The 101,817-nt window shown below is 71.6% G+C and carries 83 protein-coding genes, 3 tRNA genes and 1 pseudogene; 37 read left to right on the top strand and 50 right to left on the bottom strand.

What is annotated here, in order from left to right; all coding sequences use genetic code 11:
* Nucleotides 1-91: 91 nt before the first annotated feature.
* Entirely contained in the window at nt 92-1,009 is a 918-nt protein-coding gene (locus AB0L06_RS03425; RefSeq protein WP_500229283.1) for a LysR family transcriptional regulator, read from the bottom strand.
* Between the two features lie 121 nt (nt 1,010-1,130).
* Between AB0L06_RS03425 and AB0L06_RS03420 the strand changes: the two genes are divergently transcribed.
* The 6 genes from AB0L06_RS03420 to AB0L06_RS03395 all read left to right on the top strand — a co-directional run bounded on the left by AB0L06_RS03420 (nt 1,131) and on the right by AB0L06_RS03395 (nt 5,705).
* A complete protein-coding gene (locus AB0L06_RS03420) occupies nt 1,131-1,946 on the top strand; it encodes an SAM hydrolase/SAM-dependent halogenase family protein (RefSeq protein ID WP_500229282.1) in 816 nt (271 codons plus the stop codon).
* 95 nt (nt 1,947-2,041) lie between these two features.
* Nucleotides 2,042-2,917 (top strand): ABC transporter substrate-binding protein, encoded by an 876-nt coding sequence (locus AB0L06_RS03415; protein ID WP_500229281.1) that lies wholly within the window; start codon nt 2,042-2,044, stop codon nt 2,915-2,917.
* 70 nt (nt 2,918-2,987) lie between these two features.
* Nucleotides 2,988-3,848: an amino acid ABC transporter permease gene (locus AB0L06_RS03410; RefSeq protein ID WP_500229280.1), complete on the top strand. Its 861-nt coding sequence runs from the start codon at nt 2,988-2,990 to the stop codon at nt 3,846-3,848.
* Nucleotides 3,848-4,597: an amino acid ABC transporter ATP-binding protein gene (locus tag AB0L06_RS03405; protein WP_500229279.1), complete on the top strand. Its 750-nt coding sequence runs from the start codon at nt 3,848-3,850 to the stop codon at nt 4,595-4,597. The genes AB0L06_RS03410 and AB0L06_RS03405 overlap by 1 nt, the downstream gene beginning before the upstream one ends.
* A gap of 71 nt (nt 4,598-4,668) precedes the next feature.
* The gene (locus tag AB0L06_RS03400; RefSeq protein WP_500229278.1) at nt 4,669-5,061 is read left to right on the top strand and encodes an NUDIX hydrolase; all 393 of its coding nucleotides are present in this window, start codon (nt 4,669-4,671) and stop codon (nt 5,059-5,061) included.
* Between the two features lie 239 nt (nt 5,062-5,300).
* Nucleotides 5,301-5,705, top strand: a complete 405-nt coding sequence (locus tag AB0L06_RS03395) for a hypothetical protein (RefSeq protein WP_500229277.1) — start codon at nt 5,301-5,303, stop codon at nt 5,703-5,705.
* A gap of 174 nt (nt 5,706-5,879) precedes the next feature.
* On the opposite strand, the gene AB0L06_RS03390 is transcribed toward AB0L06_RS03395, so the two are convergent.
* Nucleotides 5,880-6,392, bottom strand: a complete 513-nt coding sequence (locus AB0L06_RS03390; protein WP_500229276.1) for a hypothetical protein — start codon at nt 6,390-6,392, stop codon at nt 5,880-5,882.
* Nucleotides 6,393-6,586: 194 nt separating this feature from the next.
* Between AB0L06_RS03390 and AB0L06_RS03385 the strand changes: the two genes are divergently transcribed.
* Nucleotides 6,587-7,945 (top strand): hypothetical protein, encoded by a 1,359-nt coding sequence (locus AB0L06_RS03385; protein WP_500229275.1) that lies wholly within the window; start codon nt 6,587-6,589, stop codon nt 7,943-7,945.
* Nucleotides 7,946-8,098: 153 nt separating this feature from the next.
* On the opposite strand, the gene AB0L06_RS03380 is transcribed toward AB0L06_RS03385, so the two are convergent.
* The 12 genes from AB0L06_RS03380 to AB0L06_RS03325 form a co-directional block, all read right to left on the bottom strand.
* Nucleotides 8,099-8,171, bottom strand: a tRNA-Glu gene (locus tag AB0L06_RS03380).
* Nucleotides 8,172-8,327: 156 nt separating this feature from the next.
* Nucleotides 8,328-8,400 (bottom strand) — tRNA-Glu (locus AB0L06_RS03375).
* A gap of 40 nt (nt 8,401-8,440) precedes the next feature.
* A tRNA-Gln gene (locus tag AB0L06_RS03370) sits at nt 8,441-8,512 on the bottom strand.
* A 197-nt stretch (nt 8,513-8,709) separates the two neighbouring features.
* The gene (locus tag AB0L06_RS03365; RefSeq protein WP_500229274.1) at nt 8,710-9,348 is read right to left on the bottom strand and encodes a DUF2461 domain-containing protein; all 639 of its coding nucleotides are present in this window, start codon (nt 9,346-9,348) and stop codon (nt 8,710-8,712) included.
* A 93-nt stretch (nt 9,349-9,441) separates the two neighbouring features.
* The gene (locus AB0L06_RS03360; protein WP_500229273.1) at nt 9,442-10,206 is read right to left on the bottom strand and encodes a fumarylacetoacetate hydrolase family protein; all 765 of its coding nucleotides are present in this window, start codon (nt 10,204-10,206) and stop codon (nt 9,442-9,444) included.
* Nucleotides 10,207-10,233: 27 nt separating this feature from the next.
* A complete protein-coding gene (locus tag AB0L06_RS03355; protein WP_500229272.1) occupies nt 10,234-11,955 on the bottom strand; it encodes a cellulose binding domain-containing protein in 1,722 nt (573 codons plus the stop codon).
* 109 nt (nt 11,956-12,064) lie between these two features.
* A complete protein-coding gene (locus AB0L06_RS03350; RefSeq protein ID WP_500229271.1) occupies nt 12,065-12,424 on the bottom strand; it encodes a hypothetical protein in 360 nt (119 codons plus the stop codon).
* A 165-nt stretch (nt 12,425-12,589) separates the two neighbouring features.
* Nucleotides 12,590-12,874: a GNAT family N-acetyltransferase gene (locus AB0L06_RS03345; protein ID WP_500229270.1), complete on the bottom strand. Its 285-nt coding sequence runs from the start codon at nt 12,872-12,874 to the stop codon at nt 12,590-12,592.
* A 48-nt stretch (nt 12,875-12,922) separates the two neighbouring features.
* Complete coding sequence (gene cimA / locus AB0L06_RS03340) at nt 12,923-14,503, bottom strand: citramalate synthase (protein WP_500229269.1); 1,581 nt, start codon at nt 14,501-14,503, stop codon at nt 12,923-12,925.
* Nucleotides 14,504-14,795: 292 nt separating this feature from the next.
* Nucleotides 14,796-15,896 (bottom strand): branched-chain amino acid aminotransferase, encoded by a 1,101-nt coding sequence (locus AB0L06_RS03335; protein WP_500229268.1) that lies wholly within the window; start codon nt 15,894-15,896, stop codon nt 14,796-14,798.
* Nucleotides 15,897-16,086: 190 nt separating this feature from the next.
* A complete protein-coding gene (locus tag AB0L06_RS03330) occupies nt 16,087-17,142 on the bottom strand; it encodes a 3-isopropylmalate dehydrogenase (protein ID WP_500229267.1) in 1,056 nt (351 codons plus the stop codon).
* Nucleotides 17,143-17,264: 122 nt separating this feature from the next.
* The gene (locus tag AB0L06_RS03325; RefSeq protein WP_500229266.1) at nt 17,265-18,062 is read right to left on the bottom strand and encodes an MBL fold metallo-hydrolase; all 798 of its coding nucleotides are present in this window, start codon (nt 18,060-18,062) and stop codon (nt 17,265-17,267) included.
* 48 nt (nt 18,063-18,110) lie between these two features.
* Here AB0L06_RS03325 and AB0L06_RS03320 point away from each other — a divergent pair, with 48 nt between their 5' ends.
* Entirely contained in the window at nt 18,111-18,509 is a 399-nt protein-coding gene (locus AB0L06_RS03320; protein ID WP_500229265.1) for a MerR family transcriptional regulator, read from the top strand.
* Here the strand turns inward: AB0L06_RS03320 and AB0L06_RS03315 are convergent.
* Both AB0L06_RS03315 and AB0L06_RS03310 read right to left on the bottom strand, forming a co-directional pair.
* A complete protein-coding gene (locus AB0L06_RS03315; protein ID WP_500229264.1) occupies nt 18,506-19,183 on the bottom strand; it encodes a (2Fe-2S)-binding protein in 678 nt (225 codons plus the stop codon). The two genes, AB0L06_RS03320 and AB0L06_RS03315, sit on opposite strands and share 4 nt — an antisense overlap.
* Nucleotides 19,183-20,346 carry an ROK family transcriptional regulator gene (locus AB0L06_RS03310; RefSeq protein WP_500229263.1) on the bottom strand — a complete coding sequence of 388 codons (1,164 nt, stop codon included), beginning with the start codon at nt 20,344-20,346 and terminating at the stop codon, nt 19,183-19,185. The genes AB0L06_RS03315 and AB0L06_RS03310 overlap by 1 nt, the downstream gene beginning before the upstream one ends.
* A gap of 184 nt (nt 20,347-20,530) precedes the next feature.
* Here AB0L06_RS03310 and AB0L06_RS03305 point away from each other — a divergent pair, with 184 nt between their 5' ends.
* From AB0L06_RS03305 to AB0L06_RS03290, 4 genes are read left to right on the top strand one after another with little or no spacing between them, the layout of a single operon-like run.
* Entirely contained in the window at nt 20,531-21,652 is a 1,122-nt protein-coding gene (locus AB0L06_RS03305; protein ID WP_500229262.1) for a sugar ABC transporter substrate-binding protein, read from the top strand.
* Nucleotides 21,649-22,386, top strand: a complete 738-nt coding sequence (locus AB0L06_RS03300; protein WP_500229261.1) for an ATP-binding cassette domain-containing protein — start codon at nt 21,649-21,651, stop codon at nt 22,384-22,386. The genes AB0L06_RS03305 and AB0L06_RS03300 overlap by 4 nt, the downstream gene beginning before the upstream one ends.
* A 19-nt stretch (nt 22,387-22,405) precedes the next feature.
* The gene (locus AB0L06_RS03295; protein WP_500229260.1) at nt 22,406-23,590 is read left to right on the top strand and encodes a sugar ABC transporter permease; all 1,185 of its coding nucleotides are present in this window, start codon (nt 22,406-22,408) and stop codon (nt 23,588-23,590) included.
* On the top strand, nt 23,587-24,510 hold the full coding sequence (locus AB0L06_RS03290) for an ROK family protein (RefSeq protein WP_500229259.1): 924 nt from the start codon (nt 23,587-23,589) through the stop codon (nt 24,508-24,510). The genes AB0L06_RS03295 and AB0L06_RS03290 overlap by 4 nt, the downstream gene beginning before the upstream one ends.
* A 390-nt stretch (nt 24,511-24,900) precedes the next feature.
* Here the strand turns inward: AB0L06_RS03290 and serA are convergent, their stop codons facing one another.
* The 4 genes from serA to AB0L06_RS03270 form a co-directional block, all read right to left on the bottom strand.
* The gene (serA, locus tag AB0L06_RS03285) at nt 24,901-26,490 is read right to left on the bottom strand and encodes a phosphoglycerate dehydrogenase (protein WP_500229258.1); all 1,590 of its coding nucleotides are present in this window, start codon (nt 26,488-26,490) and stop codon (nt 24,901-24,903) included.
* 265 nt (nt 26,491-26,755) lie between these two features.
* Complete coding sequence (locus AB0L06_RS03280) at nt 26,756-28,183, bottom strand: M1 family metallopeptidase (protein WP_500229257.1); 1,428 nt, start codon at nt 28,181-28,183, stop codon at nt 26,756-26,758.
* 190 nt (nt 28,184-28,373) lie between these two features.
* Nucleotides 28,374-29,009 (bottom strand): thymidylate synthase family protein, encoded by a 636-nt coding sequence (locus AB0L06_RS03275; protein WP_500229256.1) that lies wholly within the window; start codon nt 29,007-29,009, stop codon nt 28,374-28,376.
* 373 nt (nt 29,010-29,382) lie between these two features.
* Nucleotides 29,383-30,909, bottom strand: a complete 1,527-nt coding sequence (locus AB0L06_RS03270; protein WP_500229255.1) for a DUF2079 domain-containing protein — start codon at nt 30,907-30,909, stop codon at nt 29,383-29,385.
* Between the two features lie 210 nt (nt 30,910-31,119).
* On the opposite strand from AB0L06_RS03270, the gene AB0L06_RS03265 reads away from it, so the two are divergent.
* Nucleotides 31,120-31,944, top strand: a complete 825-nt coding sequence (locus AB0L06_RS03265; protein ID WP_500229254.1) for a hypothetical protein — start codon at nt 31,120-31,122, stop codon at nt 31,942-31,944.
* A gap of 57 nt (nt 31,945-32,001) precedes the next feature.
* On the opposite strand, the gene ilvC is transcribed toward AB0L06_RS03265, so the two are convergent.
* The 4 genes from ilvC to AB0L06_RS03245 form a co-directional block, all read right to left on the bottom strand.
* On the bottom strand, nt 32,002-32,985 hold the full coding sequence (ilvC, locus tag AB0L06_RS03260; RefSeq protein ID WP_500229312.1) for a ketol-acid reductoisomerase: 984 nt from the start codon (nt 32,983-32,985) through the stop codon (nt 32,002-32,004).
* Nucleotides 32,986-33,067: 82 nt separating this feature from the next.
* Nucleotides 33,068-33,592, bottom strand: coding sequence for an acetolactate synthase small subunit (gene ilvN / locus AB0L06_RS03255; RefSeq protein ID WP_500229253.1), 525 nt, complete (start codon nt 33,590-33,592; stop codon nt 33,068-33,070).
* Between the two features lie 4 nt (nt 33,593-33,596).
* Nucleotides 33,597-35,402 (bottom strand): acetolactate synthase large subunit, encoded by a 1,806-nt coding sequence (locus tag AB0L06_RS03250; RefSeq protein WP_500229252.1) that lies wholly within the window; start codon nt 35,400-35,402, stop codon nt 33,597-33,599.
* Nucleotides 35,403-35,659: 257 nt separating this feature from the next.
* Nucleotides 35,660-38,674: a putative bifunctional diguanylate cyclase/phosphodiesterase gene (locus AB0L06_RS03245; protein ID WP_500229251.1), complete on the bottom strand. Its 3,015-nt coding sequence runs from the start codon at nt 38,672-38,674 to the stop codon at nt 35,660-35,662.
* Nucleotides 38,675-39,091: 417 nt separating this feature from the next.
* Between AB0L06_RS03245 and AB0L06_RS03240 the strand changes: the two genes are divergently transcribed.
* A complete protein-coding gene (locus AB0L06_RS03240; protein WP_500229250.1) occupies nt 39,092-40,210 on the top strand; it encodes a PQQ-dependent sugar dehydrogenase in 1,119 nt (372 codons plus the stop codon).
* Here AB0L06_RS03240 and AB0L06_RS03235 read toward each other — a convergent pair whose 3' ends face one another.
* The 7 genes from AB0L06_RS03235 to AB0L06_RS03205 all read right to left on the bottom strand — a co-directional run bounded on the left by AB0L06_RS03235 (nt 40,211) and on the right by AB0L06_RS03205 (nt 50,108).
* A complete protein-coding gene (locus tag AB0L06_RS03235; protein ID WP_500229249.1) occupies nt 40,211-40,777 on the bottom strand; it encodes a Uma2 family endonuclease in 567 nt (188 codons plus the stop codon).
* A 187-nt stretch (nt 40,778-40,964) separates the two neighbouring features.
* Nucleotides 40,965-42,449 (bottom strand): Asp-tRNA(Asn)/Glu-tRNA(Gln) amidotransferase subunit GatB, encoded by a 1,485-nt coding sequence (gatB, locus tag AB0L06_RS03230; RefSeq protein WP_500229248.1) that lies wholly within the window; start codon nt 42,447-42,449, stop codon nt 40,965-40,967.
* A 14-nt stretch (nt 42,450-42,463) separates the two neighbouring features.
* Complete coding sequence (gene gatA / locus AB0L06_RS03225; RefSeq protein WP_500229311.1) at nt 42,464-43,975, bottom strand: Asp-tRNA(Asn)/Glu-tRNA(Gln) amidotransferase subunit GatA; 1,512 nt, start codon at nt 43,973-43,975, stop codon at nt 42,464-42,466.
* Nucleotides 43,972-44,271, bottom strand: a complete 300-nt coding sequence (gene gatC / locus AB0L06_RS03220) for an Asp-tRNA(Asn)/Glu-tRNA(Gln) amidotransferase subunit GatC (RefSeq protein WP_500229247.1) — start codon at nt 44,269-44,271, stop codon at nt 43,972-43,974. Before gatC ends, gatA begins: the two co-directional genes overlap by 4 nt.
* 119 nt (nt 44,272-44,390) lie before the next feature.
* Nucleotides 44,391-46,556 (bottom strand): putative bifunctional diguanylate cyclase/phosphodiesterase, encoded by a 2,166-nt coding sequence (locus AB0L06_RS03215; protein ID WP_500229246.1) that lies wholly within the window; start codon nt 46,554-46,556, stop codon nt 44,391-44,393.
* A 242-nt stretch (nt 46,557-46,798) separates the two neighbouring features.
* Nucleotides 46,799-49,033 (bottom strand): NAD-dependent DNA ligase LigA, encoded by a 2,235-nt coding sequence (ligA, locus tag AB0L06_RS03210; protein WP_500229245.1) that lies wholly within the window; start codon nt 49,031-49,033, stop codon nt 46,799-46,801.
* Between the two features lie 73 nt (nt 49,034-49,106).
* Complete coding sequence (locus AB0L06_RS03205) at nt 49,107-50,108, bottom strand: methionine synthase (protein WP_500229244.1); 1,002 nt, start codon at nt 50,106-50,108, stop codon at nt 49,107-49,109.
* Between the two features lie 127 nt (nt 50,109-50,235).
* Between AB0L06_RS03205 and AB0L06_RS03200 the strand changes: the two genes are divergently transcribed.
* Complete coding sequence (locus AB0L06_RS03200) at nt 50,236-52,323, top strand: right-handed parallel beta-helix repeat-containing protein (RefSeq protein WP_500229243.1); 2,088 nt, start codon at nt 50,236-50,238, stop codon at nt 52,321-52,323.
* Between the two features lie 105 nt (nt 52,324-52,428).
* Here AB0L06_RS03200 and AB0L06_RS03195 read toward each other — a convergent pair whose 3' ends face one another.
* The 5 genes from AB0L06_RS03195 to AB0L06_RS03175 all read right to left on the bottom strand — a co-directional run bounded on the left by AB0L06_RS03195 (nt 52,429) and on the right by AB0L06_RS03175 (nt 57,415).
* Nucleotides 52,429-53,247, bottom strand: coding sequence for an LLM class F420-dependent oxidoreductase (locus tag AB0L06_RS03195; RefSeq protein ID WP_500229242.1), 819 nt, complete (start codon nt 53,245-53,247; stop codon nt 52,429-52,431).
* Nucleotides 53,248-53,336: 89 nt separating this feature from the next.
* Nucleotides 53,337-54,413, bottom strand: a complete 1,077-nt coding sequence (gene mnmA / locus AB0L06_RS03190) for a tRNA 2-thiouridine(34) synthase MnmA (RefSeq protein WP_500229241.1) — start codon at nt 54,411-54,413, stop codon at nt 53,337-53,339.
* A gap of 51 nt (nt 54,414-54,464) precedes the next feature.
* Entirely contained in the window at nt 54,465-55,037 is a 573-nt protein-coding gene (locus AB0L06_RS03185) for a DUF3152 domain-containing protein (RefSeq protein WP_500229240.1), read from the bottom strand.
* Nucleotides 55,038-55,424: 387 nt separating this feature from the next.
* Nucleotides 55,425-56,996, bottom strand: a complete 1,572-nt coding sequence (locus AB0L06_RS03180) for a multicopper oxidase family protein (RefSeq protein ID WP_500229239.1) — start codon at nt 56,994-56,996, stop codon at nt 55,425-55,427.
* On the bottom strand, nt 56,996-57,415 hold the full coding sequence (locus AB0L06_RS03175) for a hypothetical protein (protein WP_500229238.1): 420 nt from the start codon (nt 57,413-57,415) through the stop codon (nt 56,996-56,998). The genes AB0L06_RS03180 and AB0L06_RS03175 overlap by 1 nt, the downstream gene beginning before the upstream one ends.
* An 87-nt stretch (nt 57,416-57,502) precedes the next feature.
* Between AB0L06_RS03175 and AB0L06_RS03170 the strand changes: the two genes are divergently transcribed.
* Nucleotides 57,503-57,931 carry a MarR family winged helix-turn-helix transcriptional regulator gene (locus AB0L06_RS03170; protein WP_500229237.1) on the top strand — a complete coding sequence of 143 codons (429 nt, stop codon included), beginning with the start codon at nt 57,503-57,505 and terminating at the stop codon, nt 57,929-57,931.
* A 105-nt stretch (nt 57,932-58,036) separates the two neighbouring features.
* Here AB0L06_RS03170 and AB0L06_RS03165 read toward each other — a convergent pair whose 3' ends face one another.
* On the bottom strand, nt 58,037-58,804 hold the full coding sequence (locus tag AB0L06_RS03165) for a hypothetical protein (protein ID WP_500229236.1): 768 nt from the start codon (nt 58,802-58,804) through the stop codon (nt 58,037-58,039).
* A gap of 866 nt (nt 58,805-59,670) precedes the next feature.
* On the opposite strand from AB0L06_RS03165, the gene AB0L06_RS03160 reads away from it, so the two are divergent.
* Nucleotides 59,671-59,925, top strand: coding sequence for a hypothetical protein (locus AB0L06_RS03160; protein ID WP_500229235.1), 255 nt, complete (start codon nt 59,671-59,673; stop codon nt 59,923-59,925).
* 199 nt (nt 59,926-60,124) lie between these two features.
* On the opposite strand, the gene AB0L06_RS03155 is transcribed toward AB0L06_RS03160, so the two are convergent.
* Nucleotides 60,125-60,259: a hypothetical protein gene (locus tag AB0L06_RS03155; protein WP_500229234.1), complete on the bottom strand. Its 135-nt coding sequence runs from the start codon at nt 60,257-60,259 to the stop codon at nt 60,125-60,127.
* Nucleotides 60,260-60,597: 338 nt separating this feature from the next.
* On the opposite strand from AB0L06_RS03155, the gene AB0L06_RS03150 reads away from it, so the two are divergent.
* The 3 genes from AB0L06_RS03150 (at nt 60,598) to AB0L06_RS03140 (ending at nt 62,930) form a co-directional block, all read left to right on the top strand.
* Nucleotides 60,598-60,744, top strand: a complete 147-nt coding sequence (locus AB0L06_RS03150; RefSeq protein ID WP_500229233.1) for a hypothetical protein — start codon at nt 60,598-60,600, stop codon at nt 60,742-60,744.
* Between the two features lie 132 nt (nt 60,745-60,876).
* Nucleotides 60,877-61,986 carry a DUF695 domain-containing protein gene (locus tag AB0L06_RS03145; protein ID WP_500229232.1) on the top strand — a complete coding sequence of 370 codons (1,110 nt, stop codon included), beginning with the start codon at nt 60,877-60,879 and terminating at the stop codon, nt 61,984-61,986.
* A gap of 212 nt (nt 61,987-62,198) precedes the next feature.
* Nucleotides 62,199-62,930: an acetoacetate decarboxylase gene (locus AB0L06_RS03140; protein ID WP_500229231.1), complete on the top strand. Its 732-nt coding sequence runs from the start codon at nt 62,199-62,201 to the stop codon at nt 62,928-62,930.
* A 10-nt stretch (nt 62,931-62,940) separates the two neighbouring features.
* Here AB0L06_RS03140 and AB0L06_RS03135 read toward each other — a convergent pair whose 3' ends face one another.
* A complete protein-coding gene (locus tag AB0L06_RS03135; RefSeq protein WP_500229310.1) occupies nt 62,941-64,116 on the bottom strand; it encodes a cysteine desulfurase family protein in 1,176 nt (391 codons plus the stop codon).
* Between the two features lie 182 nt (nt 64,117-64,298).
* On the opposite strand from AB0L06_RS03135, the gene AB0L06_RS03130 reads away from it, so the two are divergent.
* From AB0L06_RS03130 to AB0L06_RS03120, 3 genes are all read left to right on the top strand, one after another.
* Nucleotides 64,299-64,820, top strand: a complete 522-nt coding sequence (locus tag AB0L06_RS03130) for a TetR/AcrR family transcriptional regulator (protein WP_500229230.1) — start codon at nt 64,299-64,301, stop codon at nt 64,818-64,820.
* 198 nt (nt 64,821-65,018) lie between these two features.
* A complete protein-coding gene (locus AB0L06_RS03125; RefSeq protein ID WP_500229229.1) occupies nt 65,019-66,290 on the top strand; it encodes an MFS transporter in 1,272 nt (423 codons plus the stop codon).
* A 97-nt stretch (nt 66,291-66,387) separates the two neighbouring features.
* The gene (locus AB0L06_RS03120) at nt 66,388-68,256 is read left to right on the top strand and encodes a serine/threonine-protein kinase (RefSeq protein WP_500229228.1); all 1,869 of its coding nucleotides are present in this window, start codon (nt 66,388-66,390) and stop codon (nt 68,254-68,256) included.
* Between the two features lie 57 nt (nt 68,257-68,313).
* Here the strand turns inward: AB0L06_RS03120 and AB0L06_RS03115 are convergent, their stop codons facing one another.
* The 7 genes from AB0L06_RS03115 to AB0L06_RS03085 all read right to left on the bottom strand — a co-directional run bounded on the left by AB0L06_RS03115 (nt 68,314) and on the right by AB0L06_RS03085 (nt 77,136).
* Entirely contained in the window at nt 68,314-69,264 is a 951-nt protein-coding gene (locus AB0L06_RS03115; protein WP_500229227.1) for an electron transfer flavoprotein subunit alpha/FixB family protein, read from the bottom strand.
* 22 nt (nt 69,265-69,286) lie between these two features.
* Nucleotides 69,287-70,066 carry an electron transfer flavoprotein subunit beta/FixA family protein gene (locus AB0L06_RS03110; protein ID WP_500229226.1) on the bottom strand — a complete coding sequence of 260 codons (780 nt, stop codon included), beginning with the start codon at nt 70,064-70,066 and terminating at the stop codon, nt 69,287-69,289.
* Nucleotides 70,067-70,399: 333 nt separating this feature from the next.
* Nucleotides 70,400-71,848 carry a hypothetical protein gene (locus AB0L06_RS03105; protein ID WP_500229225.1) on the bottom strand — a complete coding sequence of 483 codons (1,449 nt, stop codon included), beginning with the start codon at nt 71,846-71,848 and terminating at the stop codon, nt 70,400-70,402.
* 213 nt (nt 71,849-72,061) lie between these two features.
* Complete coding sequence (locus tag AB0L06_RS03100) at nt 72,062-74,101, bottom strand: protein kinase domain-containing protein (RefSeq protein WP_500229224.1); 2,040 nt, start codon at nt 74,099-74,101, stop codon at nt 72,062-72,064.
* 126 nt (nt 74,102-74,227) lie between these two features.
* Complete coding sequence (locus AB0L06_RS03095) at nt 74,228-75,088, bottom strand: serine/threonine-protein kinase (RefSeq protein WP_500229223.1); 861 nt, start codon at nt 75,086-75,088, stop codon at nt 74,228-74,230.
* 76 nt (nt 75,089-75,164) lie between these two features.
* On the bottom strand, nt 75,165-76,115 hold the full coding sequence (locus tag AB0L06_RS03090) for an acyl-ACP desaturase (RefSeq protein WP_500229222.1): 951 nt from the start codon (nt 76,113-76,115) through the stop codon (nt 75,165-75,167).
* Nucleotides 76,116-76,368: 253 nt separating this feature from the next.
* The gene (locus tag AB0L06_RS03085; RefSeq protein WP_500229221.1) at nt 76,369-77,136 is read right to left on the bottom strand and encodes an SDR family NAD(P)-dependent oxidoreductase; all 768 of its coding nucleotides are present in this window, start codon (nt 77,134-77,136) and stop codon (nt 76,369-76,371) included.
* Between the two features lie 188 nt (nt 77,137-77,324).
* Here AB0L06_RS03085 and AB0L06_RS03080 point away from each other — a divergent pair, with 188 nt between their 5' ends.
* Nucleotides 77,325-78,830, top strand: a complete 1,506-nt coding sequence (locus AB0L06_RS03080; RefSeq protein ID WP_500229220.1) for a serine/threonine-protein kinase — start codon at nt 77,325-77,327, stop codon at nt 78,828-78,830.
* A 9-nt stretch (nt 78,831-78,839) separates the two neighbouring features.
* Here AB0L06_RS03080 and AB0L06_RS03075 read toward each other — a convergent pair whose 3' ends face one another.
* Nucleotides 78,840-79,622 (bottom strand): enoyl-CoA hydratase/isomerase family protein, encoded by a 783-nt coding sequence (locus AB0L06_RS03075; protein ID WP_500229219.1) that lies wholly within the window; start codon nt 79,620-79,622, stop codon nt 78,840-78,842.
* Nucleotides 79,623-79,770: 148 nt separating this feature from the next.
* Between AB0L06_RS03075 and AB0L06_RS03070 the strand changes: the two are divergent.
* The 3 genes and pseudogenes from AB0L06_RS03070 to AB0L06_RS03060 form a co-directional block, all read left to right on the top strand.
* Nucleotides 79,771-81,264 (top strand): annotated as a pseudogene (locus tag AB0L06_RS03070) (SNF2 helicase-associated domain-containing protein); the annotation flags it as partial.
* On the top strand, nt 81,250-84,246 hold the full coding sequence (locus tag AB0L06_RS03065) for an SNF2-related protein (protein ID WP_500229309.1): 2,997 nt from the start codon (nt 81,250-81,252) through the stop codon (nt 84,244-84,246). The pseudogene AB0L06_RS03070 and the gene AB0L06_RS03065, both read left to right, overlap by 15 nt.
* On the top strand, nt 84,246-85,058 hold the full coding sequence (locus tag AB0L06_RS03060) for an SWIM zinc finger family protein (RefSeq protein WP_500229218.1): 813 nt from the start codon (nt 84,246-84,248) through the stop codon (nt 85,056-85,058). Before AB0L06_RS03065 ends, AB0L06_RS03060 begins: the two co-directional genes overlap by 1 nt.
* A 126-nt stretch (nt 85,059-85,184) precedes the next feature.
* On the opposite strand, the gene AB0L06_RS03055 is transcribed toward AB0L06_RS03060, so the two are convergent.
* Nucleotides 85,185-86,027 (bottom strand): M55 family metallopeptidase, encoded by an 843-nt coding sequence (locus AB0L06_RS03055; protein ID WP_500229217.1) that lies wholly within the window; start codon nt 86,025-86,027, stop codon nt 85,185-85,187.
* Nucleotides 86,028-86,208: 181 nt separating this feature from the next.
* On the opposite strand from AB0L06_RS03055, the gene AB0L06_RS03050 reads away from it, so the two are divergent.
* Complete coding sequence (locus tag AB0L06_RS03050; protein ID WP_500229216.1) at nt 86,209-86,469, top strand: helix-turn-helix transcriptional regulator; 261 nt, start codon at nt 86,209-86,211, stop codon at nt 86,467-86,469.
* An 11-nt stretch (nt 86,470-86,480) separates the two neighbouring features.
* A complete protein-coding gene (locus AB0L06_RS03045; protein WP_500229215.1) occupies nt 86,481-87,011 on the top strand; it encodes a hypothetical protein in 531 nt (176 codons plus the stop codon).
* Between the two features lie 58 nt (nt 87,012-87,069).
* Here AB0L06_RS03045 and glgP read toward each other — a convergent pair whose 3' ends face one another.
* A complete protein-coding gene (glgP, locus tag AB0L06_RS03040; protein ID WP_500229214.1) occupies nt 87,070-89,664 on the bottom strand; it encodes an alpha-glucan family phosphorylase in 2,595 nt (864 codons plus the stop codon).
* Between the two features lie 145 nt (nt 89,665-89,809).
* Nucleotides 89,810-90,340 (bottom strand): VanZ family protein, encoded by a 531-nt coding sequence (locus AB0L06_RS03035; RefSeq protein ID WP_500229213.1) that lies wholly within the window; start codon nt 90,338-90,340, stop codon nt 89,810-89,812.
* Nucleotides 90,341-90,505: 165 nt separating this feature from the next.
* Between AB0L06_RS03035 and AB0L06_RS03030 the strand changes: the two genes are divergently transcribed.
* The 8 genes from AB0L06_RS03030 to AB0L06_RS02995 form a co-directional block, all read left to right on the top strand.
* The gene (locus tag AB0L06_RS03030; protein ID WP_500229212.1) at nt 90,506-92,554 is read left to right on the top strand and encodes an alpha-1,4-glucan--maltose-1-phosphate maltosyltransferase; all 2,049 of its coding nucleotides are present in this window, start codon (nt 90,506-90,508) and stop codon (nt 92,552-92,554) included.
* A 149-nt stretch (nt 92,555-92,703) separates the two neighbouring features.
* Nucleotides 92,704-94,455: a maltose alpha-D-glucosyltransferase gene (gene treS, locus AB0L06_RS03025; protein WP_500229308.1), complete on the top strand. Its 1,752-nt coding sequence runs from the start codon at nt 92,704-92,706 to the stop codon at nt 94,453-94,455.
* Nucleotide 94,456: 1 nt separating this feature from the next.
* Entirely contained in the window at nt 94,457-95,896 is a 1,440-nt protein-coding gene (locus tag AB0L06_RS03020; RefSeq protein ID WP_500229211.1) for a maltokinase N-terminal cap-like domain-containing protein, read from the top strand.
* Between the two features lie 392 nt (nt 95,897-96,288).
* Nucleotides 96,289-97,233 (top strand): glycosyltransferase family 2 protein, encoded by a 945-nt coding sequence (locus AB0L06_RS03015; RefSeq protein WP_500229210.1) that lies wholly within the window; start codon nt 96,289-96,291, stop codon nt 97,231-97,233.
* Nucleotides 97,230-98,318, top strand: a complete 1,089-nt coding sequence (locus AB0L06_RS03010) for a GNAT family N-acetyltransferase (protein WP_500229209.1) — start codon at nt 97,230-97,232, stop codon at nt 98,316-98,318. Before AB0L06_RS03015 ends, AB0L06_RS03010 begins: the two co-directional genes overlap by 4 nt.
* Entirely contained in the window at nt 98,315-99,442 is a 1,128-nt protein-coding gene (locus tag AB0L06_RS03005; protein ID WP_500229208.1) for a glycosyltransferase family 2 protein, read from the top strand. Before AB0L06_RS03010 ends, AB0L06_RS03005 begins: the two co-directional genes overlap by 4 nt.
* Nucleotides 99,439-100,296, top strand: a complete 858-nt coding sequence (locus tag AB0L06_RS03000; RefSeq protein WP_500229207.1) for a polysaccharide deacetylase family protein — start codon at nt 99,439-99,441, stop codon at nt 100,294-100,296. The genes AB0L06_RS03005 and AB0L06_RS03000 overlap by 4 nt, the downstream gene beginning before the upstream one ends.
* The coding region (locus AB0L06_RS02995) for a lipopolysaccharide biosynthesis protein (RefSeq protein ID WP_500229206.1) at nt 100,293-101,817 on the top strand (1,525 nt) is incomplete at its 3' end. The genes AB0L06_RS03000 and AB0L06_RS02995, both read left to right, overlap by 4 nt.

Genomic DNA, 101,817 nt, shown 5'->3' with positions numbered 1-101,817 from the left:
CCGCTACGACAAACTCGCCCGCAACTACCGGGCAGCGATTGTCCTGGTCACCGCCCTGCTCTGGATCAACACATGATCCATCGGACACGGCCTAGGACAGCAGCCCGGCGGACACGGCGCGAAGATCGTCCAGGAACGCGGTGACCGCGGGGGCGCGGCGGGCGTGCCGGGCGACCGCCGCGTACACCGTCCGCTGGGGCTGGGCCTGGGCGTCCGCGACGGACAGTGGCTTCAACGCCACGTCGTCGCGGACGCCCCCGACCGCGAGCGCGGGCACGAACGTCACCCCGAAACCCGCCGCGACCAGGCCGAGCTTCGACGTCCACTCCCCCACCCGCAGCGGCGTCTCCGGGACGAACCCCGCCGGGGCGCAGCGGGCGTGCAGGGCGGCGACGGCGGCCGCGTCGTCCGCGATGATCCAGGACTCGTCCGCCAGCTCGGCCAGCGGGACGGCCCGCCGCCGCGCCAGCCGGTGCCCGCGCGGCAGCGCGACCAGGAGCGGATCACCGCCCAGGACGACCAGGTCCGCCGACGCGATCTTGTGCTTGTGCGTGCTGACCACGGCGAGGTCCAGCTCCCCGGCGTCCAGCGCGGGCAGCAGCCGCTCGGTCAGGCCCTCGCGCAACCTGATCTCCACACCCGGATGCCGCTCCCCGAACCGGGTCAGGGCCCGCGGGACGAGCACGGCGTTCGCCGTCGAGAACGCGCCGAGCCGCAGCGTCCCCGCGTCCACCTGGCGCAGGCTCTCCAGGGCGCGGGCGGTGTCGGCGTACCGCTCCAGCAGGGCGCGGGCGTGCGGCAGCAGGTACTCCCCCGCCGGGGTCGGCCGGACGCCCCGCGCACCGCGGGCGAACAGCTCGACGCCGCAGGCCTCCTCCAGCCCCCTGACCTGCCGCGACACCGCCGACTGGGTGTACCCGAGCGCGCCCGCCGCGGCCGTGAACGAGCCCAGTTCGGCCACGGACGCGAACGTCCGCAGCAGCACGGGGTCCAGGGCTTCGGGGCGCATCGGTCGCAGCATACGGGGGTGCCCCTTCGGTTTCTCCCCACGAATGTGTGAGAATCCGGGCGTCTTGGTACCCTCCAAGCGTCACTTTCCGTGATAATCGCAGCTCGTGTTAGGTACGCCCGTGTCCGAGTCCCGACCGTTCGCCAGCCTCACCACCGACTTCGGCGCCGCCTACAGCGGCACCTGTGCCGGCGTCATGTACGCGATCGCCCCCGAGGCCAACGTGCTCGTGCTCAGCGACGAGGTCACGCCCTACCGGATCATCGAGGGCGCGATGCTGCTGCGGCAGGCGCTGCCCTACCTGCCCGTCGGCGTGCACGTCGGGATCATCGACCCGGGCGTCGGCACCCCGCGCCGTCCCGTCGCCGTCGCGACCGGACGCGGCGACGTCCTCGTCGGCCCCGACAACGGCCTGCTGGTCCCCGCGGCCGAGGCGCTCGGCGGCGTCACCGCGGCCCACTACCTGGAGGATCCCGCCTACCGGCAGCAGTCGATCTCCACGACCTTCCACGGGCGCGACATCTTCGCCCCCGCCGCGGGCCACCTGCTCGCGGGCGTCCCGATCGCGGACCTCGGTCCCGCCGCGGACGTCCTGCTCCCCCTCGATCTGCCCGCCCCGGTCGTCTCGGACGGCTCGCTCACCGCGTCCGTCCTGTACACCGACCAGTTCGGCAGCCTCGTCCTCGGCGCCGAGCCCGCCGAGCTGGCCGCCGCGTTCGGTGAGCTGCCGTTCGGCACGGGCCTCGCGCTCTCCTGGGACGGCGGCGCCGCCGAGGTCCCCTTCGAGGAGACGTTCGGCAAGGTCACCGTGGGCGACCCGCTGGTCTGGGTCGACTCGTCCGGACGGCTCGGACTCGCCGTCAACCAGGGCTCCGCCGCCGACCGCTTCGGCCTCGCCGACGGCATGTCCCTGACCCTCACGCGAGCAGCCTCCTGATCCTCCGGGCGGGGCGTCACGCCCGCGCCCGCACCGGCTCCCGCCGCACGCACAAGCCCGCCGCAACAGATTCGCCGCAACGCTGGAGGCACGCCTTGGCCCGTCGTCCCTTGCTGACCGCCCTCGCGGGACTGGCCGCGCTCACCGTCGCCGCGACGGCCTGCGCGCCGCAGAAGGAGGACAGCACCTCCGCCGACAAGACCCCTGCCTCCGCCGCGTCCTGCACCAAGGACAAGCTGAAGCTGACCAAGCCCGGGCAGCTCACGATCGCGACCGACAAGCCCGCCTTCGAGCCCTGGTTCAAGAAGGACGACCCGACCAACGGGCAGGGCTACGAGAGCGCCGTCGCCTACGCCGTCGCGGACAAGCTCGGCTTCGCCAAGAACGAGGTCAAGTGGGTCACCGAGTCGTTCGACGCGTCCTACGCGCCCGGCCCGAAGAACTTCGACTTCGACGTCAACCAGGTCTCGGTCACCCCGGCCCGTGAGAAGGCCGTCACCTTCTCCGACGGCTACTACGACGTCCAGCAGGGCGTCGTGACCCTCAAGGACGGCAAGTTCGCCGGGATCACCCAGGTCTCCGAGCTGAAGGACGCCAAGATCGCCGTCCAGGTCGGCACCACCGCGCTGACGGCGGTCCGCGACCAGATCAAGCCGGGCGCCCAGCCCAAGGTGTTCAACACCCAGATCGACGCGGTGAACGCGCTGAAGAACAAGCAGGTGGACGCGCTCGTCGTGGACCTGCCGACCGCGTTCTACGTCACCGGCGCCCAGGTGGAGGGCTCCAAGATCGTCGGCCAGCTGCCGCAGAGCGCCGGCAACAACGAGCACTTCGGCCTGCTGCTCCAGCAGGGCAACTCGCTCGTCGGCTGCCTCAACCAGGCGATCGGGCAGCTGAAGTCCTCCGGCGACCTGGCCAAGCTCCAGCAGCAGTGGCTGACCGCCGCGGCGGGCGCGCCCGTCCTGAAGTGACCCCGGTGACCCCCGAGACGACGGCCGCCGCCCGCATGGCGGCGGCCCCCGGCCACAGGAAGGCGGCCCGGTGACCGCACCCGCCGACACCTGGGTGAAGAGCGAGCGGCAGCTCGCCCGCGAAGGCGCCCAGCGCCGCACGAGCGTCCGCAACGGCTCGATCGCCGCGGCCTCCACGATCCTGTGCGTCGCGGTCGTGGCCGTCGCCGTGCTGTCCTCGCCGGGCTGGCCCAGCGTCCACGAGACGTTCTTCAACTGGGGGCAGTTCTCCGAGGCGTTCCCGGACGTCCTCAGCGGCTTCTGGCTGAACGTCAAGATCTTCCTGATCGCCGAGCCGATCATCCTGGTCCTCGGGCTGCTCGTGGCGCTGGCACGCGGCCTGCGCAGCCCGCTGTTCTTCCCGGTGCGGATGCTCGCCGTCGCCTACACCGACGTGTTCCGCGGCATCCCGACGATCCTGCTGGTGTACCTGGTCGGGTTCGGGCTGCCGGCGCTGAAGCTGCAGGGCCTGCCGAACGACCCGGCCGTGCTGGGCGGGCTGGCACTCGTCCTGTCGTACGGCTCGTACGTCGCGGAGGTGTTCCGCGCCGGCATCGACTCGATCCACCCGAGCCAGCGCGCCGCCGCCCGCTCGCTCGGACTGTCCCAGGCGCAGTCGCTGCGGTTCGTGGTGCTGCCCCAGGCCGTCCGCCGGGTCGTCCCGCCGCTGCTGAACGACTTCGCCTCGCTGCAGAAGGACACCGCGCTGGTCGCGGTGCTCGGCCCGCTGGAGGCGCTGCGGCAGGCGCAGATCCACTCGGCCGACACCTTCAACTACACGCCCTACCTCGCCGCCGCCGTGCTGTTCATCGCACTGACGGTGCCGATGGCCCGGTTCACCGACCACCTCGCGGTCCGCGCCGAGCGCCGCCGCGCCCCCGGAGGCAAGTGATGAGCCGTCCGCTGCTGGAGATCGAGGGCCTCTGGAAGACCTACCACGCGCACCCGGTGCTGCGCGGCGTCGACCTGAACGTGGACGCGCACGAGGTCGTCTGCCTGATCGGCGCGTCCGGCTCCGGCAAGTCCACGCTGCTGCGCTGCGTGAACCTGCTGGAGGACGTCGACGACGGCGCGATCATCCTCGGCGGGGACGAGATCACCGCGCCCGGCGCCGACCCGGACGAGGTGCGCAAGAAGATCGGCATGGTCTTCCAGTCGTACAACCTGTTCCCGCACATGTCGGTGCTGGACAACATCACCCTCGCGCCCGTCCGCGTGCACAAGCGGAGCAGGCGTGACGCGCAGGAACGGGCGCGCGAGCTGCTCGACCGGTTCGGCCTGGCCGACAAGGCGGGCGAGTACCCCGACCGGCTGTCCGGCGGGCAGCAGCAGCGGGTCGCGATCATCCGCGCGATGGCCTGCGACCCGAGCCTGCTGCTCCTGGACGAGGTGACCTCCGCGCTCGACCCCGAGCTGGTCACCGAGGTCATGGGGATCATCCGGGAGCTCAAGGACCAGGGCATGACGATGATCCTGGCGACCCACGAGATGGGTTTCGCCCGGGACATCGCCGACACCGTCTGCTTCCTCAGCGACGGCGTCCTGCTGGAGCGCGGCCCGGCCGAGCAGATCTTCAGCGATCCGCAGGAGCCGCGCACCCGCGAGTTCCTGCGCCGCGTCCTGGCGTCCGGCCGCCTCTGACCGGCGGCCTCCGCCCCGCCCCGCCCCGCCTGACCGGGCCGACGGCACGCACGAACTGGAAGGATCGAGACATGGATCTCGACGTCGTCGCCTGGGTCCACGTCGCGGACGGACGGCTGCTGGCCGTCCGCTCCCGCGGCCGTGACCTGCTCTACCTGCCCGGCGGCAAGCGGGAGCCCGGCGAGGACGACTGGACGGCCGTGGCCCGCGAGGTCCGCGAGGAGCTCGGGCTGGAGCTGGACGAGGCGTCCTTCCAGGAGCTCGGGGTCGTGCGGGCCGCCGCGCACGACCAGCCGCGCTTCTCGCACGTCCGGATGGCGTGCTTCACCTCGGGCCACTTCGGCGAGATCACCGCGACCGGCGAGGTGGACGAGTTCCGCTTCGTCGGTCCCGAGGACCGGTCCCTGCTGGCCCCGGCGTCCGCCGCCGCCTTCGACCTGGCCGCCGAGCACGGACTGCTCTGATCACCGGCCGCTCTGATCACCAGCCGTTCCGACCGTCGGCCGCTCCTGACCACAACCGCTCTGATCAGCGGCTTCCTCGCTCGTCGGCGACTTTGATCATCGGTTGCCGACTTTGAGCATCGGCTGCGACACGCGGCAACATTGATTGACCGGATCCCCTTCGCGCCCCACACTAAACCCGTCAGCAACTTAAAGTTACAGAACATGCTGACGTCAGATTCGGCCAACGGGGGTTTCCCTTGCACGACCAGATCGCCTACGCCGCCGGACGCCTCAGCTCCGCCACCACCCTGCCGGGCCTGCTCACCGCCGCCATCCAGGGCCTCGAGCTGGTCGAGCGCACCACGACCGCGCTCGCCGACCCGTCCCGCGGCCCCGTCCGCCCCGGCCTCAGCACCGCCCTCAGCGAGGCCAGCCAGGCCTGGTGGGCGCTGTCCGCCGCGCCGACCGTCCGGACGCCCGGCGCCGACCGCCCGCGGCAGGGCACGGGCAGCGGCGCAACCGTGGACGCCCTGCGCCGCTTCTGCCTGCAGCTCACCTCGGCCCTGGTCGCCGCCACGGCGCACACGCTCGACCCGGCCGACCGCATCGCCTGCCTCAAGGCCGCCCGCCACATCGCCCGCGTGCACGTGGTCCTGAACTGACCCCGCGAACCCGGCCCGCAGCGCACCCCGCGCGGCCGACCCGGCACGGCCGACCCCGCACACACGACCCGCACAGGGCACCGCATGCACACCCCTGCACGAACGACTCCGCATGGCCGCTCCCGCGACCGGGACCGGCGGCCATCCAGCACGTGGACGGCCGCCGGTTCGCGTTCAGGCGGGTTCTCCGGCCTCGACGGGCGCGCTGTTGCGGCGGGTCGCCGCCGCGCGCTCGGCGTCGGCCTTCGCGGCCGCGAGGATCATCTCGTCCACGAGCCAGCGGGACTGCGGCGACAGGTCGACCAGGGCGCGCAGCACCTCGGTGCGGACCACGCCCTCCTCCACCTCGCGGCGCAGCGCCTTGAACGTCAGGTCGTCGTCGATCGGGCCCGCCTCGGACGCGAAGCCGAAGTAGCCGATCGGGACGCCGAAGAACGTCGCCAACGCGGTGAGGGTCCGCAGCTGCGGGTTGTCCTGGCGGCCGGTGCGCAGCTTCCACACGGTCGTGGACGAGATGTCCTCGCCGGTCGCGTGCGCGATCGCGCCGGCGGTCTCGACGTTGTTGCGCGGCGCGGGCGCCTCCGCCGGCCACATGTTCTGGATCAGCCACTCGACCTTGTCGGCGAGCATCGCGCCCGGGGTCGGCGGCTTCGCCTCGCCGTCGGCTTCGTTGTCCGGGTTGTCCATGCACCATCCCCTTCGCTCAGGCAACGACTTTAGTTGACCCGTACGCTATCCGTCAGCAAGGACACATCTCAGGTGACGATGAGTATCAAGAGGATCACAGATCGCGACCCGCCGGGCGACTTGCGGGACGCCCCGCCGCCCGGCCTGCTTTCATCGTCCTCCGAGCAGGTCCGTCCCGGGGGAGGTACCCGCCTGTGAGGAAATCCGTCGCGGCGCTGACCGCCGGCACGGTGCTGGCGCTGTCGCCCATGCCCACGCTGTTAGCGTCCACGCCGGCGCGCGCGTCCACGGCCGCGCGCGTGCCCGCGCGCACCGGCTGCGCCGGCCTGACCGGCACGGCCGCCGCCCTTTTCAACCAGTCGGTGCTGTGCCACAACCTCAGCCAGGATCTCCTGGACGGACGCCCCGACAGGTTCGGCACCGAGTTGGGCGACTCCCTGCGTCGGCTGACGCCGCCGCGCGGCATGCGCCGTCCCGAGGTCCGGCACCACGTCGTCATCCCGCGTCCGAGGCCGCCCGCGCGGCCGGCCCCGCGTCCGCGGCGGCACTCCGAGCCGAAGCACGTCGACCGGGGCGACCACGGGCCCGGCCCCTTGCCTCTCGACATCGCCCGGCCGAAGACCACGCCTTCACACGGGACGCCCGAGCAGAGCGCGCGTCCGGTGACGCCCAGGCCGTCCGCCATCGTGCGCGCGGCGCCCGAGGGCGAGGGGACGCAGTCGCTCGGCATGCTGTCGATCCTGCTGGCGGGCCTGGTGATGTGCGGCGTCGTCCTGATGCACCGGCGGTCCCTGCCCGCCCTGGCGTCGGCGATCCAGAGTCCGCTGCGCCTGCGGCATCTGCGTCCGCTGAGCCTGCCCCGGAGGCACGCTCCACACAACACCGAGGACGGGTATCCCGACGCGCCACCGCTCGCCCTGCCCGCACCCGCCGCGGATCGTCCGGCGCCGCTGGCCCCCGCCCCCATGACGTCACGCGTCACGGCGGTCCAGGTCGCGGCCGAGCTGGCCTGGCCGTCCGGTGTCGGGCTCGTCGGGGACGGCGTGGACGGCTTCGTCCGTGCCGTCATCACCGAGCTCGTCACCCGGGACGGACCGCGCGCCCGCGTCGTCCTGTCGCGCACCGAACTCGACCGGCTCTACGGCGACGCGTTCGACGAGCCGCTGCGTTCGGCCCTCGAGCCCGAGCTGCGCGTGTGCGAGCTGCTCGAGGACGCGATCGAGCACCTGGAGCTGGAGATGCTCGTCAGCGACGCCGAGCATGCCAACCCCGACCTCAGCCCCACCCGCGGGGTCGGCATGCCGACCATCTACTGGATCGCCACGCCCGGGCACGACGACGACGTCGTCCTGCCGCTGGTGCGGCGCGGCCCGGCGCACCGTCCGGTGGGCGTCATGTTCGGGGTCTGGACGCACGGCCGCACCTGCTCGGTCGACGCCGACGGGACGCTCACCGCCCCGTCCGGCTCGCGCGGCGTCCCGCTGCTGACGGTGGACGAGTCGCTCGCCGCCCTCCGCGACCACGCCTCGACCGAGCGCACCGGCTGGCTCTGACCGGTCGGGTGCTCCCCCACCGGGGTTCGACGTCCGGCCGCCGAGCGCGGCACGGAAACCCCGGTGGGCGGCGGTGTGAAATGCGCCATCGAAGATCGGCGGAATAACGAACGAGGCCCCGGTCGTGATGACCGGAGCCTCGTTGTTCGCGCGTACCCCCGAGCGGATTCGAACCGCCGTTACCGCCTTGAGAGGGCGGCGTCCTAGGCCACTAGACGACGGGGGCCTGGATCTTGCGTTCGGCTTCGCGATCTCTCGCTCGGCCTCGCTCAGCTTAGCGGACCTCGCCGGGATCTCTGACCGGATTTCCCGGACCGTCCCCTGACAAGATCGAAGCCCCGACCGCGTATGCGGCGATCAGGGCTTTCACCTGCTGAGTGCGTACCCCCGAGCGGATTCGAACCGCCGTTACCGCCTTGAGAGGGCGGCGTCCTAGGCCACTAGACGACGGGGGCTTGCGCGACCCGATCTCCGCTTCCGCGAGATCGGGATCAGCTGGGGTACCAGGACTCGAACCTAGACTAACTGAACCAGAATCAGTCGTGCTGCCGATTACACCATACCCCAGTGCCGTGAGCTTCCCTTTGGCCCTTCCGGGCTTCCGTTTCGCTCGCGCCTCGAAAAGAATACAGGAGTCTGCGGGTAGTGCCAAAACGAATAGCGGAGCCGCCCGACCAAGGTCTTCCGCGCGCCCCTGCGCCGCCCGGAACCCCCTAGGCGTTCCCCCGTCCAGGGAGGGGCGGCGGGCCGGGGCGGCACCCGCATCAGCGGCCGAAGTCGGGCGGGCCGATGTGCTCCGCGGCCCACTCCCCGAGAGGGCTCAGCAGGCGCCAGGCGTCGCGGACGCGGTCCACGACCTCGTGGGTTCCCATCCACGGGTCGGCGGGCCAGCCCTGGTGCGCGTAGAGCCGCGTGTGGCGCAGCAGGCCGATCCGGGGATGGTCGGCGTCGAAGCCGCGCGGACGCGTCTTCAGCGTCTCGCCGGCGATCTCCATGCCCGCCTTCTCCAGATCGTCCAGCAGGGCTTCGAGCGCCTTGCCGGACGCGGGCGCGTGGACGGCCGCGCGGAAGCGCTTCAGGCGCTCGCCCTGCATCGAGTACATGCCGCCCGCGACCTGCATGCCGTCCGCGTCTATCTGGACGTAGAGGGGGTTGTCGAAGGCGATCGCGCCCTGGTGGTCCTTGTAGGGCGTCTTGTCCTTGCTGAAGCGGACGTCCCGGTACGGCCGGAACAGCTTGGCCGGGCCGAACTCGGGCTCCAGCTCGTCCAGGAGGGCGAACATGGGGTCGCGGACGTACCGCTCGTAGCGCTCCTTGTTCGCCGTCCAGTACTCCCGGTCGTTGGCGGCGAGGAGCCCCTCGTAGAAGGCGAACGCCTCCTCGTCGAACCCGTCGAAGCTCATTGGTCCTCCAGGTGGGGAAACGCGTACGGCGTCCCCGGGACGTGCCCGGGGACGCCGTACTGCGGTCAGGCGCCGGCGGGCCGCCGTGCGCGGTCAGTCGCGCGCGACGACGCGGTTGGCGAGCGTGCCGATGCCCTCGATCTCGACGGTCACCTCGTCGCCGATCTCCATCGGGCCGACGCCCGCGGGGGTGCCGGTGAGGATCACGTCGCCGGGGAGCAGCGTCATGACCTGGGTCACGTACTCCACCAGCGCCGGGATGTCGTGGCTGAGCTGGGAGGTGCGGGCGTCCTGCTTGACCTCGCCGTTCAGCCGCGTGGTGATCGCCAGGTCGGACGGGTCGACCTCGGTCTCGATCCACGGGCCGAGCGGGCAGAAGGTGTCGAAGCCCTTGGCGCGGGTCCACTGCCCGTCCTGCTTCTGCAGGTCGCGGGCGGTGACGTCGTTCGCGCAGGTGTAGCCGAGGATGACGTCCTGCGCGCGGGAGGCCGGGACCTCCCGGCACAGGCGCCCGATCACGATGGCGAGCTCGCCCTCGTAGTCGACGCGCTGGGACAGCTTCTCCGGGTAGGCGACGGCCTCGCCGGAGCCGATCACGGTCGTGGACGGCTTGCTGAAGATCACCGGCTCGGCGGGCGGCTCGCCGCCCATCTCGCGGGCGTGCTCGGCGTAGTTCTTGCCGATCGCGATGACCTTGCTGGGCAGGATCGGCGCGAGCAGCCGCACGTCGGCCAGCGGGAAACGCTGCCCGGTGAAGGTCAGGTCCCCGAACGGGTGTGCCGCGATGGCGGCGATGGTGTTCTCTTCGACCACCCCGAAGGACATGCCTTCACCGGTGGAGAACCTCGCGATACGCATGTTCAGCAGCCTAATCGCCGCGCGGACTCAGAATCCGCACGCCCGTCCGGCGAGCTGGCAGCCCTGCGGGGCCGCGGGCAGCCCGGTCGCCCCGAAGCGGACCGTCCAGCTGCCGCCGGGCGGGATGGCGACCGTGCCGTCGATCTCCACGTGCGTCCCGCCGTGGACGAGCTCGGCGCCCCAGATCGTGTGGACGTCGGCGCGCGGGGTGTCGAAGGTGATCTTCCAGCCGGTCAGCGGGGCGGTTCCGGGGTTGGTCACGACGAACTGGCCCTCGAAGTACCCCTGGCTCTGCTGGACGATCTGGTAGGTGATGCCGTTCCCCTGCTTGACCGGACCGGGCGGTGCGGACGGCCGGCCTCCCCCGGCGGGCGGCGTGCCTCCGGCCGGGGGAGGCACCGCGCCCGGCGTCCCGGCGGGCCCCTCCGAGGGCTCCCCGGAGGGCTGCGTCGACGGCGGGGCGCTCCCGGACGGCTCGTGAGAAGGCTCACCAGAGGACGGGGCGCTCGGCGACGACGTCGGCTCTATGGATGCGGTGGCCGAGGACTCCGGAGCGGACGCCGACCTCTTCCCACCTGACGATCCGCCCAGCAGCATGGCCGCCGCGACGCCTCCCAGGACGAACAGCACTCCCACGGCGAGCGCCACCAGCACCCAGGGGCTTCGCTTCTGGCGGGCCGGGCCGGGAGTCGGCATGCCAGGCGTCGGCATACCGGGCGTCGGCATGCCAGGCGTGGGCATGCCGGTGGGAGCCGTGGCGCCCCCGATTCCCGAGCCTCCCCGGCCTCCCGGACCTCCGACGGGGCCCTGGCCTCCGCTGGGGGCTGTGCCGCCTGCGGGGGCGGTGGGCGGGATGCCGAAGGCCGCCTTGGAGCCGGTCGGCGGAGTGCCTCCGGCGACGCTCAGGTCGCCGGTGTGCGGTCCGGTGGAGGAGGGTGACGGTGGTGCCGCCGCGGGCCTGCTGAGCGCGTACGGCGGGGCTGGCGTGGCCGGAGCCGGTGGGATGCCTTCCGCGCCCAGCGCGACGACGGCTTCGTCTGAGGGGTTTCCCACAGGCGGGGTCGGCTGCTCGGGCGGGATTCCGGCTGGGGGCGCGCTCGTCGGCGCGGACGGCTCGTGCGTCTGGGGTGCGGCCGCGGACCCCTCCGCGCGTCCTTCGGCCTCGGCTCCGAAGAAGGCCGTCCAGTTGTCCTCGTGGGGCGTGACGTCGGGCGCGGGCGCTTCAGCGGGTACCGACGGTGCGGTCTCGATGGGCGTTGGCGCTCCGAAGGGCGTCGAGTCCCGGTCGTCGCGCCTGGGGATCGGGATGTCGGTGATCGTGACCGGCGCGGGCATGCGCGTGGGCGCGGGCTCGGGTTCGGGATCGTCGACCGGTTCGGAGGACCGTAGGACGGCGGCGACCTCGGGGACGTCGGTGAGGGTCGCGGCGGGCGCCGGGACGTCGGTGATCGTCTCCTCGGGGGACGCGTCGTAGGCGTCCGGCGGGACGTCGTCCACCGGCAGGTCGGCTCTCGCGGACAGGAGGTCGTCCGCGGGCGGAAAGGCGTCCGCGGGCGGGACATCGTCCGTCGGCAGGTCCTTGTCCACGGGCGGAAGGTCGTCCGCGGGGAGCGGATCGCCTGCCGGCGGGGTGTCGATCAGCGTGTCGTCGGGAGGCGGGCCGGCGGCGGCGGAACGCCGCTTCGGGATCGCGAACTCCGCGGTGCTCGTGTGGTCCGGGGGGACGTACCCCGGGGAATCGCCGCTCACCTGGTCACCTCTCCAGCGTGTGGTCTCACTGGGATGCGACGATTTGCGAGGCGATCCGGTTCACGGTGTTTCGCGATCATTCCGGACACGACCGGGCGCGGTCCCCCGGCTATTCCTCCGAGCCGCGGCGGGCGGCGAGGCGCTGGTGCCGGTTGAGCATGTCGGTGATCAGGCCGATCGCGTCCAGGGTGGTGGTGTCCGGGGCCCCGCTGAGCCAGCGGGTGGCCTCGGCGAGCAGGTCCTCGGCGGAGTCGCCCGCGCGGCGCTCGTCGGCGAGCCGGCCCAGGACGTCGCCGAGGCGCAGGGCCGCGCGGGGGCTGCCGGCCTCGGCGGCGCGGCGGTACCAGGACGCGGCCTGCTCGAGGTCGCCGTCATGCTCGAAGGTCTCGCCCAGGCCGAAGGCGACGCCCGCGAACGTCTCGTCCTCGGCGGTCCGTACGGACTCGGGACTCCAGGTTCGGACGGACATGGGTTCTCCGGGCGGTTCTGAGGACGGGTGCGCGCGCCGCGTGTCTCGCGGCGCGCGATCTCGGGTGACTCATGGTGGCCGTCCGGCGCCGCGTACGCCACCTGTTTGACCATGTTCACCGGCTTTTCTGGTGTTCGTGTGGCTACCGTGGGCTAAATCGACTGGTCAGACGACGAGGTCCTGATAGTCGGGGTGCTTCTCGATCCAGCCCTTGATGAAGGGGCACAGCGGGACGACCGTCCGCTCACCGGCGCGGACGTCGTCCAGGGCGCCGCGGGCGAGCGCGCCCCCGACGCCCTGCCCCTCGAACTCGGGGAAGATCTCGGTGTGCGTGAAGACGACCATCCGGCCGTTCGCGCGCAGCACGTACTCGGAGAACCCGGCGAGGGTCCCGTCGACGGTGATCTCGTAGCGGCTCTGTTCGCGGTCGTCCTTGACGAGTTTGGTCATGCCCGATCAATGCCCGGACGGGGGCGAAGATTCCCGTCCGGGACGCGATCAGTTGACGGGCTCGTGGCCGGCGTGCAGGAGGCAGTAGGTGACGGCCTCCTCCAGGGCCTGCCAGGACGCGGCGATGACGTTGTCCTCGACGCCGACCGTGCCCCACTCGCGCTCGCCGTCGCTGGACTCGATGAGCACGCGCGTGCGGGCGTCGGTGCCGTGCGCGCCTTCCAGGATCCGGACCTTGTAGTCGGTCAGCTCCATGCGGGCGAGCTCGGGGTAGAGGCGTCCGAGCGCGAGGCGGAGCGCGTTGTCGAGGGCGTTGACGGGGCCGTTGCCCTCACCGGTGGCGATGATCCGCTCGCCCTTGGCGTGCAGCTTCACAGTGGCCTCGGAGACCATCGAGCCGTCCGGGCGGCGCTCCACGATCGTCCGCCACGACTCGACGTCGAAGTGCCGGGGGCGGACGCCGGTGAGCTCCTCGCGCAGCAGCAGCTCGAAGGACGCGTCGGCGGCCTCGAAGGTGTGGCCGGTGGACTCCAGGTCCTTGACGCGGGTGACGACGGCGGCGGCGCGCTCGCCGGACAGGTCGTAGCCGAGCTCGCGGCCCTTCAGCTCGACGGACGCGCGTCCGGCCATGCTGGAGACGAGCATCCGCATGTCGTTGCCGACGACCGCGGGGTCGATGTGCTGGTAGAGGTTCGGGTCCACCTTGATCGCGGACGCGTGCAGGCCGGCCTTGTGCGCGAAGGCCGACAGGCCGACGTAGGGCTGCTGCGAGCCGGGCGCGACGTTGGTGACCTCGGAGACGGCGTGCGCGGTGCGGGTCATCAGCGCGAGCTGCTCGTCCGAGACGAGCCTCATTCCGCGCTTGAGCTGCAGGTTCCCAACGAGCGTGAACAGGTTGGCGTTGCCGCTGCGCTCGCCGTAGCCGTTGGCGCAGCCCTGGACGTGCGTGGCTCCCGCGCGGACGGCGGCCAGCGAGTTCGCGACCGCGCAGCCCGAGTCGTCGTGGCAGTGGATGCCGACGCGCGCGCCCACGGACACGACGTCGTGGACGACCTCGGCGAGCTCGTCCGGCAGCATGCCGCCGTTGGTGTCGCAGAGCGCGACGACGTCGGCCCCGGCCTCGGCGGCCGTCCGGACGACCTCCAGCGCGTACGCGCGGTTGGCGAGGTAGCCGTCGAAGAAGTGCTCGGCGTCCAGGAAGACGCGTCGGCCCTCCGCACGCAGGTGGGAGACCGTGTCGCGGATCATCGCGAGGTTCTCCTCCAGGGTCGTGCGGAGGGCCAGCTCGACATGGCGGTCGTGGCTCTTGGCCACGAGCGTCACGACGGGCGCCCCCGAGTCGCGCAGGGCGGCCACCTGAGGGTCGTCGGCGGCCTTCGCACCGGCCCGGCGGGTCGCGCCGAACGCGGTGAGCTGCGCGTTCCTCAGCCCCAGCTCTGTTCGAGCGCGGCGGAAGAACTCGGTGTCCTTGGGGTTGGCCCCGGGCCAGCCGCCCTCGATGAAGCTCACGCCGAGCGCGTCGAGGTGACGCGCGACGGCGAGCTTGTCGTCCACGGAGAGGTTGAGGCCCTCCTGCTGCGAGCCGTCACGCAGCGTGGTGTCGTACACGTGAAATGCGTCGCCCTGCATGTGTGAACCCTTCGAGGGACGACGGGACCGCGCCGGAAAACAGAAAGACCCCTCACGGACGTGAGAGGTCTGCGCGCCGGCGGTGTTCCGTCAGATGCCGACGCGCCAGCCGATAATCACGAGGCTGTTGCGCATGATGCCCTGAGCATGCCACAGGCGTCTCATAATCACAAACTCGTGTCTCATATTTCGAGACGATCCCTGGTCAGGGACATGAGAAGGCCCCGCCCGGCGGCGAATACCGCCGGGCGGGGCCGTCTCACGGAACGGGTCGGAGCGCTCGCGGAGGAGGTCAGGCGATCTTGTGGATCCAGCCGTAGGTGTCGGGGCGGCGGCCGAACTGGATGCCGATCAGTTCCTCGCGCAGCCGCATGGAGATCTCGCCCGGCTCGCCGTCGCCGATCGTCCACTCGCGGTCGGCGCCCTTGACGGCGCCGACCGGGCTGATGATCGCGGCGGTGCCGCAGCCGAACACCTCGGTCAGCTCGCCGGACTCGCAGCCGTGCTGCCACTCGTCGATGTTGATCTTGCCCTCCTCGACCTGGATGCCGAGGTCGGGGGCGAGCTTGAGCATCGAGTCGCGGGTGATGCCGGGCAGGAGCGTGCCGGTGAGCGCGGGGGTGAGGATGCGCGGCTGGGGGCCGTTGCCGTAGACGAACATCAGGTTCATCGAGCCGACCTCCTCGACCCAGCGGTGCTCCACCGCGTCGAGCCAGACGACCTGGTCGCAGCCCTTCGCGACGGCCTCCGCCTGCCCGGCGAAGGACGCGGCGTAGTTCCCGCCGGTCTTGGCCGCGCCCGTGCCGCCGGGGGCGGCGCGGGTGTAGTCCTGGGACAGCCACACGCTGACCGGCTTGATGCCTCGCGAGTAGTAGTTGCCGGACGGCGAAGCGATGATCATGAAGAGGTACTCGTTCGCCGGCTGGTTGACACCGAGCAGCTTGGTCGTGGCGAACATGAACGGCCGCAGGTAGAGGCTGTGGCCCTCGGTCGTCGGGACCCAGTCGCGGTCGGCGGAGACCAGCGTCTCGATCGCCTTGACGAACAGCTCCTCGGGGATCTCCGGCATGGCCATGCGCTTGGCGGAGGCGTTCATCCGGGCCGCGTTGGCAAAGGGGCGGAAGGTGACGATCGAGCCGTCCGCCTGGCGGTACGCCTTGAGGCCCTCGAACAGCTCCTGCGCGTAGTGCAGGACCTGGGCGGCCGGGTCGAGCATGATCGGGCCGTAGGGCTCGAGCTTGGCGTCGTGCCAGCCCTTGTCCTTGTGGTAACGGATCGTGATCATGTGATCCGTGAAGTGCTGGCCCCATCCGGGATCGGCCAGGATCCCCGCGCGGTCCTCCGCCGAGACGGGGCTCTCGTTACGGGTGATCTCGAAGTCGAGCGTGCTCATCGTGGATGTCCTCTCCCGGATCGCCAGGCGGCTCCGTTGCCGTCCGACCTTCCCTAGTGCCTATTGTCGTACTTCGTCCGGACCTGGTTAACGACCTGACCGGACCGACTTTGCCGCAGAGGGCGGGCACGACGAGAAACCGGGCGCGCCGTCTGCGGCGCGCCCGGTCATGGCTGGTCGGCGAGCGCGCCTACCCGGCTACTCGCTTGGCGATGGCGTCACCGATCTGCGCGGTGGAGCGGACGCCCGATCCCGCGCGTTCGATGAGGTCCTCGGCCACGGCGGACTCGACCCGGCGCGCGGCCGCGGTCTCTCCGAGGTGGTCCAGAAGCATCACGATCGACAGGATAGTGGCTGTCGGGTCCGCCTTGCCCTGTCCGGCGATGTCCGGGGCGCTGCCGTGGACGGGTTCGAACATGGACGGGGCGGTGCCGTCCGGGTTGACGTTGCCGGACGCGGCGAGCCCGATGCCGCCCGCGACGGCCGCGCCGATGTCGGTGATGATGTCGCCGAAGAGGTTGTCGGTGACGATCACGTCGAACCGCTGGGGCTGGTTGACGAAGTACATCGTCGCCGCGTCCACGTGGCAGTAGTCGGTCTCGACCTGCGGGAACTCCTCGCCGACGCGCTTGAGCGTGCGCTGGTAGAGGTCGCCCGCGTAGGCGAGGACGTTGTCCTTGTGGACGAGGGTCAGCTTCTTGCGCGGACGGGCCGCGGCCTGCTGGAAGGCGTACCGGACGACCCGCTCGACGCCGAAGGCGGTGTTGACGCTCTCCTGCGTGGCGATCTCGTGCGGGGTGCCCTTGCGGATGACGCCGCCGGTGCCCGCGTAGAGGCTCTCGGTGCCCTCGCGGACGACCACCATGTCGATGTCGTCCGGTCCGACGCCCGCGAGCGGGGAGGACGCGCCGGGCAGGAGCTTGACCGGGCGGAGGTTCGCGTAGTGGTCGAACTCGAACCGGGTGCGGAGCAGCAGGCCCCGCTCCAGGAGCCCGGACGGCACGGACGGGTCGCCGATCGCGCCGAGCAGGATGACGTCCTGGTCGCGCAGCTCCGTGAGCACCGAGTCCGGTAGGACCTCACCGGTGCGGTGGTAGCGCGCGGCGCCGAGGTCGTACTCGGTCTGCTCGAAACTCAGGTCGTGGGCGGGGGCGACGGCTTCGAGAACCTTCAGCCCCTCGGCGACGACCTCGGGGCCGATCCCGTCACCGGGAATGGCCGCGAGTCGGATGCTGCGGGAAGCCATGCGCAGACTGTACCGCATTGTCTCACTCCATGGTCCGCCGTCTCAAGGAGTGAGATGTTGATGAGGGGTGGGGCCGCCGGGTTCGGCGGCCCCACCTTCGGCGAGTGCGGCAGGATCATCGATCAGACGAGGCGGGCCAGTTCCCACGGGTCGTGCGCGGAGAACACCTCGACCTCGTCGCCGTGGTCGCGGACCAGTTCGCGCAGACGCGCCTGGGTGCCGATCCGCAGGTCGGGGTGGATCTGCGACCTGGTCTGGACCATGTCCATGAGCGGGTGCGGTTCCTTCACGTCCTGCATTTCGCGGTGGTAGTAGTACGCGTCGCCGCAGTGGAGGAGCCAGCGGTCGGTGTCCTGGACGGCGACTCCCGCGTGGCCCGCGCTGTGCCCGCCGAGCGGGATGAGCTTGATCTCGGACGGCAGGCCGTCCAGGGGGATCGCGGTGAAGCCGAACCACTGGTCGTCGGACGCGCCGTCGTAGCTGACCCACTTGGGGCCGTGCGCCCAGTGCGCGGGACGGTAGCGGGAGGCGGCGCCCGCGGCGACCGCGGCGTCCCGCTCGGCGCCCAGGACGTGGACGGCGGCGTCCGGGAAGTCGGGGAGGCCTCCGCAGTGGTCGACGTCCAGGTGGGTCAGGACGATGTTCCGCACGTCGGACGGGTCGTACCCGAGGGCCTCGATCTGGCGGACGGCGGTCTCCGACTCGTCCAGCACGGGTCCGGCCATCGCGATCCACTCGGCGTCGAGGGTGCCGTGGGGGTCGCGGACGTTGCCGAGCCCGAGACCGGCCTCGACCAGGACCAGGCCGTCCGCGTCGGTCTCGACGAGCAGGCAGTGGGCCACGGCGGACACGGGCTCGGGACCTTCGTAGGTCGCCTCGATGGTGACCATGGAGGCGCAGTTCAGGTGGTGAATCCTCATGCGGCTATGCTGCAACTTGAAGCGCACTTCAAGTCAAGGAGACGGCCGGTGGAACAGACCCTGCTGGACATCGGGGAGGTCGCGCGGCTCTCCGGCCACGCGCCGTCCGCGCTGCGGTTCTACGAGAGCAAGGGCCTGATCGAGCCCGCCGGTCGGAACGGGCATCGGCGTGCGTACCATCCTGACGTGCTGGAACGGCTCGGGATGATCACGTGCGCGCGGAGCGCCGGGTTCACGGTCGCCGAGGTCCTGAGCTTCCTCAAGGCCCGTCCGGGGGACGGCATGCGTGAGCGCATGACGGCGAAGGCCGAGTCCCTTGACGAGCAGATCGCCCAGCTCACACGCCTGCGCGACAGCCTCCGGCACGCGGCGGTGTGCGAACACGACCCGGTGGTGGAATGCCCGGACTTCAGGCGTGCCATCGGCCGTGTCCCGGCCGGGGTCTAGCCGTTCCGGCGGTCAAGGAGGGCGCAGTCTCCGCACAGTCCGCCCCCGGGTGGGACCTTGTAGTAGAGGCAGCAGCTTCGGCGCACGTAGCCGCGTGGGGTGAACTCGCCTGCGGCGTCCAGGGGCGGGCGTGAGAGGACGTCCTGGACGAACGGGATCAAGGCGGGAGCCAGATCGGGGGCCATGCGGGCCGCGTAGAGGGTCCCGGCCAGGGCGGACGCGGCGTTTCCCCAGATCAGGCCGTCCGCGAGCTTGACGACCTTCAGCATCGTGTCGCGCAGGGGGCGGAGCTGACCGTCCACGACGGTCTCGAACGCGTCGGTCGGGGTCGCGGGTCGGCCCGTCGGGGTGGCCAGCCACAGGGCCATGGGCGCGCCCGGGGCCCAGCGCCAATGCAGGGACGCCAGGTCGGGGACGACGCCGAGCGCGGCCGACACGACGACCGGTGACCAGAGGCGGGACGCGATCCCCTGGAACAGGATGCTCGCGGCGACGCGACGGTCGGCCGTGCCGAGGCGCTGGGCGTACTGGCCGATGAGACCGTTCAGGTGCTCGGGGTCGGTTTCGGGGAACGGACGCCAGGTCGGGTCGACCGCTTCGTCCGGGTCAATCGAGACGGCGAAGTACGGGCCGAGGGTCGCGGCGCGCCGGAGCGCCTCTTTCACCTCGTCCATCAGCCGACCGCCGGTTCCGCGACGTCGCGGTGGAAGACGATGTCCATCGCCGTGGTGACGCCGATCGCGAGTGCGCCGAGGACCGTCGCGTCCGCCCCCAGCGCGGACGGCTCGACGGGGGGCGGATCGAGCGGCGTCATGTCGGCGAGGCGTTCGCGGACGGCGTCCAGCAGGACGTCCTGACCGTGCCGGACGAGGCCGCCGCCGATCACCACCAGGCGCGGGTCGAGCACCGCGATCACGCTGGCCAGGGCACGGCAGACGTTGCCCGCCTCGTAGTGGACGGCCTCGGTCGCGAGCGGATCCCCCGCGCGGGCCGCGTCGTAGACCCCGGCCGTGGTCAGCTGGCCGTCCATGCCGAGGCGGCGGGCCGTGGCGACCAGTCCTGCGGCTGAGAGCACGCTTTCCAGCATGCCGTGTCGCCGGGCCTCGGGCGCGCGGGTGAGCGGGTCGGTCTCGACGAGCGGCAGGAACGCGATCTCGCCCGCGGCGCCGCGCGCGCCCCGGAACAGCTCGCCGTTCAGGACGATGCCCATGCCGAGGCCCGTCCCGACGGAGAGGAACACGAAGTCGGGGACGCCGCGTCCGAGGCCGTGCGCCTGCTCGCCGAGCGCGGCGAGCGCGATGTCGTTCTCGATGAGGACGGGCGCGGGCAGGCGTTCGACCAGGTCACGGGTGATGCCCGGGGTGTCCCAGCCGGGCAGGTTCGGGGCGAGGCGCAGCCGGTGCGCCTCGGTGTCGTGGACGCCGGGGGTGCCGATCACGATGTGGGTCAGGTCGGCGGGCGCGCATCCGGCCTCGGCGGCGAGCTCGTCCACGAGGGAGACCAGCTGCCGGGTCAGGTCGGCGGGGCCGCTCGCACGGGACCGGAAATCCCTTCTGACCAGCACTTTCCCGTCCAGGCCGCAGAGCGCGGCGCGGACCCACTCGCGGCCGACGTCGATGCCGACCGCGCGTCCGGCGTCGGGGTGGATCTCGTACAGCATCGCGGCGCGTCCGGCGTTGCCCGTGCGGTGCCCGACGGTCCGGACGAGCCCGGCGCGTTCCAGGTCGGCCAGCGCGAGCGACACCGTCGGTTTCGACAGCCCGGTCTCGCGCGCCACCTCCGGGCGGGACACCGGGCCGAGCTCCCGGATCCGCTCGTACACCGCCCGCTCGTTCATCACCCTCAGCACACTGGTGGTGCTGGCCACCGGCCTGCCGATCGCCCCCGTCACCCCGATCCCCCCCAAACGCCGCGTCCACGGGAACACATGTCCCGAACCGGATCGTCGCATGCCCTTGTTTTGTTAGGAAGCCTCTCTTACTTTCAACTCAACGGCGAGCCTCCAGAAGGCGGTGCGTGCCATGCACACCCGTGTCCTGCACATCCGTGCCCCGCACACCACGATCCGGCCGCGAACCCCGCGGACCGCCGCGATGGCGGTCACCCTCCTCGTCGCCCTCACCGCCTGCGGAGGCGGAAGCAAGGGCACGTCCTCCCACGACTCGGCGACCATCGCGCTCCTGCTCCCCGAATCCAAGACCACCCGCTACGAGGCGTTCGACCGCCCGCTGTTCGAGCAGCGCGTGAAGCAGCTCTGCCCCCGCTGCACCGTCCTCTACTCCAACGCCGACCAGGACCCCGCCAAGCAGCAGAGCCAGGTCGAGTCCGCGCTGACCCGGGGCGCGAAGGTGCTCGCCCTCGACGCCGTGGACGCCAAGGCCGTCGCGCCGCAGGTCAACGAGGCCGGACGGCGTCATGTCCCGGTCATCGCCTACGACCGGCTCATCACCGGCGTGAACTACGCCTACTTCGTCTCGTTCGACAACGTCCGCGTCGGCCAGATGCAGGGCCAGGCCCTGCTCGACGCGCTGAACGCCCGGCACACCCTCGGCAAGGGACGCGTCGTCATGCTGAACGGCGCGCCCACCGACCCCAGCTCGGCCGACTACAAGAAGGGCGCGCACAGCGTCCTGGACGGCAAGGTCCCGATCGGCCGCGAGTACGACACCCCCGACTGGAGCCCCGACAAGGCGCAGCAGGAGATGGAGCAGTCCGTCACCGCGCTCGGCCGCGACTCGATCGTCGGCGTGCTGTCGGCCAACGACGGGATGGCGGGCGGCGCGATCACCGCGATGCGGCGCGCCGGATACCGCCCGCTCCTGCCGATCACCGGGCAGGACGCCGAGCTCACGGCCGTCCAGCGGATCCTCACCGGCGACCAGTACATGACCGTCTACCTCAACATCAAGGCGCAGGCGTACAAGTCGGCCGAGCTGGCCGTCGCCCTCGCGCGCGGCGAGAAGCCCGCCGCGCCGACGACCGTCGACAACGGCTCGGGCAGGGTCCCGGCCTTCCTGCTCTCCCCGACCGCCGTCACCCGCGACAAGATCAAGGACACGATCCTCAAGGACGGCTTCTACACCGTCTCCCAGCTCTGCACCGGGGACGCCGTCGCGGCCTGCAAGAACGCGGGCCTTCAGTGACCGCCCCCGTTCTCTCGGCCCAGGGCGTGGGCCGCACGTTCGGGGCCGTCCGGGCCCTGCACGACGTGACGCTCGACCTGCGCGCCGGGGAGGTGACCGCGCTCGTCGGCGACAACGGCGCGGGCAAGTCCACGCTGGTGAAGGTCCTGTCCGGGGTCGTGGCGCCGGACGCCGGACGGATCCTGCTCGGCGGCGAGCCGGTCCGGATCGTCCGGCCGCACGACGCCCGCGCGCTCGGGATCGCGACCGTCCACCAGGACCTCGGGCTCTGCGAGAACCTCGACGTCGTCGCGAACCTGTTCCTCGGCGCGGAGCCGCACCGCTGGTCGCTGCTGCGGTCGCTCCGGATGGAACGCACCGCGCGCGACCTGCTGGCGTCCCTGGACGTCCGGATCCCCGACCTGCGCACCCCGGTCGCGTCCCTGTCCGGCGGCCAGCGCCAGTCGGTCGCGATCGCCCGCGCGCTGCTCGGCGAGCCCCGGGCCGTCCTGCTGGACGAGCCGACCGCCGCGCTCGGCGTCGAGCAGACCGCGCAGGTCCTGGCCCTGATCCGCCGCCTCCGCGACCGCGGGCTGGCCGTCCTGGTCATCTCGCACAACCTGGCGGACGTCCGGGCCGTGAGCGACCGCGTACACGTCCTGCGCCTGGGCCGCGACGCGGGCGTGTTCCGCACCGGGGACACCGCCACCGAGACCATCGTCGCCGCCATCACCGGAGCCGAGGCCGCCGCATGACCCGGACGGAGGACGAAGGATGAACCCGTCACTCGACCTGCCCGGACTCGGCGACCGGAGGCTGCGGCTGCCGCGCCCGTCCGGAGGCGATCCGGGCGCGCTGCCCGTCATCGCCGGGCTCGCGCTCATCGCCGTCGTGTTCGGCTCGCTGAACGGCCACTTCCTGTCCAGCGAGAACCTCACCAACCTCGCCCTGCAGATGGCCGCCACCGGGACCATCGCGCTCGGGATCGTCCTGGTCCTGCTGCTCGGCGAGATCGACCTGTCGGTCGGGTCGGTGAGCGGGCTGACCGCCGTGGTGATGACGGTCCTGAACGTCCACGAGCACGTGCCGTCCGGGCTCGCGGTGCTGCTCGCGCTCGGCGCGGCGGCGCTGGTCGGGCTCGCGCACGGGCTGATGTTCACCGTCCTGCGGATGCCGTCGTTCGTGGTCACGCTCGCCGGGCTGATCGGCTGGCAGGGCCTCATGCTGTACCTGCTCGGCCGCGACGGGACGATCAACCTGCCGTTCGACGGCCCGATCTCCACGCTCAGCGACACGTGGCTGCCCACCTGGCTGAGCTGGACGATCGTGATCGCGGCGGGCGCGGCCTACCTGGCCACGGTGCTGCTCGTCCGGCGTGCGCGGGCGCGAACGGAACTGCCGGTGTCCGGGCCGATCCCCCTGGCGCTGCGCACCGGCGGGCTGGTGGCGGTGCTCGCGGCGGCCGTCGCGGTCATGTCCGGCGACCGGGGCGTCCCGCTGACCCTGGTGATCTTCGGCGGGCTGGTCGTCCTGCTGGACCTGGCGCTGCGCCTCACCCTGCCCGGACGCTGGGTCTACGCCGTCGGCGGGAACGCCGAGGCGGCGCGGCGGGCCGGGATCCCGGTGGCGCGCGTCCGGCTGCTGGTGTTCGTCGGGGCGTCGGTGCTGGCCGGAGCGGGCGGGATCCTGGCGGCGAGCCGCCTGTCGGCGGTGAACCAGAGCTCCGGCGGCAGCGACATCCTGCTGAACGCGATCGCCGCGGCCGTCATCGGCGGGACGAGCCTGTTCGGCGGACGCGGCCGGGCCTACGCCGCGCTGCTCGGGATCCTCGTCATCCAGTCCGTGGCGAACGGGATGCTGCTGCTCAACGTGGACTCCTCGGTCCGCTTCATGGTGACGGCCGGGGTCCTGGCGCTCGCCGTCGCGATCGACTCGGCCGCGCGCGGCGGCCGGCGGTGAGCGCCGGGTTCGTCCTCGGGATCGACTTCGGCGGCACCAAGATCGCGATGGCGACGGCCGCGCCGGACGGGACCGTCCTGCGCACCGTCCGGCTGGCGACCCGGGCGGAGGACGGCGCGGAGGCCGTCCTGGCCCGGGCGCTGGACGCGGCGCGGCGCCTGGGCGACGAGACCGCGCTGAACGAGGGCCCCCTGGTCGCGGCCGGCGTCGCCACCTTCGGCGTCGTCCGGGGCGACCGGGTGCTGCTCGCGCCGAACGTGCCGGGCTGGGAGGAGCTGCCCCTCCCCCGGCTGCTGCGCGACGGGCTGGCGCCGCCGGTCACGCGCGACGGGACCGCGGCGCCGGTCGTCCGGCTGGACAACGACGTCAACGCGGCGACGGCCGCCGAGCTGCGCTGGGGCGGCCTCGCCGGGACCGACACCGGCCTGTACGTGAACCTCGGCACCGGCCTCGGCGCGGGCGTCGTCGCGGGCGGACGCGTCGTCCGCGGCGCGAACGGCGCGGCGGGCGAGATCGGCTACCTGCTGCGCTCCCCCGGCGAACCAGGGCACGGCGCGGGACGCGCGCCCCTCGAGGAGCACGTGTCGGGCGGCGGGCTGGCGCGGCGCGCGTCCGCCCTCACCGGGCGGGAGGTCACCGCGCCCGAGCTGTTCGGGCCGTCCGTCCCGGCCGAGCTGCGCGTCCTGCGCGACCGGGCGCTGGGGGACCTGGGCATGGCGGTCGCCAACCTCGCGATCACCCTGGATCCCGAACGGGTCGTGCTCGGAGGCGGCGGCATGGCCGCCGAACCGGCCCTGGTCTCCCGGCTGGAGAGCCTGCTGGCGCGGGCCGTGCCGTTCCCTCCGGCGCTGGAACCCGCCCACTTCGGCGCGGACGCCGCCCTGCGCGGGGCCCTCGCCCTCGCGCTGGACTCGCTGTAGCCGGGGTCAGAGGCCGCAGAGGATCAGAGGCCGCGGCGGTCCAGCGCCGTCTGCAGGGCGCGCTTGGCCTCTTCGGCGTCGTCGTCGGTCAGTGCGGCGAAGATCTGGGACTGCATGGCGGAACTCCGGATGTCGCTGGTGGTGTGGGCGTCGCGGGGAGGGCTCGGGGTGCGTGGTTCGCACGGCCCCGGGTCCGTTCGGAACCCGCTCGCGGCAGCGGAGGATGTCCACGGAGTGCCGCTTTCGTCCCTTGCGACGTTACCCCCGGATCGGCGACTTGTCTTGACCAGTGGCAGTTCGTCCCACACTCTGAGACGACATATGGGGTGAACTGCGCAAATAGAACGGGCGAGTGGCAGAAGCCACTCGCCCGTCCCAGGATCCGGCGGGTCAGGAGTCGAGGTCCGCCCGGCGGCCCATGTCGGCGCCGACCTCGGCGGCGATGGCGTCCGCCAGCTGCGCCGGGATCGCCTCGTCCACCGTGAGCGCGATCAGCGCGCGGCCGCCCTTGACGTCCCGGCCGACCTGCATCCCGGCGATGTTGACGCCCGCGTCGCCGAGCAGCTTGCCGACCACGCCGACGATGCCCGGACGGTCGCTGTAGGAGAAGAACGCCATGTGCTTGGTCGGCAGGAGCTCCATGTCGTAGCCGTTGATCTCGATGATCCGCTCGTGGTGCTTCGGGCCGGTCATCGTGCCGGACACCGAGATCACCGCGCCGTCGGCCATCGTGCCGCGCACCTGGACGACGTTGCGCCAGTCCGGGCTGTCCTCGGACGTGGTGAGCGACACCTCGACGCCCCGGTCGCGGGCCAGCAGCGGCGCGTTGACGAAGGTGACCGACTCGGTGACCACGTCGGCGAACACGCCCTTGAGCGCGGCCAGCTCGAGCACCTTCACGTCGTGCCCGGTGATCTCGCCGCGGACCACCACGTCCAGCCGCACCGGGACGCCGCCCGCGAGCGCGGTGAAGATCCGGCCCAGCTTCTCGGCCAGCGGCAGGCCCGGCTTGACGTCCTCGGCGACCGCGCCGCCCTGGACGTTCACCGCGTCCGGCACGAACTCGCCGGACAGCGCCAGCTTCACCGAGCGGGCGACCTGCGTGCCCGCCTTCTCCTGCGCCTCGTGCGTACTGGCGCCGAGGTGCGGGGTGACCACCACGTTGTCGTGCACGAACAGCGGGCTGTCGGTGCAGGGCTCGGTGGAGAACACGTCCAGGCCCGCGCCCGCGACCCGGCCCTCCTTGAGCGCCAGGTCGAGCGCCGCCTCGTCCACGATGCCGCCGCGGGCCGCGTTCACGATCCGCACCGACGGCTTGACCATGCGCAGCTCGCGGTCGCCGACCAGGCCGAGCGTCTCGGGCGTCTTCGGCAGGTGGACGGTGATGAAGTCGGACTCGGCGAGCAGCTCGTCCAGCGTGACGAGCTTGACGCCGAGCTGGGCCGCGCGGGCGGCCTGCACGTACGGGTCGAACGCGATCACGTTCATGTCGAACGCGGCGAGGCGCTGGGCGACCAGGACGCCGATGCGGCCGAGGCCGAGCACGCCGACGGTCTTGCCCTGCAGCTCGACGCCGGTGTACTTGGACCGCTTCCACTCGCCGAGCTTCAGCGCCGAGTGCCCCTGCGGAACGTTGCGGGCGATGGCGAGCAGCAGCGCGATCGCGTGCTCGGCGGCGGTCACGATGTTGGAGGTCGGGGCGTTCACGACCATGACGCCGGCCTTGGTGGCGGCCTCGACGTCGACGTTGTCGAGGCCGACGCCGGCGCGGGCGACCACGCGGAGCTTGGTGGCGTGCTCGAAGACCTCGGCGTTGACCTTGGTGGCGGAGCGGACGATCAGGGCGTCCACGTCGACGACGGCCGGGAGGAGGGCGGCGCGGTCGGCGCCGTCCACCTGGCGGACCTCGAAGTCGTTGCCGAGGACCGCGAGGCCGGCCGGGGAGAGTTCTTCTGCGACAAGGACGACAGGCTTGCTCAAGGAACAGTCCTTCAGATGGTGGATTGTCTGCACGGCTGTGCGCGTTACGTCGCGAGCTCACCCCGTCGTGCCCTCGCCTGCTCCTTGAGTCTATAGGGACCCCGGAAACCGGAACGCGGCCCCCACGACACTCGCCGGTAACCCTCCCCTGACCTTCCCATGACTCTCTCGGAGAACCTTCTGACCTGCGAGAACACCACCGGCCCGTCCGCTGGTCGCGGACGGGCCGGTGGCTGGGGGGGAGGGAGAGGAAGGACCCTGAAGATCAGTGGCCGGGCGCGGCGGCCGGACGGCCCGCCGTGTACAGCCAGGTCTTGATGATGTCGTCGATGTTCTTGCCGGAGACCCGCTCGACGTGCCGGACGAACTGGGCGACCGTCGCGTCGCCGCCGCCCTTGGCCGCCTGCCACGTCCGCAGGGCCTTGAAGAAGGCCTTGTCGCCCACCCGCAGGTGGATGGCGTGGACGGCGAGCGCGCCCCGGTCGTAGACCTGGTCGGCGAACGGGTCCTGCGCGCCGGGGTCGCCGGGCAGCAGGTTCCACCAGGCGTCGCCCGCCGGGTGCTCGTTGTAGGTCTTGTCGGACAGCTGCTGGACGGTGCTCTCGTGGGTGTGCTCGGCCCACAGCCACTCGGCGTAGGTGGCGAAGCCCTCGTTCAGCCAGATGTCCTTCCAGTCGTGGACGGACACGTTGTCGCCGAACCACTGGTGCGCGTTCTCGTGCACGACGACGCTGTAGTCGGGCTTGCCCTTGGCGAAGAACTTCGGGCTGTAGAACGGCCGCGTCTGGGTCTCGATGGCGAACCCGGCCTTGGTGTTCGGGACCGTCCCGCCGACGGCGTCGAACGGGTACCGCCCGAACAGGGAGCTCTCCCACTTCAGGATCTCGGGAGTGCGCTTCAGGCTGGTCAGCGCGTCGGCCTTGGTGGCGGCGGGCAGGTCCGAGGCGATCGCGTACTCGTACGGCAGGCCGTTCGGGGTGCGTCCCTTGACGGTGTCGAACTTCCCGACCGCCAGGGTCGCCAGGTAGGTGGCCTGCGGACGGTTCTCGCGCCAGCCGTAGGTCGTCCAGCCGTTCTTGCTGCGGACGCCGGTCGACACGCCGTTGCTGATCGCCTGGTGGTCGTCCGGGACGGTCACCGACACGTCGAAGGTGGCCTTGTCGCGCGGGTGGTCGTTGCTCGGGAACCACCACCAGGCGCTCTCGGGCTCGTTCGCCGCGACGCCGCCGGTCGTGGTGCGCTGCCAGCTGGTGAACCCGTAGATCTTCACCGTCGACGGGACGCCGCTGTAGGTGACGACCGTGGTGAAGTCCCTGCCCTTGCGCAGCGTCCTCGGCGGCGTGATCACGAGCTCGTGCGGGCCCTCGGTGGCGAACGCCGCCGGCCTGCCGTCCACCGTGACCTTGCTGACCGACAGCCCGAAGTCCAGGTTGAACCGGGTCAGGCCCTGCGTGGCGCGGGCCTTGACGGTCGCGACGCCTTCCAGTTGGTCGGTCGCCGGCTGGTAATGGAGCTTGAGCCCGTAGTGGGAGACGTCGTAGCCTCCGTTGCCATAGTCGGGGTAGTAGGGGTCACCGATGCCCGGTGCTCCCGGCCCGGTGGACGGCGGGGCCGCCTGCACGGCGGCCTGCCCGCTGAGCAGGACGCCGACGGCACCGGCCGCCGCGATCGCGGCGCGCGCGCTGCTGCGCATTCGCACTCCTTTGCGAGAAGGGGGAATTGATCGCTTAACCTACTGGAAAAGTAGGAAATACCCCGGGAACGACACTCGTGATCTTGGCCACAATTGCGCAAACGGGAAACCAGCCTAGGTCAGACGGCCTCCGATCAGGCGGTTCCCGCCCCGGCGCGTCCCCCCGTGGCGCCTGGCTCGACCAGCCGGTTCAGGCGGCTTCGGGCTGGGCGGCGAGGATGGAGGCGACGCGCTCCGCGTCCCGGACGGCGATGTGCGGGACGTCCACGAACACGCGCATCGGCCCCGCCGGAAGGCCCAGCTCATCGGCGACCCGGAGCTGCACCTCGCGCAGCGGGATGTGGGAGAGGTACGCCCGGTACACGTCCTGCGAGCGGTACATGGCCGTCATGACCAGCCGGTATCCGCGCAGCCGGAACGCGAGCGCCACCAGGCACGGGACGGTGTCGGCGGTCTCCCCCGGATCGGTCAGCGACACCCACGCGCTGGTCGTCCAGGGACGCGCGCGCAGGAGCGCGGCGGCCCAGTGCAGCTGGTCCACGCCATGCCGGTCGCGCAGGCGCCCGCCGATCCCGTCGGCCGCCTCGGCGCGCTCGCGCGACATCCGCGACCAGTGCGCGATGCGGGCCCGGTCGCCGTACTCGCCGAGGACGGGGTCGTCCCAGCTCAGTGAGGCGATCTCGAAGAGGACGGGCGGGCCCTCGATGATCGGCCCGCGGTCCTCCATGCCCGCCTCGCCCGCGTGCCAGACGTGCCGCAGGAGCCCGATCCACGCCTGCCCGCACGTCTCCCAGTGCCGAAGCTCGTCCCCTGCCGTCGGAACCACCTCACACCCCCGCCGAGGTAGATTCCGGACGGACCACAAGGAATTGCAGAGAATTACCTTCTCGCCCGCCGCGTCGCCGGCAGTTGTTCACGATCCGAGCGTCCCGGTCCCACCCCCTGGTCCGGTCCGCGAAAGCGCACGTCATCACTCTCGCCCCACTGCCGGTCGGGGCGCGGCCACAATCGCAGGTTCGCGCCGGTGCGCCGAACCGCCGCGGCCGTCGCGGCTTGACTTCAGTATCCGACAGAGAACTCCAAAAAGGTAGATTCCCCTCGCCATCCCGTTCGAGAAATCTTTACGCGCCGTGCTGACCGGGTCGTATCGGACGTCCCGTCCAACGAGGCCTGTCGGCACCGGCACGGGACGTCACCGGCTACCGGTGCAGGACGACGTAGCCGTCCCGCGAGAACACCGTCCGGTAGCCGTCCCGCGCGAGCAGCGCGACCCGCGCCCGCTGCTCGTCCACCGAGGTGAACGGGAACTGCGCGTAGGCGACGTCCCCGACGACCCAGGGGGCCCAGCGGGGCGTCCGGTCCCAGAGCAGGACGCGGTCGCGGCCGGACAGCGCGGGCCCCGTGCGGTTGACCGCCTCGACCTCCACGCCGGACGGCACCCGCGCCACGGCCGCGGCGGCCGCCAGGTCGCGCGCGCCCCGCACGTAGAGGGACCTGTCGGCGAGCGTCCGGAAGGCGAACGCGGGAACGATGGCGATCGTCCCGGCCAGCATCCCCGCGACCAGCCACGATCCGGCCCGTTCGAGCACCGGCGCGATGGCCGGCGAGAACGCGCGGCGGCTTCGCACGTGGTCCTGAACGCGGGTCGCGCCGTCCACCCCGGCGAGGACGAGCACCGCGATGAGGAAGGCGTTGTAGTGGTAGTGCGGCGCCCACCAGTTGTCGAACTTCCCGGACAGCATCCGCTCGAGCAGCGGCGGGACGACCACGAGCGTCAGCGGCGACACCAGGGGCAGCGCCAGCAGCGGCAGGACGAGCAGCAGCATCGTGCCGAGCTTCACCGGCGGCGTCCCGAGCGCCGTCACCGCGTCCCACGGATGCGTCAGGACGTACAGCGCCGCGCTCTTCATGTCGTGCCCGAAGTCGGTGTACGCGAAGTAGTAGTTCCCGTTCCCGCCGAACGCCGGGATCAGCACCCGCGACGCTACGGCCGTGGTCACCGTCCCGAGGACGACCAGGGCCGCCCCCAGCGGACGGTCACCGCGCAGCGCCCACGCCCGGTCGAGCCGGACCGTCGGCCGCCGCACCAGCAGGGTGAGGCCGAACCCCGCGATGAGCAGGCCGGTGTCCTCCTTGACCAGCAGCAGCAGGACGGCCGCGACCGCCGCCCGGCCCCGGCGTCCCGCGTCGAACCGCTCGATCGCCACGGCCGTCAGCAGCGGCGCGAACGCGACCTCGTGGAAGTCGAAGCGCAGCGCCTCGGCGATCGGCCACGACAGCGCGTACGCCAGCGACGCGCACACGGCGGCCGCCTGGCCGAGGCGTCGCCGGGTGAACCGCCAGATCGGCACGATCGCCAGCGCGAACAGGACGGCCTGCGCGACCAGCAGCGTCGCCGGGCCGTCGTGCAGCCGGTAGAAGGGTGCGATCAGCGCGAGGATCGGCGAGAAGTGGTCGCCGAGGATCGAGAAGCCCGGCCCGAACCCGTTGTGCACGCCCTTGACCGGCGCGATCGGGGGCTGGAGATGGCTGTAGGAACGCACCGCCTGGTCGAAGATGACCAGGTCGTAGGTGCTCGTCCGGAAGGTCCGAAGGCGCAGGAGCGCGAACGCCGCGAAGGCGGCCGAGGCGAGGACGACGAGGAGGACGGGCAGCAGAGGGAACGTCCGGCCACCCGGTCGGACGCGTCCCGCGGTCGTGTCACCCAACGTCACCGGAGCAGCCACCAGCGGGACGCTACCAGCCGTCCACGTCCCGCCCGGGGTGACTTCGCTCTTCGGACCGTCCCTGACGGCGGACGCCGCACCCCCGAAAACAAGGCCCACCGGCCCCACCACGGCGGACGGCGGCGCGCCCGACACGCGGTGGAGATTTCACGGTAAGCGGTCGCCCGGCCCTTTAACGTAACCGTGGAACCCGGCCGACCTGGAGGGCCCGTGACCCCGGACTGCACGATCAGTGTCCTGCACGACGTCCTGCGCGTGTACGACCACCGCTTCCTGGACCTCGACCGCGCGCACCGGGACCGGCTCATGGACGGCACCCGGCGGTTCCTCGGCGAGTCCGGACTGAGCGACGACGTCCGGTCCGCGCTGCCCGCGTCGTACCGGCTGCGCGCGTTCTGCATCCAGCGCGGCCTGCGGGACGAGCTGGAGCGGCTGATCCGGGACGAGGTCGCGGGCAGCCCCGGCGGCGCGGTCGTGGTCGGCGGACGCGTCTACGCCCTGTACCCCTACCTGCGCGGCGTCCCCCGGAAGGACGCCGACATCACCGCCGAGGTCGGCGTCGAGCACCGGCTGGACGCGGCGGTCTGGAAGGACGGCCGCGTCCGCGTCACGGGTCACGCCGCCGTCGAGCGCGTCGAGACCCACCGAACCTCCGTCGACCTGCTGGTGCGCGAGCACGCCGCCGGCGCCGACGCGGGCGCCGAGGGAACCGTCCGGACGGAGCACCGGATCGCCGCCGGGTCCCGCCGCGACGGCCGCGACGGCTTCGAGGCGTTCGTCGACCCGTCCGTCCTCGGCCACGGACACTGGGACGTCCATGTCGCCGCGACCGCGCACGGCGTCACCCGGCGGGCCCGGTTCGGCCTCGTCCGCGACCCGGACCTCAAGCTGGACGAGACGTTCCGGAACGTCCCCGGCCAGGACTCAGAAGCGGGCCTGTACCTGACCAAGGGCGGCCACCTCGCGCTGCTGGTCAGGACGCCGCGGAAGCCCGCGCCGCTGCGCACGAAGCTCATCCGCCGCTTCACCCGCTGACCCCGGGAACGCGAAGAGGCGGGCGCCGCGGCGCCCGCCTCCCCCAACGCGACGACGTCAGTCGTTCAGCCAGCTCATCATCGGACGGAGCTTGGCGCCGGTCTCCTCGATCGGGTGCGCGGCGGTCCGCTTGCGGTACTCGGCGAACTTCGCCTGGCCCGTCTCGAACTCGTTGATCAGTTCCTTGGCGTACTCGCCGGACTGGATCTCGCCGAGGATCCGCTCCATGGCCTTCTTGGTCTCCGGCGTGATGACGCGCGGGCCGCGGGTGAGGCCGCCGTACTCGGCGTTGTCCGACACCGACCAGTACATCTTGGAGATGCCGCCCTCGTACATGAGGTCGACGATCAGCTTGAGCTCGTGCAGCACCTCGAAGTAGGCGACCTCGGGCTGGTAGCCCGCCTCGGTCAGCACCTCGAAACCGGTCTTGACCAGCTCGGACGCGCCGCCGCACAGCACGGCCTGCTCGCCGAACAGGTCGGTCTCGGTCTCCTCGGTGAAGGTGGTCCTGATGCCGCCGGCGCGGAGGCCGCCGATGCCCTTGGCGTAGGCGAGAGCGAGCTCCCAGGCCTTGCCGGACGCGTCCTTCTCGACCGCGACGATCACCGGGACGCCGCGTCCGGCGGTGAACTGGCGGCGGACCAGGTGGCCCGGGCCCTTCGGCGCGACCATGGCGACGTCCACGCCCTCCGGCGGCTCGACCAGGCCGTACCGGATGGAGAAGCCGTGGCCGAAGAACAGCGCGTCGCCCTCGACCAGCGCGGGCTTGATGTCGTTCTCGAAGATCTCGCGGTGGTGGTGGTCCGGCGCGAGCAGCATGATCAGGTCGGCCTCCTCGGCCGCCTCGCGCGGGGTGAGCACGCGCAGGCCCTCGGCCTCGGCCTTCTCACGGCTGGCCGAGCCCTCGCGCAGGCCGACGCGGACGTCGACGCCGGAGTCGCGCAGCGACAGCGCGTGCGCGTGCCCCTGGCTGCCGTATCCGATGATGGCGACGTGCCGGTTCTGGAGGACGCTCAGGTCGGCGGCGTCGTCGTAGAACATCTCAGCCACTTCTATGTGCCTTTCGTTGCGGTTCAGGACGCGAATTCAGGACGCGGATTCGGGAACTACGCGGGATCGGGTGCTACGCGGAGCGCTCGATGGCGCGCAGCGAGCGGTCGGTGATGGAGCGCGCGCCGCGCCCGATCGCGACCATGCCGGACTGGACGAGCTCCTTGATGCCGAACGGCTCCAGGACGCGGATGAACGCGTCCAGCTTCTCGCGGTTGCCGGTGGCCTCGATGGTGACCGCGTCGGGCGCGACGTCCACCACCTTGGCACGGAACAGGTTCACCGTCTCCAGCACCTGCGAGCGGGTCTCGGCGTCGGCGCGGACCTTGACCAGGACCAGCTCGCGCTGGACGGACTGGGACGAGTCCAGCTCGACGATCTTGAGGACGTTGATCAGCTTGTTCAGCTGCTTGGTGACCTGCTCGAGCGGCAGGCTCTCGACGTTCACCACGATCGTCATGCGGGAGATGTCGGGGTGCTCGGTGGTCCCGACCGCGAGCGACTCGATGTTGAAGCCGCGCCGGGAGAACAGGGCCGCGACCCGTGCCAGGATGCCCGGCGTGTTCTCCACCAGCACCGAGAGGGTGTGTTGGGTCATCGGGTCACTCTCCGTTTTCCCAGTCGGGAGCCATGTCCCGGGCGATCTTGATGTCGTCGTTGGTGGTGCCGGCGGCGACCATCGGCCAGACCATGGCGTCCTGGTGGACGACGAAGTCGATGATGACCGGGACGTCGTTGATCTCCATGGCCTTGGCGATCACCGCGTCCACGTCCTCGGGACGCTCGCAGCGCAGGCCGATGCAGCCGTAGGCCTCGGCCAGCTTCACGAAGTCGGGGATCCGCTTGGAGTGCAGGTTGGTGTTGGAGTAGCGGCCGTCGTAGAAGAGGGTCTGCCACTGCCGGACCATGCCGAGGTTGCCGTTGTTGATGACCGCGACCTTGATCGGGATGCCCTCGATCGCGCAGGTCGCGAGCTCCTGGTTGGTCATCTGGAAGCAGCCGTCGCCGTCGATCGACCAGACCGCCGAGTCGGGCTTGCCGACCTTCGCGCCCATGGCCGCCGGGACGGAGTAGCCCATCGTGCCCGCGCCGCCCGAGTTCAGGAACGCGCCCGGACGCTCGTACTTGATGAACTGCGCGGCCCACATCTGGTGCTGGCCGACGCCGGCGACGTAGTACGCGTCCGGCCCGGCCATCTCGCCGATGCGCTCGATGACGAACTGCGGCGAGAGGCCGCCGTCCTCGGGCAGGTCGTAGCCCAGCGGGTAGGTGGTGCGCCACGCCTCCAGCTGCTTCCACCAGCCGGCGTAGTCGCCGCGCCGGCCGGCGTCGTGCTCGGCCTGGACCGCGACGACCAGGTCCGCGATCACCTCGCGGGCGTCGCCGACGATCGGGACGTCCGCGTGCCGGTTCTTGGAGATCTCGGCCGGGTCGATGTCGGCGTGGACGACCTTGGCGTGCGGGGCGAAGCCGTCCAGCTGGCCGGTGACGCGGTCGTCGAAGCGGGCGCCCAGCGCGACCAGCAGGTCGGAGCGCTGGAGCGCGCCGACCGCGCCGACACTGCCGTGCATGCCCGGCATGCCCATGTGCAGCGGGTGGCTGTCGGGCAGCGCGCCCTTCGCCATCAGGGTGGTGACGACCGGCGCGCCGGTCAGCTCGGCGAGCACCTTCAGCTCGGCCGCCGCGTTCGCCTTCAGGACGCCGCCGCCGACGTACAGGACGGGCCGCTCGGCCTCGACGATCAGCTTCGCCGCCTCGCGGACCTGCTTGGAGTGCGGGCGGGTGACCGGCCGGTACCCCGGCAGCCGCATCTGGACGGGCCACTCGAACTCGAACGCCGACTGGAGCGCGTCCTTGGCGATGTCGACCAGGACCGGGCCGGGCCGTCCGGTGGAGGCGATGTGGAACGCCTCGACGATCGTCCGGCCGATGTCCTCGGGCCGGGTGACCAGGAAGTTGTGCTTGGTGATCGGCATCGTGATGCCGGAGATGTCGGCCTCCTGGAAGCCGTCGGTCCCGATCAGCGAGGTGGCCACCTGACCGGTGATCGCCACCATCGGGGTCGAGTCCATGTAGGCGTCGGAGATCGGGGTCACCAGGTTGGTGGCGCCGGGGCCGCTGGTGGCCATGCACACCCCGACCTTCCCGGTCACCTGCGCGTATCCCTGCGCCGCGTGTCCCGCGCCCTGCTCGTGCCGGACCAGGATGTGCCGGATCCGGCGGGAGTCGAACAGCGGATCGTAGGCCGGGAGGATCGCCCCGCCCGGGATGCCGAACACGGTGTCGACGCCGACGTTCTCCAGGGCGCGGACCAGCGCCTGGGCTCCCGTCATTCGTTCGGTCGTCATGGTTCTGATTCCTTGGGGAGAGGCCCGCGTCCGGACGGCCGCGGGTGTGCTTCGGGTCACTCGGCCAACAAAAAACCCCCGCCCGCCCGGATGGCGGTCGAGGGAAGCGCGCAGGTCTCAGTGCTCGATCAGCCTGCGCGCCGACCAAGTACTACGAGAATGGTGTGGATGCTCTGCACGCTGACCACTTTGGCCGACGTTCCGGCCCGCGGTCAAATCCTTGGACACTTTGTCTCACCATGTGAGATAAGGGTGAGTCGTCAGGTGAACGCCGCCGACGGCCGGGCAGGCACCACCGGCGGCCGGGCGGGCGCCCATCAGGTGGTCAGCGCGGAGCCTTCCAGCGGCAGGTCGATCTGGCCCGGCGTGCCCCGCAGGTTCGTCCGGACAAGCGATTCGACGCGTCCGGCGGCCATCGGGCGCGCCACCAGGAAGCCCTGGCCGCGCGGGCAGTCCATCTCGCGCAGCAGCTCCAGTTGCTCGGGCCGCTCGATGCCCTCGGCCACCACCGTGAGACCGAGGTCACGGCCGAGCCGGACGATCGTCCGGGTGAGCAGGGTGAGCGTCTCGTCCCGGCCGAGCCCGGCCACGAACGACGGGTCGATCTTGATGATGTCCACCGGGAGCTGGCCCAGGTAGGCGAGCGAGGCGTAGCCGGTGCCGAAGTCGTCGATCGCGAGCCGGACGCCCAGGTCGCGCAGCTTCGACAGCCGTTCCACGTTCTGCCCGCCGTCCTCGACGAGCACCTCCTCGCGGACCTCCAGGGTCAGCGCGTGGGGCGGCAGCCCGGTCTGCTCCAGCGCCGCCGCTACCGACTCCACGAACCGCGGCGCGGCGATCTGCCGGGCGGTGAAGTTCACCGAGAGGCCGATGTCCCAGGAGTCCGCGCGCCAGCGCGCCACCTCCCGGCACGCCTCGCGCAGCACCCAGTCGCCGAGCGGAATCATCAGGCCGGACTCCTCAGCCGGGCCTATGAACTCCTCCGGCGGCACCGGCTCGCTCCCCCGCCACCAGCGGACGAGCGCCTCCACCCCGGTCACCCGGGACGTGCCCAGCTCCACGACCGGCTGGAACTCGACCGCGAACTCCTCCTCGGCGAGCGCCCGCTGCAGGTCGCCGCCGAGTTCGAGGCGGCGCACCACGTCGACGTGCATGTGCGGCGCGAACACCTCGACGCGTCCGCCGCCGAGCTCCTTCGCGCGCGCCATCGCCAGGTCGCCGTTGCGGATCAGGTCGGCCGCGCTGCGGCGCAGCGCCGCGGCCCCGCCCGGCTCGGCGTCCCTGCGGGCCGCCGCCGGGTCGTCCTGGGGGCCCGAGTCGCCGGTGAACGCGATGCCCACGCTCGCGGTGAGCGCGATGTTCTTGCTGCCCACCCGGTACGGCTCGGTCGACAGGACGCGCAGCAGCCGCTCGGCCAGCTCGACCGCCACCTGCGAGTCGCTGCCCGGGAGCTGGAGCATGACGGCGAACTCGTCGCCGCCCCAGCGCGCGACCGTGTCCTCCGCCTGGACGGTGCCGCGGAGCCGCCGCGCGGCCTGCGCGAGGACCTGGTCGCCCGCCGCGTGCCCGGCCGAGTCGTTGATGTCGGTGAAGCCGTCCAGGTCGACGAAGACGACCGCGACCGTGCACCGGGCGCCCGTCTCGCCGTCCTCGCCGCGCCGCCGGCCGGGGTGCTCGAGGCGGGACAGCACCTCGCGGGTGCGCTCCTCGAAGTACGCGCGGTTCGGCAGGCCGGTCAGGCCGTCGTGGAAGGTGAGGTGCGCCACCTGGCGCTGGAGCGCGGCCTGCTCGGACAGGTCGCGGGTGGTGACCAGCAGCCGTCCGGGCGCGCCGCCCGCACCGCTGTACCGGGACACCGTCGACTCGGTCGGCAGCCACGTGCCGTCCGCGGCCCGGACCCGGCAGGCCACCCTCAGCGAGCGGCCGGGGTCGCGGCCGGTGAGGATCGGCGGGGGTCCGTCCAGGTCGTCGAAGCCCGCCTCCAGCTCGCTGGAGGCGTCGGGCAGCAGGTCGGACGCGGGGTCGGGCAGCGCGGCGGCCGCGGCGGCGTCGTCCCCGTTGAGGAACGCGGCGAACACCTCGCGGACGCGCGGCAGGTCCTCCGGGTGGATGATGTCGCCGAGCCGGCGGCCCAGCAGCTCGGCGGCGTCGTACCGGTAGGTGCGCAGCGCGCCCGCGCTCGCGTACTGGACGACCGCGTCGAGGTCGCAGATCAGGACCGCGTCGTTGATGCTCTCCGAGAGCGCGCGGAAGTGGTCCTCGCCGGTGTCGACGGCGCGGCGGAGCCCGTCGTTCTCGCGCAGCAGCTCGGCGAGGCGCGCGAGGAGGACGAGCGTGGCCGTCCCGGCGACGATCGGCACCACCGGGTCGATGCCGGACCGTCCGGTGAGGGAGTGGCCCGTCACGAACAGCGCGGCGAGCGCGGCGACGGCGGCGGTGGCGAGGCCCGGGCCGATCATCCGGCCGCGCCGGAGCCCGGCGGCCGGGGCCGCGGCCGCGTCGCCCGGAAGCCACGGCACCAGGACGAGCAGGAGCAGCCCGGCGAGCCGCAGTATGTCGGCCGGGTCATCGGCGGGCGCGCCGCCGCGCAGCCGGACGACCGTGGTCACGATGTCCGCGCCCGCGAACGCCGTCAAAGCCCCGTAGGCCAGCCACGCCGGACGCCGGTGGCCGCGTCCGGCGCCGAGGACGAACGGCAGCGATCCGCAGACCAGGACCGTTCCGACCAGCGGATACAGCAGTTCGAGGAGGAACTCGGCGGGCGACTCGCCGGTCCGGTGGAACAGCGTCCCGAACAGCGCCACCCAGCCGAGCACGAACAGCCCGGCGACGCAGACGTAGGTGTCGGCGGCGTACCGCGCCCACAACCGGGGCGAACGCGGCAGCCGGATCGGTACCACCAGGCCCGTGACCAGCGCGAACATCGCTATCAGGTAGAACGGGTCGGTGACCGAGAGGGCGAGCGTGCCGCCGCCGTGCAGCATCGCCGACAGCGTCCGGCTGAGCGCTCCCATCCCCCACGCCGCGGCGGCCACCCCGAACCAGCGCCAGGGCGCGCGCTCGAGGCTCCGGTCGTCGGCGGGCTCATCGTCCTCGACCAGGTCGAGCTCGGGGTCCACAACGGGGGCGGTGGCGGCGCGGCGGGTGCGGCGCAGCGCCGGCGGCAGGAGGCAGAGCGTGGCGGCGGCCGCGGCGGCCGTCTCGGCCCAGCCGAGGTAGGCCGGGCCGCCCCAGCCGAGCAGCGACCCGAGGGCGTAGAGCACGCCGATGATCGCGACCATGCCGACCGGGACCGCCCAGGGCGGCAGCCGTCTGGCCCTCTCGCCGCTCATCGCGCCGTGTCCCCTCCTGCCCGTCGGGACCTCGCGGTCCCCGGCGCGCATGGCGCGCACCCGATGCGTTGTCGTCACCCGTCACCCGCCGGTCGCAGGGTCAACGCCCGATGCCGGTCGGATCGTGCCCCACGCGCGGTCGGCCGTGGGGGCGGCGGCGGCGAGCGTTCGGCTGCGCCGGCGGTGGGACAGCGACGTTGCTGCTTGGCGGGATCACCGTGATGCTCAATGTACGTTCCGTAGGTCACGGAGCGATTGAGGCTGGGCGTCCTCCCGGCGACAAACCGGGGCCTGACCGCCGGTCCCGCCGCGTGTCCCCAAGATCACCCGGTTTTCGCGCGACACGCCGGGAGTGACGCTGAGTAGTCATCGGCCAGGGCGGTTGGACCGCCGCCCGGCCGGGGATTGAATGAACCTATGCGCACCAAAGGCACGTCCGGGAGCCTGCGGCTGGTCGCCGCCGCCGTCGGGGTCGTCCTGCTGGGCGGGTGCGGCACCGCGGCCACGACCCGCACCGCGCAGACCCCTCCCCCCGTCTCCCCCGTCCCCGACTCGCCGCCGCCCGGCTCCGCCCTCCCCGGAACACCCCACGACCTGGTGACCGGGCTGTCGGTCCCGTGGGCCATCGCGTTCCTGCCGGACCGCGACGCCCTGGTGACCGAACGGGACACCGCCCACCTGCTCCGCGTCACCCCGGACGGGAAGCGGGCCGACCTCGGCGAGATCCCGGGGGTCGACGCGTCCGGCGAGGGCGGCCTGCTCGGCGTCGCGGTCTCGCCGTCCTTCGACCGCGACCACTACGTCTACCTGTACTTCACGTCCGCCACCGACAACCGCCTGGTGCGCCTCACCCTGGACAACGACCGGCTCGGCGGCCCGCAGCCCCTGCTGACCGGCGTCCCGAAGGGCCTGAACCACAACGGCGGACGCATCGCCTTCGGCCCCGACGGCATGATCTACATCGGCACCGGTGAGACCTACCACTCCGAACTCGCCCAGGACAGGAACTCCCTCGGCGGCAAGATCCTGCGCGTCACGCCCGAGGGCAGGCCCGCCCCCGGCAACCCGTTCGGCTCCCCGGTCTGGACGTGGGGCCACCGCAACGTCGAGGGCCTGGCCTGGGACGACGCGAACCGCATGTACGCCACCGAGTTCGGCCAGGACCGCTTCGACGAGGTCAACCTCATCCAGAAGGGCCAGAACTACGGCTGGCCGAAGGTCGAGGGCTTCGGCAAGGACCCCCGCTTCACCAACCCCCTCCTCACCTGGCCGGTCTCCGAGGCGTCCCCGTCCGGCCTGGCGTTCGCCAGGGGCTCCCTCTGGGCCGCCGCCCTCCGGGGCGCCCGCCTCTGGCAGATCCCCCTGAAGAACGGCAAGGTCAGCAGCCCGATCGCCTACTTCAACGGCGCCTACGGCCGCCTCCGCGCCGTCGTCCGCGCCCCCGACGACAGCCTCTGGGTCTCCACCAGCGACCACGACGGCCGAGGCGACCCCAAACCCGGCGACGACCGCATCATCGTCATCCCGCTGCGCTGATCAGTACTCCAGCTCGGACCACGTGAATGTGACGGGAAGCGGCTCGCCCACCCTCGGCTCGCCACCCGCCTCCTTCATGAAGGTGCCCACGTGCTTGTAAAGCCCGGCGGCCCGGTCAAGCTGGTACCGCTCGATCACGGAAACCCCGGTGCCTCCCGTGCGCACGATCCAGTAGTGCGGGATCCCCGCCTTCGCGTACTCCCCGAGCTTGTCGACGGTGTCCTGAGTCTCGGAGCCAGGCGAGACGACCTCACAGACGAGCAGGACATGCCTGGGGCGCAGGCGCTCATGGCTCCCCCGGTCAAGGCACTGGTAGAGGACGACGTCCGGCCGCCGGTTCAGGAACGGCACGTCACGGAGCCTGAGGTCGATGTCGAAATCCACCTCGACACAGGCGTGGCCCCGGTCCATCGCCTCGCGGGCGTACCGCTCGATGAGGCCGGTCAGACGACGGACCACGCGCTGATGCTCAGGTGTGGGCGCCGCACAGAAGACCACATAGCCGTCCACGACCTCGATGGTCTTGGCGATCTCCTCCGGCAGCGCCTCGTACTCCTCGGCGCTCACCCGTTTCGGCTGCGGCCGCAGGCTTCGCAGCCAATCGTCGTCCGGCATCGCCGTGCGGCCCCCAGTCATCGCAGTGGTCGCTACCACGGCACAGCATAGGCGCGCCGCACACTCGGGGTGATCGGGGACGGCGGAAACGGTGACGGCCGCCGGCCCGGGTGGGGCGGCGGCCGTCGGGTGGTGCTTGTCAGGCCTGGTCGAGCTTCTTCAGGAGCAGCTCGCGGGCGCGGGCGGCGTCCGCCTGGCCGCGGCTGGCCTTCATGACGGCGCCGACGAGGGCGCCGACGGCGGCGACCTTGCCGGAGCGGACCTTGTCGGCGGCGTCGGCGTTGCCGGCGATCACCTGGTCGATGATCGACTCCAGCGCGCCCTCGTCGGAGACGACCTTGAGGCCGCGCGCGGCGACGACCTCGTCCGGGCCGCCCTCACCGGCGAGGACGCCCTCGAAGACCTTGCGGGCGAGCTTGTCGTTGAGCTCCTTGGCGTCCACCATCGCCTGGACGCGGGCGACCTGCTCCGGCGTGATCGGCAGGTCGGCGAGCTCGACGGCCTGCTCGGTCGCGCGGCGGGACAGCTCGTTCATCCACCACTTGCGGGCGGACCCGGCGTCCGCGCCGGCCTTGATCGTGTCCTCGATCAGGTCGAGCGCGCCCGCGTTGACGACGTCGCGGAGCTCCAGGTCGGTGAGGCCCCACTCACCCTGGACGCGGCGGCGGCGCGCGGCGGGGAGCTCGGGCAGCGTCGCGCGCAGCTCCTCGACCCACTCGCGGGCCGGCGCCATCGGGATGAGGTCGGGCTCCGGGAAGTACCGGTAGTCCTGCGCCTCCTCCTTGGACCGGCCGCTGGTGGTGGTGCCGGTCGACTCCTGGAAGTGCCGGGTCTCCTGGGTGATCCGGCCGCCGGCGGCGAGCACGCCCGCCTGCCGCTCGATCTCGGACCGGACGGACCGCTCGACCGAGCGCAGCGAGTTGACGTTCTTGGTCTCGGTGCGGGTGCCCCACTCGTCGGCGCCGCGCGGCATGAGGGACACGTTGACGTCGCAGCGCATCGAGCCCTGCTCCATCTTCACGTCCGAGACGCCGAGCGAGCGGACCAGGTCGCGCAGCTCGGAGGCGTAGGCGCGGGCCACCAGGGGCGCCTTCTCGCCGGTCGCGGTGATCGGCTTGGTGACGATCTCGACCAGCGGGATGCCCGCCCGGTTGTAGTCGACCAGGGAGTAGTCGGCGCCGTGGATGCGCCCGGTCTCGCCGCCGACGTGCAGCGACTTGCCGGTGTCCTCCTCCATGTGGACGCGCTCGATCTCGATCCGATACGTCTCGCCGTCGACCTCGACGTCCAGGTGGCCGTCGACGCACAGCGGCTCGTCGTACTGGGAGATCTGGTAGTTCTTCGGCATGTCCGGATAGAAGTAGTTCTTCCGGGCGAACCGGCACCACTCGACGATGTCGCAGTTCAGCGCCAGGCCGATCTTGATGATGCCCTCGATCGCGGCCCGGTTGGTCACCGGAAGGGACCCGGGCAGGCCGAGGCAGACCGGGCAGACCTGGGTGTTCGGCTCGGCGCCGAACACGGTCTTGCAGCCGCAGAACATCTTGGACACGGTGCCCAGCTCGATGTGGGTCTCGATGCCCAGCACCGGCTCGAAGCGCGCCAGCGCCTCGTCGTACTTCATCGGCGTCTCCACGCTCACTCGCCCGCCTCCAGCTTCGGGGCCTTCGCCAGCAGCGGTCCGCCCCAGCGGTCCTCGAGGGCCTTCTCCAGGGCCGCGCCCACCCGGTAGACGCGGTCGTCCGCCAGCACCGGCGCCATGATCTGGACGCCGACCGGCAGGCCGTCCTCGTCGGCCAGGCCGCACGGGACGGAGATCGCCGGGTTGCCCGACAGGTTGGCCGGGATGGTGCACAGGTCGGCCAGGTACATCGCCATCGGGTCGTCGGCGCGCTCGCCGATCGGGAAGGCGGTGGTCGGGGTGGTCGGCGAGATCAGCACGTCCACCTGCTCGAACGCGGCCTCGAAGTCGCGCATGATCAGGGTCCGGACCTGCTGGGACTTGCCGTAGTAGGCGTCGTAGTAGCCGGACGACAGGGCGTAGGTGCCGAGCATGATGCGCCGCTTGACCTCGGGCCCGAAGCCCTCGGCGCGGGTCAGCGCCATGACCTCCTCGGCGCTGCGCTCACCGTCGTCGCCGACGCGCAGGCCGAACCGCATGGCGTCGAAGCGGGCCAGGTTGGACGAGCACTCCGACGGCGCGATCAGGTAGTACGCGGGCATCGCGTAGGTGAAGTGCGGGCACGACACCTCGACGACCTTGGCGCCCAGCGACTCCAGCAGCTCGACGGTCTCGTTGAACCGGTTGAGCACGCCCGGCTGGTAGCCCTCGCCGGCGAACTCCTTGACGACGCCGACGCGCAGGCCGTTGACGTCGGCGCGGCGGGCGGCCTCCACGACCGGCGGGACGGGCGCGTCGATCGAGGTGGAGTCCATCGGGTCGTGGCCGGAGAACGCGGCCTGCATGAGCGCGGCGTCCAGGACGTTGCGGGCGAACGGGCCCGGGGTGTCCAGCGACGACGCGAACGCGATCATGCCGTACCGGGACGCGCCGCCGTAGGTCGGCTTCATGCCGACCAGGCCGGTGACGGCCGCGGGCTGGCGGATCGAGCCGCCGGTGTCGGTGCCGGTGCCCAGCGGGGCCTCGTAGGCGGCGACCGCCGCCGACGAGCCGCCCGACGAGCCGCCGGGGATGCGGGTGAGGTCCCACGGGTTGCGGGACGGCCCGAACGCGCTGTTCTCGGTGGACGACCCCATGGCGAACTCGTCCATGTTGGTCTTGCCGAGGATGACCATCCCGGCGGCGCGGAGCCGCGCGGTCACGGTCGCGTCGTACGGCGGCCGCCAGCCCTCGAGGATCTTGGACCCGGCCGTGGTCGGCATGTCCTTGGTGGTGAAGACGTCCTTGTGGGCGACGGGCACGCCCGCCAGCGGGCCGAGCTCCTCGCCCGCGGCGCGGCGCTCGTCGACGCTCCGCGCCTGCGCGAGGACGCCCTCGCGGTCGACGTGCAGGAACGCGTGCACCTCGGCGTCCACCGCGTGGATGCGGTCGAGGTGCGCGGCGGCGACCTCCTCGGCGGAGGTCTCGCCGGAGGCGATCAGCTCCCCGAGCTCGGCGGCGCCCTTCCCGATCAGCTCGCTCACGCTCAGGCCTCCTCGTCCAGGATCCGCGGTACCCGGAAGCGCTGCTGCTCGGCCGCCGGGGCGGCGGCGAGGGCCTGCTCCGGCGCCAGGCTGGGCCGGTTCTCGTCGGCCCGGTAGACGTTGGTCAGCGGCAGGGCGTGCGAGGTCGGCGGGATGTCCTCCGCCGCGACCTCCTGGACCCGCGCGACCGCGGAGATGATCTGGTCGAGCTGGGCGGCGAGATGGTCGAGCTCGTCCTCGCCGAGCGCCAGCCGGGACAGCCGGGCGAGGTGCGCGACCTCGGCACGGGTGATCGCGGACATGTGCGGACTCGTTCCTACGGGTTGACTGGATTCCCTCTCATCCTAGAGGTCACCTCTTCCTGCCCCGACTCGTTTTGGCAGCATGATCCGCCACAGGGCGCGGAGACGGACCGGACGTGCTAGGCGAGGCGCGGGGCCGGGGGCTCGGTGAGGAAGACGCCGTTCCCGGACAGGTCGACGCTGCTGGCGCGCATGCTCTGGCGGAGGTAGGCGGTGGCGCGGCCGGTGTCCATCGGGCGGGCGAAGTGCCAGCCCTGGGCGGCGTCGCAGCCCATCTCGCGCAGCAGCGCGGCGGTCTGGCCGTCCTCGACGCCCTCGGCGACCGAGCGCAGGCCGAGCGTGCCGACCAGCTCCACCACCGAGCGGACGATCACCGCGTCGTCCGGGGAGGCGGTGAGCCGCCCGACGAACGAGGAGTCGATCTTGACCTCCTCGATCGGCAGCCGCTTCAGCCGGACCAGCGAGGAGTAGCCGGTGCCGAAGTCGTCCAGGCTGAGCGCGACGCCGAGGTCGGTGAGCGCGGCGACGGTGCCGGAGCCGGACGCGGGCTCGCCGGTCAGCACCCGCTCGGTGATCTCCAGCTGGAGCGCCGCGGCGGGCAGGTCGCGGGCGACCAGGCCCTCGGCGATGGTCTCGGCGAGGTCGGCGTCCAGCAGGTCGCGGCCGGACACGTTCACCGAGACCTGGACGGTCAGCCCCTCGCGCCACCACGCCTCGGCCTGCGCGAGGACCATGTCGACGACCTCGTGCGTGATCGCGCGCATGAGGTAGGTCTGCGCGGCGACCGGCAGGAACTCCTCGGGGCCGAGCACGCCGCGCTCGGGGTGGCGCCAGCGCAGCAGCGCCTCCATGCCGACCAGCCGGCCGTCCCGCAGCGCGATCTTGGGCTGGTAACGCAGCTCCAGCTCGCCCCGGTCGAGCGCGCGGCGCAGGTCGCCGAGCAGTCCGAGCCGGGCGGGCGAGTTGCGGTCGCGGTCGGGCGAGTAGACCTCGACGCCGGTGCGGCTGCCCTTGGCGTGGTACATCGCGACGTCCGCGCGCTGGAGCAGCAGCTCGAAGTCGGGCGCGTGGTCGGGGTACAGCGCGATGCCGACGCTGCCCTCCAGGTCGAACGACACCCCGTCCAGCCGGACCGGCTCGCTCAGCGCGGCGCGCAGCCGGGCGGCGACCTCGCGTGCGGCGGCCTCGTCCCGGACGGTCGGCAGGAGCACGGCGAACTCGTCCCCGCCGAGCCGGGCGACCAGGTCGCCGGGCCGGACGCTGTGCGTCAGGCGGTGCGCGACCAGTTGCAGGAGGCGGTCGCCGGTCGGGTGCCCGAGGGTGTCGTTGACCTCCTTGAACCGGTCGAGGTCGAGCAGGAACAGCCCGACCCGCTGGGCCGCGTCGTCGCCGCCCCGGCGCAGCAGGCTCCCGCCGGACGGCGTCCCGGACGGCCGTCCGGTCGGCCGCGCGGTCGGCCGTCCGAGGTGGACGATCGCCTCCTCGGTGCGGGTGATCAGCAGCTTGCGGTTCGGGAGGCCGGTGAGGCCGTCGTGCAGGGCCTGGTGCTCGCGCCGCACCGACACCGAGGCGTTCAGGTAGACGGCGATGAACGGCAGCACGATCAGCGGGACGAACGCGGCGGAGCGGTCCATGGCGATGACCATCAGCGGGGCGAGCCCGAGCAGCGCCAGGTGGACGAGGATCTGGTACGGCAGGTCCCAGCGCAGCGCCCGGACGAGGGTGATCCGCTCGTGCAGCGCTATGGCCGACCCGACGAGGGTGACGTTGGTGACGAAGTAGACGACCCCGACGAGCGCGATGACCGGCAGGTCGCCGCCGCCCGGGACCCAGGGGTCGGTGGGCGAGGGGTGGATCCCGAAGGCGTTCAGGACCAGCGCGGACGCGCCGAGGCTGAGGACGTACTGCGCGGTGTTGAACGCGATCCGGTGCGGGCTGCGGCCGCGGAAGACGCCGCAGGTGATGGCGGCCGCGGCCTGGAGCGCGGCGGCGACCGGCAGTCCCGCGTAGAGCAGGGCCGCGATCGTGAACGTGGTGGAGGTCGTCGCGCCGCTGGTCTCGGTGAGGCCGGGCGCGATGATCGGGCGCATCTCGCCGACCACGATGAAGGCGCCGAGGATCCAGAAGACCGGATTGCCGAACAGGGCGTCCAGGTCGGCGCGGGCCAGCCCGGCGAGCGTCGCCGCGCCCGCCGCGGCGCCGAGGGCGATGCTGGCGGCGAAGAAGATCCACAGCGGAGAGCCCCGGCGCGGTGAGGTGTTCCGCGTGTTGTTCGGGTCCTTCATCACTTCCTCGGGGGGTCCGGGAGGTCTTCCCCTGGCGGTGGCGGCGGAAGGGACCCGGGAGCCGGAGGACCGGCCCCGGAGTCCGCCGTGATAGGTGGGAGGGTACGGCTTTCGGTCAACTTCGCGGAACCGGTTGGGTACGTACCGTTATGCCCTTCCCGCGGGGACATGCTACCAGTAGGTAGTCGAAAAGTACCCTTAAGTAACTACCCGCTGGTCACCACTTCCGATGTCACCGCAGGTCAGTCCTCCGAGCTTTCGGTCACGGTCGTGGCCGCATCCGGCCCGTCGGCGAGCAGGACGTCGAATCCGTCCTCGTCCAGCACTGGAACGCCCAGTTTGACGGCCTTGTCGTACTTACTCCCGGGGCTGTCCCCCACCACGACGAAGCCGGTCTTCTTCGACACCGACCCGGAGACCTTGCCGCCGAGCCGCTCCACGGCCTCCTTCGCCGAGTCGCGGCTGTACCGCTCCAGCGAGCCGGTGATCACGACGGTCACGCCGTCCAGCGGGCGCGGGCCCTCGTCGGCGCCCTCGTCGGCCATCCGCACCCCGGCCGCGCGCCACTTGTCGATGATCTCGCGGTGCCAGTCGACGGCGAACCAGTCCTTGATGGACGTGGCGATCGTCGGGCCGATGCCGTCCACCTCGGCGAGCTCCTCCTCGGTGGCGCCGGCGATGGCGTCCATCGAGCGGAGGGCGCGGGCGAGGTCCTGCGCGGCGCGGGGGCCGACGTGCCGGATCGACAGCGCGACCAGCACCCGCCAGAGCGGCTGCCGCTTCGCCTTCTCCAGCGACTCGAAGAGCAGCTCGACCGTCTTCTTCGGCTCGCCCTCCAGGTTGGCGAAGAACGTGACGATCTTGTCCTCGCCCGTCTTGGGGTCGATCTTGGGGATGCCGGTCTCCTGGTCGAGCACCATGCTGCGGATCGGCAGCAGCTGCTCGACGGTCAGGTGGAACAGGTCGCCCTCGCCCTCGACCGGCGGGTCCTTCGGCTCGAGCGGCTGGGTGAGCGCGGTCGCCGCCACGTAGCCGAGCGCGTCGATGTCGAGCGCCTTGCGGCTGGCCAGGTAGTAGACGCGCTCACGCAGCTGCGCCGGGCAGTACCGCGCGTTCGGGCAGCGGATGTCGGCGTCGCCCTCCTTCTCGTACGCCAGCTCGGTGCCGCAGTCGGGGCAGTGCGTGGGCATCTCGAACTCGCGCTCCGAGCCGTCCCGCAGGCCGGTGACCGGGGCGACGATCTCGGGGATCACGTCGCCCGCCTTGCGCAGCACGACGGTGTCGCCGATCAGGACGCCCTTGCGCTTGACCTCGCTCGCGTTGTGCAGCGTGGCCCGCTCGACCGTGGACCCGGCGACCTTCACCGGCTCCATCACGCCGTAGGGGGTGACGCGCCCGGTGCGGCCGACGCCGACCTTGATGTCGAGCAGCTTGGTGTTGACCTCCTGCGGCGGGTACTTCCAGGCGATCGCCCAGCGCGGCGCGCGCGAGGTCGAGCCGAGCCGGCGTTGCAGGACGAACTGGTCGACCTTCACCACCACGCCGTCGATCTCGTAGGCGGGGTCGTGCCGGTGCTCGCCGTAGTGGCCGATGTACTCGCGCACCTCGTCGAGCGTCTCGACGACCCTGAACCGGTCGGAGGTCGGCAGGCCCCACGACTTCATCAGCGCGTACGTCCCGGCCTGGGAGGTCGGCCGCTCGCCGCCCTCCCACGCGCCGAACCCGTGCACGAGCATGCTCAGCGGACGGGACGCGGTGACCCGCGGGTCCTTCTGGCGGAGCGAGCCGGCGGCGGCGTTGCGCGGGTTGGCGAACGGCTCCTTGCCCTGCTCGACCTGGACCTCGTTGACCTTCTCGAAGCCCTCGACCGGCAGGAAGACCTCGCCGCGGACCTCCAGGACCTCGGGCCAGCCCTCGCCGGACAGCCTGTCCGGGATGGCGTCGATCGTGCGGACGTTGAGGGTGATGTCCTCACCGGTGCGGCCGTCGCCGCGGGTGGCGGCGCGCTCCAGCACGCCGTTCCGGTAGGTCAGCGCGACCGCCAGGCCGTCGATCTTGAGCTCGCACAGGTAGGACGCCTGCCCCTCGCCGACCTCCTTGACGACCCGGTCGTTCCATTCGAGCAGCTCGTCCGCGTTCATCGCGTTGTCGAGGCTCTGCATGGGCTCCAGGTGCGCCACCGTCGCGAACTCGGTGACGAACGGGCTGCCGACCCGCTGGGTGGGCGAGTCCGGCGTGACGAGCTCCGAGTGATCGGCCTCCAGGGCCTGGAGCTCGCGCATGCCCGCGTCGTACTGCGCGTCGGTCAGCGTCGGCTGGTCGAGCACGTAGTACCGGTAGTTGGCGTCGTCGATCTCCTGGCTTAGCTCGGCGTGCCTGCGCCGCGCGTCCGCCGGGACCCCGCTCGTCGCGGCGTCGCCCTCCAGGCCCCCGCCCGCCGGAACACCGCCTGCCGAAACACCGTCGCTCAAGGTCATGCCCCCATTCTTGCGCGCCCCACCGACATTTCCGGGGCCTCCGACGGGGTGTCGCGCCAGGGGCGCGACCTGCCTACTCGTCGGTTTCGTGGAGCATACGCGCCGTTTCGTGGCAGCGTTCCAGGGCCGCGCGCACGTATCGGGGCGAGGCGCCGGCGAGGCCGCACGCGGGCGTCACGACGACCTGGTCGCCGAGCGTCGCGGCCGGGAATCCGAGCCTGCGCCACAGCTCCCGGACGGGCTCGGCGGTCTTCGCGAGCGGCGGGAGCACCGCGTCCGTGCCGGGGACGACGCCCAGGAAGAGCGCCACGCCCGCGTCGATGGCCTCGCCGACGGCGTCGTCGTCCTTCTTCGGGACGCGCTTCATGTCGACCGAGATGCCCTTGGCGCCGGCCCCGCGGATGAGGCCGTAGGGGACGTCCGAGGCGCAGCAGTGGACGAGCGGGAAGACGTCGCCCGCCGCCTCGATGACCTCGCGGAGGCCCTGCTCGGCCACCGGGGCCTCGACCTCGCGCACGCGCGTGAGGCCGCTCGCGGTGGGAATGCGTCCGGCGAGGACGGCGGGCAGGCCCGGCTCGTCCAGTTGGAGGAGGATCGTCGCGTCCGGGACGGCCCGGCGGACGTCGTCGACGTGCCGCGCGACGCCCTCGGCGAGGGAGGCGGTCAGGTCGCGGACGGCGCCCGCGTCGCGCAGGGCGCGCTGGCCGTTGTGCGTCTCGATCGCGGCGGCCAGCGTCCACGGCCCGCAGACCTGGATCTTGAGGGGCCCGTCGTGCCCGTGGACCAGCTCCTCCAGGACGTCCAGGTCGTGCCGCAGGTGGTCGGCGGCGCGGCGGTTGTCGCGGCCCGGCCGGTCGCCGAACCGCCAGCCGGACGGCTCGACCCGGACGGGCAGGTCGACGAGCATCCCGGCGGTGCGGCCGATCATGTCGGCGCCCGGGCCGCGCCGGGGCAACTCGGGCAGATGCGGCAGCTGGGGGACCTCGCCGTAGATGACCCGCAGGGCCTCGGAAGGGTCGTCGCCCGGGTAGGAGCCGATGCCGGTCGCAGTTCCGGACATCCATGGAAACGCCATGTCACGGCAGCTTAACGGGCTTGTCGAGCGCTTGACCGCTCCCCGTCGACGTGAAACCGTCTCACCAATTTCGATCACCCCTTTTGTCGCATTCGGATCCCCCGCCGCAGCACGAAGGGAAGTCTCGGTGAGCAGACCCACCCCCCGCCGCCTTCTGACGGCCTCACTGATCACCTGCCTGGTGCTCCTGGGGTTGACCGCCCCCGCCCAGGCCCACATCGAACGCCCGTCCTACTGGCCCGATCCCAAGCCGGACTGCTCGGTCAGCCCGTGCGCGGGCGGGAAGGTCCCGACCGCCCGGACGCTGGCGTCCGCCCTCCAGACGGGCAGCCGGACGCACGTGGTGTGCCAGGCCGATTCGCTGACCCGCCTGCGCACGGCCATCGACAAGGCCCTGCGCGTGGGCTACTACCTCCGGCCCCACGACCACAGGAAGTTCAGCAAGGCCGAAGCGGACGCCTTGTGGAAGACCAACAAGGCGTTGTTCGCACGCTGCTCGTTCCATGAGATCCAGCCTGCGGTGACGGCGTCCGGCAACAACGACCGTGTGGTCGTCCTACCGGGGATCTACACGGAACCGACGTCGCGCAAGGCGCTCTCGCACAACCCGGCCTGCAAGCAGTACGAGCTGATCTCCGGGGCGTACTCCTACCTGGGCGAGTACAAGTGCCAGAACGACGCCAACCTCATTGCCGTCATGGGCCGGACGCCCGGCTCCGGCAAGGACCCCGACCCGCCGCTCGTGGACAGGCACGGCATCCCGAACCTCGGCTCGTGCGTGCGATGCAACCTCCAGCTGGAAGGCTCGGGCGTCAGCGCCGACGACGTCGTCGTGGACGCCGGACGCGTCGCCTCCGGGAACGGCGGCCCGCGCGGATCCGCCAAGGACGTCGGCCTACGCGTCGACCGCGCCGACGGGTTCGTCATGCGGAACATGAACGTCCGCCACGCGAACGAGCACGGAATCTACGTCCTGGAGACGGACGGCTACCTGCTCGACCGTTTCAAGGCGTTCTACTCGGGCGAGTACGGCGTCCTGACGTTCGTCGAGGACCACGGCCTGATCCAGAACTGCGAGGCCGCCGGAAGCGGCGACTCCGGCCTCTACCCGGGCGCGGGCGCGAAGACGTCCGCCGGACGCGACACCAAGTGGTACCCGACGTTCCGCTACAGCCAGGAGATCCGCTACTGCGACTCCCACCACAACACGAGCGGCTACTCGGGGACGGACGGCTCGGCCACCCACGTCGACCACAACAACTTCTACGGGAACGCACTCGGCTTCACCACGGACGTTTTCACGGCGGCGAACCACCCCGGCTTCCCGCAGCAGGGCGACCTGGTCGAGGCCAACAACTTCTACTCCAACAACTACAACCCGTACCTGCCCGGCTCGGACGTCTCCCCGACCGTCCCCGTGCCCGTGGGAACGGCCCTGTGGATCGCGGGCGGCAACGACAACGTCGTCCGGCAGAACCACATCTACGACAACTGGCGGCGCGGGCCGATGCTGTTCTCGTCCCCGGACGCGGCCGTGTGCGGCAGCCGGAGCGACATTCCCGGCTGCAACCCGCTGACGGTCTCCACGTCCTACCGCAACCAGTTCTACGGCAACGCCATGGGCGTCTCACCCACCGGGACGGTCGCCCCGAACGGCGTGGACTTCTGGTGGGACGCGTTCCCCGGCAACACCGGGAACTGCTGGTGGGGCAACACCGCCGCGAAGGGCAAGAAGGTCACCTCGTCCCCGGCGGGCCTCCCGGACTGCCTCAGCGGACGCGCCCCCTGGCTCAGCTTCGGGTTCGGCAACGTGGGCAACGAGGCCGAGCTCCTCACCTGCATCACGCAGGACACGCGTGCGCCCGGTGGCGCGTGCCCCTGGTACACGACTCCGGCCAAGCCCGGCAGTGCGAAGACCTCCGCACCCGGGAAGACCGCCGCGGCCAACGAGAACGAGGAGGACGGCAGCCTCTCGCACGTGGACTGCCTGTGGTGGAAGACGGTCTCGCCCGCCCAGCGCCAGCACATGCTGGACGTCATGCGCGAGGTGTTCGGCGCGCGCATCGGGTCCAGTGACCATGCCGCCGCCGGGGCCACGCTGACCGACCAGCAGGCCACGACCATCTTCGGCAACGCGTGCACGCCCGCGTACGCGACGGCCTTCAAGCTGTACAAGCTCTACAACCACGCCGCCGCCTTCATGGCCAAGCGATAGCCGAGCCGTTGGGGAGCCCGCGCAGGGCTCCCCAACGTCCGGCGTCAGCCTGGCCGGTCGTCCAGGCTGGCCGGTCGTCCAGGCTGACGGGCAGGCTGTGCAGGGTCAGAACAGCTTGGTCAGGTCGTCCAGGGTGCGGAGGGTCTCGTCCTCGGGCGCGGTGGGGAGGTTGAACAGGATCTCGTTCACCCCGGCCGCCTCCAGCTCGGCGACGACCTCGTCCTCCGGCGGGACGGCGAAGACCGTCACCGGCAGGCGGCGTCCGGCGCGTTCACGCAGGTCGGCGATCTGGTTCGCCAGGTCCTCGGTGCCCCGGCCGTAGATCGGCATCCAGCCGTCGCCGAACTCCAGCACCCGGTCGAAGGTGGTCGGGCCGGAGCCGCCCAGCAGGACCGGCGGATGCGGGTCCTGGACGGGCTTGGGGTAGGAGAACACCGGGTCGAAGTCCACGAACTCGCCGTGGAACTCCGCCTCGTCCTTCGTCCACAGCTCCTTCACCGCGAGGACGCGCTCGCGCAGCAGCCTCATGCGCGTGCGCGGGTCGGTGCCGTGGTTGCGCATCTCCTCGCGGTTCCAGCCCGCGCCGACGCCCAGGACGGCCCGTCCGTTGGAGACGTGGTCGAGCGACGCGACCTCCTTGGCCAGGATGATCGGGTCGCGCTGGACGATCAGGGCGATGCCGGTCGCGACCGTCAGCCGCTCGGTGACGGCGGCCGCCGCGCTCAGCGCGACGAACGGGTCGTAGGTCCGGTAGTAGCGGCGCGGCAGCTCCGGTCCGCCCGGCCACGGGGACTCGCGGCTGGCCGGGATGTGCGTGTGCTCGGCCAGGAACAGCGAGCCGAACCCGCGTTCCTCCAGGGCCCGTCCGAGCGGGGCGGGGCCGATGCCGTCGTCGGTGACGAACGTCGAGACGCCGAACTTCACAGGCAGGTCCTCTCACGTGGGGAGATGCCCACGGGAGCTTACGGAATCGGCCCGCTCCTGCCCAGGGCCCGGAAGCCCGGTGGTCTCGGTCAGGCGGGGACGCGGGTCGCCTCGGAGATCGTCGCCGAGCCCAGCACCCGGTCGCCCACGTAGAGGACGGCGGCCTGGCCCGCGGCGACGCCGCGCGCCGGACGGTCCAGGCGGATGCGGACGCCGTCCTCGAACGGCTCGGCCGTGCAGTCGTGGACCTCGCCGTGCGCGCGCAGCTGCACCTGGCAGCCGACCGGGCCGGCGGGGGCCTCGCCCAGCCACACCGGGCGCTCCGCCGTGATCTCATGGACGTCCAGCGCCTCGCGCGGCCCGACCGTCACGGTGTTGGTCACCGGGGAGATGTCCAGGACGTAGCGGGGCTTGCCGTCCGGGGCCGGACGGCCCAGCCGGAGCCCCTTGCGCTGCCCGATCGTGTAGGCGTAGGCGCCCTCGTGCTCGCCGAGCTCCTCGCCGTCGACGTCCACGATGGGACCGGGCGCGGCGCCGAGCCGGTCGGCCAGGAACGCCTTGGTGTCGCCGTCGGCGATGAAGCAGATGTCGTGGCTGTCGGGCTTCTTGGCGATCTGGATGCCGCGCCGCTCGGCCTCGGCCCGGATGTCGGCCTTGGTGGTGTCGCCCAGCGGGAAGATCGCGCGGGACAGCTGCTCGGGCGTGCAGACGGCCAGCACGTAGGACTGGTCCTTGCCGCCGTCGACGGCGCGGCGCAGGGTCGCGCCGTCCCAGCGGGCGTAGTGGCCGGTGCAGACCGCGTCGAAGCCGAGGGCGACCGCCCGGTCCAGCAGCGCCTGGAACTTGATCTTCTCGTTGCAGCGCAGGCACGGGTTGGGCGTGCGGCCCGCCGCGTACTCGCTGACGAAGTCATCGATCACGTCGTTCTGGAAGCGTTCGGCCAGGTCCCAGACGTAGAAGGGGATGCCGATCGCGTCGGCGGCGCGGCGCGCGTCCCTGGAGTCCTCCAGGGTGCAGCAGCCGCGCGCGCCCGTCCGGTAGGACTGGGGGTTGCTGGACAGGGCCATGTGGACGCCGGTGACGTCGTGCCCCATCTCGGCGGCACGGGCGGCGGCCACGGCGGAGTCGACGCCGCCGGACATGGCGGCCAGTACGCGCAGAGTCATAACCACTCCAGCGTAAAGGCCGTCCGCCACTCCTTTATTCGGACGGAACGGCTAAACGGACGGGAACGGCCACGGGTTCGGGCGGCAGCCGTACAGCGACTTGGTCTGCTGCACCATCGCGGGCGCGCGGCGTCCGGGGCCGGGGCACTGCTCGTGGCCGTGGCCGAGCGCGTGCCCGACCTCATGGTTGATCACGTACTCGCGGTAGGCGGCCAGGTCGCCCTCGTACCAGGGGACGCCGGTCCCCCAGCGGCGGGCGTTGATCACCGAGCGGGAGCCCTGCCGGCAGGACAGCTCCCCTCCGGTGACGAGCGGCGCGCACAGCCGGTCGGTCAGGGCGGGGCTGGACAGCGCGACCCGGAACGAGACCGGGCCGCCGTCGACCCGGACGAACCGCATCCGGCCGCCGTGCCCCCAGCTCCGCGGGTCGTTCAGCACCCGGTGGACGGTCTTGGCGAAGTCGGTGAGCTCGAACGGGAGCCCGCGCTCCATCTCCACGATGTACCGGACGGTCGTGCCGCGCGCGCCCGCGGGGGCCTTGGCCGTCCCCTGGGCGACGGCGTACCGGCCGCTTCCGGACTCCGGGACGCGGACGGTCCGCGGCTGGGCCCGTCCGTTGACCATGCGGAGCCGCCTGCCGTCGGGAGTCTTCGCCGGAGCCGGGGCGCCGTCCGGGGACGCTGACGGCCCGTGCAGGCCGGACGGCCCTGACGGAGCGGAGGCCCCTGAGGGCTTCCGTTCCGTCTCCGAACCGCACCCTGCCGCCGTCACGGCCACCAGCGCGGCGACCGCCCCCGCCGCTGCCAATACGCGCTTCCGCACGCGTCCCCCGAACGTGATCTCGTCTGCCGATCACCGAACCTGATCTTTCCCCGGTGATCGCCGCTCAGGGTAACGCCAAAGAAAATTGGCCGGACACTTACGCCACCGTGAAACCGGGCGCTCCGCGTGAGGCCGGTCACCGTGCCACGGAGCCGCCGCTTCGCAGGGAGCCGCGACTCCGCCGTGAGGTCACGCCTCCGTCGTGAAGTCGGCCATCATCGCCATGTCCTCGTGCTCGAGGTTGTGGCAGTGGAACACGAACGCGCCCGGGTAGTCGGTGAACCGCACCGCGACCTCGGCGGCCTCGGCCGGACGCAGGTCCATCGTGTCCTTCCAGCCGTGGTCGAACGGGCCGACGCCGCGCGTGCCGCGCCCCACGACCTGGAAGGCGTCCAGGTGCAGGTGGATCGGGTGGTGGAGGTCGGTGACGAACCGCCACCGCTCCAGTTGCCCGAGCCTCGGGCGGGCCAGCGGCTTGCCGGGCTCGTACTCGTGCCCGTTGATCTGCCAGCTGTTCCCCTTCTTCTGGAGCAGGAACGTCCTGGTCACCGCGGCCTTCGCCGGGTCGAGCCGCTCGATCTTCGAAAGCTGCGCCGGGACGGTCGAGTCCTCGTGCGGCGCCGTGGACGCGGACGACACGTCGAACGCCATGATCTCGTGCGTCCGGCCGCCCTCCAGCTGGTTCACGAGCCGCACGCGCGTGCCCGGACGGTACCGGGCGAAGTCCACGACCACGTCGAACCGCTCCGCCGGGGCGGCGTCGATGCTGTCGTGCGTGATCGGCTGGGAGAGCAGCCCGCCGTCCGAGCCGATCTGCACCAGGCCCTTGCCGCCGGGCGGCGGCGGGTCGAGCGCGAGCCGGTAGTTGCGCGCGTTCGACGCGTTCAGCATCCGCAGCCGGTAGCGCAGCCGCTGGACCGGGTGCACCGGCCACGGCACGCCGTTGACCAGGATGACGTCGCCGAGAACGCCGTTCATGTGGGCAGAGTGGACGCCCGGCACGTGCTCCAGCGTCCGGTCGATCGACGGGTAGTTGAACGACCCGTCCGCGGCGAACGACCGGTCGGCGATCATCAGCGGAAGGTCGCGGTCGCCGCGCGGCAGCGGCAGCCGGTCCTCCTCGTCGTCGTGGACGAGGTGGAACCCGGCCAGCCCGCGCCACACGCTCGCGCCGGTGAAGCCCATGCGGTGGTCGTGGTACCAGAGCGTCGCGGCCCGCTGGTTCATCGGATAGGTGTAGTCGCGGCTGCCCATGACCGGGTTGCCGGGCATGGCGTGGCCGCCCATCGCCATGGTCGGCTTCCCGCCCGCGGGCAGGATCTCGTCGCCCGGGTAGCCGTCGCTGTCGTGCGGCGTGTGGCCGCCGTGCAGGTGGACGACCACGGGCCGGGGCAGCTGGTTCGTGTGCTTGACGACCGCGCGGCGTCCGGACCGGGACACGATCGTCGGCCCCGGGAAGCTTCCGCCGTAGGTCCAGGCCGTCGTCCTCACGCCCGGCAGGATGTCCAGATCGGCGGCGCGCTGGACGATCTCGTAGTAGTCGGTCGTCGCGTCCGAACGGGTGGGTTTGAGGACCGGCGGCAACAGCAGCGGGCGCTCGAACGCCTTGGGCAGCGGCCGTTTGCTCGCCAGAAGCCTTCCGGGCTGCGCGCTGCCGAGGAGCTTCGCCCCGCCGAGCGCCACCGCGCCCGCGCCGACGCCGACGGCCAGGCCGGCGCCGATGAAGCCGCGCCGTGACAGTGATCGTCGCTCGCCCGCCATCACACGACCTCCGGGGCGCGCTCGTCCTTGGACGGGGCGGGGTCGGCGGCGCCGGCCTGGAAGGCGAGGCGGACCAGGGTGACGGTGCCGACCATCAGGGCCACACCCAGCGGGACGTGGACGGTGAGCAGCCGCGCGTACCCGAAGCCCATCTGGAAGATCTCCAGGACGACCATGATCGAGGCCGGGATGATCGGCCGGGCCGGGCCTCCGCCCGGCTTCCAGAGCAGAACGGCGGCGACCACCGCCAGCATGCCGATGAGGGTGGTGAACACCGCGTTGGCGCTGTGCATGCTCAGCGCCCCGTAGCCACCGGAGAGGAAGCGGCCCGCGAAGACCGCTTGGAGGAACACCATCAGGGCTTGCAGGATCGCCGCCACCCGGAAGAGCAGCACCGTCCATCGCTTGGGTCGTCGCATGGGGGGAGATCACCAGTTTCATGTGAGACGGTCTCAAATGAATCTATCTCAGGTGAAACTATCTCAAATGAACTAGACTTGGAACCCGTGACGAACTCTCCGGACGGGCCGCCCTTCGGGATGCTGCTGCGGCGCGCCCATGTCCATGCCCGCGAGGTCTTCACCGAGGCGCTCCGGCCGCTCGGTCTGAAGAGCTTTCACTACGGCGCGATGGCGGCGCTGAGCCGGATGGGGCCGTGCAGCCAGCGGCGGCTGGTGGAGGTGCTCGGCACGGACAAGTCCACGATGGTCCGCCTGGTGGACGACTTGGAGCGCATGGAGCTGATCACCCGGACTCCCGTCCCGCACGACCGCCGCACGCAGGCCATCTCCCTCACCGACAAGGGGCGCGAGGCCTTCGCCGAAGCCGACGCGGTCGCCTCGGCGACCCAGGACTACCTCCTCGAGGACTTCACCGACGACGAGCGCCGCACCCTGACGGAGTTCCTGACCCGCTTCACGAAGTACGACCTCTGACGCCGCCGGCCCGCCCGGCGGGCCGGCGCGGGCCGGTGCGGACCAGCGGGCGCGGGCCGGGTCCGGGCGCGGTCCGAGCGCACGCCGTGTCCGGGCCGGTGGACGTCAGGTGAGGAGGCCCCCGAGGCTGCGGTTCTGCGAGACCGCGGTGTCGAAGGCGAGCGGGCAGGCCAACGTGAGGGTCTTGAACGGCTCGGGCAGCTGCACGTGCTGCCGCAGGACGTACCTGTCGGAGCCGGTGAACGCCTGGGCGAGCAGGTCGCCGAAGCCCTCGCTGGCACGGCGGAACAGGGCGAGTTCGTTCTCCGCGTTGTCCATGACGCGGCCGACGAAGAGCTCGTAGTAGCCGATCTGCCGGTCGTAGGCGTCCAGGATCTCCCACCCGCGCAGCGCGCGTTTCCGCAGGTAGCCGATGGGCTGGTTCTGCGGGGACAGGATGTGCATCTTGGGCGTGTGCGCGAACCCGTACGGCTTGTAGAAGTAGAACAACGGCATGCCGTCCGGGCGCATGATGCTCAGGCGGCGTTCGGCGTTGTTCTGCGTGCCCTGGTTGAGGGCGCGGAACACCTTGCGCGCACCGTTGACGCCCTCTTCGCGGACGTACGCGGCGGGCCGTCCGTCCGCCGACCAGATCGTGTAGTTCGCCTCGACCGAGAAGAACCCCTGTGGCTGGTCATAGACGAGCAGCGACTCGGCGTAGAGGTCGGCCGGGCCAGGCTGCGGCAGGCCCTGCTGATACGCCTGCTGCGGATACCCCGGCTGCGGATAGGGCTGCTGCTGGTACTGCGGCGGCGCCGGCAGCGGAGGCGCGGCTTGCGGGGGCGCGGGCTGCGGGGGTGCGGGCTGCGGCGGCTGCGCATACCCCGGCTGCACAGGCTGCGGATACCCCTGCGGCGGGTATCCCGGCTGCACGGGTCCCGGCGGCGGTGGCGGCGGTCCAGGCTGCACGAATCCCGGGTGGGGCTGAGGCTGCGGTTGCTGCGGATACCCCGGCTGCGGCGCGTACGGCTGAGCCGGATTCCCGGGCGGCGGCGCGTAGGGCTGCGCAGGGTGGCCCTGCTGAGGCGGCGCGTACCGAGGGTCCCTCGGAGGCGTGGGGGGATGGCTCATGAAGCTCCTCATCACGGAACAACCGCACTCTAGTCGCACATCCCCCGCACCAGAACGCCTTCACCCGCCGTCCCCCGGGGCGGCCCCGAACGCCGGAACCCCGTCGGACGGCCACCCGGAACGGAACCCCTACCCCGTACCTGTTCAATGACGGAACGTCACATTTCGGAAAATCCACCCCAGGATGGCCGAAAACCCCCTGTTCACGGGCGTATTCGCCCTGCCGCGATCACCCTGATCGTGATCACGGGGGGATCGATTGGACGACGAGAAGGCGACGACACCGCAGCCGGTGTTCGACCCGGACCTGCCGCAGGAGATCCAGGAGATACTGCGGAGCAATCCCGAGGTCCTGGTTCCGGCGTCCGAGGATCCGCCACCCGAGCCGCGCCTCTGCTCGTCGTGTTCGGCGGCACGGAGGACGGCGACGTCGCAGCCGCCCGCGTCCACCACGGCCGCTATTTCCCGGGGACCGACTTCGCCGAGGGGAACGAGCGGTGGCTGGGCGCGTCCATGGCGGACATGATGCGCCGGACGCAGAGGGCCATCGACACGGTCCAGGGGGCGAAGGTCAACGCCGCCGGGCTCCTCGACGGCACCGCCAACGATGTCGCCCTGCCATGGCAGGAGTGGGGTATCGCGCAGTCGCTGGCCGCACTCGCGTCACCGACACCGCCTATCGCGAATGGCAGGCCCTTCAAGAACTCGCGGACCTTGACGACGACGCTCTTGAGGTCCTCGCCCGATCCGTCCGGGACGAGCTGGCCGTCCGCGAGATCGACGGCCTCGCCGATCAGACCGGCCTCGCGACCCTGCGCACCAGCCTCCGCGAGGCGCGACAGGCGGCGAACGTACTGGCCGAACAGACCGGAGGAACAGCGTGACCACCGAGAACCCGAGCATGGGGAGCGCAGTCCCTGGGCGGGTGCCCACACGCCCGCTCTCCCCGCCTGTGTCTCACGCCGAGACGGAAGGATGAGCGCGAAGCCCTCCTTTCGGCAGGCGTGCTGCTCATGGTCCCGCTGCTCGTGATCGGCCTCATCTTCGTCTCGGTCTTCAACGACATGTACGACAGGTGCGCGTTCACGTCGGTGACGCGGCCCGCATCCGGACCGTCCTGCGCAGCGGGAGGACCGCGGCCTTCAGCTTCGTCTCGGCCCCCGCCAGGACGTAGGTCACGTCCGCCGTCCGGTGTTCCCCGGTGACCACGAGGGTCACCTCGACCACCTCCGCGCCGGACGACCGGGCACGCTCCTCATCCGAGCCGCCACACCCCCCGAGCCCGAGCAGCGGGAACCTTCGCGTCCGGCGTCGTCACCGGGAGAGGCGTCGTGACGGACATGTTCCTCAGGCGTTCCGCGGTTTCGCCATCCCGATCGATGAAGGCCAGGCGGCCGCGACCGTCTGCGCGCCATGGCCGGGGCCGTGCAGGACGACCGCCAGGACAGGAACTTCCCCGACGCCGCGCGCGGACGGGACGTCGCGTCCCAGGCGATGACGGTCGGCGGGCGCAAGGCCTGGGTGGTCGTCCGCGAGATCCGGTTCAGCAGCCCGGCGTGCGTGCGCGGATGGACCTGTCGGCGGTCGTCGTCGTCGACACCGGCCGTGCCCGCCCGGCCTACCTCTGGATCGACATTCCCGAGACGCACAAGCGCCTCTACAAGGACGTCAACACCGTGCTCGACTCGCTCCGCGTGACGTGACCGGGTTCGGGCGGACGGACCGGTGGAGGCGGCGCGGGTCGTGGATGACGAGACGGGCGAGGGCTCGCGTAGGGTTGCGGAGCGGGCTCTTCCGGGCCCGGCCATGCGACCTGAGACAGGAAGAGACGACTGGTGGGAATCTTCCGCCGCCCGCGTGAGACGCCGTCGGCCGTGAGCCCGGCGATCAGCGAGTTCTGGGAGTGGTGGGCGCGGGCGCGTCCGGACCTCGAGGGGTCGCTGTCGGCGGTGCCCGACACGCCCGAGGCGCTGCTGGCGGAGACGCCCCCGGACGCGGACTCCGAGCCGGAGATCCCCACGGGGCTGTCGGCGGAGATCATGGAGGAGCTGTCCCGCCGGGTCGCGCGGATCCACTCCGAGCTGCAGTGGGAGATCGGCGGCATGGAGGGCCGGCCGCCCTCGCTGACGGTGTCCGGGGCCGGTGATCCGGAGCTGCGCGGGCTCGCCGAGCGCTGGTACCGCGCCGCGCCCCAGGGGGACGCGGCGGGCGGCTGGCAGTTCCATCCGGCGCGTCCGGCCGACCCGGAGATGCTCGGCCAGGAGCTGCAGCTCGGCGACCACGACTTCGACCTGGAGTACGTCCGGTTCGGGATGCGGGCCGACCAGTTCCGCGGCCGGGTCGACATCACCGCCTACCACCCGGACTTCCTGTTCGTCTCCGAGGAGCACCAGGTCGCGGTCGCGTTCCACGTGCTGCACTGGGCGCTCGGCGAGGACGACGTGGCGCGCTGGGTCGGCGAGGTGACGATCTCCGCCGAGGAGCCGGTCGACTCGCTGCCCCCGGCGGTGCTGCCCGCCGTCGTCGAGCAGATCGTCGAGGACTTCCGCGAGCCGACCTGGCTGTCCGGCGAGGGCCGCACGCCGCGCGGGCACCCCGCGCAGTTCGGCATCCGCTTCCCCGTGCACCGGCAGGACCACCCGCTCGCCGACCTGCACGTCGAGGTGTCGGTCCCCTACCAGCACGCCAACCCGGACCGGCTGCCCGTCGAGCCGTCGGCGTCCGCGCTGCGCAAGCTGGAGAAGAAGATCGACGCCCTCCCGGAGGCGGTGCTGGTCGTCCGGCAGACCGGCGACGGCCTGCGCGTCTTCCACCTGTACGCCGACCCCGACTCGGGCGTGCTCGCCGAGCTCGACCAGCTCACCGCCGGGTGGGCGGAGGGCAAGGCGAAGGTCGCCTCCACGAACGACCCGGGGTGGCGCGCCCTCGCGCCCTTCCAGCCCTGATCCACTCCTAGAACCCCGCGCCGCTCTTCGCGCCTGGACGTCCCTCGCGGACGTCCTCGCGAAGGGCGGCGCGTTGTTTCACGGGCGGTTCGACGGGCGGGTTTCACCCTTCGCGTGGGCGGAACATCTCCATATAGCGGCTGGTGGCAGCCATGTGACGGTTCATATCCATCGGGACGGGCTCCGAACACGGCCCCGTTCGAGGAGTGCCCATGCATCCGGAACACCTGCCGCGCGCCGCCCGGTTCGACGACCGCGAGTACCTCAACATCGTCTACCGCAGCGATCCGGACGCGCTCCGCGCCGCCGTCCCGGAACCCCTGGAGGTCGTCGAGCCGCTCGTCCGGTTCGAGGTCATGCGCATGGGCGGCGCGGACGGCCTCGGCTCCCGCACCGAGGCGGGCCAGGTGATCTCCGTCCGGTTCGCCGGGGAGGACGGCGAGTACCTGCGCTCCCTGTACCTGGACGGCGCCGGCATGGACGGCGCAGGCCTGGACGACGTCGGCGCGGTCCTCGCCGGACGCGAGCCGTCCGCCCGTCCCGAGACCGCCGGAACGCCCCGGCTGCTCGTCGAGGACGACATGCTCGTCGGCACCCTCGACCACGGCGCCCAGCGCGTCGCGACCGCGACGATGCCGTACAGGTACGCGCCGATGAACGCGGACGAGGCGCGCGACCAGATGACCGTCCCGACGTTCGCGGTCGAGACCGTGCCCGGCGTGGACGGGCCGTCCGCCCGCGACCTCGTCCGGACGCGGATCACCGACATCACGGTCAAGGAGGCGTGGCGGGGTCCAGCCCGGCTCCAGCTGTTCGAGCACGTGATGGCGCCGCTGGCGGACCTGCCCGTCCTGGAGATCGTCTCGGCGTCGCACGTGCTGGCCGGACTGGCGCTCACCCGCGCCGTGCCCGTCCATGACCGCCTCGCGCCCCGGACGGGCTGAGGAGAAGCCGTCAGCTGAGCCCGGCGCGGAGGGCGCGTTCGACGACGGGCGGGAGGGCCTCGGCCAGGGCGTCCACGTCGGCGTCGGTCGAGGTGTGGCCGAGGGTGAAGCGGAGCGACCCGCGCGCGCGTTCGGGCGTCGCGCCCATCGCGAGCAGGACGTGGCTGGGCTGCGCGATCCCGGCCGAGCAGGCCGAACCGGTGGAGCAGGCGATGCCGCGCGCGTCCAGCAGCATGAGCAGGGCGTCGCCCTCGCAGCCGGGGAACGAGAAGTGCGCGTTGCCGGGCAGCCGGCCCGCCGGGTCGCCGTTGAGGACAGCGTTCGGGACGGCGTCGAGCACCGAGGCGATGAGCCGGTCGCGGAGCACGGTGAGCCGTGCCGCCTCGTCCACGCGGTGGTCGGTGGCGAGCCGGGCCGCGGCGGCGAACCCGGCGATGGCGGGCGTGTCGAGGGTGCCGGAGCGGACGTCCCGCTCCTGCCCGCCGCCGTGGAGCACAGGAACGGGATCGACCCCGCCGGACTTCCCGGGCTTCCCGAGCAGCAGCGCCCCGACGCCGAGCGGCCCGCCCAGCTTGTGCCCGGACAGGGTCAGCGCGTGCGCGCCGGACGCCCCGAAGTCGACCGGCAGGTGCCCGGCGGCCTGGACGGCGTCGGTGTGGAACGGGATGCCGTGCTCGCGCGCGACCGCAGCCAGCTCGGCGACCGGCTGGACGGTCCCGACCTCGTTGTTCGCCCACATCACGGTGACGAGCGCGACGTCCTCGCCGGTGCCGATCATCTCGCGCAGCGTCTCCGGCCGGACCCGGCCGAGCTCGTCGCACGGGATCCACTCGACCTTCGCGCCCTCGTGATCGGCGAGCCACTGGACGGTGTCGAGGACGGCGTGGTGCTCGACCGCCCCCGCGAGCACCCGCGTGCGGGCCGGGTCAGCGGCCCTGCGGGCCCAGTACAGGCCCTTCACGGCGAGGTTGTCGGCCTCGGTGCCGCCCGAGGTGAACACCACCTCGCTCGGCCGCGCGCCGAACGCCTCGGCGACGATCTCGCGGGACTCCTCCACCACCCGGCGGGACCGGCGGCCCGCGGAGTGCAGGGACGAGGGGTTGCCCAGCTCGGCCAGCTCGGCCGTCATCGCCGCGATCGCCTCGGGGAGCATGGGGGTCGTCGCCGCATGGTCCAGATAGGTCACCACGCGCCCCAGGTTATCCGCGCGCGGCCCGGGCCCCGTCCCGGCCCGGACGCACTTTCCGAGTCCGACGAAACCTGCGGGGTGACGGTGGTCACAGCGGAATATTTACGCTCCAGATGTGATTTTTACGGAAGATCTTCGAGTTGTCCCCTGAACCGTCCGGTCGGTACAGTAGAGAGGCCATGATGAAAGAAGCCCTCCTCGACGCCGCCGAGGCCGTGCTGGCCGAGCACGGCGGACGCGCGTTGACGCTGAACGCGGTCGCCGAGCGCGCCGGCGTCAGCAAGGGCGGGCTGCTCTACCACTTCCCGAACAAGGAAGCCCTGGTCGAGGCGCTGGTCGCCCGGGTCATCGCGGAGTTCGACGAGTTGATCGACTCGTTCGACGACGGACGCCCCGGGTCCTACACCCGCGCCTACGTCCTGGCGACCTTCGAGATCCTCACCGGTGAGGCGCGGGCGCACCGACGATGGTCGGCCATCACGGCCGCCGCCACCGACCCGGAGCTCGCCGAGCCGCTGAACGAGGCCATGGGCCGCTGGCACAAGCGCCCGTGCGGCGAGGATCCGGATCCGGCCACCGCCATGGTGGTCCGGCTCGCCGCCGAGGGCCTCTGGGAAGTTCTGAGCCATGCGCCGCAGTTGTATGACGAGGATCAGCTCGCGGCGCTGAAGGAACGACTGCTGGCCCTGGCCGCCGGCTGACGGCGGGCCACGCCCCGCCCCGCACGACCCCACTCGCACGACCACTTTCGCACGACCCCACTCAGCACGACCGAAACCGACCCCGGCGCGCGCCGGGGAGCCTCCGGGTGCCCCCATGGGCTTTGGAGCGTTCCCGCACGCCCGGACACCTGAATCCCCCGGGTCCTCCGCCCCGACCAGACGAGAAAGAGGTGAACCATGCTGCTGCGCGCTCGCACAGGCACGTTCCTGACCTTCGCTTTGGCAGGACTGCTCTGTGGTGTGTGGACGTCACGCATGCCCGCGCTCGCGACCAAGTTCGGCGCGAGCGAGAGCGAGATCGGCATCGTGGTCCTCGTCTGGGGCCTCGGCGCGCTGGTCGCGATGCAGGGGCTGCGGTCGGTGATGGGACGGCTCGGCAGCCGCCCCGTCCTGCGCGTCGCGCTGCCGCTGACCGCGGTGTCCTACGTCGGCGTCGCGTTCGCCCCGACCTACGCGGTGCTGATCGCGGCCGTCGCGGTCTTCGGGATGGCCTTCGGGATCACCGACATCGCCATGAACGCGCAGGCCAGCGTGGTCGAGCACGAGTACAGGCGGCCGATCCTGTCGGGCATGCACGCGGGCTGGTGCGTCGGCGCCATGAGCGGCGGCCTCATCGGGTTCGGCACCGCGCACGCCGGGCTCGGCTTCAGCAACACCGTGCTCGCCGTCGCGATCGCCGCGCTGCCCCTCGCGCTGCTGCTCGGCCCGACCTACCTGGTCGACCGCCCGGTCCGCGCCGCCGCGGCCGCCGTGGGCGGCGAGCGCCGCCGCGCCCGGCTGCCGATCGCGGTCTACCTGGTCGGACTGCTGGCGTTCATCGGCTTCATGACCGAGGGCTCGATCGCCGACTGGAGCGGCCTGCTGCTGCACGGCGAGCTCGGCGCGACGCAGGCCGTCGCGGCGCTCGGCTACCCGATGTTCCAGGTGGCCATGCTGATCGGCCGGATCGGCGGGGACCACCTGCGGATGTGGATCGGCACCCGGAACCTGCTGACCGCCGCGGGCGTCGGCACCGCGGTCGCGATGACCGTCGTGGTCACCGCGCCGAACACCACGGTCGCGATCATCGGGTTCTTCCTGTCCGGTCTGGTCGTCGCCACGGTCGTGCCGATCTCGATGTCCCTCGCCGGGACGTCCGCGCCCGGCCAGCCTGCCGCCGCGGTCGCCCAGGCCGGGGCGATGGGCTACGGCGGCCTGCTGCTCGGCCCGGTCGTCGTCGGGTTCCTCGCGGACGCGACGTCGCTGCGGATCGGCGTCGGCGCCGTCGTCGTGCTGGCCCTGCTCATCTCGGCCGGGGCCCGGTTCATCCCGCTCGGGTCGGGCGAGATCGGCTCGGTCCGGGTCGAGGAGTCTCCCGCCGAGGCGCCCGGCGCCGTGACCGGTGAGCAGATCCTCGCCGACGTGCCCGCGCCGCGTCCGGACGGCGACACGCAGCCCGTGGCCGCCTGAGAGCAAGAACGCCCGAGAGGGGGATCGTCCGAGCGGACGATCCCCCTCTTTCGCTATAAACGCTCGGGACCAGATCACTTCGGGTGAGGGGACGGGCATGGACGGCTGGCGGGTACCCGGGTACACCGAGCTGAAGGTCCTCGGCGAGGGCGCGCAGGGCCGCGTGGTCCTGGCCCGGCACGACGACACCGGACGGCCCGCCGCGATCAAGTACCTGTCCGCCGGGCACACCGCCGACACGCGCTTCCGGGAGACCTTCCGGCGCGAGGCCGAGCTGCTGAGCCGCCTGCGCAGCCCGTACGTCGCGCAGCTGTTCGGGCTGGTCGAGGCGGACGGCGGCCTGGCGATCGTGATGGAGGCGGTGGACGGCGCGTCGCTGCGCGCGCTGCTCGCCGAGCGCGGCGCGCTGCCGCCCGAGGGCGCGCTCGCCCTGCTCAAGGGGTCGCTGCTCGGCCTCGCGGCGGCGCACGACCTCGGGATCGTCCACCGCGACTACAAGCCCGCGAACGTGGTCGTCCGCGCGGACGGGCTGAGCAAGCTGATCGACTTCGGCGTCGCGGTGGACGCGGGCGCCGCGGACCGCTCCGGCACCCCGGTCTACATGGCCCCCGAGCAGTGGCGCGCCGAGCCCTCCTCCCCCGCGACCGACGTGTACGCCGCGACCTGCGTGTTCGTGGAGTGCGTGACGGGCGAGCGGCCGTTCCGCGCGCCGAACACCGAGACGCTGCGGGAGCTGCACCTGTCGGCGCCCGTGCCGTCCGAGACGGTCCCGGAGGCGCTGCGGGAGCTGGTCGAGCGCGGCATGGCGAAGGACCCGTGGGACCGTCCGCCGGGCGCGATGGCGTTCGTCCGCGAGCTGGAGTCGGCCGCGTCCGAGGCGTACGGGACGGACTGGGAGCGGCGCGGCGTCACCGCCCTCGCCGGGACCGCCGCCGCGCTCGCCGCGCTCTTCCCCCTCACGAGCATGGGCCTGGGCGCGGGCGCGGGAAGCGCCGGGGCAGGCGCGGGTGCGGGAGCGGGCGCGGGAAGCTCGACCGCGAGCGGGGCCTCGGCGGCCGGCAAGGCCGCGGGAACCGCCGGCAAGGCCGCGGGAACCGCCGGCAAGGCCGCGGGAACCGCCGGCAAGGCCGCGGGAACCGCCGGCAAGGCCGCGGGGACCGCGGGCAAGGTCCTCCCGGGGGTGAGCGCCAAGACCGGCCTCGCGGTCGCCGGGGCGGCCGTGGTCGCGGTCGGCGGCGGCGCGGCCGTGTACGTCACGTCCCACTCCGCCAAGAGGAAGCCCGCGCCGCCGCCCCCGATCGCGATCCGGCTGACCGCGCTGAACGAGCCGCTGTCGCCCCTGCCCGGCGGCGGGAAGTGGCAGGTGAACGGCCAGGTCGTCACGGTGTCCGGGCATAAGGACCCGGCGCTCGACCAGAAGCTGGACGCCGCGCTGCGCGCCCCTCTCGACCGGCGCTGGACGGACGCCAAGGGCATCCTCGGCGGGCAGCCGGGCGCCTACACCGGGACGGTCCGCCCGACGATCCTGCTGCGCGGGCCGAAGCTGCTGAGCGTCCGGTACGACACGGACGTCAAGGGCCAGATCGGGACGGGCTGGGACCAGGCGCGGTCGGTCACCGTCGACCTCGACACCGGGACGGCGTACACGCGTCCGATCGACCTGTTCCGGACTCCGTCGCCCGCGCTGTCGCCGAAGGTCCTCGCGCACCTGCCGGGACACCGCTGGTGCCCCCGTGAGCCTGCCGGTCCCGGCATCACCGCCAAGCAGCTGGCGAGCGGAGAGGTCTCGGTGGCGCTCACCGCGTCCGGGATCCGCGTGGCCTACCAGGGCGCGGCGCTCGGCTACTCGAGCTCGTGCGGGAACCAGAGCTCGGACGTCCCGTACGGCGAGGTCGCGGACCTGCTGAAGCCGGAGGTCACGGCCGCCGTCCCGTTCCCCGTGACGTCCGTGAGGCCGACCCCCTGAGAGAGAGGAACGCCCCGGCCGGGGGAACCCGGCCGGGGCGTCACGAGCACGCGCTGCCTACTTGCGCTTGTTGATCTCCTCGGTCAGCTGTGGGGCGACCTGGAACAGGTCGCCGACCACGCCGTAGTCGACCAGCTCGAAGATCGGGGCCTCGGGGTCCTTGTTGATCGCGATGATCGTCTTGGACGTCTGCATGCCGGCCCGGTGCTGGATCGCGCCGGAGATGCCGACCGCGATGTACAGCTGCGGCGACACCGTCTTGCCGGTCTGGCCGACCTGGAACTGGTGCGGGTACCACCCGGCGTCGGTCGCCGCGCGGGACGCGCCGACCGCTCCGCCGAGGGTGTCGGCCAGCGCCTCGATGATCGAGAAGTTCTCGCCGGAGCCGACGCCGCGGCCGCCGGAGACCACGATCGCGGCCTCGGTGAGGTCCGGGCGCTCGCCCTTCTCCTCGACGACCTTCTCGACGACCTTGGCGGCCTTGTCGGCCGCCGACAGCTCGACCGACACCTGCTCCTCGGCCGTGTCCGCCGGGGCGGCCTCGGGCGCGACGGAGTTCGGGCGGACGGCGATGATCGGCGTGCCGGACGTCACCTTGGCGTGCGCGATGATCCCGCCGCCGAAGATGGAGTGCTCGCCGACGAAGCCCTCGGCGACGTCCACGACGTCGGTGAGCGCGCCGGAGCCGGTCTTGATCGCCAGGCGTCCGGCGACCTCCTTGCCCTCGGCGGTCGCGGCGACCAGCACGGCGGCCGGGGCCTTCTCCTGGACGAGCTTGGCGAGCAGCGCGGCCTTCGGCGCGACGACGTAGGAGGTCAGCTCCTCGTCGGCGGCCAGGTAGGCCTTCTTCGCGCCGAACTCGGCCAGCTTGCCCTTGGCGCCCTCGTAGCCCGGGCCCACCCATACCGCCGCGGCGTCACCGAGGCGGTTGGCGAGCGTGAGCAGTTCGAGGGTGACCTTCTTGACGTCACCGTCGACGTGGTCGACGAGGACCAGGATCTCACTCATTGCTTAGGGTCCCCTTCCCCGCTCAGACGAACTTCTTCGAGGCGAGGAACTCGGCGATCTTCACGCCGCCGTCGCCCTCGTCCGTGACGATCTGGCCCTGCGCGCGCGCCGGAGCCTCGGCGAAGTCCACGACCGCGGTCCCGGCGTTGGCGATGCCGACCTGGCCCGCGTCGATGCCCGCGCCCGCGACGTCCAGCGTCTCGACCGGCTTCTTCTTGGCCGCCATGATGCCCTTGAAGGACGGGTAGCGCGGCTCGTTGATCTTCTCGACGACGCTGACCACGGCCGGCAGGGTCGCCTCGACCTTGTCGTAGCCGTAGTCGGTCTGGCGCTGGATGCTGATCGCGGAACCGTCGATCTCGACCTTGTTGGCCAGCGACAGCTGCGGAACGCCGAGGCGCTCGGCGAGCATCGCGGCGAGCATGCCGGTGCGGGCGTCGGTGGACTCCGAACCGAGGATCACCAGGTCGAAGCCGGTGCGGCCGAGGACCTGCTGCATGGCGTAGGAGGTCTGGAAGGCGTCGGAGCCGGCCAGCGCCTCGTCCGTCAGGTGGACGGCCTTGTCGGCGCCCATGGCGAGGGCCTTGCGGATCGACTCGGTCGCCTTGCCGGGACCCATGGTCAGGACGGTCACCTCGCCGCCCTGGGCCTCCTTGATGCGCAGCGCCTCTTCGATCGCGTACTCATCGAGCTCGTTGATGACACCGTCCGCCGCAGCGCGGTCGAGGGTGCTGTCATCGGACTTCAGCTTGCGCGGGCTCTCCGTGTCGGGAACCTGCTTCACGCAGACGACGATGTTCATGGCCGGTGGCCGACCTCCCTGCACTCAGTTGGCCGCTGGGGTAAGCGGACATAAGGACGCCGCCCGTGGGCCGGGTCGACGCGTGCTCGCGCGCCGCCTCGCGGCGGCGCACCTGACAGCCTGCCAAAGACCCGAACGTCTTTCGGCCCCGGGTCCCGGGTTGACCGTACACCGCAGATGTTACCGGTCAGTAGGGGCTGTGCGAAACCCGTTCCGTGAGACCTACCCCACGTAGGAGAACGCCACTCTGCGAGCGCGTTCTCCCACCGCCCCCTGTGGAACGGGTCACTTTGTCGCTGTCCATCCGGCTTTCGTCCTGCGTCCGTCCGGCGTTCAGTGCAGGGAGTTCTGGAGCCGGGAGAGCGTGGCCTCCAGGGAGCTCTGCAGGCCGTAGAGCGGCGCGAAGCTCGGCGTGAACGACATCGCCGCGACCAGCCCCACGAGCGTCAGGACGCCGAGCACCAGGCCCGCCACCGCGACGGTGCCCGGACGCCACGCCAGCGGCTCGAACGCGCTCTCCAGGGCCCGCCGCGCGCCGCCCGCGCCCGGGGCCGTCCAGAGGGCGATCGTGCCCGTCCCGGCGCCGAGCGCGCCCGCGCCCAGGGGGGACAGTTCGAGGCCCACCGCCGCGACCCCCACGACCATCAGCGGGACCCCGACGGCGAACACGGCCGCGTAGGGCAGGGACAGGAGCGTCCGGCCGATGGCCTCGACGCGTCCGATCGTTCCTCGTGCGCGCGTGATCCGCAGCAGCGTCACCGCCAGGGCCGACACCGTCACGCCGACCACCGGCATCATGACCGAGACGCACCCGGCGATCACGATCACCAGGACCGCGAGCAGGCGAGCCCATCCGCGCACGACGGCGAGTTCGTGGACGTCCGCGGTTCCGGCATGGCGTCCGCCGCCGACCGCGACGTCGCCCTCGGGCGCAGGCGGCGCGACGGCGGTCGCCACGCCGGCCGCCGGCCCGGGGAACGCGCCCGTGCCGACCGGACCGGGCATCATGAATCCGCCCGTGTCGTCCGCGGAGGGCATGGCGAAACCGCCGGTCGTGGACATCACGGCGGGGAAGCCCCCGGTGGCCGGGGCGTCGGGATACGGCGCCCGGACCTCGGCGGCCGGCTCGGGGTCCGGGCCCAGGTCGAGCTTGGACGCGGCGGCGATCAGCTCCTCGGCGTTCGGACGCGCCGCCAGGTCGAGCGCCGCGGCGGCGCGGAGCAGGCCGCGCAGGGCGTCCGGAACACCGGGGGCCTCCAGGGAGGCGTCCTCGCTTCCGGTGGCCGCGAACAGGATGGTCTCGGCCCACGCCCGGATGTCGCCCGCCGGGCCCTCGGGGTCGGCGACGAGGGCGAAGTCGACCACGACCGGCGCGCCGTCCACGACCAGGACACTGCGCGGGTCGAGCGAGCCGTGCCCGAGGCCGGCACGGTGGATCGCCGCGACGGCCTTGGCGAGCGCGACCGCCATGTACCGGAGCTTCGAGCCGCGGAGCGGGCCGTCCGCGGCCACGGTCTCGTCCAGCGGACGCCCCGGCACGAGCCGCGACACGACGTACGGCGGACGGGCCTCGGGATCGCCGTCCAGGACGTCCACCACGTAGGGGCTGAGCACCGCGCGCATGCGCGCGACATCGGGGGCCGCGTCCGGCGGCAGCATCCGGATCGCCACGTCACGACCGGTCGCGTCCGCCGCCCGGTGGACGACACCGGACGGCCCGTCCAGCCGGGACAGCAGCCGGTACGGACCGATGTGCTCCTGGTGGCTCGTCTCCCCGCTCATGGACTCGGGACCCTATCGGGCGCAGGGCCTGCCCGGTGTCTCATGAGCGCTCCGTTTCCCACCGGTAGGGGAAGCTCCCGCGATCCCGACGCTCCCCGCGTTCGCCCGGTCACTCGGAGTGGCCGTCCACCCGGGACCCAGCAGAGCCCGAGGCCTCGCGAATGCCGGGGCCCCGCGGAAGCCGGGGCTTCACGGGGCCCGCCGCGCCCCGGGTCATCCGCCGATGAAGGGGATGTGGCCGTGGAGGATGTCCGTCACGCGCTCGCGGACGCTGGTCAGGCTGTCGCTCATGCCGTCCACCGGGGTGGTGTCGGGCGGCTGCTTCTGGGACAGGACGGCGAGCACGACCGCGAAGATCCCGAGGATCAGGACGCCCGCGAGGGCCGCCTCCGCGCGCGGGAGCAGCGCCCCCCACACGCGCGCGAGCTGGCGGCGCGGCGCGCCGCTGCCCGGGGCGAGGGTCAGCAGGCCGATCACGAGCATGCAGGAATACGCCACCGCCTTGGACGCGGTCATGTCCGGGTAGGCGAACATGAGCACGCCCAGCATGATCGCGCCCGCGAACAGCGAGAGCGCCGAGAGCAGCGCCGTCGCCATGACCGCGCCGGGCAGGTGCAGCGGCGTCCGGAACGCCGCGCCGACCGCGTCGCCCGAACGCGGGCCGCGCCGGGTGCGGCGGCCCTCCATGCCCTTGGCGGCCTTGTCGGCCGCGCGCAGCACCAGGACCCCGGCGATCGTCACCGCGACCGCGAGCAGCGGCGCGATGTTCGCGAACGCGATGAGCGCGCCCAGGACGAGCAGGCTGAGCACCCGGTACCAGCCGAACGGCTTCGGGTGCTCGCGCTTCTCCTGCGGCTCGGGCCGCTGCTTCGGAGACTGCTGGTCGGGCCGCTGCTGATCGGGACGCCGCTGGTCAGGGCGCTGCTGGTCGGGGCGCTGCTGGTCGGGGCGCTGCTGCGCCTGCTGCTGGTCGGGGCGTTGCTGCGCCTGCTGCTGGTAGGGGTCGTACGGCTGGGGCGGCTGCGCCTCGCCCCGGCTGAGCCCGCCCTGCTGCGGCCAGGCCTGCCGGTTCGGAGGCGCCGGCGGACGCACGCCCTGTGGATAACCGGCGCGGGCGGGACGGTCGTACGGCCCGGGCGCGGGCGGCGGGACGGGCGGGGGCGCGGCCGGCGGCAGCATCCCGACGAAGTCCTTGGGCTGCTGCACGTGGACGGGCGCGGGCATCGGCGGAGGCGTGTCGCGGAGGGTCTCCGCGCCGCCGTCCATCGAGGGCGCGCCCAGGTGGCTCGCCGCGTCCTGGAGGGTCTCGGGCTCGACCGGGGACGGCTTGTCCTGGACGGTCTCCGGCTCCCCGATCGGCGGCATCCCCAGCGGGACGGCGTGGTCGGGCCGGGTCACGAACTGGTCGTCGACGCGGGTCTGGTCGGCGACCGTCGCGTCGATGTCGATCCGCTGGACCAGCCCGGTCAGCTTCGCCGCCCCCGGGCGCTCGGCCGGGTTCCGGGCCATCGCGGCGCGCAGCACCGGCAGCAGCGCCTCCGGCACGCCGTCCAGGTCGGGGCGGCCCTGCATGATCTTGTAGAAGATCGACTCGAAGGTGCCGGAGCCGAACGGGGGCCGTCCGGTCGCGGCGTAGCCGACGGTGCCCGCCCAGGCGTGCACGTCCGACGGCGGGCCGGCGTCCTCGCCCTCGATGATCTCCGGGGCCAGGTAGCCGGGCGTGCCGATCACCATGCCGGTCGCGGTCAGCCGGGTCGCGTCCGCGCCCTGGGCGATGCCGAAGTCGATGACGATCGGCTCGCCGTCCAGCAGCATCACGTTCGCGGGCTTGAGGTCGCGGTGGATGATCCCCGCGTCGTGGATCGCCGACAGGGCCTCGGCGAGGCCCACCGCCAGGCGCTGCAGCGCACGCCCGTAGAGCGGCCCGGCGTCCTCGACGACCTCCTCGAGCGTCCGGCCGGGGACGTACTGGGTGACGATGTAGGGCCGTTCGGCGGTGACGTCCGCGTCGAGGATCTCGGCCACGTTGGCGCTGCGGACCCGGCGCATCGAGTCGGTCTCACGGGCCAGCCTGCGGCGCGCCGTCGCGTCGCCCGCCACCGCGGGGCGCAGCACCTTGATCGCCACCTCGCGGCCGTCGGGGGCGACGCCGAGGTAGACGACCCCCATGCCGCCCTCCCCGAGTGTTTCCAGGACGCGGTAGTGGCCGATCGACTGGTCGACGCTCTCCCCGGACGTGGTAGCCCCCTTCATCGTTTCGGAAACCCTACCTTCGTCCACCGGGCCGGGCCGCGCCCGCCACCGGGGCGTCCGATTCGCGCCATCCGTCCCACCATTGCGAGTTCCCCCGTCCGCCGTCCACTCTCCGGCTCCTCACGATCATGCGACGGCCGCACGGGCGGCGGAGTTCGCCGGAACCGCGAATTCGCCCGCCCACTCGGCGAGCGCCCCGGCCAGCCAGCGCGCGGACGGGCGGTCCGCCGGGTCACGCGAGAGCGCCCCGCGCACCGGCCCCGCCAGCGGCCCGGCGATCCCGTCGAGGTCGGCCATCCCGCGCAGGATCCGGAAGCACACCGCGTGCAGCGACCCCTTGCCGAACGGCGACCGCCCCGTCGCCGCGTATGCGACGGTGGCCCCCCAGGCGAAGACGTCCGAGGCGGCGGAGGCGTTCCCGCCCTCGATGAGTTCGGGGGCGAGGTAGGCCGGGGTGCCCGCGACCATGCGCCGAGCCCGCTGCGGGCGCTCCGCCGTGTACAGGACGTGGTCGGAGCCCGGCTCGTGCGCGATGCCGAAGTCGATAAGGGTCGGACGGTCACCGAGGACCATGACGTTGCCCGGCGCCACGTCCCGGTGCAGCACCCCCGCGTCATGGACGGCCGCCAGCGCGAGAGCCAGCGTCCGGGCGAACCTCGGCACGCGCGCGCGGTGCAGCGGGCCGTACGCGTCCACGAGGTCTCCGAGCGGCGTGCCCGGCACGTAGCCCATGGCGAGATGCGGCCGGTCGCTCTCGATCCGGCCGCCGAGCAGCGGCGCGACGTATGGGCTGTCCACCCTCCGCTGGGCCGCCATCTCCCTGGCCAGCCGCCGGCGGGCCTCCGGTTCGGGCGCGAACTCCGCCCTCAGCTCCTTGACCGCGACCTCGCGTCCGGCCGGGTCCAAGGCGAGATGGACGACCGCGGTCCCCCCGCGCCCGATCTCGTTCAGCAACCGATAGTCACCCAGCCGCCGATGCGTCCCCATACCTCCTATGACGCCGGTTCCGCCAGAGGCGTTCCTGGGAAACCGGGGTCTTCGGCAGGGCGGGTGGGTGATGCGGTCAGGCCTTGCGGGCGGCCTGGCGGGCGCGGCGCTCCTCGCGGCGGGTCTCGAACTTGGTGGCGGCGCCGTTCAGGCCGGTCATGAACTCGGCCAGCTCCTCGCGCGCCTTCTCGCCGTCACCGTTCAGGTCGGTGCGCTCGAACACGCCCCACTTGCGCAGCACCGGGACGAGGACGTCGTCGTGGTGCAGGCGCAGGTCGTAGATGCCCGCGTTGGCGATGACCACGGACTTGCGCATGAACCCGTCGATGCTGTGGCCCGGCATGTGGAACCCCTTCACGACGTCGGTGACGGCGCGCATGGTCTCGTCGGGCGCGAGGTCGAAGGCCGCGCCGAGCAGGTTCCGGTAGAAGACCATGTGGAGGTTCTCGTCCGCGGCCACGCGCGAGAGCATCTGGTCGCAGATCGGGTCGCCGGACGCCTTGCCGGTGTTGCGGTGCGAGACGCGGGTGGCGAGCTCCTGGAACGAGACGTACGCCACACCATGCAGGAACGAGTCGCCGTGGTCGGCCTCGTAGCCGACCTCCATGTGCTTCATGCGCGCGCGTTCCAGCGCGATCGGGTCGACGGCGCGGGTCACCGTGAGGTAGTCGCGCAGGACGATCCCGTGCCGGTTCTCCTCGGCGGTCCACCGGTTGACCCACGTGCCCCACGCGCCGTCCCGGCCGAACACGTCGGCGATGGCGCGGTGGTAGCCCGGGAGGTTGTCCTCGGTGAGCAGGTTGACGATCAGCGACTCGCGCGCCTCTTCGGTGATCTTGGAGTCCCCGGGCTCCCAGCCCTCGCCGCCGAGCGGACCGTCGAAGTCGCGGCCCTGGCTCCACGGAACGTACTGGTGCGGGAACCACTCCTTGGCCACCCCGAGGTGCCGGTTGAGCTCGTTCTCGACGACCGGCTCGAGCTCGATGAGGAGCTGGATCTGGTGCTTGGACTCGGGCGTCACGGTCATGCGGTTCCTTCGCTGGACGGAGGGCGGCCGATGGGCGGCGGTCCCAGGGCAGGGGCGCGGCGCGGCGTTCGCAGGGGCTCGGCCGGGATCGCCGGTCACCGGGGCGACCAGCAAACCTACGAAAGCGTAGGTTCGATGTTCGCGAGCGCGTCCGGCCTGCGTCAAGGCACTCTCGTCACAAGGCGGACAGCGGAATTCTTGTCGGAAGTGATGAAACTCGGGCCGGATCCGGCGGAGCGGCTCCGGCCGGCGGTCACTGCGTGTCAGCGGCCTGTTTCCATAGGCGATTGGCCGCGGCGCGCAGGAGCGGCCGGGGCAGCATCTTGAGGGCGGGCATCGCCGCCTTGTACTGAAGGCCGGGGACGCACAGGGCACGGCCCAGTTCCACGGCGTCCAGGCCCTCGCGCGCGACGTCCTCCCGGCGCAGCCACAGGGGATGCGGGTCGTGGGCCTCGTCCGTGCGCGTGAAGCCGGGGCAGAGCGCGGTGACATGGACGCCCTGTCCGACGACCTCCGCGTGCAGGCTCTCCGAGAAGGACGCCACGTACGCCTTGGTCGCGCCATACGTCGCACTGCCGGGGGCCGGTGCGAATCCTGCCACGGACGAGACGTTCAGCACCCCGCCTCGTCCGCGCGCGAGCATTCCGGGCAGGACGGCGTGGGTCAGCCTGACGAGCGCGTTCACGTTGAGGTCGATCTCGCGGAGCTGTTCGTCCAGGGGAAGGTCGACGAACGCCCCGAGCGCGCCGAACCCGGCGTTGTTGACCAGCAGTTCCACGGGGTCGTGGCGGAGCCTGCGCTCGACCTCGTCCCGCTCGGCGGGATCGGTGAGGTCGGCGGCGACCACCTCGACCGCGACCCGGAACCGCTCGACCAGCTCGCGCGCGAGCTGGTCCAGCCGCTCGGCGCGGCGGGCGACGATGACGAGATCCGCGCCGCGCGCGGCCAGTTCACGCGCGAAACTCTCGCCGATCCCACTGGAAGCGCCCGTGACGAGGGCGGTTCGGAACGCCTGCCGCATGGCGGGTGATGCTAGCGGCTTCCCCGCACGCGCGGAGCGCGCTTCACCTCGGACAAGGCCGCCGATGACGGCCCGTTCAGGTGTCAGAATGTGACTGGATCGAGACCCATCGGTCGTGCCTCGGGGACATCTCGGGGCAAACCCCATACGATCATGCACCGCAGTCCACGAGCGCGACGGGTGTCCCAGTGCGAACGGAAGATCGGATCGGCCCCTACCGGGTGCTCGAAGAGCTCGGCGTCGGCGGGATGGGCGAGGTCAGCCTCGCCCTGGACGAGCACGGCCGGGCCGTGGCCGTGAAGGTCCTGCATCCGGCCGTCGCGCGCGACGAGGTCGCCCGCAAGCGGCTCGAACGCGAGGTCGCCACCATGCGCCGGGTGCGCGGCCCGTTCGTCGCCGAGCTCCTGGACGCCGACTTCACCGCGCACCGCCCGTACATCGTCACCCGCTACGTCCAGGGCCGGACGCTGGACGAGGTCCTGCGCGAGCGGGGGCCGCTGCGCGGGGCCGCCCTGCGCAGGTGCGCGCGCGGGCTCGCGCGCTCGCTCGTGGCCATCCACGAGGGCGGCGTCGTCCACCGCGACCTCAAGCCGGGAAACGTCATGCTCGTCGACGGCGACCCCGTCGTCATCGACTTCGGCCTCGCGCATGTGCTGGACGCGACCCGCCTCACGCTCACGGGCACCGCCATCGGCACCCCCGGCTACCTCGCGCCCGAGGTCCTGGACGGCGAACGCGCCACTCCGGCGTCCGACATCTTCTCCTGGGGCGCGTCCGTCGTGCACGCGGCCACAGGCCGCTCGCCCTTCGGCACCGGCCCGGCGGCGGCCATCTGCTCCCGGATCCTGCGCGGGCGCGCGGACCTGACGGGTGTTCCGCGCGACCTGCTCCCCGCCGTCCGGGCCGCTCTCTCCGTGGACCCCGCGGACCGTCCGACGGCGATCGAGCTGCTGCCTCTCCTTCGGCCCATTCCGCCGGACGCGCCGACTGAGACGATCCCGATTCCGCCCCGTCCGCCCGCCACTCCTGAGGTGGACGCGGCCGATGCGGCGCCGGAGGAGGCGGTTGAGGAGGAGACGCGCGCGCAGGAGGTCGAGGCATCGCACGCGCAGGAGCCGGAGAAACCCGGGCAGGGCGACAAGGCCGCAAAGGGTGAGGGGACACGCCGCCAGGCCGGTACACGTCCGCGAAGGCTCCGTGGGGTGCTGGGCGCGCTCATGCTGGCCGTCATTCCGGGAACGGCCCTCGCCGTACCGATCTTGACGTCGGCCGCCTGCCTGCTCTGGTTCATCCTGGTCTACGCGCGCCGGGCCCTCCGGCGGATGCGGCTCCGCATCACGAGCGCACGAGGCGGACGCGGCGCACGGATCCGGGCGGGCACCGCCGCCCTCATCGCCGTCCCACTGGAAGTACTCGTCCGCCTGGGGTTGCTGTCCGTGGCGGGGGCGGGCCTCTATGCCGCCATCTTCGCGCTGACCCGGCTCACCCCCGCGTCCGGGCGTGCGGCGGAGATCGCGCTGGGCGTCCTGGCCGCGATCGTCGTGGCACTGCGATGCCGCTACAACGCGTCGGCAGCCCTATGGCTGAGGCTGATTCTGCCCATCGTCGCCATAGGGCTGCTCGTCACCGCGGCGTTCGCGGTCCATCCCGCCATCTGGTGGCCGCTGCCCTCGTTCGGAGACAGCGGCGAGTGACCCCCGGGGTCAGCGGCCGGTGAACTTGGCCTTGCCGGGGCCCTCCTCCATGAAGCTCTTCATGCCGTTCTGCTGGTCCTCGGTGGCGAACAGCGCGGAGAACCGGGTGCGCTCGATCTCCAGGCCCGTCTCAAGGTCGACCTCAATGCCCGAGTCGATGGCCTGCTTGGCGGCGCGCAGCGCCAGCGCGGGCCCGCCCACGAAGGTCTTGGCCCAGGTGACGGCCTCCTCATGGACCTGGTCGTCCGGGACGACGCGGTCGACGAGGCCCATGGCCAGCGCCTCGTCCGCGCGCACGTGGCGTCCGGAGAAGATCAGGTCCTTCGCCTTGGCGGGGCCGACCAGGCGCGCGAGCCGCTGCGTGCCGCCCGCGCCCGGGATGATCCCGAGCTGGATCTCCGGCTGCCCCACCTTCGCGCCCGCGCCCGCGACCCGGAAGTCGGCGGTCAGCGCCACCTCGAGGCCGCCGCCGAGCGCGTACCCGGTGATCGCCGCGATGACCGGCTTCGGGATCGCCGCGAGCGCCTTGGTGAAGTCCTGCAGCAGCAGGGACGGGCCGCCCGACATCTGCGCGTACGAGAGCGGCGCCATCTCCAAGATGTCGGCCCCGGCCGCGAACACCCGCTCCCCGCCGTACAGGACGACCGCCGCCGTCTCGTCGTCCTCGCCCACCTGCCGCGCGGCCTCGATCAGCTCGCGCTGCATCTGGGAGTTGAGGGCGTTCATCTTCGGCCGGTCCAGCCTGATCGTCGCCACGCCGCCTTCGGACTCGACACGCACGAACTCGCCCACGAACGCCTCCATCGCTGCCGGAACACCAACGCCCAGAGCCTAATCTCTCGAGGTTTTCCACAGATCGGCGGAGGCGGGTCACGTGTCGGCGGCCGCTGGTAGCTTCGGTGGTCTTCGGAAGGTTCGGGTGAGCTGGGGGAACATCGGCATGCTGGTCGCGCACGGCACGTGGCACGGCGGGGCGCTGTGCCTGTGGGCCGAGCGGAGCGGTCCGCACACGCCCGCCGGCGACGCGGGCCCGTCCGGGGGCGGGCGGGGTCCGTCCGGCGGGGAGGCGCATCCGTTCGCGACCCGCGACTTCTCCGGCACGTCCTACGAGCCGCTGGTCACCGGAGCGATGCGGGTCGACCTGGCGATGGCGCTGCCCACCCACGGCGACCATCCGCAGCCGTCGGCCGAGCTCGGCCCCGAGCCGTTCGACGGGCCGCCCGAGCTGCGCGCCTGGCGGGTCCCCGCGCTCGTCCTGGAGCCGTTCCCGGCGATGGCGCTGCTCCAGGCCGCCGAGCACAGCGGCGACATCGTCCCCGGCAGCGACCTGCGGTTCCTGTGCCTGCTCGCGGACGAGGCCGTCCGGCTCGCCGAGCGCGGCCACGTCCTGCCCGCCCTGCTCCGTGAGGACGGCGACCTCGTCGCGCGCTGGCGTCCGGTGATCGACGACCCCACCCGCTTCGGCGACCTCGCGCGCGCGATGCCCGCCGCGTGCCGCGCCGCCGAGGGGGGCCGTCCGGCGGCCGAGGTCCTGCGCGAGGCCCTGTCCGGCATGGTCGACACCGCCGTCCGCGGGGTCGTGCCCCACCCGCTGCTCCCCCCGCGCAAGGGCAAGGCCCCCGACCGCCTGCCCCTGGCCGAGCGCTGGGTCGAGGCCCTCACCGGCCCGTCCCCACTGGTCGCGCGCGAGCCCCGCGACGACCCCGGCGACCTGATCACCGAGCTGGACGCCTGGTACACCGCCGCCCACCGCCCGTCCGGCCCCCTACGCGTCTGCTTCCGGCTCTACGAGCCGTCCACCACCGAAGACACCGAAGAGACCGCGGAAACCCCGGAAGAGACCTCCGTGGAGCCGTCCGCGCCGTCGTGGCGGGTCGAGTTCGCCCTCCAGGGCACGGAGGACCTGAGCCTCTACGTCCCCGCCGCGCTCATCTGGGCGGGCGAGGCGAACTTCCTCCCCGACGCTGAGGAGACCCTCCTCGCCGGCCTCGGACGGGCCCTGCGCCTGTTCCCCGACATGGCCCCGGCCCTGAACGGCCCCGTCCCCTGCGAGGCCGGGCTCGACACCGCCGGAGCGTTCCGCTTCCTCAAGCAGGCGGCTCCCATGCTCGCCGCCGCGGGCTTCGGCGTCCTGCTGCCGCAGTGGGCGGGCAAGGCCAAGCTCGGCATGAAGCTCACCACGCGCTCGCAGGAGGGCGAGGGCTCGGGCGCGGCCACGAGCTCCGGTTTCGACCTCCAGGGCATGGTCGACTTCCGCTGGGACCTCGCCATCGGCGACGAGGCCATCGACGAGGACGAACTCGAAGAGCTCGCCCGCCTCAAGGCGCCGCTCGTCCGCCTCCGCGGCCAGTGGGTCGAGCTGGACGAGGAACAGCTCGAAGCCGCGCTCGACTTCCTCCGCCACCCCCGCGCGGGCACGATGCCCGCCGCCGAGGCCATGCGCGCCGTCATCCACGCCGGCGACGACGCCCTCCCCCTCGTCGACGTCGACGCGGACGGCTCCTTCGGCGACCTCCTCTCCGGCTCCGCCGACCGCCGCCTCGCTCCGGTCACAACCCCCGAGGGATTCAACGGAAAGCTCCGCCCCTTCCAAGAACGCGGCCTTTCCTGGCTCCAGTTCATGGAATCTCTAGAACTAGGCGGAATTCTCGCAGATTCGATGGGGCTGGGTAAGTGCCATTCTCCGGATGATCTTGTCTATATCAACGGCTTCCTCAGTAAGACAAAGGACATCTGGGCACGCTATGCGACTCTTCCAGAATATGACGACGATGGCGGAGTCTGGGCCACTCCGAAAGAGACCCTCACAGTCAATTCCATCGACGCTGACGGCCATATCGTCCAAGCATCGGTCATCCGACTCTACCGACAGCACGTCCGCGAGCCCCTCCGTCGAATCCGGCTGAACGACGGCAGTGACTTCACCGTCACCCGCCGACACCGCGTGCACGGCCTCGACGGCTGGACCCGAGAGTTGCAGGTGGGTGACCGAGTCTGCGTCCCGGCGCGCCTGACCCATGACGGCACCCCCGTCGATCCGGACCTGACCATCCTGCTCGCCTGGCAGATCGCCGAAGGCCACGAACCCCGACCGTCCAGTGCAACTATCACCCAGAAGGACGTCCGGGTACTCGTCGACCTGCGCACGCGCCTTCTGCGGGTCGGCGATCGCTTCCGCCTCAAGGTCAACCGGCCCTCGATCAGCCCAGCCAACGAATCCCATGGCTCATATCTGCGTTTCGACAGCAAAGAATACCGCGAATTCATCGAGGAGCGGCTGGGGTACCGTTGGGGAAGAGTCTCCAAGCACAAGAAAATTCCCGACCCCATCGTCTCTGCGGACGATGCCACCGTCTCCCTGTTCCTGCGCCATTATTTCGCGGCCGAGGCAGCCGTCCTGCAAGAATCCCGCATCGTCGAGATATCATCAGCCTCGGTATTCATCATCCGTCAGCTCTCGGCGATGCTGCGACGATTCGGCATCTGGCTGCGGGTGCGCACCAAATACAAGCACGCCACCAACGGAACAGGCATCAAGCGGCCTTACCAGGTGGCCATCATCGGCGGTCCGAGTCTCCGTCTCTTCCGTGAGCACATCGGCATCGCCGACCCCGTCAAGCAGGCCAAACTCGACGCCGTCTGCGAGAAGCCCGCCAACTCCAACACCGAGGGTGTCCCCGGCAGCGACCTGCTTCAGCAGGCTCGCGAGCTCACCGGCCTGCCGATGCTGCATTTCGGTGTGCCCTGCGTCTACTTCGCAGGCACCCAGGAGCTCTCCCGTGCCACCGCACGCGACGCGGTGGAAGCGATGGACCGCATGCTGTCCGGCGAGGCGGCGTCCCAGTACGCAGCCCTGCCCAAGAGCAAGTGGACCTCCCGGCCCCTTGCCGCCTATGAGGGCTTGGACAAGGACGGCCTGCGGCAGATCCGCGACCTTCTCCACGCACGGGCCACGCGAGACGCCTTCTACGCGACGGTCGCTTCCGTTGAGGAGATCGACTACGAAGGTCACGTCTACGACTTCGAGGTCGCCGGCCACCACAACTACGTGGCCGAGGGTGTCCTGAGCCACAACACGGCGCAGACTCTCGCTCTCCTCGCCGCAGAACGCGTTGGCGAGTCTGAGGGTGAAGGCCCCGGGCCGACGCTGCTGGTGGGGCCCATGTCGCTGGTGGGGAACTGGCAGCGGGAGGCGGCGAAGTTCACGCCGAAGCTGCGGGTCTACGTGCATCACGGGACGGGGCGGCATCGGGACGAGGAGCTGGTGCGGGCGGCGTCGCAGGCCGATCTGGTGCTGACCACGTACGGAACGGCGGCGCGGGACGCGGAGATGCTGGCCGAGGTGCCCTGGCGGCGCGTGGTGTGCGACGAGGCCCAGGCGCTGAAGAACAGCGGCACCCGGCAGGCGCGCGCGGTGCGTGGCATCCCCGCGCGCACGAGGCTCGCCCTGACCGGAACGCCCGTGGAGAACCACCTGACCGAGCTGTGGTCGATCATGGAGTTCGCGAACCCGGGGCTGCTCGGGCCGCGCGCGGCGTTCCGGGAGCGGTTCGCCGTGCCGATCGAGCGGGACGGCGACGAGCGGGCGGCATCGGCGCTCAAGCGCGCGACGCAGCCGTTCATCCTGCGCAGGCTGAAGACCGACAAGTCGATCATCTCCGACCTGCCGGAGAAGCAGGAGATCAAGGTCTACTGCAACCTCACGCCCGAGCAGGCGTCCCTGTACCAGGCGACGCTCGACGACATGCTCGAGCAGATCGCGGAGGCCGACGAGAAGCAGCGGCGCGGGCTGGTCCTGGCGACGATGGCCAAGCTCAAGCAGGTCTGCAACCACCCGGCGCACCTGCTCAAGGACGGCTCGCGGCTGCCCGGCCGGTCCGGGAAGCTGGAACGGCTCGAGGAGATCTGCGCCGAGGTGGTCGAGCAGGGCGAGAAGGCGCTGGTGTTCACCCAGTACGCCGAGTTCGGCTCGATGCTCCAGCCGTACCTGGCGGCGCGGCTCGAACGGCCCGTCCTGTGGCTGCACGGCGGCACGTCCAAGCAGCAGCGGGACGACCTGGTCCAGCACTTCCAGAGCGATTCCGAGCCGTCGGTGTTCCTGCTGTCGCTGAAGGCCGCCGGCACCGGGCTCACGCTGACCGCCGCCAACCACGTCGTGCACGTCGACCGCTGGTGGAACCCCGCGGTCGAGGACCAGGCCACCGACCGCGCGTTCCGCATCGGGCAGACCAAGAACGTGCAGGTCCGCAAGTTCGTCTGCGTCGGCACGATGGAGGAGCGGGTGGACGAGATGATCGAACGCAAGAAGGCGCTGGCCGAGTCCATCGTCGGCACCGGCGAGGACTGGCTCACCGAGCTGTCGGTCGCCGAGCTGCGCGACGTCCTGCGCCTGTCCCCCGAGGCGGTGAGCGACTGATGCCGCAGTACGGCGATCCCATCGAGGTCGAGGGCGGCCTCCGCGCGCACACGAGGCGCGGGTCGATCGGATCGGAGTGGTGGTCGCGCCGGTTCATCGACCTGGTCGAGTCGTTGGCCGACACCGGGCGGCTCCAGCGCGGCCGCTCCTACGCGCGCAAGGGCCAGGTCATCGACCTGCGGGTCGAGGCGTACGAGGTGACGGCGCGCGTCCAGGGGTCGCGGCCCGAGCCCTACGAGGTGGCGCTCGGCATCGACGCGATCGACGACGCCGACTGGGCGCGGGTGGAGGCCGAGCTCGCGACCCGCGCGGTGTTCCGGGCCCGGCTGCTCGCCGGGGAGATGCCCCCCGAGATCGAGGACGTGTTCGCCGGTCTCGGCCTGTCGCTGTTCCCCGAGTCCGCCGCCGACCTGCACCTGATGTGCGACTGCCCGGACTGGGGCGACCCGTGCAAGCACGCCGCGGCCGTCCTCTACCTGCTCGCCGAGTCCTTCGACGACGACCCGTTCCTCATCCTCGCCTGGAACGGCCGCACCCGCGACCGGCTCCTCACCGCCCTGCGCCGCGCCCCCGCGCAGGACGCGCCGAGCCCGTTCGAGGTCGAGGACGAGCCGCTGGCCGCCGAGGGCTTTTGGACGCCGCCCTCGGGCCTGGCCCGGCTGCGCGACCGTCCCGCGGTCCCGCCCGTCCCGCCGGGGTTCCTGATGCAGGTCGTCGAGCCGCCGCCGGTGAAGGTCCGCCGCCGCGCCCTCACCGACGTCCTCCAGCCCGCCTACGAGGCCCTGGCGTCCACCCCGTTCACCACCGACTGACCCTGGAGGGACCGACTGACCCTGGAGGGGAGGCCGGTGGCGTCGGGTCAGCCGCAGTGGCACGGGGCCAGCCGTAGTGGCGTGGGGCGGCCGTAGTGGCGTCGGGTCAGCCGCAGTGGCGTGGGGTCAGCCGTAGTGGCTGCCGGTGCAGCCGACCTCGCCCGCGATGACGGACCAGACGCCCAGGAGGCCGACGATCTCGTGGAAGTCGTCGGTGGTGAACTCGGTGGTGCGCGGTCCGGTGAGGCGGACGCCGGGGACGACCTCGCACGACTGGGCGATGGCGGTGGAGCTCCACTCGACCCCGAGTGTGTAGGGCGGTTCGACGACGTGGCGGCGCCAGCGGTCGGGTGAGGCCAGCACGGCGCGCGCGGCCTCGTTGATCATGCGGTGGGCGCGGGCGGGCGGGACGAGCTCGGCGGCGTACCGGTCGCTGCCCTTCTTGACCGCGACGGTCGCCACCTCGCCGAGCACCTCGCGCGCCTCCGCGCAGGCGGCGACGTCCCCGGTGACCAGGCCGACCGGGACGCCGAGGCTGGACGCGTAGGCGGCCATCAGCCGGATCTCCCCCGCGACCTCGCCGTTGAAGGTGACGTTCTGGATCTCGCGTCCCATCCACGTGTGGTTCAGGACGCCCCGGGGCGTCCCCGCCCGCGCGTGGTAGCCGACGTACATGGCGACGTCGCACCAGTTGCCGAGCCCCTCGGCCATGCGCATGGGCTTGTACGGGCCGCGGACGAGGGTGCAGCGCTCGTCGATGAGGTCGACGCGCAGGTTCTTGCCGCTGCCGTGGGCGTCGGCCACGACGACCTTCTCCGCCCCGGCGTCGAACGCCGCGGTGATCACGGCGTTGGCGTCGGCGGTCATCAACTCGCAGCCGCGCTCGTAGCCGCGTCCGCCCGCGCGCATCTCCTCGGGGTCGGTGAGCCCGGTGATGCCCTCCATGTCCACCGAGACGAACACCTTCATCCGCCCGCACCTCCACTGGTCTCCCACGGTTCCGGCAGGACGAGCCAAGCCGATCTTGCCCGTCCTGACAAGGTCGCGCACCGGTGGTTCGACGGCAGCAGCTATCGAACACCTTCTTGCACCCCTGCGATCAAATGTAGTACATCTACTATCAACAGTCAGAGTTCTACGGTGACAGGAGATGGCGAGGCCGGTGCCGACGGACAAGGACAAGGAGCTCGTGCACAACCGCATCGCGGTGCTGCGGGCGGAGCGGGGCGTGTCGCGGCGCGAGCTGGCGACGGCGCTCGGCGTGCACTACCAGACGGTCGGCTATCTGGAGCGGGGCGAGTACAGCCCCAGCCTGCACCTGGCACTCCAGATCGCCGAGTACTTCCAGGTGCCGGTGGAGGTGGTCTTCTCGCTGAAGCCGTTCCCGCTCATCGGCAGCACCACTTTGTAGGGAGACAACAAATGACGACCCCCCTCACCAAGCGCGACGAAAAGCTGTTGGCCGCCCTCCAGAGTGAGGTGCCGAGCCGGTATGCGACACAGAGCGGACGGCGCAACCTCGTGCGCATGGGCATCGCGTGCCTGGCGTTGTTCTATGTCAGCACGGTCGTCTGCTGGGCACTGGCCCCCAGCGACACCGCCATGTACCTGACGTTCGTGTGCGACGGAATCGGCCTCGTCGCCGGGGCGCTGGTCCTTGGGCAGATGGTGGTGGTCACGCGTGGCACCACGCGCCTCCCCGACCACCTGCTGGACGAGCGGCAGGCGTTGGAGAAGCTGCGTGCGCACTCGACGTCGCATCGCCTGACCGTGATCCTGCTGTTCGCCGCCCTGTTCGTGATCGAACTGGGGATGTCCTTCAGCGGTGACCATTCGCCGTCGGCCGCCGTGGTCGTCACCTTCGCGGCGCTCCTGGTCACGGTCTCCGCGCTGCCACTGCTGGTGACCACCTGGCGTATGCCCGATCCCATCCCCGACGAGGACGACGCTTGACCTTCTGAACGTTGGGCGGGCCCGGCCGTGAAGGCCGCGCCCGCCTTTACTTTCGTCCCTAGCGAAGGTCGCCGTTGGTCATGCCGTGCGGCGCGGGTGGGAGCGCCACCAGGCCCATCTCCGCGCGGCTGGCGAGCATCGCATGCCGCGGGACGACGCGGACGCTGTAGCCGAACGCCCCACTGCGCACGAGCGGCACCTCCCCCGCATAGCGGAGCCGTCCGTCACCGGCGGATTCGGGACTGGTCAGCTCCAGGTAGGACGGTTCGACGATGGCGTCGGCCTCGTCCACCCGTCCGTAGGCGACCTCCACGGCGACATCGGACGGTTCCAGGCCACCGAGGTCCACGACCACACGGACCATCAGGCGCGTCCCCACGTGCGGACTCTCCTCGCCCTGCGTTTCGACATGTTCAACGACCACGCCCTGCCATGCCTTGCGGATCCGCTGCTTCCATACGGCGAGCGCTCGTGCGCCCGCGTATCCGTCGCCGCCCATCGCGCGCGCGGAGACAGCGGCGGGCGTGTAGTAGTCGGTGACGTAGTCGCGGAGCATCCGTGTGGCGAGCACCTTGGGCCCGAGCGTCGCGATGGTGTGCTTCACCATTTCCAGCCAGCGCCTGGGCAGGCCGGACGCGTCGCGGTCGTAGAACATCACCGAGACGTGCTCTTCGAGGAGTTCGTAGAGGGCGGCGGCCTCCAGGGCGTCGCGGCGGTCCGGTCCGGCCAGCCCGTCGGCGGACGGGATGGCCCAGCCGTTCTGGCCGTCGTACCACTCGTCCCACCAGCCGTCCCTCACGGACAGGTTGAGCGCTCCGTTGAGGGCGGCCTTCATCCCGGACGTCCCGCACGCCTCCAAGGGCCTCAGCGGGTTGTTCAGCCATACGTCGCAGCCTTGGACGAGCAGCCGGCCGAGAGCGATGTCGTAGTCCGGGAGGAAGACGACACGGTGGCGGACGTCCTCGGCGTCAGCGAACCGGACGATGTCCTGGATGAGCCGCTTGCCGCCCTCGTCCGCCGGGTGCGCCTTGCCGGCGATGACGATCTGGACGGGACGGTCCGGGTCGAGCAGGATCGCGCGCAGCCGGTCCGGATCCCGCATCATCAGGGTGAGCCGCTTGTAGGACGGGACTCGCCGGGCGAACGCGATGGTCAGGACGTCCGGGTCGAGCGCCTCGTCGATCCATCCGATCTCGGCCTCGCTGGCACCACGCGTGCGCCACGACTCGCGCAGCCTGGTCCGCGCGTTCTGCACAAGCCGTTCGCGCAGAACGCGCCTAACCTGCCACATCTCACGTTCTGAGACGTCACGCACTTTCTCCCAGCCCTGCGCGGCTTCCACTACGGAAGGCACCTCGCGGGCGGCCAGTTCGAGGATTTCGCGTGCGACCCATGTCCCGGCATGGACGCCGTTCGTGATGGACCCGATCGGCACCTCGGCCTTGTCGAACCCGCCCCACAGCCCACCGAACATGTCCCGGCTGACCTCGCCGTGCAGGGTGGAAACGCCGTTAACGCGCTGCGCGAGGCGCATCCCCATGACGGCCATGTTGAAGACCGTGGGATCGCCGTCCGCATAGTCTTCGGCACCGAGTTCGAGGATGCGTTCCACCGGGACGTCGTGGTCCTCGTTCGTCCCGCCGAAGTACTTTCGGACCAGCTCTCTCGGAAAGCGGTCGATTCCGGCCGGGACGGGCGTGTGCGTGGTGAACACGGTTCCCGCACGCGTCGACTCCAGCGCCTCCTCGAAATCGAGGCCTTCGCCGGAGACCAGCTCACGGATGCGTTCCAGCCCGAGGAAGCCCGCATGGCCCTCGTTCGTATGGAACACCTCAGGTTCCGGGTGGCCGCTGACACGGCAGTAGGCGCGAATGGCCCGAACACCACCGATGCCCAACAGCATCTCTTGCAGCAGGCGGTGGTCACCGCCTCCTCCATAGAGACGGTCGGTGATGTCGCGTGCGGGTTGGTCGTTGTCCTCGACGTCCGAATCGAGGAGGAGTTGTGGGACTCGCCCCACGCGGGCGAACCACACCTGTGCGTGCAGGTCACGTCCCTGGGGCAGCCCAATGGATATCCGTACCGGATCGTCGTTCTCTTCCCTGAGGAGGGTGAGTGGCAGGCCGTTCGGGTCGATCGGTGGGTAGCGCTCCAGTTGCCACCCGTCGGGTGAGAGCGACTGCGAGAAGTAGCCATGCTTGTAGAGCAGCCCTACGCCGATGAGGGGCACGCCCATGTCGCTCGCGGTTTTGAGGTGGTCCCCGGCCAGAATGCCGAGGCCGCCGGAGTACTGCGGCAGCGCGGCGGTGATTCCGTACTCCGGCGAGAAGTAGGCGACGGCGCGCGGGCCGTCCGCGAGCGACTGGCACCAGCGCGGTTCGTTCAGGTATTCGCGCAGCTCGTCAGCGGTGTCGTGCAGGCGTCGCAGGAACCGGCGGTCATGGGCCAGCAGTTCCAGGCGTTCGGGGCCGACCTCGCCCAGCAGCTTGACGGGGTCGTGCCGGACCTCTTCCCACAGCGAGGGATCGACCTCGCGGAACAGATCCAGGGTCTCGTGGTGCCACGACCAGCGGAGGTTGAGGATCAGTTCCTCTAGAGGGCGGAGGGGTTCTGGAAGGACGGTGCGTACGGTGAATCTACGGATTGCCTTCACGCCCGGCCACGCTAGGCGCTGACTCCTGCGCGCGCGACCCGCGCGACAAGACCCTCACCTGTCGGCGCCCGCCGTCACCACAGAGCGCGAAACACAGCCGTACGCGAAGTCACCGCAGGACGCGAAGTCACCGCGGTAGGCGAAGTCACCGCGGGACGCGAATGGCCTTGTGTAGGCGCAGTCCCACGACAGCGGTGATCGCGCCGATGGCGAGCCCGGCTGAGTTGTAGACCATGTCGCCCGGGTCGCATTCGCGTCCGGGATCGAGCGTTTGTAGGAACTCCACAAGCACGAACGTCAGCGACAGAAACACCGGTGCCGCGACGGCTCGTCTGGTCGCAACGACGGAAAGCGCACCGGACGGCACCCACAGCGCCACGTTCATGACGTCCTCCAGGCCACGGTCCCCGAACGTGCGGACCGACCAGGCGGCGTGGTCGACCGGGTGCGACAGGCAGAGCGACAGCCGCTCCCCCGCGCCGGGCTCCACCGTCATGGGGACGGTCATGGCGAGGATCAGGCACGTCCACAGCAGCAGGCCGAGGGTGGGCAGCGGGGCCCACCCGGTACGGCGGACGAGCGGGCGCCACACGGCCACCGCGACGATCGCCAGCACCGTCCACAGCGTCAGCGCGCGGACGGCCTCGATGGGGAGGTGATGCGGCAGATGCGGCACACCTGGGACGACGAGCCGCGCGCGGCGGGAGTTCGCGCGCGTCCGCCCCCGGCCAGCGAGAGGTAACCGAAATGTAGCGAAAAGTAATCAATGCTTCCTGGGAGACCTGCGGCCGGACGCGGGCATGGACGGTTTTGGCCAACGCGAACGGGTAGGGGATGGCGCATGCGAGTCGAGTCCGGAACGTCCTCGATGCACGGTTTGATGACGATCGGACGGATTCCGATACTCGACGTCGCGCCTCTGGTGGGCGGCGGACGCTGGCCCGCCAAGGCCGTCGTAGGCGAAACGTTCGAGGTCAGCGCGACGGTGTTCCGTGAGGGCCACGAGATGCTCGGCTGCGCTGTCGCCCTTCGCGCGCCCGACGGGGAGACGGTCCAGTCCACGCGCATGCACGAGGTCGGCCAAGGGCTGGACCGGTACGCGGCCGAGGTGACGCCCACGACCGAGGGGCTCTGGCACTACCGCGTCGAGGCCTGGGGCGATCCGATCGCGCACTGGCGCCACGACGCCGAGATCAAGATTCCGCGCGGGCAGGACGTGGAGCTGATGTTCCGCGAGGGCGCCAAGCTGTTCGCCCGCGCCGCCAAGCAATCGCCTTCGGTGATGCGGTCCGTCCTTACACGCCTGGTGGCGACGCTCAAGGACCGCACGATCCCCATTGGCGAGCGCCTGGACGCGGCTGCGGCATCGGACGTCCTCGAGATCGAGGAGCGGCACCCGCTTCGCGACCTGCTGACCACCACCGAGTGGCTGCCCTTGGCGGTACATCGCGAGCGCGCGCTGTATGGGGCCTGGTACGAGTTCTTCCCTCGTTCCGAGGGCGCGTCGTTCGACCCCATGGGACGGCGCGGGCCGATGTCGGGAACGTTCCGCACGGCCATGAAGCGTCTGCCCGCCATCGCCGAGATGGGGTTCGACGTGGTGTACCTCCCGCCCATCCACCCCATCGGCAGGACGTTCCGCAAGGGCCCCAACAACACCCTGGAGGCGGGTCCGTACGATCCGGGCTCTCCCTGGGCGATCGGCTCTGCCGAGGGCGGGCACGATGCCGTCCACCCGGAACTGGGCACGCTGGAGGATTTCCGCGCGTTCGTGGACTACGCGCGTGACCTCGGCATGGAGGTCGCCCTCGACCTGGCGTTGCAGTGCGCTCCGGACCATCCGTGGGTGAGCGAGCATCCGGAGTGGTTCACCACGCGTGCGGACGGGACGATCGCCTACGCCGAGAACCCGCCCAAGAAGTACCAGGACATCTACCCGCTCAACTTCGACAACGACCCCGAAGGCATCCATGCCGAGGTGCTCCGCATCGTCCGGCACTGGATGGCGCAGGGCGTGCGCATCTTCCGTGTGGACAACCCGCACACCAAGCCCGTCCCCTTCTGGGAGCGGCTGCTGGCCGACGTCGCCGCCACCGATCCGGACGTGCTGTTCCTGGCGGAGGCGTTCACACGCCCGGCGATGATGCACACGCTGGCGAAGGTGGGCTTCCACCAGTCGTACACGTACTTCACCTGGAAGAACTCCCAGGAGGAGCTCCAGGAGTACTTCCAGGAGCTCGCGGGCGACGCGGCGAGCTACATGCGCCCCAACGTCTTCGTGAACACCCCGGACATCCTCAACGAGTACCTGGTCCACGGCGGACGTCCGGCATTCGAGATCCGGGCCGTCCTGGCGGCGCTGCTCGCGCCCGCGTGGGGGCTGTACTCCGGCTACGAGCTGATCGAGAACGTTCCCGTCCGCCCCGGCAGTGAGGAGTACCGCGACTCGGAGAAGTACCAGTACCGGCCCCGCGACTGGGAGACGGCCGAGAGCGAGGGGCGGAGCATCGCACCGCTCATCTCGAGACTCAACGCCTTCCGGCGCGCCCACCCCGCCCTCCACCGACTCCGCAATCTCCGCTTCCACCACGTGGACATGCCCGAGTTCGTCGCGTTCTCCAAGGCGCTGCATGACGGCGATGCGCCGCCGGACGACAGGACGCGGCAGGACGACGTCGTGCTGGCCGTGGTGAACCTCAACCCGCACGTGGTCCGTGAGGCGACCGTCCACCTGGACCTGCCCGCGCTGGGGCTCCGCCCGGACGAGGAGTTCGTCGTGACCGACGAGCTGTCCGGCGAGTCCTACACGTGGCGGCAGGCCAACTACGTGCGACTCGACCCTCACGTCCGACCGGCCCACATCCTCACGTTCCGGAGAGGCCAGAGTTGAGCGAAGCACGCCGCGAGGCGGCGCACGCCCCGCACTCCCCGCAGACAACCCCCCGCAACGACCACGACACCCTCCGTGACGCCACGTACGAGTCGCTGAGCGACCGGCCGCCCGTTCCGCTCCCCGCGAGCGACCCGCTTCCCGAGATCCTGCCAGAGGCCCTCTCAGCGACGCCGGGCGAACCCGTCCCGGACGCCTTCGACCCCGGCACGCCGCGCGACCCGCACTGGTTCAAGACCGCCGTCTTCTACGAGGTGTCGGTGCGCGGCTTCGCCGACTCCAACCACGACGGCTACGGCGACCTGCGCGGACTGGTGAGCAAGCTCGACCACCTGCAGTGGCTCGGCGTGGACTGCCTGTGGCTGCTGCCGATCTACCAGTCCCCGCTGCGGGACGGCGGCTACGACATCGCCGACTACACCCGGATCCTCCCGGAGTTCGGGGAGCTGGGCGACTTCGTCGAGCTGATCGAGGCCGCGCACGCGCGAGGCATCCGCGTCATCGCGGACCTGGTCATGAACCACACCAGCGACCAGCATCCCTGGTTCCAGGCGTCGCGTTCCGATCCGGACGGCCCGTTCGGCGACTTCTACATGTGGTCCGACCGGGACGACCAGTACCAGGACGCCCGCGTCATCTTCGTGGACACCGAGACGTCCAACTGGGCCTACGACCCCGTGCGCGGGCAGTACTACTGGCACCGGTTCTTCACACACCAGCCGGATCTGAACTACGACAACCCCGCCGTCCAGGAGGCCATGCTCGAGGTCCTGCGCTTCTGGCTGGACCTCGGCATCGACGGTTTCCGGCTCGACGCCGTCCCGTACTTGTACGCGCGCGAGGGGACGAACTGCGAGAACCTGCCTGAGACCCACTCCTACCTCAAGCGCGTACGCGCCGAGGTGGACCGCCTCTACCCCGACCGGGTGCTGCTGGCGGAGGCCAACCAGTGGCCCGGGGACGTGGTGGAGTACTTCGGCGACCCGGGCGCGGGCGGGGACGAGTGCCACATGGCGTTCCACTTCCCGGTGATGCCGCGGATCTTCATGGCCGTGCGCCGCGAACAGCGCTACCCCATCTCCGAGATCATGGCGCAGACCCCGAAGATCCCCGAGAACTGCCAGTGGGGCATCTTCCTGCGCAACCACGACGAGCTGACCCTGGAGATGGTCACCGACGAGGAACGCGACTACATGTACGCGGAGTACGCCAAGGACCCGCGCATGAAGGCGAACATCGGGATCCGCCGGCGGCTGGCGCCCCTCCTGGAGAACGACCGGAACCAACTGGAACTGTTCACGGCCCTCCTGCTGTCCCTGCCCGGCTCACCCGTCCTGTACTACGGCGACGAGATCGGCATGGGCGACAACATCTGGCTGGGCGACCGGGACGCCGTGCGCACGCCCATGCAGTGGACGCCCGACCGCAACGCGGGCTTCTCCCGCTGCAACCCGGCCCGCATGTACCTGCCGCTCATCATGGACCCGATCTACGGCTACCAGGCCGTCAACACCGAGGCGCAACGCGACAACCCCGGATCGCTGCTCAACTGGACCCGCAAGATGATCGAGATCCGGCGGCGGCACCCGGTGTTCGGCGTCGGCACGTTCGTCGAGCTTTCCGCGTCCAACCCGAGCGTCCTGGCCTTCGTGCGCGAGATCCCCAACGGGGAGTCGAACCACTGGGGCGGCATGGACACCGTCCTGTGCGTGAACAACCTGTCGCGCTTCCCCCAGCCGGTGGAGCTCGACCTCAGGCGCTTCGAGGGGTCCACCCCCATCGAGTGCATGGGCGGCGTGCGGTTCCCCGCGATCGGCGAGCCGCCCTACCTGCTGACCCTTCCGGGACACGGCTTCTACTGGTTCCTCCTCCCCCCTCCGGACACGCCAGAGGTGATGTGACGTGCGGCCCTCCCTCCCCTCACTGGTCGACCTCCTCGCAGAATGGCTCCCCGCGCAGCGCTGGTTCGCGGGCAAGGACCGTCCGATCCGCGAGGTCGGCATCGGCACGGCGACCGCGCTGCTCCCCGGTGATCCCGGCCTGCACCACCTGGTGGTGAACGTCCGGCAGAACGGTGAGTCTGAGCAGTATCAGCTCCTCGTCGGCGTCCGGCGAAGCCTTCCGGAGCGGATGCGTCCGGCGGAGATCGGATGGCTCGCCCTCGACGCGGGCGCACGAGGCGGGCTCGGTGGCTACAGGGACGCGGCCCACGCCTTCGACGCCGTCCACGATCCGGAACTCGCGCACTGCCTGCTGACTCACATGGCGGACGAGACCGTCATAGGGCCGCTCCGGTTCCGGCACGTCCCGGGAGCCGACCTGGACACCGACCTCGCGCCCACGGTGAGCACGGCCGAACAGAGCAACACCTCGCTCATCTACGGCGACGAGTACATCTGCAAGCTGTTCCGCAAGCTCTCCCCTGGCGTGAACCTCGATCTCGAAGTGAACCTGGCGCTGACCAGGCTCGGCTGTGCCCACGTCCCGGGCGTGTACGGGTGGGCGGAGCTGAAAACGGGCGGCAAGGGCGTCACGACGTTGGCGCTCCTGTCCGAGTACCTGCACTCAGGGACGGACGGCTGGAAACTCGCCATCACCAGCGTCCGGGACTGGTTCACGCAACCGCATCCGGCGGACGGCACGGACGCAGGGGCGGGCGCAGGCGCGGCGGGTGGCGACTTCGCGGCGGAGGCCGAACGGCTGGGAACGGCGACGGCGAGCGTCCACCGGGACCTTGCCAAGGCGTTCGGCCGTTCCGAACTGCCGCCGGAACGCGTGCGCACGATGGCCGCACGGATGCACGACCAGCTCGATCGGGTACGCGCGACCGTCCCCGAGATCGAGCCCTACGCGAAGGTGATCGGCTCGGCGTTCACGTCACTGGCCGAGTGGAGCCGTCCGCTGCCCGTCCAGCGCGTCCATGGCGACTACCACCTCGGTCAGGTGATGCGCACCGACACCGGCTGGGTACTGCTCGACTTCGAAGGCGAGCCGGCCCGCAGCGCGGACGAGCGCCGGGAGCCCTCGCACCCGCTGCGGGACGTGGCGGGCATGCTGCGCTCGTTCGAGTACGCCGCGAGGTTCCTCCATACGGCGGACCCGCACATGTCGCCCGAGGCGGAACAGAGCCTGGAGCGACGCGCGCGGGCTTGGGCGGCCCGGAACAGGGCCGCGTTCTGCCGCGGGTACGCGTCCGCGGGAGGCCCCGATCCCGCCGGGCATGAGACGCTGCTGAGGGCGCTGGAGTTCGACAAGGCCGTCTACGAAGTCCGTTACGAGGCCGCCAATCGCCCCTCATGGCTTCCCGTTCCCCTGAGATCACTCGCACATCTCACGGAATGATCTCCCAGACTGTTCTCAGATTTCTCCCAGACTATTCCTGGAATCGACGCGGACATCCAGGAAGGGGCGGCATTCGGGGGTCGAATGAGCGCGGAAGGACGTCCGCCGCGATCTTTATTGACCCGTGACATTGATCGCAATGGCCACATCCGGCCAGGTCACATGTGCCGGTACGGCAGCTTTACCGTCATTTGTCCGGCGCAGCAATCCGTGATGATGCCCTTACCTGTCGGAGCCGTACCAGGTGCGTAGGCGTTCCTGCGCAACTTAAACGAGTGCTCGGGCGGATCCTCCAAACATGATGGGCGAACCTGGCATCTAAACGGGTCAGGACGTCAACTACTTACGGGGTCTCCATGTCATCCTCCAATCACACGGCCCACGCTGTCGGCGTGCCGAGAACGGCCGCCGGAGCCCATAGCGACAACCTCGTGAACCTCACCGACCACGGCCGCCGATGGCGAACCGTCACGGCCGTCGTCCCGACGCTCAACGAGCGCGAGAACCTCGAATGGCTCCTCCCCCGCCTGTACGCGAACGAGGAGCTGGACGAGATCGTCATCGTCGACGGCGAGTCCACCGACGGCACGCGCGAGCTCGCCGCCGCGTACGCGCAGGACTCGATCGTCCCCGGCCCGCACCCCGTCGTCCGCCTCATCTCGCAGCCGCCCCGGGGGAAGGGCGCCGCGATGCGCGAGGGGCTCGCCGCCGCCACCTGCGACATGATCATCATGCTCGACGCCGACGGCAGCATGGACCCCGAGGAGTTCACCGCCTTCCTGGCCCTGCTCCGCCGCGGCTACCAGTTCGTCAAGGGCACCCGCTACGGCTGCGGGGGCGGCTCGGACGACCTGACCGGGCTCCGCCGCCTCGGCAACCGCGCGCTCACGTGGCTCGCCAACCGGCTCTACCGCCAGCACTGGACCGACCTGTGCTACGGCTACGTCGCGCTGCACCGCGACGCGGTCGAGCCGCTGCGGCTGCGCTCCACCGGTTTCGAGATCGAGACCGAGATGTGCGTCAACGCCGTGCGCGCGGGCCTGCGCATCGCCGAGATCGCCAGCCACGAGACCGAGCGGCGGTTCGGGGTGTCCAACCTCAACACCTGGCGCGACGGCTGGCGCGTCCTGCGCACGATGGTCCGGCTCCGGTTCGCCGGCCCGCTCGGCCCCGAGGACGCGGGCGCGCCGCTGCCCGTGGCCGAGCACCTGTGCCCCGGAGCGCTCGCCGCGTCCGTTCCGGCGGCCGGGCCCTCGCCGGCGTCCGTCGAGGACGCGCCCGACCGCCTGCGGCCGTCCTGGCGGGCCGCCGCGCTGAGCCGGACGGGGACCGAGTGAAGGTCTCCGTCGTCCGCCCGTCCGATCTCGGCGACGCCGAGATCGGACGGTGGCGCGCGCTCCAGGCGTCCGACCCCGACCTGGCCAACCCCTTCCTCGCGCCCGAGTTCACGCTCGGCGTCGGCCGGTTCCGCCGCGAGGGGCCGGGCCGGGTGGACGTCCTGGTGGCCGTCGTCGAGGACGCCGGGGAGATCGCGGCGTTCTTCCCGTTCGAGCGCGGTCCCCTGGGAATCGGGCATCCGGTCGGCTTCGGCCTCACCGACCTCCAGGGCCTCGTCGCACCGCCCGGCCTCGCGCTCGACGCGCGCGTGTTGCTGCGCGCGTGCGGTCTCGCAGTGTGGGACTTCGACCACCTGCTCGCCGCACAGCGCACCTTCGCGTCGCACCACACCGTCCGCCGCGTCGAACCCGTCATGGACCTCGGCGCCGGGTTCGCCGCCTTCGAGGAGGAGATGCGGCAGGCCGCGCCCAAGACGCACAAGACGATCCGCTACAAGGAACGCAAGCTGGGCCGGGACGTCGGTCCGGTCCGCTACGTGTTCGCCTCGGACGACCCCGAGGACCTGCGGCGCCTCATGGACTGGAAGTCCGACCAGTACAACCGGACGGGACGCACCGACCGCTTCGCGCGCCCGTGGATCGTCGCCCTGGTGGAGCACTTCCACCGCACCGGGTTCGGCGTGCTGAGCGTCCTGTGGGCGGGCGACGAACCCGTCTCGGCGCACTTCGGGCTGCGCAACGAGGGCGTTATGGCGGGCTGGTTCCCCGCCTACGACACCCGCTTCGGCAAGTACTCGCCCGGCATGGTCGGCCACCTGCACCTGGCCGAGGGCTGCACCCTGAACGGCATCTCCGAGATCGCGATGGGACGCGGCGGCAAGGAGTTCAAGGAGGGCTTCAAGGGGCGGGAGATACCGATCGCCGAGGGACGGGTCGCGCGCAACACCGCGGGCGCGGGCGTGCACTGGATGCGGGCCACACCGCTGAACAAGGCGCGCGGAGCCGTCCTCGACAACCCGGCCCTATACAAGCGGGCCGACCGTGTTCTCAAGACGTACGCCAAGTTGAGGGGGCGTAGCCGATGACCGATCCCCTCCAGGGCGAGGCGTCCATGGATCCACTCAAGGGCGGGCCGCCGGTGGCCTCGCCCAAGAGCAGGCCGCCGATCGAGCCTCTCAAGAACGAGCCGCGCATCTCCGTGGTGATCTGCGCGTACACGGAGAAGCGGTGGGACGACGTGCACGCGGCGGTCGCCTCCGTGCGCGCGCAGGAGTCCGCCCCCGAGGAGATCGTCCTCGTCATCGACCACAACCCGGCGTTGTACGAGCGTCTCAAGTCGTCCCTGCCGGACGTGCGTGTGGTGGAGAACCGCGAGGAGCGCGGCCTGTCCGGAGGGAAGAACACCGGCGTCGCAGTCGCGAACGGGGACGTCGTGGCGTTCCTGGACGACGACGCCGTTGCCGCCCCCGGATGGCTGCGCGCCTTCTCCCGGCACTATGCGGATCCCTATGTCGCGGGCGTGGGCGGGATGACACTGCCCATGTGGCCGGGGTCCACGCCGTCCTCCGATCTGGTGTCGGAGCCTGTGCCTACGTCCACCGGCACGCGTCCCCACTGGTTCCCTGAGGAGTTCGACTGGACGGTGGGCTGCACCTACCGGGGCCTGGAGGCGGGCCCGGTGCGCAACCTCATGGGCGGCAACGCCTCCTTCAGGCGGGAGATGTTCCCCATCGCAGGGGGGTTCAGCACAGGGATAGGACGCGGCGTCCACAGAAGGCCGTTCGGTTGTGAGGAGACCGAGTTCTGCATCAGGCTGAGGCAACGAAGCCCCGAATCCGAACTGCTGCTCGACGACGAAGCGATCATCTGGCACCGCGTCCCGCCCGAACGCGCCCGATTCCCCTACTTCCGCGAACGCTGCTACGCCGAAGGACTGTCGAAGGCCCAGGTCACCCGTAGCGTCGGCACGCAGGACGGTCTCGCCAGCGAGCGCGCCCACGCGCTCCGCACCCTTCCCCGGGGCGTCCTGCGGGGCCTCGGCGACACCTGCCGCGGTGACCTCTCCGGGCTCGGCCGCGCGTCCGCCATCACGGTCGGACTCGCGTGGACGGCCTGGGGCTACGCCGTCGGCAGGTACGCCGCACGACGCACGACGCACGCCGCCTCCGGCGCGGCCGCCCGTCCCAACGGGGAGGAACCCGCCCAGTGAGCGCCGACCAGCCCGCCGTCCCGATCCTGATGTACCACTCGGTCACCGACCGGCCGACGCCCGAGACCCGTGGCCTGTCGGTCCCCGTCGCCGCGTTCGCCGACCAGATGGCGCATCTCACCGCGCACGGCTTCACGCCCATCCCCTTCTCCGCCCTCGGCTCCACCGCTCGTGCGCGCGGGGAGCGGCCGGTGGTCATCACGTTCGACGACGGGTACGCCGACTTCCACGAGAACGCGCTGCCGGTCCTGGAGCGGCACGGGTTCGCGGCGACCGTGTTCGTGACCACCGGGTGGCTCGCGGACGCGGGGGCCGACGCCGCCGGACGTCCGCTCGACCGCATGCTCTCGTGGGCGCAGGTCGCCGAGGCCGCCGCGCACGGCATCGAGATCGGCGGGCACAGCCACAGCCATCCACAACTCGACCAACTCGACGACCACGCGCTGCGCGAGGAGCTCGTCCGCAGCCGCGGCCTGTTGGAGGACCGGCTCGGCGAGCCCGTCCGGACGATGGCCTATCCGTTCGGCTATTCCAGCGCGCGCGTGCGTCGGATGGCGCGCGCGGCGGGGTACGACACGGCGTGCGCGGTCGCCAACCGGATGGCGGCCGGGGCGGCCGACCCGCTCGCCCTCCCCCGGCTGACCGTCCGCGCGACGACCGGGCCCGGCACGTTCGCCCGCGTCGTCGAGGGGAGGGGCATCCCCCTGGTCTTCCTCAAGGACCACGCCCTCACCCGCGGCTACGCCGTCGTCCGCCGCGCCCGCTACACCCTCCGCCGCGCCTCCACCCCGCACCGCGCCTTCACCTCACCCGCACGTGAGCCGGCTTCGAAATCCCGGGGAGACCGGCCGTGACAGGTTCCAGCGAGGCACGTCCGGAGGCCGTCGGAGCTCCGGCGGACCGCCGCGCGCGTTCGGCGGACGCCGCCGAACATCCGGCGGACCGCGGCGGACCGCCGGCGGACGGAAACGAGAGGCCGCCGGTGGACGGGAGCAGGCCGCCGGTGGACGGGGGTGAGGGGCCGGCGGAGACGCCCGGGAGCGCGGGTGGGTGGTTGCGGCGGGAGCTGTCCAACCCGTTGTTCCGCAACGCGTACGCGCTGATGATGAACGGGGGGCTGACCGGCTTGCTCGGGCTCGGCTACTGGGCGCTCGGGGCCAAGCTGTACGCGCCGGACGACATGGGCCGCAACTGGGCGGTGATCCAGGCGATCATGTTCGTCGGCAGCGTGACGATGCTGAACTTCCTGCTGATCCGGTTCGTCCCACAGACGGCGCGGCACACGCGCGCGCTGGTGCTGGCCTGTTACGGGACGGGCGCGGTGGCCGCGGCGCTGTTGGCGCTCGCGTTCCTGGGGACGCTGTCGTGGTGGGGGCCGTCCTTCCGGCATCTGCACGACTGGCGGTCGGCGCTGTGGTTCCTGGTCATGGCGGTCGCGTGGAACCTGTGGAACCAGCAGGAGGGCGTGTTCACCGGCCTGCGGCACGCGGGCTGGGTGCCGGTCGTGAACGTGGCGTTCGGGCTGGCCAAGCTCGTGCTGCTGGTCGCCGTCGCGGGCGCGTTCCCGGCGGACGGGGTGACATTGTCCTGGTTCGTCCCTGTGCTGGTGGCGCTCCCGCCGGTCAGCTACCTGATCTTCGGACGGCTGATCCCCCGGCACCGCGCGGAGAACTTCGGCCGCGGCCCGCGCCCGACCCACAGGGAGATCTGGCGCTACCTCGGCGGCGCGTACCTGGGCGGCGCGTTCCAGTACGCCTCGATCAGCCTGATCCCGGTCATCGTCGCCGCGCACCTGGCCGAGGACGCCAACGCCTACTTCCAAATGGCGTGGGCGCTCGGCATGATGCTCGACCTGCTCGCCCTGACGCTGTCCATGTCGCTGACGGTGGAGGGCTCCTTCGACACCGGCCGGCTCGCCTCGTCCGCGCGCGCGGCCATGCGGCGCACGCTGACGCTGCTGCCGCCGGTCATCCTCGTGGTCGTCGTGGGCGCGCCCTTCGGCCTGGCGTTCTTCGGGCACGACTACGCGGCGCGCGGCGCCCCGCTGCTGCAGATCCTCGCGCTCGCGGTGCTGCCCAAGGCGCTGATCGAGCTCTACATCGGCGTCCTGCGGGTGGAGAACCGCACCCGGCTGATCGCGCTCCTCCAGGCCGTCCGCTTCCTCGCCGTGCTCGGGCTGCTCTTCCCGCTCATCGACCCGCGGCACCTGGGCGTCATCGGGATGGCGATCCTCGCGGTGAACACCGTCGTCGCCTTCCTCGTTCTGCCGGGCCTCGTGCGCGCGATCCGGGGGACGCCCCCGGCCCGCGCCAGGTCCGCGTCCAGCTCGTACAGGTCCTCAGGGTTCAGCAACGTCTCCCCCACATCTTCCTGTC

The sequence above is a fragment of the Spirillospora sp. NPDC052269 genome (assembly GCF_040679435.1).
In the GTDB taxonomy this organism is placed as follows: domain Bacteria; phylum Actinomycetota; class Actinomycetes; order Streptosporangiales; family Streptosporangiaceae; genus Spirillospora.
Note: the sequence above shows the minus strand (reverse complement) of the source record. Positions and strands in the feature narration are given on the sequence as shown.

Excerpts from the sequence above, each read along its gene's own strand:
- AB0L06_RS03095 (WP_500229223.1), bottom strand. The coding sequence starts at position 75,088 with ATGGGGACGCATCGGCGGCTGGGTGACTATCGGTTGCTGAACGAGATC.
- AB0L06_RS03050 (WP_500229216.1), top strand. The coding sequence starts at position 86,209 with ATGGCGAGGCCGGTGCCGACGGACAAGGACAAGGAGCTCGTGCACAAC.
- ilvN (WP_500229253.1), bottom strand. The coding sequence starts at position 33,592 with ATGACCCAACACACCCTCTCGGTGCTGGTGGAGAACACGCCGGGCATC.
- AB0L06_RS03345 (WP_500229270.1), bottom strand. The coding sequence starts at position 12,874 with ATGACCAAACTCGTCAAGGACGACCGCGAACAGAGCCGCTACGAGATC.
- AB0L06_RS03055 (WP_500229217.1), bottom strand. The coding sequence starts at position 86,027 with ATGAAGGTGTTCGTCTCGGTGGACATGGAGGGCATCACCGGGCTCACC.
- AB0L06_RS03140 (WP_500229231.1), top strand. The coding sequence starts at position 62,199 with ATGCATCCGGAACACCTGCCGCGCGCCGCCCGGTTCGACGACCGCGAG.
- AB0L06_RS03315 (WP_500229264.1), bottom strand. The coding sequence starts at position 19,183 with ATGGACGAGGTGAAAGAGGCGCTCCGGCGCGCCGCGACCCTCGGCCCG.
- AB0L06_RS03110 (WP_500229226.1), bottom strand. The coding sequence starts at position 70,066 with ATGAACATCGTCGTCTGCGTGAAGCAGGTTCCCGACACGGAGAGCCCG.
- AB0L06_RS03310 (WP_500229263.1), bottom strand. The coding sequence starts at position 20,346 with ATGAACGAGCGGGCGGTGTACGAGCGGATCCGGGAGCTCGGCCCGGTG.
- AB0L06_RS03085 (WP_500229221.1), bottom strand. The coding sequence starts at position 77,136 with ATGCGGCAGGCGTTCCGAACCGCCCTCGTCACGGGCGCTTCCAGTGGG.
- AB0L06_RS03240 (WP_500229250.1), top strand. The coding sequence starts at position 39,092 with ATGCGCACCAAAGGCACGTCCGGGAGCCTGCGGCTGGTCGCCGCCGCC.
- AB0L06_RS03390 (WP_500229276.1), bottom strand. The coding sequence starts at position 6,392 with ATGGACAACCCGGACAACGAAGCCGACGGCGAGGCGAAGCCGCCGACC.
- AB0L06_RS03350 (WP_500229271.1), bottom strand. The coding sequence starts at position 12,424 with ATGTCCGTCCGAACCTGGAGTCCCGAGTCCGTACGGACCGCCGAGGAC.
- AB0L06_RS03100 (WP_500229224.1), bottom strand. The coding sequence starts at position 74,101 with ATGAAGGGGGCTACCACGTCCGGGGAGAGCGTCGACCAGTCGATCGGC.
- AB0L06_RS03360 (WP_500229273.1), bottom strand. The coding sequence starts at position 10,206 with ATGCGTATCGCGAGGTTCTCCACCGGTGAAGGCATGTCCTTCGGGGTG.
- gatC (WP_500229247.1), bottom strand. The coding sequence starts at position 44,271 with ATGTCCGCGATCACCCGTGCCGAGGTCGCGCACCTCGCCCGGCTGTCC.
- ligA (WP_500229245.1), bottom strand. The coding sequence starts at position 49,033 with ATGACCTTGAGCGACGGTGTTTCGGCAGGCGGTGTTCCGGCGGGCGGG.
- AB0L06_RS03125 (WP_500229229.1), top strand. The coding sequence starts at position 65,019 with ATGCTGCTGCGCGCTCGCACAGGCACGTTCCTGACCTTCGCTTTGGCA.
- AB0L06_RS03175 (WP_500229238.1), bottom strand. The coding sequence starts at position 57,415 with ATGCGACGACCCAAGCGATGGACGGTGCTGCTCTTCCGGGTGGCGGCG.
- AB0L06_RS03335 (WP_500229268.1), bottom strand. The coding sequence starts at position 15,896 with ATGAGCACGCTCGACTTCGAGATCACCCGTAACGAGAGCCCCGTCTCG.
- AB0L06_RS03185 (WP_500229240.1), bottom strand. The coding sequence starts at position 55,037 with ATGGTCAACGGACGGGCCCAGCCGCGGACCGTCCGCGTCCCGGAGTCC.
- AB0L06_RS03130 (WP_500229230.1), top strand. The coding sequence starts at position 64,299 with ATGATGAAAGAAGCCCTCCTCGACGCCGCCGAGGCCGTGCTGGCCGAG.
- AB0L06_RS03425 (WP_500229283.1), bottom strand. The coding sequence starts at position 1,009 with ATGCGCCCCGAAGCCCTGGACCCCGTGCTGCTGCGGACGTTCGCGTCC.
- AB0L06_RS03325 (WP_500229266.1), bottom strand. The coding sequence starts at position 18,062 with ATGAGGATTCACCACCTGAACTGCGCCTCCATGGTCACCATCGAGGCG.
- AB0L06_RS03405 (WP_500229279.1), top strand. The coding sequence starts at position 3,848 with ATGAGCCGTCCGCTGCTGGAGATCGAGGGCCTCTGGAAGACCTACCAC.
- AB0L06_RS03045 (WP_500229215.1), top strand. The coding sequence starts at position 86,481 with ATGACGACCCCCCTCACCAAGCGCGACGAAAAGCTGTTGGCCGCCCTC.
- AB0L06_RS03115 (WP_500229227.1), bottom strand. The coding sequence starts at position 69,264 with ATGAGTGAGATCCTGGTCCTCGTCGACCACGTCGACGGTGACGTCAAG.
- AB0L06_RS03365 (WP_500229274.1), bottom strand. The coding sequence starts at position 9,348 with ATGAGCTTCGACGGGTTCGACGAGGAGGCGTTCGCCTTCTACGAGGGG.
- AB0L06_RS03330 (WP_500229267.1), bottom strand. The coding sequence starts at position 17,142 with ATGGCTTCCCGCAGCATCCGACTCGCGGCCATTCCCGGTGACGGGATC.
- cimA (WP_500229269.1), bottom strand. The coding sequence starts at position 14,503 with ATGCAGGGCGACGCATTTCACGTGTACGACACCACGCTGCGTGACGGC.
- AB0L06_RS03205 (WP_500229244.1), bottom strand. The coding sequence starts at position 50,108 with ATGGCGTTTCCATGGATGTCCGGAACTGCGACCGGCATCGGCTCCTAC.
- AB0L06_RS03215 (WP_500229246.1), bottom strand. The coding sequence starts at position 46,556 with ATGAAGGACCCGAACAACACGCGGAACACCTCACCGCGCCGGGGCTCT.
- AB0L06_RS03245 (WP_500229251.1), bottom strand. The coding sequence starts at position 38,674 with ATGAGCGGCGAGAGGGCCAGACGGCTGCCGCCCTGGGCGGTCCCGGTC.
- ilvC (WP_500229312.1), bottom strand. The coding sequence starts at position 32,985 with ATGTTCTACGACGACGCCGCCGACCTGAGCGTCCTCCAGAACCGGCAC.
- AB0L06_RS03400 (WP_500229278.1), top strand. The coding sequence starts at position 4,669 with ATGGATCTCGACGTCGTCGCCTGGGTCCACGTCGCGGACGGACGGCTG.
- AB0L06_RS03005 (WP_500229208.1), top strand. The coding sequence starts at position 98,315 with ATGACCGATCCCCTCCAGGGCGAGGCGTCCATGGATCCACTCAAGGGC.
- AB0L06_RS03060 (WP_500229218.1), top strand. The coding sequence starts at position 84,246 with ATGCCGCAGTACGGCGATCCCATCGAGGTCGAGGGCGGCCTCCGCGCG.
- AB0L06_RS03180 (WP_500229239.1), bottom strand. The coding sequence starts at position 56,996 with ATGGCGGGCGAGCGACGATCACTGTCACGGCGCGGCTTCATCGGCGCC.
- AB0L06_RS03030 (WP_500229212.1), top strand. The coding sequence starts at position 90,506 with ATGCGAGTCGAGTCCGGAACGTCCTCGATGCACGGTTTGATGACGATC.
- AB0L06_RS03280 (WP_500229257.1), bottom strand. The coding sequence starts at position 28,183 with ATGCGCAGCAGCGCGCGCGCCGCGATCGCGGCGGCCGGTGCCGTCGGC.
- AB0L06_RS03295 (WP_500229260.1), top strand. The coding sequence starts at position 22,406 with ATGAACCCGTCACTCGACCTGCCCGGACTCGGCGACCGGAGGCTGCGG.
- AB0L06_RS03090 (WP_500229222.1), bottom strand. The coding sequence starts at position 76,115 with ATGACCGTGACGCCCGAGTCCAAGCACCAGATCCAGCTCCTCATCGAG.
- AB0L06_RS03105 (WP_500229225.1), bottom strand. The coding sequence starts at position 71,848 with ATGAGCGGGGAGACGAGCCACCAGGAGCACATCGGTCCGTACCGGCTG.
- AB0L06_RS03120 (WP_500229228.1), top strand. The coding sequence starts at position 66,388 with ATGGACGGCTGGCGGGTACCCGGGTACACCGAGCTGAAGGTCCTCGGC.
- mnmA (WP_500229241.1), bottom strand. The coding sequence starts at position 54,413 with ATGACTCTGCGCGTACTGGCCGCCATGTCCGGCGGCGTCGACTCCGCC.
- gatB (WP_500229248.1), bottom strand. The coding sequence starts at position 42,449 with ATGAAGTACGACGAGGCGCTGGCGCGCTTCGAGCCGGTGCTGGGCATC.
- AB0L06_RS03065 (WP_500229309.1), top strand. The coding sequence starts at position 81,250 with ATGCCCGCCGCCGAGGCCATGCGCGCCGTCATCCACGCCGGCGACGAC.
- AB0L06_RS03305 (WP_500229262.1), top strand. The coding sequence starts at position 20,531 with ATGCACACCCGTGTCCTGCACATCCGTGCCCCGCACACCACGATCCGG.